We start from the raw sequence: 113,175 nt of genomic DNA, 5'->3' as shown, positions 1-113,175 counted from the left end.
CATCGCGCTATGATTGCGTGATGCTCCAGGCCACCTCCGCTTCCACCGCCGACGACACGCCGCCGGTCTCGGCGTTGTCCCCGTTCCGCTTTCCGGTGTTTCGCTCCATCTGGTTCGCCAGCGTGCTGTCGAATCTGGGTGGGTTGATTCAGACGGTCGGCGCGTCGTGGATGATGACTTCGATTGCGAAATCGGCCGACATGGTGGCGCTGGTGCAGACGTCCGTGGCGCTTCCCATCGTGTTGTTCTCGCTGTTCGCCGGCGCGATGGCCGACAGTCTGGATCGGCGGCAGGTACTGCTGGGAGCGCAGATTTTCAATCTGCTGGTTTCGATCACGCTCACGGTGTTTGCCTGGTTGGGCATGATCTCGCCTTGGCTGCTGCTGCTGTTCACATTTCTCATCGGCTGTGGCGCGGCGTTCAACGGGCCAGCGTGGCAAGCATCGGTGGGCGACATGGTGCCTAGATCGCATCTGGCAGGAGCGGTCGCGATCAACAGCATGGGGTTCAACATCGCGCGCAGTGTGGGCCCAGCGATCGGCGGCGCGATCGTGGCCGGGGCAGGAGCGGCGGCGGCGTTCGCGGTGAATGCGGCAAGTTACATTCCGCTGATCTGGGTGCTGACCCGCTGGCGCCCGGTTCGCCCACCGCAACTGCTTCCTCGAGAAACGCTCGGCATCGCCATCGCGGCCGGCCTGCGTTACGTTTCGATGTCACCCGGGATCAGGAGAGTTCTGGTCCGAGGCGCGGTGTTCGGTATTGGCGCCAGCTCCGTGATGGCGCTGCTCCCGCTGATCGCACGAGATCTCCTCGGCGGTGGACCGATGACATACGGCTTGTTGCTCGGCGCGTTCGGCGCTGGCGCTGTCGGCGGCGCCTTGAGTAGCGCACGATTGCGTCAGAGACTTTCGTCGGAAGGACTGGCGCGAGTCTCCTGCATCGCCTTCGCGATCGCGGCCGCTGTTTCCGGAATCAGCCCGTACATCGCCCTCACCGTCCCGATGATGGTGATCGCCGGCGCAGCCTGGGTGCTGACGCTATCGACGTTCAACGTGACAGTTCAGCTGTCGACACCGCGCTGGGTCGTCGCACGCGCACTCTCTTTGTATCAAGTCACAACGTTCGCCGGCATGGCGGGTGGCAGCTGGTTGTGGGGCGTGATCTCCGCGAGCGATGGAGTACTGCTCGCCATGGTCGCGGCCGCCATCGTCATGCTGATCTGCGCGGCCATGGGCCTTCGCATTCCCCTTTCCGAAACAGACGACTTGAATCTGGACCCGCTGCGCCTGTGGCAGGCGCCGGAAACCGCCGTCCCTGTCGAGTCGCGCACCGGCCCGGTGGTGATCACCGTCGAGTACAACATTCGTGAAGAGGACGTGCTCGAGTTTTTGAACACCATGGCCGAGCGACGGCGCATTCGTAAGCGCGATGGCGCGATGAACTGGATGCTGCTGCGAGACCTGGCCGATCCGCACGTCTGGGTCGAGCGCTTCACAACGCCGACCTGGCTCGAATACATCCGCCACAACAATCGCATGACGCAGGACGATGCAAACATTCCGCAACGTCTGCGTGAGTTGCACCAAGGCCCTGGCCTGCCGGTCGTCCGGCGCATGATCGAGCGTCAGACCGGAGCACTGCCGGCGGGCCATGTCTCGACGCCGCACGACCTGGCCGAGCCTTTGACCGACCCGTCACGCTCCTCTTGAGGAAGCAAGCGCCAGCGACTCTGTCTCGGAGAACTCGCGGAACGCTCGGATCGACGGGCCCGGCGGCGCGGGCAGCTTGTGTATCGCCGCCCGACCCGCTATCTTCCCGCCCCGTCACTGGGGAGTAGCCGCCTTACGCAACGTAAGGAGCCGACGTCAACAGACTTGGTCGAAGACCATGGCGTCGGCGGCATCAGCTAGGCGAGACCTTTGACTTTGCCCGCGGCCGGGGCCGGCGGTGGGGCGAAGTCATGGGTATTCGAGCCGCTGGCCCCTGGAGTCATCCGTGGAAGCCTTGGTTACCTCGCTCGGCATGGTTGCAATCGCCGAGATGGGCGATAAGACGCAGCTGCTGTCGTTCGTCCTGGCCGCCCGTTTTCGCAGGCAGCCGTGGATCATCATCGCCGGCATTTTTCTGGCCACCATCGTCAATCACGCGCTGGCCGCGCTCGCCGGCGATTGGGTGGCCACCACCGTCAACCCCGAAGTCTTGCGCTGGATCCTCGGGCTCGCCTTCTTTGCGTTCGCCGGCTGGGCCTTGGTTCCCGATACGCTGGACGAGTCCGAGCAACCCACCACGAAGTACGGCGCTTTCGTCACCACGTTGGTGATGTTCTTTCTGGCCGAGATGGGCGATAAGACGCAGCTTGCGACCGTGGCGCTCGGCGCCAAGTACGCGAGCCTGACCGCGGTGGCCATTGGCACCACGCTCGGCATGATGGTCGCAAACATTCCCGCCGTGATGCTCGGCGAAAACCTCGCCAAGCGTTTCCCTCTGAGCAAGATGCGGTTCGTCGCCGCTGCGTTGTTCGCGATCTTTGGCGCGTTGATTTTGCTCAAGGTGGGTCTGGGACTGGGCTTCGGCGGCATGTGATAGCCGCCGTCGTCTACGCGCGAATATCTCCGTCGACGTACCACCAGCGGTCCGCTTCCTTCACGAACCGGCTTCGCTCGTGCAACCGCGCAGCGGAGCCGCCGCCGATGCGGTAACGGGCGATGAACTCCACTTCCGCGGTGGTCGCCCCTGTCGAAGTGGCTTCGACGATTTTCAGTCCAAGCCACTTCTGATTTGTGTCGAAGGTAATGGAGTTGGGCCGCTTCGTCGGATGCCAGGTGGCGAGCAGATATTCCTCGTTAGCGAGCACGAACGCCGAGTACCGGGATCGCATCAACGATTCAGCGTCCGGCGCGAGCCCGCCGCGATGCCAACGTCCACAGCAGCGCTCATACTCCCGAGCCGAGCCGCACGGGCAATTCATTTCGATTGGTCGCTTCACCTCGCCATTCTCAAGAAGACTGGCGCTGCCGCGCAAGCCCACCGGTCTTTTCCTGAAAGCGCCGAACCGCCGCGTCGATGGTGAAAAAGAAATGATCGCCGCCGAGCGCGGTGTACAGCCCCGAGCGCTGCATGACCCGACGCACCGGCGCTTTCACGCCGGCGATATAGAATGTGATGCCCTTCTTCTTGAACTCATCGGACAGCTGATGCAAGGCCGTGTCCGCCGAGGAATCCAGGTCGTTCACTGCGCTGGCGTCGAGAATCAGCGCCTTCAACTCGCCCGGGTAGGTCCGACAGACCTCGTGGATGCGCTCTTTCAGGAACACCACGTTGGCGAAGTACAAGGACGCGTCGATGCGCAGGATCACCAGGCCCGGCATGGTCTCGCCTTCCGGGAAATGCTCGACATTGCGGAAGATGTTGGTGTTGGGCAGGCGGCCCAGAATGGCGGTGTAAGGCCGGGTATTCAGCGTGATGAACAGCAGGATCGACGCGACCACCCCCATGAACAACCCGGTCATCACGCCGAAGATCAGCGTGGCAAGGAACGTGAACACCAGCAGCAGGCCCTCGGTGATCTTCACGTTGAACAGATAACGGATCTCGCGCGTGTCGATCAGGCGCAGCGAGGACACGACCAGGATGGCGGCGAGCGTCACGTCGGGCAAATAACGAAACACGGGTGCCAGAAACAGCAACGTCAGCAGAATGCAAAGTGCGGTGACGATCGCTGCGATCGGCGTCTTCGCGCCCGCCGAGGCATTCAGTGCGGAGCGGCCGAGGCTCCCCGAGACGGCGTAACCCTGCGATACGCTCGAGCTCACATTGGCCAGCCCGAGAGCGGTCAACTCGCGATTGGCGTCGATGTCATAACCGTGTTTGTTGCCAAGCGACTTGCCCACCGACACAGTTTGGGCGAAGCCGACCAGCGCCATGGTCAACGCCACCGGCAGCAATTGCTCGATCTGGCTCCAGTTGAGATCGGGCGCGCTCAGCTGCGGCAGTCCTCGCGGCACCTCGCCAAGCACGTCCACGCCATGTCGTTCCAAACCGAACAGAAACGACAAGGCCGTGCATACGGCCACCATGGCCAAGGGCCCGGGCGCCTTCGGCGACAGCTTGCTGAAGCCCAGCAACAGCAGAATGCAGCTGATGCCGATGGCAAGCGTCGCGACATTGGCCTCGCCCGCGCGCGACATCACATCCAGCATCGCTTCGTACAAATAAGGAAACTGTTGCTGGGGCACGCCCAGGAAGTGATGCAATTGGCCCAACGCGGTGATGACTGCGATGGCGGACGTAAAGCCAGCGAGCACCGGATAAGACAGAAAGTTGACCAGAAAGCCCAGGCGCAGCGCGCCCATCGCGAGCTGCGTAACGCCGATGACCATCGTCAGCAACGTGGCGAGCGCGATGTAAGCGGCGGTCCCCGCGATCGCCATCGTGCTCAACCCCAGCACCAGCATGAGCGAGTCGACCGTCACCGGTCCGACCGAGGCGTGCCGGCAACTGCCCGTGAGCGCGTAAACGATCATGGGCAGAATGGATGCATATAACCCCATCACCGGCGGCAAGCCCGCCAGCAATGCATATGCGATGCCTTGCGGGACCAACAACGCCGCCACGGTGAGTCCCGCCATGAGCTCGGTGCGCCACTCGATCGTTCCGTACAGCTCGCTGGCATTGAAGATGGGCAGCAACCGTTTCCAGAGGGCTCGCCAGTCACGCACCTGGGTTGCTTCCTTGACGGCGACCCCCGCCCGGCTGACGGCGCTCTGTACGCTCGCACCCCGCTCTTGCTGGTGATGTTGTACATAATGATCGGCGGCAGCGAACAAGGTGCGCTCGCTGGCCGAGTTCGGCGAAGGCACCTGCACCGCCTGCACGATCAGTTCGTAGGGGCCGATCTTGATGCGCTCACCGGGATGCACCAGGTGTCGCTGGATGCGCGAGTTGCCCACGAACGTGCCGTTGGAGCTGCCGAGGTCTTCGACGATGCAGCCGCTGGCGTCATTGACCAGCACGGCATGTTTCCAGCTGACCTGCGGGTCTTTCAGATGGATGTCGCTGTTGGGGTCGCGCCCGATGACGATGCTGCCGGCGGCCAGTCCGTAATCGCGGTGGGAGCCGTCGACGCCTCGCACGGTGAGTTTATTCATGGATGCTCCTGCGCATCCCGTGCGCGCGCACTCTTTGTTCTGACGCCCATGATACGCCGCGGCGAACGGCGGTGACTACGCCCGTCCGGGCAGCGGAATTCAGTCTTCGACGTCGACGCGCCGAAAAGCGTACTTGTCGCGGATGTGCTCGTTGAAGAACTCGCCCTTCGAGAACGACCGGCGCATGGCCTGATAGGTCTCGCCCGCAACGTCCTGGTAGATGTAACTTCGGCCGGAGCGAAACAGCACGTGCAGCTGCCGCGTGCGGGCGTCGTACTCGAACGACTGGATGACGGTCGAAGGCATGCGGCCAAAACGTGTCCGTCGCGGGCCAGTTCCGGGCCCGCGTCTCCCGGAGCGGGCCTTGCGGCTTCGCCTTATTGATTCGCGGCACAGCTGGCTTGCGTAATGCTCCTGGCGGCCCCATGGTGCATCGTGTGGGGACGCCGCTGTGGATCTTTCCCCGACCGGGAACAAGTCCACCGCCGTCCGAGTCCTTTCATAGGCTAGGCCCCATTCCACAGTCCCGGGGCCCGAAGGAAGCTCGCATGCAGGTACAAGTCAATCACGACAATCGCGTCCGCCTCGCCGGAGACACCGCCGAACGGCTGTCCAGAACCGTCGAGGATTCGCTGGCCAAGTTCGCCGATCGCATCACCCGAGTGGAAATGCACCTTGGCGATCTGAACGCAGGCAAGGGAGGCCCCGATAAGCGCTGTATGCTGGAAGCACGCATGTCGAATCTGGCGCCCATCGCCGTGACTCACCACGCCGAGACTTTACAACTGGCCATCGATGGCGCGCTGGAGCGGCTGGATCACGCGCTCAGCCACGCCATCGGCAAGCTGGAAACACACTGATCGCCGCTAGTTGATTCGCGTCGCGATCCCGCCGCTGGCGCTCGCGGCGGCGGGACCGTCTTCTGCTGCCGGAATGGGCTACACTCGCAGCTTCGATGGACTGCGAGCATTCCCATGAGCTCAGCCGACGTCACCATCTACCACAATCCCGCCTGCGGCACGTCTCGCAACACCCTCGCGCTGATTCGCGAGGCCGGCATCGAGCCGCGCGTGGTGGAGTATTTGAAGACGCCCGCGGATCGTAAAACGCTGCTGGACTTGTTGGCGAAGATGAAACTCACGCCACGCGAACTGATGCGCGAGAAGGAAGTGGCGAAGCTGGGCCTCGGCGACTCCTCGAAGTGGACCGACGACGAGATCATCGATCAGATGGTGAAGCATCCCGTGCTGATGAATCGTCCCATCGTCGTGACCCCGCGCGGCGCCGTGCTCAGCCGGCCGTCGGAGACCGTGCTGAAGATCCTGCCGTCCCGCTCATAGCGGCAAGACTGTCACCACACGTAATCCAGCTGCGCCCAGAACTTGGTGGTGTCCTGATAAGCCGCAGGCGTGCGGCCTTCATGGGATTCGTAGAGCGCGACCTTGAGTAATCCGACGAAGCGACGATATCTCGCCTGCAGTTGCAGATCGATCTCATCGCCCAGATCCTGCGCCAGGCGCTCGGACTCGAAGTCGCGGTACACGACGGTCGCGGACAGATCATCGAGCGCGGCGACGCCTTTGGCGAGATAGCCGAGGCTCACATAGCGGTCGTCGATGCCATTGGCCGGCGTGGTCAAGAACTTGTCCGCCCAGCCGTGAAAGCGATGCATGGTGGCCAGGGGCGTTGCGAACCCCACCGTGCCATCCCCTTCCATGACTTCCTGTCCCAAGGTCATGCTGTACTGCCGGTACGTGCCGGTCAGCTCCACCGAGTAGTAATCGAGATCGAAGGCGAAGGGATTGCTGCCATGGTCGCTTTGTCGTGCCACGGTCGCGGCGTACGCGACCTGGAACTTGCTCAATGGTTGCTCACCGGTCAGGCGCACGCCGAACGTTTCATTCGACACGCGTGTCGGATCCAAACCGCCTTGCAAGCCAGCAGCCGCATCGAAGTCGAGCCAATAACCGAAGGCGCTGAGTTTGCCGATTGCAGATCGATACGCCGCATTGGCAAGCACGCCGTCACCGTGATATCGCCCCTGCGGCGAGTCGCGACCGAAGATGCGGTTCACCTGATTCAGATACGTGGCATCCAGAGTGAGCGCCGGCAGCGACTTGTTGACGATGCGCACGGCGTCGAATGTTTGCTCGTTCTGACGCCAGCCCACGTTGCCCACGAAGCGATGATCGTCGAGCACGATACGCTGCCGCCCCAGGGTCACGGTCGTGCCCGGCAGCGCGGTGTTCACCAGTTGCAGCCGATTGATCTCCTCGGTCTCGGGATCCGGAATGACCGGGTAGTTCAGATTGCGTGCTCGCGCCGTGTCGTCGCGATACCTGCCCTCCAGCTCCGTGATGAGTTCGCCCTCGGCCAGAAAGCTCGTGCTCCAGGCCCTGCCGGTTTCGAAGCCGAGGCGCATGCGTAACGTCTCAACGTGAGCATCTTCAACCAGCGGGGTTTGATCGACGCTCTCATAGCGGACCCGCGCATCGATGATGGGCTTCGACTGCGACAGCGCGTTCCCCAGCACTCCGAAATCCGCAGCCGCACAAGGAGCAGACATCGCCGCCACGAGTGCGCCCAAACCTGCTCGCCGACTCCATGAGCTCATCATTCCGCCTTACGTGCATAGGTGGACAGATCGTTGGGATCGAAGCGCGCGCCGTCGAAGAATCCGTCGCGCCCCTGCGACTCGCCTTCGATCTTGGTGTCTGACGTGGGAATCTCCGCGGCCGTGCCCGACAGGGCCAGCCGATACAGGTCGGGTCGATAAGTCGCGCGCACTTGCGGGACATGCTCCGGATCGAAGCCAACCTGTCCCCAGCGAACCATCTGCGAGTAGAACCAGAGCGCGTGACTTACCCACGGAAACGTGGCCAGCCGCGAGGCGGGCAAATAGAAATTCTCAAGTCGCTGCGGCTCGCCTCCTGGCTGCATGCAAAGGCGATTCGACAGCCCGCGCAACAGGATCTCTGCCGGCGCGCCCACGAAACGCGGCTCCGCCAGCAAGCGCGACAGCTCCGCATGATTCTCCGGCTGCTCGCACCACAACGCAGACTTATAAACGGCGCGCACCAGCGCTCGCAGTCGGTCCGGATGGCGCTGCGTCCACTCCAGACGGCAACCCAGCACCTTCTCCGGACTCAAGCGCCAGATCGCTGTGGTCGGCAAAGCAATGCATCCGACGCCGGCCGCCACCGCGAGACTGTTCCAAGGCTCGCCGACGCAGAACCCATCGATCTGCCCTTCGCGCATGGCATCGACCAGCAACGGCGGCGGAATCACGATGACGCGCACATCGCGGTCCGGATCAATCCCGCACGCTGCAAGCCAGTAACGCAGCTCATAGTTGTGACTGGAGAATGGATAGACCATCGCAAACGTGAGCGGCTGCCGTTGCGCTCGCTCCCGAGCGCGCACGACGGTGCGAAGAGCTTCGCCCAGCGCACGCGGACTGGCGGACAGCGACGCACCCTCCGCCGTCATCGAGTCCCACAAGCCCAGAGAAACGGTGATGCCACTGCCTCCGAGGCCGAGCGATAGAGGCGCCGCCATCGGCACCTTGAGGTGCCCCACGCCAAGAGTCGACGCGATTGCCATGGGACCGAGCATGTGCGCGGCGTCGAAATGACCGACGACTACGCGATCACGAATGTTGGCCCACGAAGTTTCTCGCACCAGGCGCAGGTCCAGCCCTTGTTCGGCGGCGAACCCTTTCTCGACCGCAACGGCGAGCGGCGCGCAATCCAGCAGCGGAATGAATCCGACGACCGTGGTTCCGTGTTCGATTTGAGCAGGATTCATTTCAACAGGCTCGCTGCGGTCACCACGCTTTGCGCGACCTCGCTCAAGCGCCGATTTTCATTCATCGCCGCTTTACGCAGCAGTGCATACGCGGCCTCCTCGCTCATGCCTCGCTGCTTCATCAGAATGCCTTTGGCGCGGTCGACGATCTTGCGCTCATCGAGCGCCTGACGTGCGTTATCGAGCTCCTCGCGGAGTTTGTTGAAGGCATGGAAGCGACTGATCGCCATATCGAGCACGGCCTTGACGCGCTCCTTCTTCAATCCGTCGACGACGTACGAGCCCACGCCTGCGTCCACGGCCGCTACGATCATGTCGGTGTCGGAGCGATCCACGAACATGGCGATGGGCCGCCGCACCACGCGCGACACCTGGAACATCTGCTCCAGCACGTCGCGGTTCGGATTCTCCAGATCGATGACGATGACTTCCGGATCGAGGTCGACGATCCGTCGCATGAGATTGTGCATCTCACGCAGCACCGTCACGTTCACATAGCCGGCCTCGCGCAGCCCTTCCTCGAGAATGCTGGCGCGCATGACGTTTTGATCGACGATCAACACGCGCAGAGTGGGCTCGGTTTTGGGCGTGGCTTCGGGCATCGGATCCATGGGTTTGCAATGGCTGTGCCAGCGGTCAGGCCCCTTGCATGCCGGATGCATCACGGCGTGGCGCGCAAGCGTTCGCACCACTTTAAGTGCGTTGCGAACGTCACACGCACCACATCTGAGCAAGCGCAGCCACGCAGGGCCGATAAATCGCGGACGTCGCGGCCCCATCAACGTGGCATACCGTTTGCAACGCTACTGGCATCCTGGCTGCTCCAATGATGGGCGCAGCACCAGCGAGTGCCTCGAGACACCTCCCGCCGCGCGCGGCCTGTCGCAGCTCGCTGTCCCTCACCACCCTTCAAGCAAACGAATCGTTGCCCGCCACGCCGGGCGCTCGATCATGGGTGAAAGATGTCAGCGAAACAGCTGGTCGTGATTGGCAATGGCATGGTCGGACAACGGCTGCTCGAGCGGCTGGTGGCCGCCTCGACGGCATTTGAAATCAGCGTGCTCTGCGAAGAGCCCCGCCCTGCTTACGATCGAGTGCAGCTCACCAGCTTCTTTAGCGGCAAGAGTGCCGCGGATCTGTCGCTGGTTCAGGAAGAGTTCTTCGAGCGCAACGACATCGCGCTACATATGAACGACAGGGCGATCGGCATCGATCGCGAAGCGCGCTGTGTGCGCACCGCCCAGGGCCGCACCTTGCCCTACGATCAGTTGGTGCTCGCCACCGGTTCGTTTCCATTCGTGCCGCCCATTCCGGGCCGCGAGCGCGCCGGCTGCTTCGTCTATCGCACCATCGAAGATCTGGAGGCGATTCGCTCGGACGCCGCGAACAGCAAGGTCGGTGTCGTCATCGGCGGCGGTCTGCTGGGACTGGAAGCGGCCAAGGCGCTACGCGATCTGGGATTGAAAACTCACGTGGTCGAGTTCGCGCCGCGTCTCATGGCCGTGCAGGTCGATGATGTCGGCGGTCGCGTGTTGCGGCAGAAGATCGCCGAGATGGACGTCGGCATTCACACCGGCAAGAGCACCACTGCCATTGTCGATGGCGAACAGTGCCGTCACAAATTGCAGTTCGCCGACGGCACCTCGCTCGAAGCGGATATGGTGGTGTTCTCGGCAGGCATTCGCCCCCGCGACGAACTGGCTCGCGCCTGCGGGCTGAGCATCGGCGAGCGCGGCGGCATCGTAATCGACAACGACTGCCGCACCTCCGATCCGAACATTTTTGCCATCGGCGAATGCGCGCTGTGGAATGGCAAGCTGTATGGCCTGGTCGCGCCGGGTTACCAGATGGCGAACGTCTGCGCGGCGCGCCTGCAGGACACGGCGGAGCCCTGTTTCACCGGCGCCGACATGAGCACCAAGCTCAAGCTCATGGGCGTGGACGTGGCCTCACTCGGCGATCCTCACTGCGCGAGTCCCGGCTCGCGTGCGTATGCCTTCGTCGACGAACGCAAGCAGGTTTATAAGAAGCTGGTCGTCAACCAGGACGGCACACGGCTGCTGGGAGGCATCCTGGTCGGCGACGCCGAGGATTACGGCATCTGGCTGCAGATGATGCTGGATGGCACCGCCCTGCCCGCCAACCCGGAGGAATTGATTGTGCCCAGCTTCGGCGCGAGCGAGCAGCCCAAGCGTGCGGGTGTCGCAGGCCTGCCGGCGACGGCGATGATCTGCTCCTGTAACAACGTCAGCAAAGGCGCGATCTGCTCGGCCATCGAAGCGGGCTGCACCACCATGGGCGCTTTGAAGTCCTCGACCAAAGCGGCGACTTCGTGCGGCGGCTGTAGCACGCTGGTCACTCAGCTACTCAAGGCCGAACTGGCGAGCCGAGGCGTCGCGGTCAACAACAACTTGTGCGAGCACTTCCGTTACTCGCGCCAGCAGCTGTTTCATCTGGTTCGTGTCGGGCAGCTCAAATCGTTTGGCGAAGTACTGGAGAAGCACGGTCGCGGCCTGGGCTGCGACATCTGCAAACCCACCGTCGCCTCCATCCTGGCCTCGTGCTGGAACGAGTTCGTATTGAAGCGCGACAAGGCGACCTTGCAGGACACGAACGACTACTACCTCGCCAACATGCAGAAGGACGGCACGTACTCGGTGGTGCCGCGCATCCCGGGTGGCGAAATCACGCCGGACAAGCTCATCGTCATCGGCGCCGTCGCCAAGAAGTACGGTCTGTACACCAAGATCACCGGCGGCCAGCGCATCGATCTGTTCGGCGCGCAGGTGCACGAGCTGCCGCTGATCTGGCGCGAGCTCATCGACGCCGGCTTCGAGTCCGGCCACGCCTACGGCAAAGCATTGCGCACGGTGAAGTCCTGCGTCGGTTCGACCTGGTGCCGTTATGGCGTTCAGGACAGCGTCGGCTTCGCCATCGACATCGAGAACCGATACAAGGGCCTGCGCGCTCCTCACAAGATCAAGTTTGCCGTCTCTGGCTGCACGCGCGAGTGCGCCGAGGCGCAAAGCAAAGACGTGGGCATCATCGCCACCGAAAAAGGCTGGAATCTGTACGTATGCGGCAACGGCGGCATGAAGCCTCGCCACGCGGACCTGCTGGCTGGGGACCTGGATCGCGAGACGCTGGTCCGTTACATCGATCGCTTCCTGATGTTCTACATCCGCACCGCCGATCGACTGCAACGCACTTCGGTGTGGATGGACAATCTCGAAGGCGGCCTCGACTACTTGAAGCAGGTCGTGATCGAAGACCAGCTGGGCATCGCGGCCGAGCTCGAAGCGGACATGGCGCGCATCGTCAGCACCTACGAGTGCGAATGGAAGAAGGCCGTGGAGGATCCGCAGACCCTCAAACGTTTCCGTCACTTCGTCAACAGCGACCGCACCGACGAAAACGTGGTGTTCGTACAGGAGCGCGGCCAGATCCGCCCCGCCACCAGCGACGAGCGCGCCCAGCAGCGGGAGGCCGTATGAAACGCACTCACATCTGGAGCAGCGTGTGCTCGTTCGATGACGTGCTGCCGGACAGCGGCGTCGCCGCCCTGGTCGATGGTCGGCAGGTCGCCATCTTCCGAGTGGGCGATGTGGTCTATGCGCTGGATAACTACGATCCGCATAGCGAAGCCAACGTGCTGTCGCGCGGCCTGGTCGGCGATCTCAATGGCGAGCCGGTGGTAGCCTCTCCGATCTACAAACATCACTTCAATCTGGCGACCGGCCGTTGCGTGGAAGATGCGGACTACTCGGTGCGCGCCTGGCCGACTCGCGTGAGCGACGGCAAGATCTGGATCAAGTCCCAGCCGCTGCGCATGACGAAGCGCCGCAAGCTGGTCGTGGTCGGCAATGGCATGGCCGGCATGAAGGTGGTCGAGGAGCTGATTGGCATCAGCGGCCAGCCCTATGACATCACGGTGTTCGGCGCCGAGCCCTACCCCAACTACAACCGCGTTCTGTTGTCGCCTTTGCTCGCCGGCGAGAAACGATTCGACGACATCGTGCTCAATCCGATCGAGTGGTATCGGGATAACGGCGTGACACTGCACCTTGGCGATCCGACCGTTTCCATCGACCGGGTACGCCGCAAAGTGCGCTCGCGCAGTGGCATCGAAGCCGACTACGATCGCCTGCTGCTCGCGACCGGCTCCAATCCAATCATTCTGCCGGTGCCCGGCAAGGATCTGCCCGGCGTTGTGACGTTCCGCGATTTGCAGGACGTGAACACCATGCTCGAAGCCGCCCGCACCCATTCGAAGGCGGTGGTCATCGGCGGAGGACTGCTGGGCCTTGAGGCTGCGCACGCGCTCCTCAAGCAGGGCATGCGCGTCACGGTGGTGCATCTGCTGGAAACACTGATGGAACGCCAGCTCGACCCGGTGGCCGCACAGCTGTTGAAGCAGTCGCTCGAAAAACGCGGACTGCAGTTTCACATGCCGGCGAAGACCACCGGCATCCTGGGCACGGATCGCGTCCGTGGTGTTCAGTTCGCGGATGAAACCATCATCGAGGCCGATCTCGTGGTCATGGCGGCGGGCATCCGACCGAACATCGACCTCGCGCAGGCCGCCGGTCTGCGATGCGACCGCGGGGTGCTCGTCAACGACACCATGCAAACATTCGATCCTTGCGTGTACGCCGTGGGCGAATGTGTCCAGCATCGCAACAACACGTACGGCCTGGTCGCGCCGCTCTACGAACAAGCGCGCGTCTGCGCCACACATCTCGCGGAGCACGGCGTCGGTCGTTATCGCGGTTCCATGCTGTCGACGCATCTCAAAGTCACCGGTATCGACCTGTTCTCCGCCGGAGATTTCCTGGGCGGGCCAGGTAGTGAGGCGTTGGTGATGCGCGACGCCAAGCGTGGCATCTACAAACGCATTGTCATCGAGAACAACAAACTGCGCGGAGCAGTGTTGTATGGCGACACACGCGATGGCGCCTGGTACTGCGAGCTGATGACCGAAGGCCGCGACGTCGGCGCAATGCGAGACAAATTGATCTTCGGTGAAGCGGTGGCCGCGCGTCAGTGAGCATCAATACCACCTGCCCCTACTGCGGCGTCGGTTGCGGCGTCATTGCCCAAGTGGACGCCGCGAACAACATCGTCAGTATCGCGGGCGACCCGGCGCATCCCGCCAATTTCGGTCGCCTCTGTTCCAAAGGCTCCGCGCTGGGTCAGACGCTGGGTTCTGAAGGGCGTCTGCTCTACCCGCGCATCAACGGCCAACGCGCCAGCATGAACGCCGCGTTGGATCACGTCGCCGCTGGCTTCCAGCGCGTCGTCGACGAGCATGGCCCCGATGCAGTGGCGTTGTATGTTTCCGGCCAGCTGCTGACCGAGGACTACTACGTCGCCAACAAGCTGATGAAGGGTTTCATCGGCACGGCCAACATCGACACGAATTCGCGGTTGTGCATGTCCTCCGCCGTGAGCGGTCACAAACGCGCATTCGGCGAAGACCTCGTGCCGGTATGTTACGAAGACCTGGAGCTGGCGGATCTGATCGTGCTGGTCGGGTCCAACACGGCCTGGTGTCACCCGGTGCTGTATCAGCGCATCGCCCAGGCGAAGCAGCAGCGCCCCGGTGTGCAGATCGTCGTGATCGACCCACGGCGCACCATGACCTGCGAGATCGCCGATCTGCATCTGCCGGTGCGCGGCGGCAGCGATGTCTGGCTGTTCAACGGCCTGCTCGCGTATTTACATCAACAAGGCCATACGGCGCACGACTTCGTTACCGACCACACCGAAGGCTTGGACGAAGCGCTGCAGGCCGCGCTGGCATCCGCCGGCGATCTGGAAGGCGTCGCTGCTGCCTGCGGCATCCATGCAGACAGGCTGCTGGAGTTCTATCGTTTGTTCGCGAGTCGAGCGCGTGTCGTTACCGCGTTCTCGATGGGTGTGAATCAATCCACCGCCGGCACCGACAAGGTCAACAGCATCATCAATTGTCATTTGCTCACTGGCCGCATCGGTCAGCCGGGCGCCGGCCCGTTTTCGATCACTGGCCAGCCCAATGCCATGGGCGGTCGCGAAGTGGGCGGCCTGGCCACCATGCTGGCCGCGCATATGGACATCGAGGACGCTCGTCATCGCGAGCTGGTGCAGCGTTTCTGGCGCAGCCCACGCATGGTAGTCAAACCCGGTCTCAAGGCGGTCGAGCTGTTCGACGCCATCCACGACGGCAAAGTGAAAGCGGTCTGGATCATGGCGACCAATCCGGTGGTGAGCCTGCCGGATGCAGACAAGGTCAAAGCGGCGCTGCGACGTTGCGAACTGGTGGTGGTCTCGGATTGTTTTGAAAACACCGACACCAATGAATTCGCGCACGTTCTGCTGCCCGCCGCGGGCTGGGGAGAGAAAGACGGCACCGTGACCAACTCGGAGCGCCGCATCTCGCGTCAGCGCGCATTCCAGCCGTTGAGCGGCGAAGCGCGGCCCGACTGGTGGCTGATCTGCGAAGTCGCGCGCCGGCTCGGCTTCGACAACGGCTTCAACTACGACAACGCGCACGAGATCTTCCTCGATCACGCCGCGCTCTCGAAGCTCAACAGCGGCGAGCGCGCCTTCGATATCGGCGGTCTCGCAAAGCTCACTTCAGCCGAGTACGACGCGCTCGAACCGGTGCAGTGGCCGGTGCCGGCACGCGGCCACGCTGGCACGCCTCGCCTGCTCCAATCCGGACGTTTCTATCGGCGCGAGAGCAAGGCGCGCTTCGTACCCACTGCACCGCGCGCGCCCGTCAATGCGCTCCAGGAAGAGTTTCCCTGGGTATTGAACACTGGCCGCATCCGAGACCAGTGGCACACGATGACGCGCACCGGCCGCGCGCCGACGCTGGCGTCCCATCTGCCCGAGCCATACATCGACATGCACGCTCAAGACGCGCTGTTGTCAGCGGTGAGCGAGGGCCAACTGGCTCGCGTCGAAACCCAGTGGGGCGCCCTGGTGGCGCGCGTGAAGACCTCAGGCGAAATGCCCAGAGGCATGGTGTTCGTGCCCATTCATTGGAACGGCGCCAATGCCTCGGATGCTCGCGTCGGTGCGCTCGTGAACCCGGTGGTGGATCCCGTGTCCGGTGAGCCGGAGTTCAAACACACTCCCGCGCGCGTTACACCCTTCACCGTGAACTGGCACGGGTTCGTTCTGGCACGCACACCGCTCCCGAACCTGGACACGACATGGTGGACGGCCATTCGAGGCGAACATTTCATGCGCTACGAAATCGCGGGGCGCGGCCGCCCGCCGAGCGCGGACTGGGCGCACGAACTTTTGCATGCATCCTCGAGCGATGCCGATTGGATCGAATATTCGGATCCGGCAAGCGGCGTGTTTCGCGGCGTGCTGCTGATCGAAGAGCGCATTGCCGGTTGTGTGTTCATTTCGCCGCGCACCGACCTGCCCTCGCGGGCGTGGCTGTCGAGCCTGTTCGCGAAGAGACGCGTCAGCGATAAAGATCGCGTGTCATTGCTGAATGGCGGGACCGCCGCGGCCGCGGACGATCCCGGGCCGATGGTGTGCTCGTGCTTCGGCGTGGGGCGCAATACCCTGTGCAAGGCCATTGCGCGCGAGCGACTGGCGACGCCTCAGGACGTGGGACGCAAGCTCAAGGCGGGCACGAACTGCGGCTCGTGCCTGCCCGAAATCCGCCAACTGCTGGCGCAGTAGTTACTGGAACAAGCCCTTGGACTTGCCCTGACGCAGCACGCCGACCACGATGCCTTCGATGATCAGCGATTGTTCTTTGAGGTCGACGCGGATGGGCTCGAACTCTTCGTTCTCCGGCAGCAGCCACACGATCTTGCCGTCCTGCTTGTAGCGCTTGACGGTCACTTCGTTGTCCAATCGCGCGACCACCACCTGGCGATTGCGCACTTCCGGCGTGCGATGTACGGCCACCAGATCGCCGTCGAGAATGCCGATGTCCTTCATACTCATGCCGCGCACCTTCAGTAGATAGTGCGCGCGCGGCGCGAAGATCTTCGGATCGATCTGATAGCGCCCTTCGATGTGTTCCTCCGCGAGCATGGGCCTGCCGGCTGCAACTCGACCAATCAGCGGCAGACCCATTTGCTCACGAAGAGAATCTTTCAACTGAATCCCGCGCGAGGCGCCCGGGATGATGTCCAGCACGCCTTTTTTCTGAAGCGCGCGCAGGTGTTCCTCGGCGGCGTTGGCCGACTTGAAGCCCATCGCGCTGGCGATCTCGGCGCGGGTCGGGGGCATGCCGTTGTCACGCACCGATTCCTGAATCAGCTTGACGATTTCGCGTTGACGAGGGGTCAGTTCTGACACAAGTCACCTGTATGGATAAACACCATTTGACTATATATACAGGAGGTGCTCCCAGGCCTGCAAGTCCGGCGCGTGCGCCGGCAATTTGACGATATCAAGCGAGCTCATGCCGCTGATCCGTTGCCGTTGGCCGCTGATCGGCATGCCCGGCAGGCCGGCCAGGCGCTCTTTATATTCCCGGCCCCATGACGCCAACCCATTTGTACAAGCCACCGGCACGCATGGCCGGCTTCACGCTCCTCGAGCTGATGATCACGGTGACGGTCGCGGCCATCCTGCTCGGCATCGGGGTGCCCGCCTTCAGCGACATCATTCGCAACAACCGCCTGACCGCGGGCTCGAACGATCTGTTGCACTCGACCCAGCGGGCCCGCTCCGAAGCGGTCAAGCGGCAGACCACGGTCGCCGTCTGCGCCACGGCCAATGCCGAAGAGGAGCAGCCGTCCTGTAGCAATGGCGCGTTCTCGCAATGGGTCGTGTTCGTGGATAGCGACGGCGACTGGATGATCGACGACGAGGAAGAGGTCCTCGAGCGGCACGGTGCGCTGCCGGCGTCCGTCACGGTTCGCAACGATAACGGCGGCATCGTCAGCTATGCGGCCAATGGCTTCCCGACCCCGCCGCCCGCCGGTGGAGTATCGCCCACTCGCAACGTCGTGATCTGCGACTCGCGGGGCAATCAGCAGATCGGCACCAACTCCACCGCTCGCGCCATGCTGATCGAAGGCACCGGCCGCACGCGCGTCAGCAGGAATTTCGACGAAGTCACCGCCGCCATCGGCCAGACCGGAGACTGTCCGCGATGAAAACTCATCGTTCCCTGGGGCATCGCTCACTGGCGGGCTTCAGCATGGTCGAGGTCATGGTCGCCCTAGTGGTGCTCGCCGTGGGCATGCTGGGCATCGCGGGGGTGTATGTGACGACCTTGCGCTCCAGCGGCAGCGCCATCTCGCGTTTGCAGGCCGTCACCCTCGCAGGCGACATGGCCGACCGCATCCGCGCCAATCGCTGGGCTCGCGGCACCTACACGAATGCGACCGGCGAAGAACAGGAATGTATCTCGGCCGGCAACTGCACGCGCGATCAAATGGCCCTGCACGACGTATTTCTGTGGAAGCAGCAGATCGAGGATCTGCTGCCCGGTGACCCGCAGGGCACGGTGCAGTTCGTGCAAGGCGTGCCCGGGCCGCCGAAAACGCCAGACTCCTACACCATCACCGTGAGCTGGAAGGAACCGGGCAGCGGCGACGGCGACGCCGAGGACGACAACCGGCTCAGCTATGTCCTGACGATGCAAGTGGAACCATGAGCAAGCTCAGCAACCTCCCGATGGTCCGATCGAGACGCTCACCGTCGCGTGCACGGCTACGCGGCGTGAGCTTGATCGAGCTCATGGTCGCGCTGGTGATCAGCTTGGTGCTGATCGCGGGCGCCATCCAGGTCTATCTCTACAGTCGCGAGAACTACGAAGCCAACGAAGGCTTTGCCCGGCTGCAAGACACCGCGCGCTTCGCGCTGTCGGTGATCGAGCCGGACATCCGAATGGCCAACTCGTGGGGGCTGGTCAAAGGCGCGGGCTTCGTCGAAATGCGCAACTTGAACACGGAGTGCGGACTCGCGCTCGCCGTCGACGATCCGGATAACACCAAGGACGTCATGGCTTCTCTGGATGGCAGCAACAATCAATATAACTTTGGCTGCGCGGCGCGGGGCAACGGCGCCGTCGCGAGCTCCGACGTGCTGATCGTTCAGCGCGCCTCGGTCGCTCCTTCCACAGTCTCCGACGATCGCCTGCTGGTGTGCTCCACCCGCACATTTGCGCGACTGGTGGATAACAGCACCGATGCGACCATGTGCCCGCTGCCGGACATCGGTCAGGTAAACGATCTGGTCGCGAATGTTTACTACATCAATCGCGACGCCGAACAGCGCGAAGGCCTGCCCACGTTGCGCCGCTGGGGCCTGGTGAACAACGGCACGGCCCCGATGACCGACATGGACGAGGTGGAAATCGTTCCCGGCGTGGAGGACATGCAGATCCAGTTCGGCATCGACCCGAGCGGCACCAGCGGCGTCGCGAGCGGCTACGTGAATCCAGGCGCAGTTCCGGATGGTGCGCAAGTCGTGTCGGTGCGTGTGTGGCTGTTGATCCGCGCGGATACGCGCGACCTCAGCTACACGAATAACGAAACCTACGAATACGGCGATCGTGACGCCGAAAACGGCACCACCAGCGATCTGAACGACCCTGGCGCCGGCGGCAGGGCCTACCGGCCGGAAGACAACTTCAGGCGCCTGCTGGTCACCCGGACCATCCAGGTCCGCAACTCCATGGGAACCTGACATGCGACCCTCGTCATTCAACGATCGAATGCCCCGCCGCCAATCGGGTGCGGCTCTGGTGGTCGGTCTGCTGTTGCTCCTGGTGCTCACGGTGCTCGCCATCTCGGGCGCCAACACCAGCAGCCTGAGCCTGATCGTCGCCGGTAACGTCCAGTATTCCCAGAACGCCTTCCAGGCCGCCGAAAGCGGCATCGAGAAGTCGATCGTGCTGAACAAGTTCAATCCCGCCGACGAAGAGGAGCAGCGAGGCACGGTCGGCGAGGACAACAGCACGTTCGTCGCCATGACTCGCCCGCAGCTCGACGGCGCCTCGCAGCCGGCGCTGCCCGGCTCGAGCCTGGACGATTACTCCACCTATCACTTCGAGATCGAAAGCACGGGCCAGTCGCAACGAGGCGCGATCGCGACCAACGTCCAGGCGGTCGGCGTCATTGCCCCGGCCGATACCACCATTCCGCCGCTGCCAGCCGCACCCGGTGAAGGTGAAGAGGGCGAAGGCCCCGACACCGAGCTGCGATAGCAAACATCAGGTAACCCATCATGGTTCAAACATTCACTCGACTGTCTGCCATCTTCCCGCGCGTCGCGGCCATCGCATTGCTGGCCACGGCATTCGCCGCGCCACAGGCGCTGGCGCAAGCCAAGCCGGCGCCGATCAAATTGCTGGAAGACGCGATCGAAACCAGCACCGATGCGGTGATCCTGCCGAGCAGTCAGCCAGGCAGGCTCACGTTCCGCAATTGCGGCGAGCCCTGCAACATGCGCGCGCTGGAGCTGACCTCGGAGTCGAAGATTTTCGTCGGCGGCACGGAAGTTTCCATCGCCGATTTCAACGCCTTCGTGAACCGTACCGGTCCGCAGTTCCTGATGGTGTTCGTGCAACCCAACCGCACCGCCATCACCCGGCTCATGGTTTACGGGCGAATGCAGTAACGGCGCGTTGCCGGCACCACGACTTCTCTTCATCCAGCTTTGCCAACATCCCCAAAGAACATCCTATGAACCGTTCCAACCAACGGACTTCGAGTCGACTGGGCGCCTGGCTGCGCCTGCTGACTTTGGGCTACGCCACGGCGGCCGCGCTGATCGGCACGGCGCGAGCGGACGACTCCGAGATCTACATCTCGACCTCCAGCGTGCCACCCAACATCATGCTCATCCTCGACACCTCGGGAAGCATGCAGGGTCGGGTGTCGACGCAGGAGCCGTACGATCCAAGACGAGACTACGTGGCGGAAGCGACCGGCGCCTGCGCCGGCATCTCGGGCCGCGTGTACTACACCACAGGCTACGATCAGGGCGTTCCGCCGACCTGCGAATCGCTGGCCTGGGTCAGCGAGGCGAATCAGCGCTGCCAGGACGCCGTCGGGCCCCTGGCCTCCTCGGCCGGCTCGTTCCGCGGCGACCGCTTCGCGCAGTGGCGCACACAGGGCACCAATGAGCGCCGGTGGCGCGGTTTGCTCAGCGAGGGCGACATTCCAGCCAGCGGCGTCAACGCGCCGATCGACTGTGAAAACGACGGTGCGCCCTACCCGGACGTCAACGGCCGCAGTAGCAACAACACTCCGGTCTACACCAACAACAATCGGGATTCGTACTTGCGCAACAACGGCGGCACGCTGGCGACGCTGTATTCCGCCAGGTACATCGCCTACTTCAATCAGTTCTCGCAGTACACCTACTTCGGCACGCGACTGGAAGTGATGAAGCAGGCGGCCACCTCGCTGTTGAACGGCGTCACCAACGTCAACGTCGGTCTGATGCGCTATAGCGCGAACGTCAGTGGCGCCACTCAGACCAACCCCAACGGCGACGGCGGCGGCCTGGTGCTGCAGCCAGTGGCGCCAATCGCGGACAACAAAGATCAGATGATCTCCAGCATCAACGGCCTCATCGCCTATGGCAGCACGCCGCTGTCGGAGACGCTGTATGAGGCGCATCAGTACTTCAGCGGCGGGAGGGTCGACTTCGGCAACACCTCGCGAGTTTGTACGGCATCGACGCCCTCCGCGGACGGCACCACCACCAACTGCAGCGGCGATATCAACGAGTTCGACAGCGTCGCGTCATCCCGAAGCGACGACAACTACCGCAGCCCTGCCAACCAAAGCTGCCAGAAGAACTACGTGGTCTACCTGACTGACGGCCAGCCCACCAGCGACAACAAGGCCGACCGCAGGATCGAAGGCGCAAACGGGTCCGGCGGACTGCCCGACTTCAGGACCACGGTCACGGGAGGCGCATGCTCCGGCTCCGGCCCCGGCCGGTGTCTCGGCGCGCTATCGGAATACATGTACAACCGGGACCTGCGCTCGGACGTGGACGGCACCCAGAACGTCACGAGCTTCTATATCGGCTTCGGCGACGCGTTCGGTGGCACCGACAATCCGGCCTTCGAATACCTGGAAGACGCGGCTCGGCGCGGTGGCGGCCAGGCTTATCAGGCGGGCGACCTGTCGCAGCTGAGCAGAGTCTTCACCGACATTTTCGCGAACATCACCGAGGGCAGCTCCACGCTGACCGCGCCGACCGTAGCCGTGAACGCATTCAACCGCACCCAAACGCTCGATGACCTGTACATCTCGCTGTTCATGCCTACCGCCCAACTGCATTGGCCCGGCAACCTCAAGAAGTACCGTATCGTCGAAGGCAAGCTGAAGGCGAAGGGCAACAGGGACGCCATCGACAGCGACGGCGCGTTCGATGAACAGTTCAGCGATTACTGGTCGGAAACCGGCGGCGACGGCCCCGACATCCTGAAAGGCGGCGCGGCGATGAAAATCCCCGCTCCGGCCGATCGGAATCTCTATACATACCTCGGCAACAATCCGGGAACGCCAACCGGCGTCGGCCTCAGAGGCAACGGCCAGGCGGCCGTGCACGTCGACAACGCTCTGCTCACGCCCGCCCTGCTCGGCACCGATACCAGCAATCCAGAAAGGGACAAGCTGATCAACTGGGCCCGCGGCGCCGATGTCGACGATGTCGTCGAGCGCTCCGACCAGCGCAACGCCATGGGCGATCCGATGCACTCGCAGCCTGCCGTGGTGATCTATGACGGCGATCCGGTCGCCCAGACCTACAACGCGGTGGTGTTCACCGCCACCAATGACGGCTATGTGCACGCCATCGCCACCACGGAGCGTCAGACCGACAATGCCGCTGACGGTCGGGAGCTGTGGGCCTTCATTCCCAAGGAAATGCTCCCTGGTCTCAAACCGCTCTACTTGAACGAAAACATCGCCAACAAGAACTACATGATCGACGGCGACCTGCGCGTGCTGAAGTACGACGTCGACGGCGACGGCAATGTGGAGCCCGCCGACAACGATCGCGTCCTGCTGTTCTTCAGCACCGGCCGCAATTCGTCCATCAGCCGCTACTACGCGCTCGATGTGACCGACAAGAACGCGCCGCGCTTCCTCTGGTCGATCGGCCCCGAAACCCTCGATGGTTTGGGTGAAGCCTGGTCGCGCCCCGCGATCACTCGCGTGAACATCAGCGAAGGACAGCAGAACACGCAGAAGCTGGTGCTGGTGTTCGGCGGCGGTTATGACTCCGTCGAGGAAGGCTACTCCTATGTCCCCGAGACTTCCGTGGGTAATCGGGTGTACATGGTCGACGCTCTGTACGGCCGCGTGCTGTGGACTGCCGGCGATGAGGGCACAGACCTCGAGCTCGAGCGCATGAAGCATTCCATTCCGTCGGGCGTGAACGTGGTGGACCTGGATGGCGACGGCTTCGGCGACCGCATGTATGTCGGCGACATGGCCGCGCAGCTGTGGCGCTTCGATATCTTCAATGGCAGGACGCGCAGTGAGCTGGTCACCGGCGGCGTGATTGCATCGCTGGGCGCCAAGGATGCACAGACAGTGAGCAGGGCCAACACTCGGCGCTTCTACAATACGCCCGATACGGCGCTGCTACAGGTCGGCAACGCGCGGCCGTTCATCAACGTCGCGATCGGTTCGGGCTACCGTGGCCACCCGCTGTCGACCGACAACCAGGATCGGTTCTACGCGATCCGGGACCAGGCGCCGTTCGCGATGTTCACTCAGGAGCAGTACAACACGTACGACATCGTCACCGAGGCGGATCTCGAGGACATCACGGAAGATCTCAATCCGAACCTGCCCGCGAACATTCGCGGCTGGATGTTGCAATTGAACTTTCCGCAGTACCAGGGCGAGAAGGTGCTGGCGCCGGCCACCACTCTGGACAACATCCTCATGTTCACCACCTATCTGCCTGACGAAGACAACGGCGCCTCGTGCTCGCCGGCGCAGGGCGTGAACCGGGCGTATTTCCTCAACGCGCTCGACGGCTCGGCCGCCATCTACATCCGCGACGGCGAGACTGAAGACGACGAGGGCGGCGAGAACGGCGGCGGTGGCGAGACCCGCATTCCCCAAGATCGTTGGGAAGAAGCCGGCAGCAACGGCATCGCGCCGGGTGTCACCACCCTGTTCCCAGGCGAAAACAAAGTCACGTGCCTGGCGGGCGTGAAAGTGCTCAACGCCTGCAAGGACTTCGGCAGCCGCATCAAGACCTACTGGCGTCAATCCAATGCGAACTAAAGCTCGTCGATCCGCGCAGCGGGGTATCACACTCATCGAGCTGATGGTGGTGGTGGCGATCGTCGCCATCCTCGGCACGGTGGCGGTCGCCAACTATCGCAGCCAGGCGCTGCGCTCCAACCGGGCCGAAGGCAAATCGGCCCTGTTGCGGGTGCAGGCCGCGCAAGAGAAGTACTATTTGAGCGCGCACGAATACACCGACGATCTGGACGATCTGAAGCTGCCCGCCCAGACCGAGCGGCAGCTGTACCGCATCGAGCTGGTCGTGGAAGACGACGGCGATGCATATACCGCCACCGCGACTGCCATCGGCAGTCAGGTGGCGGATGAGGATTGCCCGGTGTTCAGCATCGATGAAACCGGTCAGCGCCTGCCGGCGCTGGGGGCGAGCCGATGCTGGCAGTGAGTGTCGCGTACTCACGACGAAAGCGCGGATGTGCTTTATCGTCTGAGGCCAATCTTGTATCCTCCGCGCTCGGCTTCGCTGGCAGCTTTTACAACTAAGAAGCTACTAAGCCTGATACACGGGAACCCGCCATAACTCTCGTGTATTAAGAGGCCGTGAAAATTTGTCGCTCTGGTCCTTTTTAATCCGACCCGTACGAAGGGGAAAGAAGTCATGAAGAAAGCCATCTCCACCACGCTGAAGGCAGGTATTGCTGCGCTGGCCCTCGTTGCCGCCAGCGGCTGCGTGTCGCAGAAGACTGTCGATGAAATCAAGGCCACTGCCGACAAGGCGGTGCAGGATGCCGCCGCTGCCAAGGCTGCCGCTGACTCGGCTGCCAGCGCCGCTCAGTCCGCTCGTTCCGCTGCCGACAGCGCGCAGAGCGCTGCCAACCAGGCGCTGCAGGCCGCTCAGGCGAGCCAGGCCTGCTGTGACGCTACGAACGAGAAGATCGACCGCATGTTCAAGAAGTCGCAGTCGAAGTAATCGACTCGAGTTCGAGCGAACAAAGACGCCGCGGAGCAATCCGCGGCGTTTTTTTATGTCCGCAAGATTTCGCTATGAAGAGCGATTGCATAGGCACATGGATGTGCCGAATTCGAGATTCGAGGCGGATCCCACAGCCTTGGCCATGGACTAACTCGGTGGTTTAGGTGACCTCGGCCGCGGGATCCGCGCGCGCAGTTTAGCAGCGCGCGTCAGAACGCGTTGCCGACTATCTCCCAGCCGTATCGTTGATGACCTGCACCGTCGCGGGCACGTCTTCGGCGGGGGTCGCCGGACGCAGCATCACCGGCTCGGGGATGCCGCTGGCGAGCTCGAAGGTGCGCTCCGCCTTGGCCCAGTCGATCACGCCGGCCGCGCCGATGTTCGGGCGATCCTGAGTCGCCGCCACCAGCAGCTTGGTGATATTGGTGAGGTTGTGCTTATCGGGCGCGCTGCTGCCTTCCAGCGGCGTATGCACTTCCATGAACAGCTCCCCGCCGCGCCAGCCCATCTTGTAGGGCTGATCGATCAGGCGCACGGCCGTGTTCACCGGCACCATCGGGTAGAGCTCCTTGATGTCCTCAGGAAACATGCGCACGCAGCCGTGCGTGACTTGCATGCCCACGCCGGAGGGACGATTGGTTCCGTGGATCAGATAAGCGCCACCGGGAATGCCAAGGCGCATGGCGTAATCGCCGAGCGGATTGTCCGGCCCCGGCGGCACCGCTTTGGGCAGCGGGCGCCCTTCCGCCGCGTGCTCATCGAGCACCGATTTCGGCGGATACCAGATCGGCTTCTCGCGCTTGCTGGTGATGCGCGTCAGGCCCAGCGGCGTATGCCAATCCATGCGCCCCACGCTGATGGGATAGGTGTGCACCACCGCGGCCTCGCCCTTCTTGGCGGGCGGGAAATAAAACAAACGATGTTCGGACAGACTGACGACGATGCCTTCGCGCGGCCCGTCGGGCAGGATGTAACGCGACGGAATGAGCACCTCGGTGCCCGCCCCCGGCAGCCACGGATCGACGCCTGGATTGGCGGCCACGATCTCTTCGTAACCCACGCCATAGCGGCGGCCGATATCGAGCAGCGTGTCCTCGTGCGCGGCGACCACCTTCTGCACTTCGCCGACGACCGTATCGTCGCCCACCGGCAAGGTATAAGTGGCGGCCAGAGCGGCCGGCGCAGCGGCCAGCAGCAGCACGGCCCGGAGTACGGTTTTCAGCGGACGCATCTTCGAAGGAAGGGACTTCATGAGTAAAAAGTCTAGCAGCTGCGCGCCATCCAAAGTGTGAGCCGGGCAGTCATGCCGGCCGAAACCTTTGCACCTGTCAACTTCTTAATTATGCGATTGTGACCGATTTCAAGCCACTGCCGCGGCCTGCGCCTTGAGCAGGTTGGCGATCTGGGTGGGCGCGCCCTTGCGCGCTTCGATCAGGCCGACCCTGATGGCATTGGCGAACGAGATGGTGTCGGCGCTGCCGTGGCTCTTGATGACCACGCCGTTCAGGCCCACCATGCTGGCGCCGTTGTAGGTGCGGGGATCGAATTCCTTACGCAACGAACGCAGCACCGGCCAGGAGGCCACCGCACCGAGATAACGCAGCGGGTTGCGGGTGTATTCGGTTTTGACCGCGCCGACCAGCATGTTGGCGAGCCCCTCCATGGTCTTCAGCGCCACGTTGCCGGTGAAACCGTCGGTGACCACGACATCCACCTCGCCGGAGAAGATATCGTCGCCTTCCACGAAGCCGATGTAGTTCAGCTTGCTGGCGGACAACAGCCGCGCAGCCGCCTGCACCACACTGTCGCCCTTGGTTTCTTCTTCGCCGATATTGAGGATGCCGATTCGCGGCCGCGCGATGCCGTGCAGATCGCCTGCCACCACCGAGCCCATCACCGCGAATTGGAATAAATGCTCGGCGGTGCACTCAGAGTTCGCGCCCAGATCGAGCATGTGAGTGTGACCGTGGCGCGCGCGAATGCGCGAAATGATGGCGGGCCGATCGATCCCTTCGATGGTCTTCAGCACGAAGCGCGCTGTGGCCATGAGCGCGCCGGTGTTTCCTGCGCTCACGCACGCATCCGCCTCGCCGTTTTTCACCAGGTCGATGGCGACGCGCATGGACGAATCTTTCTTTTTCCGCAGAGCTTCCTGCGGCTTTTCGTCCATGGTGACGACCTGCGAGACCTCACGCAGCTGAATACGCGACAGCAACGTTGCAGCCGCGCCGTTCAACAGCGCTTGAACCGGATCTTTCAGGCCGACCAGCGTGATTCGCAGGTCGGCATCGCGCTGTAAAGCCGCGAGCGCCGCAGGCACGGTGACCGAGGGGCCGTGATCGCCCCCCATGGCGTCCACTGCGATGGTGACCGGCCGGTTGCTCAGATGCGGTGCTCGGATGTGAGTGCGGAGTACGGACTCGTCCGTGACTGATTCCGTCACTTATTCCGTCACATTATTCCGAATCGGGCTTGTCGCGGCTCTCGATCACTTTCTTGCCGCGATAGAAACCATCCGGCGAGATGCGATGACGGGAATGGGTTTCACCCGAGGTCGGGTCGACCGACAGCGCCGGGCGCTCGAGGCCGTCGTGCGAGCGGTGCATGCCGCGCTTGGACGGGGTCTTTCGGCTTTTCTGAACAGGCATGACTTATCTCCAACTCTCCAAATACGGCTCACAACGCGCAGTCACTGTTTGCGCAGCAGATCCCGCAGATTCTGGAACGGGTGATGGGTCGTCCCCGCTTCCGGGTCCGACTCATGTTCATCTGCAGCTGCCGGCGTCGCTGCAGCTTCGTCAGTTGCAACGGCGGCGGCGCAATCCACGTTCTCGTGCATCGGCACCAGCGGCAAGGCGAGCAGCACCTGCTCCTCCGCCAGCCAGCCCAGATCCAGCCGCGAGGCTTTGACCACCACCGGCTCGAAGCCGCCGGGCTCGTCGCTGCGTTCCTCGTCCACCAGCAACACCTGAAAGGTGTCGTCGATGTCCACGGCCACGGGCCGCATGCAACGCTGACACGTCAGCACGGCCACGCCATGCAGCTCGCCTGCCACGGCAGGGCGGCCATCGAACTGCGAAAACTGGAATTGCGCCTCGATCGCCGACCCGTCGTGGCCGCCAGCTTCGCGCAGGCGCGGCAGCTCAGCGGCGGAAAAACGTCGTGCAATCGTACTTCCCGCCCGCGCGCAGACCTCTGCATCAACGATTTTGTCTGCGTGGACGGCCGGGGGTCGCGGCATGGGGCGCGTATACTAGCGGTGCCCCCCCATGGTGTCAAAAAAAGAAAGGCGTAAATGTTTGTTTTCTCACAGCTTGTAATCCGGGACGTGAACGGATTCATGGATTCACCGAGGCCGGCCCGTGGCGGGCGCCTGGAGCGCCGGCCATGAGCACCCCCGTGCCCCCCTCCTCCGGGCTCCGGCTGGTGCTCGCTTCCACCTCCAGCTATCGCCGGCAACTGCTGGAACGGCTGGGTATTCCTTTCACGGTGGCGGCCTCGAATGTGGACGAGGAGCCGCTGCCGGGCGAGTTGGCGGTCGACCTGGTGCAGCGATTGGCCCGGGCCAAGGCCGAGGCGGTCGCCCGTCGTCATACCAATAGCCTGATCATCGGCTCGGACCAGCTGGCCCTGTGCGGCCGGGACGTGCTGGGCAAACCCGGCTCCGGCGAGCGGGCCATTGCGCAACTGAAATCCCTCAGCAGTCAGCGCGTGGTGTTCCACACCGCCGTGCATGTCATCAACACCGCCGAGACCACCCATCTCAGTCACGTCGATCTGACCACCGTGCATTTCCGGCAGCTCAACGAGGATGAGATCAAAAGATACGTCGCGCGCGACAAGCCCTATGACTGCGCCGGCGGCTTCAAGGTGGAGTCGCTCGGCGTGGCGCTGTTCAACCGCATCGAATCGCAGGATCCCACGGCGCTGATTGGCCTGCCGCTGATCTGGCTGGCCGGCGCGTTGAGAAAAAACGGCTTCGACCTTCCGTGACAAGCCCCTGCGTACACGCGCGCAGCGCGCGTGTACGCCGGCTAGCTCTTGAGCCCCTGCTTCAGCTTATCGATCACCGCCTGCCAGTCGGGCGGTGGCGGCGCGCTGACGGAGAACGGCTTGGCACCCTTGCGCTCGAAGGTCAGCGAGTGTGCATGTAAGAACATGCGGTTCAATCCGAACGGCTTCAGCTTCGCGTCGCGCTCGCGATCGCCGTACTTCTCATCGCCCGCGACTGGATGCCCGGCGTGCGCCGCATGCACGCGAATCTGATGAGTGCGGCCGGTGCCCAAGGAAATATCCAGCAAAGTGGCCAGTTTGCCGAAGTGCTGAAGCGGCTTGAACGTGGTGATGGCCTGCTGACCGTCGGCATGAACGCGCACCACGCGCTCACCGCCCTGTTTCAAATTGGTCTTCAGCGGCAGATCGATGGTCTTGGCGCCAAACGGCCAACGTCCCACCACCAGCGCGAGATAACGTTTCTCCATGTCGCGCTCTCGAAGCAGCGCATGCAATTCGCGCAACACCGCCCTGCGCTTGGCCACCAACAGCACGCCGCTGGTGTCGCGGTCGAGTCGATGCACCAGTTCCAGCTCTTTCAGTTCCGGATGCGTGGCGCGCAGAGCCTCGATGACGCCGGCGCTGAGCCCGCTGCCGCCATGAACCGCGACGCCGGCGGGCTTGTTGACGACGATGAGATCGCGGTCCTCGTGAATGATTGCGCCGCTGACGAAATCACGCAGTGAGCGCGAAGGAGCGCTGCGCTCGGCGGCGCGCTGCTCGTCCGTTTTTCGCTGCAGGGGTGGCAGCCGAATTCGATCGCCCGGCGCCAAGCGATGCTCGGGCTTGGCGCGTTTGCCGTTCACGCGCACTTCACCGGTGCGCAATATCCGATACACCAGGCTGCGCGGCACATCCTTCAAAATACGGCTCAGAAAGTTGTCGATGCGCTGCCCGGCCTCGCCCTCGCCGGCCTCCACATAGCTGACACCCGTGCCGGTGGCGCTGGCGGACGCAGGGGTTTTATCGAGGCGAGAGTCGGTGGGAACGGACCTGGACATGTGGCTTTATCGCGTCGGCTTGGGAAGCGCTCGTAACCTATTGATTGACCATTGATTGGACCTTTTGCCTGTGATATGTTCCGCGACGATTTCAGGTCCGCGCGCGTACCGACACAGATCCAGACACCGATCGGTCTCGCACGCACGCGTACCGATACGCGGTGCTCCGAAGGCTTCGCTTCGAACCGAAGGGCGCCGCATCTTAGTTGGTTCTGCTCAGACCTGCCTGCTTGAGTCCGGACAGGGTCGCAGACCATCGCTCGGCCGCGCGAACGGCGATGCCGGAATGACGCACCTCGTATTCCGGGTCGACCGCCCACGCTCACCGTGCGGGACCGCCAAAGCGACAGGATAAAAAACGCGCCGGATTTCCCCGGTCACATCAGGGGGCCGCGCTGGCAACATCGGATGAAGACATTCCCCGATCGCCCGTTTCTGCCTCCATGGCTCGCGCCCGCCGTGCGTGCTCGCCCGGCCCTTTTCGAATCCTTAGAAGGGCCTCATGAAGAGAATGTTAGTCAACGCGACTCAGGAAGAGGAGTTGCGCGTCGCACTGGTTGATGGACAACGAATTTACGATCTGGATGTAGAAGTCCCGTCCCGGGAACAAAAGAAAGCGAACGTCTATAAAGGACGCATCACTCGCGTCGAGCCCAGCCTGGAGGCCTGCTTCGTCGACTACGGCGCCGAGCGCCACGGTTTCCTGCCGCTGAAGGAAGTCTCCCGCGAGTATTTCAAGGACGGCCAGTCGCCCGGCGGCCGCGGCAACATCCGCGACCTGTTGAGCGAAGGTCAGGAAATCATCGTCCAGGTCGAAAAGGAAGAACGCGGCAACAAGGGCGCCGCGCTCACCACTTTCATCAGCCTCGCCGGGCGCTTCCTGGTGCTGATGCCGAACAATGCCCGCGCCGGCGGCGTGTCGCGCCGGATCGAAGGCGAAGATCGCGAGCAGCTGCGTGAAGCGCTCGACCAGGTGCAGATTCCCGAAGGCATGGGCGCCATCGTGCGCACCGCCGGCGTCGGTCGCTCGGCCGAAGAGCTGCAGTGGGATCTGGACAATCTCAAGGAAGTCTGGAACGCGGTGGCCCAGGCCGCCGAAGGCAAGCCTGCCCCGTTCCTGATCTATCAGGAATCCAAGGCCATCATCCGCGCGCTGCGCGATTATCTGTCCGACGACATCGGCGAGATCCTGATCGACAACCAGGAGATCTACGCCGAGGCGCAGCAGTACATGCAGCGCTTCATGCCCGCCGGGTTGCGCAAGCTGAAGTTCTACGAAGACAGCGTGCCGCTGTTCACGCGCTTCCAGATCGAGAACCAGATCGAGTCGGCGCACTCTCACAAGGTCAACCTGCCCTCGGGCGGCTCGATCGTCATCGACCCTACCGAAGCGCTGGTCGCCATCGACATCAACTCCGCCCGCGCGACGCGCGGCACGGATATCGAAACCACGGCGCTCAACACCAACCTCGAAGCTGCCGACGAAATTGCGCGTCAGCTGCGACTGCGCGACCTCGGCGGTCTGATCGTCATCGACTTCATCGACATGGAGTCGCAGAAGAATCAGCGCGCCGTGGAAGATCGCCTGCGTGACGCCGTCAAGCAGGATCGCGCGCGTATTCAGATCGGGAGGATCTCTCGCTTCGGCCTGCTCGAGCTGTCCCGTCAGCGCCTGCGTCCGTCGATCGGCGAGTCCGCCAGCATCAACTGCCCGCGCTGTAACGGCATGGGTTCGATTCGCAGCGTCGACTCGCTGGCCCTGGCGCTGTTGCGCCTGATCGGCGAGGAAGCTCGCAAGGACCGCACCGTCAAAGTCATTGCACAACTGCCGGTGGAAGTCGCCACGTATCTCATGAACGAGAAGCGTGAGTGGCTCAACAACATCGAGCACAAGAGCGCGGTGCAGGTCGTGATGGTGCCGAACAAGTACCTGGAAACGCCGGCGTACGAGATCCGCCGCGTGCGCGATGACGAGGCGAACCTGCCGGAAAATTCCGCCATCAGCCATCAGATTCCAGTCGCGCCGCAACCGTCGGCAGAAGAGATCGCGAGGCGCGAAGAGCGCGCCGTCGCAGCGGCTCCAGCCGTGGTGACTTCGACGGTGCCCTCGGTTCCGCCGCCGCCCACGATTGCGATGGAGACCACCATCGCTCCGCCGCCGAAGCCGGCCGAGCAGATTGGCATTTTCGTCAAGTTGTGGCGCTTCTTCTTCGGCACCGGTACGCCGCCGGCGCCTGAGCCCGCGCGGCGCGAAAGTCCGCGGCGCACCGATCAACGTCGTGATCGAGGCGACAGCCGTCGTGGCCGTGATCGTGGCGATCGCGATCATCAACGCGGTCGAGATCGTGATCGCGGAGGCAAGCACGAGAAGCAGGAGCAGCGTGCGGAGAAGCCCGCGCAGGAAGCGCGCCGGGACGGCGGCGGTCATCAGCAACGACAGGATCGCAAGCCGCGCGAACATGCGGCTGAGGGCGGTCGCCATGACGGCGGTCGTTCACAACAGCAGGCAAAGCAGCAACAGCCACAGCGCGCCCAGGCTGCCGCGGCGCCGGCATCAGCATCGGCTGATGGTGCTCCGGCCGCTGCTGCCGCCGCCGCAGGCGATGCGCAACGCTCCGGTGATCGCGGTGAGCGCTCCGGCGAGCGTGGCGAGCGCGGCGGTCGGGGTCGTCGCGGCCGGCGTCGCCGTGGTCGCGGTCGTGGCGGTGAAGATGGTGCCGTAGGCGGCCAGGGTGACGAAGGTCAGGCTCAGGGCGGTGGCGCACCCAGCGACAATGTTTCCTCTGCGCCTCGCGAGTTCAGCAGCGGCGGCAGAAGTGGTGGCGATTTCGGCGGCAGCTCCGCACCGAGCCGGTCCGACTCGCAGCCGCGCTCCGAAGCGCCACAGCAGCCCCGCTCGGAATCGCGTTCGGATACACAGCCCCGCTCGGACGCACAGCCTCGCTCGGAAGCGCAGCAGCCCCGTTCTGATGCGCAATCTCGCCCGGATGCTCAGCCTCAACCTCGTTCGGACGTGCAGCCTCGCCCGGAAGGATCACAGCAGGCTCGATCAGAAGCATCGCAGACCCGGTCGGACGCGCCGCGCGAACATGCACAGTCTCGGGACCATGCGGCGCCTCGGGAACAAACGGCATCTCGGGATCATGCCGCCCCTCGTGAGCAAGCGCAGCCGCGCGAGCACGCGAGCGAGTCCTCTCCTCCGCCGCCGAAGCGCGAACCGGAAGCACACGCTTCCGCCGCGTCCAGCGGTGGTGAGAAGTACACGGTGTGGAGCTCTACGCCGAGCAGCAGTAGCAGCTCGTGGGGGGGCGGCCCATCCGGCACTCGCCGCGAGGAGTAGTCGATCCTGCTCGATCTAACAAAGGGCCGACGGGCAACCGCCGGCCCTTTTTGTTAGCCGCCGAGTTTGTTCAGGACCGATGCATCGAGCGCAGCTCCGACACCAGCCCGCGCGCCGCCTCTTCCAACAGATCCAACACCTCTTCGAAGCCCTGCGCGCCGCCGTAGTATGGATCGGGCACATACCGCGAACTGGCCTGCGGCGCGAACTCCATCATCAGACGAATGCGCTCGCGATGAGCCGCCGGCGCGCGCCGCCGCAACTCGAGCAAGTTGTCCTCGTCCATCGCCAGGATCAAATCGTAGTGAGCGAAATCATCGACTGCGACCATCCTTGCGCGCAGTTGTGACAAGTCGATCCCCCGCCGCCTCGCCGCCTCGATGGCGCGACGATCCGGCGGCGAGCCGACGTGATAATCGTGCGTGCCCGCCGAGTCGATCTCGATCTGCAAATCCGGCGCTTCCGTGGCGAGCACCTGCCGAAACACCCCCTCCGCGGTAGGCGAGCGGCAGATATTTCCCATGCAACAGAAGAGAATGCGCGTGACGCTACGTGTTGCCATGATGCTCCTGGCCTGGTGCCGAGTGCTGCGGACATTGTAGTCGCTCCCCTAGTCGGAAATGCTCATGGGCGACCTTCCAGGGGCTGCGTACAAGAACGCGAACTTCCAATCCGATGACTCGAGTGCCCACTTCAAAACATGACTTCGCGGAAGGCGATCGGGTGCGTGCGCAGCGGCGTCCTGAATTTCCTGACGGTACCGTGCTGCGACTGATGGACCTGGGTTATCTACTGGTCCGCTGGGACAGCGACGTGTTGGAGACCGCGCACCATTCCGAGCTCACCAAGGTCGCCAACGGCGCGCCTCAAAAGTGACATCACAAATCAGCCGACTCCGAGCACGGCACGCACGCGGATCAAATCGCTCTCCGTATCCACGCCTGCCGGCGGCGGCACGGAGGCGGCAGCCACCACGAGCTTCATCCCGGCCTGCAAAGCGCGCAGCTGTTCAAGCTTCTCCGTGAGCTCCAGTTCGCCGGGCTGCAACGCGGTCACGCGCTGTAACGCATCCACTCGATACGCATAGATACCCAAGTGACGTTGCGCGCCCGCGAAAATCGTCTGACTGCTCAAACCCTGGGGCGCACCGTCGCGTGTCCATGGGATGGGTGCGCGACTGAAATACAGCGCCGTGCCGTTTTGCGCTGTCACGACCTTGACCACGTTGGGATCCAGAAACTCATGCAGGCTCGTCACCGGGGTCGACAGCGTGGCGATGTCGGCATCTTCGTGCCGCGCCAGCAAGTCGGCGGCCTGCCCCACCAATCCCGGCGGCAACAGTGGCTCGTCGCCCTGCACGTTGACGACGATGGTCCGCTCATCCCAACCGCGCAGGTGGGCGACCTCGGCGATGCGATCGGTGCCCGAAAGATGATTCGGGCTCGTCATGACCGTCATCAGACGAGAATCAGGATGAACCGCCGCAGCCGCGATACGCTCATCGTCGGTGGCGACCAGCACTTCGTCCGCGCCGCTTTTCAACGCCGCCTCGATGACCCACTGGATCATCGGCCGCCCACCGATATCCAGCAGCGGTTTGGCAGGCAATCGAGCCGACGCGTAGCGCGCCGGAATCACGACTTTGAAGCTCACATCAATCCTTCAGCAGAGGATCCATGGGTTCGAGCGTGCGCGCCTCGTCTTCGAGCATGACGGGAATGCCGTCGCGAATCGGATAAGCCAGCCGATCGGCGCGGCAGATCAGCAGCTGCTGGGCCTTCGCATACTGCAAGGGCCCCTTGCACAGCGGACAGGCCAGAATGTCGAGCAATTTGGAGTCCATGGACGCTCCGGTCACTTGAGAGGACCGCCGGTCGCGAGCACGCGATCGAGCAGTCGATGGATGGCTTGCGCGTCGGCTTCGCTCATCGCAACGTCCAGGCGCACGGCCCAGCAGTTCGCGAGCCCCGCAGCGTCGGCCCCGGAGCGGCATTTTACTGCATCCTTCTCGGTCATTAGCACTGGTCCGCCATCCGGGAATGCGAGGTCGGCAACAGTCAGCCGCGCATGGTCCGGCAACGGGTGCGCATCCACGGTCAAGCCCAGCTCCGACAACGCATCGAAAAACGCCCGAGGATTGCCGATGCCGGCGATGGCGTGCACGCGTGTGCCGACGAAAGTTTGCAACGAGCGGCGTTCGCCGGTGCCCAGCGACACGGCATCCCCGAGCACCGGAGTGGCAATGACCGCATTCGGAAACGATGTCGACGGACGATTGTTTCGAGCACGCCGGGTCAAAACTTTCACATCGACGCTGCCCAGCCGCTTTGCGGGCTCACGCAGTGGCCCCGAGGGCAGCAACCGACCGTTACCCAAGCCACGCTGCTCATCGATAACGGCAATCTCCAGATCGCGCGCCAGTCGATAGTGCTGCAAGCCGTCGTCACAAAGGACGACCTGCGCGCCCAGTTCGATAGCGCGCTCCGCGTCCGCGACCCGATCCGGCCCCGCCACCACCACCGCTCCAGTTCGCTGCGCCAGCAAAACCGCCTCATCGCCGACTTCATCGGCCGCAGTGTGCTCAGCGACATCGCGAGGCCACTGTGTCGACGTGCCTCCATAACCACGCAGCACGATGCCAACGCGCAAACCTCGCGAGCGCAGTTGCTCCGCCAGCCAGATTGTCAGAGGAGTTTTGCCCGTGCCGCCAACGGTGATGTTGCCCACGACAATGACGGGACGGGTCATGCGATACGACTGCGACCAGCCTCTTCGATACGCCAGGCGGCGCAGGCCTGCGATCACGGCAAACAACCAGGACAGCGGCAGCACCAGCAGCGAGAACCACTGGGATCGGCGCTCGTACCAGACTCGCTGGAGAAAAGCGTCCACTGCTCAGGCGTTGAACTGCAGCCGATGCAGCGTCGCGTACTGGCCTTGCTGCGCGATCAGCTCGGCGTGCGTGCCGCTTTCGATGATCCTGCCCGCCTCGACCACCAGGATGCGGTCGGCGTTTTCCACCGTCGACAGGCGATGCGCGATCACCAGCGTGGTGCGGTTTTGCATGAACTCTTGCAGCGCCGCCTGAATGATGCGCTCGGACTCGGTGTCGAGCGCCGACATGGCTTCGTCCAGAATCAGGATGGGCGCGTCCTTGAGCAAGGCGCGTGCGATGGAGATGCGCTGTCTCTGTCCGCCCGACAGCAGCACGCCGCGGTCGCCGACCATCGTATCCAGACCGGCCGGCAGCTGGTTCACGAACTCCATGACGAGCGCGGCCTGCGCGGCCCGCTCGATCTGCTCGTCGGTCACGTTGCGACCGAATGCGATGTTGGCGCGGATCGTATCGTTGAACAGCACCACTTCCTGGCTGACCACGGCGATCTGCTCGCGCAGGTTGTGCAGCTGATATTCGCGCAGCTCGTGGCCATCGATCAGGATGCTGCCCGAATCGATATCGTAAAACCGTGGCAGCAGATTCACCACGGTCGATTTGCCGCTGCCGGTGCGGCCGACGATGGCCACGATCTCGCCTGGCGAGACTTTCAGGCTCACATCGTGCAGCGCCACGCCCTTGCCCATCGGGTACGAGAAATAAACGTGGCGATATTCGATTTCGCCGCGCGCGCGCTCGACCACCAGATCGCCGCCGGGCGGCTCGGGATGCTCATCGATCACTTGGAAGATGCTCTGCCCGGCCGCAATGCCCTGCTGCAAAGGGCCCGACACGCCGACCAGCGATCGCAGCGGCTGAGCGATGCCCACCAGCGCGACAAAGAACGCCAGCAGATCGCCCATGCTGGTGCGGCCGTTGATGGCGTCGGAGATGGCGACCGACAGCACGATGGCCGAGCCGGTGGCCGTGACCATCTGCACCACCGGGTTCGACAGGCCCTTGGTGAGCACCAGGCGCATGTACGAGCGCCGATTGTGCTCGTTCACGCCTTCGAACTGCGCGACTTGATAATCTTCGGCGTTGTACACCTTGACGATGCGCGGCGCCTCCAATGTTTCCTTGGCGATGCGCGTGATATCGCCGATGGAATCCTGAATGCGGTGGCTGTAGCGCCGGAATTTCTTGTTGATGATGCCGATCAGCCAGGCCACCAGCGGGCCCATGATCAGCGCGATGGTGGCGAGGCGCGCATTGAAATAAAACAAGGCGATGATGGAGCCGATGATGGTCAGCGCCTCGCGCAGCGTGATCAGCACTGAATCGGTAGCCGCCTGGCCGATCTGCTCGGCATTGTGGGTCAGCCGGGTCAGCATCACGCTGCTCGAATTGCGATCGAAAAAGCCGATCGGCAGATGCACGATGCGCTCGAAGATCTGACCGCGCAGGCGCTTGACGATGCGACGGCCGACATAGCCCATGCAGTACGTCTGGGTGAAATCGCCCAGCCCGCGCAGCAGGAACAAGCCGATCAGCGCCAGCGGCAGCCACACGATGGTGCGTGGGTCGCGATTCTCGAAGGTGCCGTCGCCGAACACCTTGGCGAACGCGGTGAAGCTCACCATGCTGATCGAGAACACGACGGCGCCCAGCATGCCCAGCAGGAACATGCCGCGATGGGGACGCACGTAACCGATCAGGCGTTTGTAGGTCTGCCAAGCGTCGGCTGGAATGGGGGCCTTCGAGCCGCGATCGGAAGGTGCCATGGTCGCGTAGGCGTCGTTCTTGGTCTGTTGTTCGGGCCCCTTATTGAGCGGGGCCCGTGGTGCTCTGGTCGTTGACTGTGGCAATACTGATGGCCTTGAAACCGAGGCGGCCGAGCACGTCCATGGCCGTCACCACCGATTGATGCGAGCTGCGCGCGTCGGCGCGGATGGTCACCGGCAGATCGCGGCGTTCGCCGGCCAGCTTCGATACCGCGGCCGACAAGGTCGAGGGGCTGGTGTTGATCAGCACCTGACCGTTGACACGATACTCGCCGGTGGCGGTCACGGCCACCTCGATGGGATCTTTCTTCTGCTCCGCCGCCGGCTCGGTGCTGGCCTGGGGCAGTTGCAGCTTGATGCGCGACTCGTCCACGAAGGTGGTCGAGACCATGAAAAAAATCAGCAGCAGCAACACCACGTCGATCAGCGACGTGAGGTTCATTTCCGGCTCTTCGTGATCCTTCGGCCGCAGGTTCATCAGCCGACTCCGTGCTCGGCGCTGAGCTGCCGGGCCTGAGCTTCCAGCGCCTCGACCAGCTTCATGGCCTCTTTTTCCATCTGCACCACCAGCGTCTGCACGCGGCCCCGCAGATATTTATAGGCCAGCAGCGCCGGAATAGCGACCGTAAGGCCCGCAGCGGTGGTGATCAACGCCTCGGCGATGCCGCCCGCGAGACTCGCCGGATTGCCGATGCCGGCGGTGGTGATGGCATTGAAGGTGCGGATCATGCCCAGCACCGTGCCGAGCAGGCCCATCAGCGGCGACAGCGACGCGATGGTGCCGAGCGTGCCGATGAAGCGATCCAGCTCATGCACCACGTGCCGGCCGGTATCCTCGATAGCCTCGCGGATCACCACGCGATCGCGATACCGATTGGTCAGACCCGCGGCGAGGATCTTGCCGAGCGGCGAGTTCTGCTGAAGCGCCGCGATGTGCTTGTCCTGGATCTGCTGCTGCTCGACCCAGCGCCACACCTTTTCGGTGAGCTCGCCGGGCAGCACGCGCTTGGTCTGCAAGGTCCAGAGACGTTCCAGAAAAATGGCTGCGGTCACGATGGAGGCGAGAATGATCGGCCCCATCATGATGCCGCCGGCTTTCACGAGTTCGAACATGACTTGTATGAATGTCCGTGGGTTGGCGGATTATTCCGCCGCATGTTAGCAGCTTTCGTCGCAGGGGCATCACTACCGGGTCCAGTAACGTCGCTGTGTGTGACGGTGCTCAAAAACTCGAGCGGCAACTCGGCCCTCGTGAGGGTCGAAGGTCACGCGGATCGCGCCGCTTGCGCTGGTGTCGTAGTTGCGCGCGCCCGCTGCGCGCCAGCGCTCGACCACGGCCGGACGTGGGAAATTCCAGCGATTGCGATAGCCGGTGGAAAAAATCGTCACATCCGGTCGCAGGCCGGCGACGAATAGCGAACTCGAGGAAGTGTCACTGCCGTGATGAGGCGCGACGACCACGCTTGCTGGCCGCAGCTCACGCTCCAGCAGCTCGCGTTCGGCGGCTGCCTCGATGTCTCCGGTCAACAACGCTGAACCGTCGCGGCCGCTGATCCTCAGCACGCATGACCCGTCGTTGTCGCGTCGAGATTCAGCCTGCGCTCCGGCACCGAATTGCGGATGCAGGACCGTGAAGGTCACATCGTCCCAGCGCCATTGTTGGCCGCGCTCGCATTCGATCCTATCCGGCGGCGCCTGATTGACTGCAGCGCCGACCGAGACCGCGCGCACTGGCAGAGCTGCGAGCATGTCACGCAGCCCGCCGCTGTGATCCTGATCGCCGTGACTGACCATCAGCATATCGATATGAGTCACGCCGGCATGACGCAGAAAAGGCAGCACTGCCAGCTCGGCAGCCGAGCGCCCGGATTGAAACGCCGGGCCCGTGTCGTACACCAGCACATGCGAATGCGTTCGCACCACCACGGCCAGCCCCTGCCCCACATCCAGCACCGTCAGCTCGAATGCGCCAGGCGCCGGAGTGGGCGCGCGATAAAACATCATGGGCAAGCACAGCAGCGCGCCCGCGATCCGTAGCGGCCAGATTGCCGGCAGCATCGTCAACGCCACTCCCGCGACCAACGCAACGAACACCGGCCACGACGGCTGCGGTGCATGCCACACCGCCAAAGGATGTCGAGCCAGCCATTCCAACAACGGCCAGCCCGCGTCCAACAGCAGCACCGGAAATTGCAATAGCAGTGCGCCTGCCGCCGGGTGAATCGCTGCCGCCAACGTTCCCAGCAACACGCCAGGGACGATCAACACGGTGAATGCCGGCGCCGCGACCGCGTTTGCAAGCGGCGCGACCAAGGACAAGTTGCCGAAAGCGACCAGCAACACCGGGATCAATCCAATCGTCACGGCCAGTTGCACTCGGCAGAAGCTGACGATCGCACCCTCACGCGTGAGCCGACCCGATACGGCCATCAAGATCACCATTACCGCGACGAACGACAGCCACGCTCCCGGCGCGAGCGGCGCGAATGGGTCGAGCAGCAGAATCGCGACCACCGCCACGCTCAGCGATCTGCCGATGCCCAAGGTGCGGCGCCGCCAGCGCAGGCCGAAATAGATACATAGCATCACTAGCGTACGCTGCGTGGGAATCGACAGCCCGGCCAGCACCGAATAGATGACCGCCGCCGACATGCCCGCGAGCACCTGGCCATGCATGGCCGTGAGACCAAACGATTGCGCACCACGCCAGCGAACAATGTTTCCACCGCACCAGGCCGCCAGCATGGCGACCATGCCGACATGCAAACCCGAGATGGCCATCAGATGAGTGGTGCCGGTCGCAGTGAATACGCGCCACTGATCCACTGTCATCGTGCGGGTGTCGCCGATCGCCAATCCCTGCAGCACACCGAGCATCTCGTGCCCGCCTGCGGCTTCAGCGATGCGGGAGCCGATCCATGCACGGACTCGGGCGATCACATAGCCCTGCGGAGAACTCTCCAGGCGCCGGTTGTCGCCACCGTCGCGGACATAACCGGTGGCGCCGAGACCTTCACGGAACAAGTAACCTTCGTAATCGAATCCGCCCGGGTTCGCGAACCCACTGCGACGTTTCAAACGAACGGTGAGCTGCCAGTGTTCGCCAGGCTGCGGTGCCAGAGGTGCGCGATACCAGGTCAAACTCAGCCGCATCGGAACGTCGGGCGCCGCATCGACGACCTCCAACACGAACTGAGGATCGACACTCGAGTCCGGCAACGAAGCGATCCAGCCACGCACGACCAGATCCTGACCTTCGAGCGCCGCCGGCAGATCGTTCGCCAGGCGCAGCGCTGCATGACCCCAAGCCCACGACACCCCCAACAATGCCGCCATCATTGCCGTTCGAACCGCAGTTCCGCCTCGCCAGCGCGCCGCGAAGCGGCCTCCCGCGAGAGTAGTCATCAATGCGAGCACGAGTATCGCCAGCCCGGCCCGCCCAGGCAGCCGCGACAGGTTGTGCACGGCGCAGTGACCCGCAAGAAATGCCAAGGCAATCGCACCCATTGCGCCTCCTTGCGCGTGCGCCAACTCCGCCTTCCCAACTGCGCGGAAACTCACCACGCGCACAGGAAGAAATCCATCGCGGCGGACTGCCGCCGCTGAGATAATCCCCGTCCGTTCCTCGCACGGTCACTGCATGCCCAGACGCGTCTTCAAGCCCCTGAGCCGCCAGCGCCACCGCTGGAAGGAACGCTGGTTCATGCGGCCTTTCCGCCTGCTGCTGGAACATCCGGCGTACTGGAGCTTGAACCGTCGCAGCGTCACGCGCGCTTTCGCGCTCGGCCTGCTGATCGCGTTCGTGCCCATTCCAGTGCACATTCTTCTCGCCACCCTGCTCGCGCTGTTGTTCCGCTTGAACGTGCCGGCTGCGATCGTGGGAACGTTTCTAACCAACCCGCTCACCATGGTGCCCATGTACATGGGCGCTTACTGGGTGGGCTGCAGCCTGCTCGGCATCAGCGGCGGTCACATCGCCTTCGAAATGAGCTGGGAGTGGTTGAGCACGGCGCTGCTGCCGATCTGGAAACCGTTCCTGCTCGGGTGCCTCGTGCTCGGCATGGCCGCGGCGCTCAGCGGCTACGTGCTGTTGGGCGGAGTGTGGCACCTCAGCCTCGTGCTCAAATATCACGAGCGCAAAGGCGCCAAGAGCAAAGTACCAAAGAATAACGACTGATTTTCGCTGCTCAGCCGGAGAGCCGTATCGGCAAGCTGTCAGGTTGGGTGGAGTTGCCCATCGCTCAGAGTCAGCGAGCGTTGCAGTTGAGCGGCGAGCTCCGGCGCGTGAGTCACGATGATGAGCGCGGTGCCCAGCTCGCGGTTCAATTCCAACATCAGATCGAAGACCTGGCGCGCATTCGCGCCGTCGAGATTGCCGGTGGGTTCATCGGCGAGGACCACGGGCGGCTTCGTAACCAATGCCCGCGCGACCGCCGCGCGTTGACGCTCACCGCCTGACAGCTGTCCCGGCCGATGCTCGAGTCGCGCGCCCAAGCCCACGCGTTCCAATAACTGCCGCGCCTGCGCACGCGCCTCCGCCACCGACACACGTCGAATCAGCAACGGCATCGCGACATTCTCCAGGGCCGTGAACTCGGGCAGCAGATGATGAAACTGATACACGAAGCCGAGCGCGCGGTTGCGCAAGTCGCCGCGCTCCTTGTCCGAGAGCTGATTGATCTGTTGCCCAGCGATGCTCACCGTGCCGGACGTCGGCAGATCCAAGCCACCCAACAGCTGCAACAACGTGGTCTTGCCCGACCCGGAAGCGCCGACGATGGCGACCCGCTCGCCAGGATGAATCGCAAGATCGATGCCCTTGAGCACATCCACGCGGGCATCGCCCTGCTGGAAATATTTGGTCAGGTTGCTACAAGCCAGAACCGGATCGGACATTTCTCTAGCGTTCTCGTTGGGTTTTTGGTCAGTCATGCCGCAACGACTGCGCCGGCTGAGTGCGGGCAGCGCGCCATGCCGGATACAGCGTGGACAATGAGCACAGCAGGAAGGTCGTCACACTGATCTTGATCACATCGGCCCATTGCACCGTGGCCGGCAGATCGCTGATGTAATACACCTTGGCGTCCAGGAAATGCACGCCTAGCAGCGCTTCCAGGCCGTGAATCAATGTTTCCAGATTCACCGAGATCAGCACGCCCAGCGCCACGCCCGCCACCGTGCCGATGAATCCGATGGCGGTGCCCTGAGTCATGAAGACCGTCAGGATGCCGCGCGGCGAGGCGCCGATGGTGCGCAGGATCGCGATATCGGCGCGCTTGTCTTTGACCACCATCACCAGCGTGGACACGATATTGAACGCCGCCACCGCCACCACCAGCAGCAGGATCAGGAACATGGCCGACTTGGTGAGCTGGATGGAGCGGAAGAAGTTGGCGTGCTTGCGGGTCCAGTCGTCGATGTAATAACCGCCGCCGAGCGACAGCGCCAGCTCGCGCACCAGCTGTGGCGCAAGAAACATATCCGAAAGCTTCAGGCGCACTCCGGTGACCTGATCGCCCATGCGATACAGGCGCGCGGCGTCCTCCATGTTCACATACGCCATGTTGCGGTCGAACTCGTACATGGCGGCATTGAAGATCCCGACCACCTTGAAACCGCGGTGGCGTGGCATCACGCCGACGGGAGTCGTGTTACGCAGCGATGTCACGACGATCACGCGATCGCCCAGCGAAACCTCGAGCGCTTTCGCCAGCTCCGATCCCAACACGATGCCGTAGCTGCCCGGCTCCAACGCTTCGAACGAGCCCGACGCCATCTTCTCGGTGATCGAGGTGACCTTGCGCTCATGGTCGGCCAGCACGCCGGTCATCACCGCGCCGCTGCTCTTCGAGCCTGCGATCAGCAGCGCCTGCGCTTCGATGTAGGGCGCGGAGGCAACCACCTCCGGATGCTCTTCGATCTTCGCGGCCGTTCCCTGCCAATCGGGCAAGCCGGAGCCGAACGCGCTGATTGAAGCATGCGAAGTGAGGCTGAGAATGCGGCCGCGCACTTCACGCTCGAAACCGTTCATCACCGACAGCACCACGATGAGCACCGCCACGCCGATGGCGATGCCGAGCATGGAGATCGTCGAGATGAAAGACACAAACCGGTTGCCGCGAGTGGAGCGCAGATAGCGACGGCCGATGAGAAATTCGTAACGCTTACTCATAGCGCAACGCTTCCGCCGGCTCGGTCGCCGCGCCACGCAGCGAGGGATAGATCGTGGCCAGCACCGTGAGCACCAACGCCGTGACCGTAATGGTGATGACCTGTGGCCACTGAACCTCGGAAGGCATGTCCGAAATCACGAATACGGTGGGATCGAATACTTTGACGCCCGCCAGGCCTTCGAGGAACGGCACGATGGTACCGACGTTGAAGGCCAGCAGCAGACCGACGATCAAGCCGAGCAGCGCGCCGAACCAGCCGATCAGCACGCCTTGAGTCATGAACACGCCGATCACGTCGCGCGGCGTCATGCCCACGGTGCGCAGGATGGCGATGTCGGTGCGTTTCTCGTTCACCACCATCACCAGCGCGGCGACAATGTTGAAAGCGGCCACGGCGACGATGAGCATCAGGATCAGGCTCATCATGGTCTTCTCGATACGCACGGCGCGGAAGTAGCTGGCGTTCTCGATGGACCAGTCGCTGACTTTGAGTTGGCCGCCGAGCGCTTGATTGATTTGTGGCGTGCGCACCGGCGCGGCGAAGATATCGTCGAACTTCAAACGCAGTCCGCCGGGAATGCCGTGCGTGCCGGCGAGCCCCGAGGCGTCCTGAAGGTGGACCAGCCCGAGCACGTTGTCGAGTTCCTGCGCGCCAGCCTCGAACACGCCGCTGACGATGAAATTCTGAATGCGAGGCTTCAGGTCGATGCCGGCGATGGCACCCTCACCGCCATTGGCCATCGCGGGCACCAGCACCGTGATCTCGTCTCCCACTCGAGCGTCGAGCGCATACGCGAGCCCTGAGCCCAGAATGATGTGCTGCTCGCCTGGGATCAGGTCGCTGAACCGACCCACCTGCATATGGGCGCCGACGTCGGAGACCTGCGATTCCAACTCGGGATCCACGCCGCGAATCAGCGCGGCGCGCATGTCTTCGCCACGACCGAGCATGCCCTGCAGATCGATGAACGGTGCGACCCCCACGACACCCTCTTCCTTGCGGATGCGCTCGGCCAGCTCCGGCCAGTCCTCGAGTTGTTCAGGTTCGCCGGACAGGGTGGCATGGGAGGCCAGGCTGAGCAGCCGCCCCCGCATCTCGCCCTCCAGCCCGTTCATCACCGAAATGACGGTGATCAGCGCCGCCACCCCGACGCAGATGCCCAGCATCGAAACCCAACTGATGAATGAGACGAAGAAGCCTTGGCTGCGACTGCGCACGTAGCGCAGTCCGATGTAGAGCGGCAGGGGGTGGAACATGTGCCTCCTTTGGGCGCGCAAGGCTACCTTGCGGCGTGCCTTATGGAAACTGCCGCCAAAACTGTGAACTGCGACCACAATTCGGGGCGCCGCGCTTGGCCCTTATGTAAGCCCTGCTATACAGTCGCCGCGGCCCTTGCGCCGTCGGCGGCGCATCGAGAAGGCGCTGCGTCGGCGGCGCATCGAGAAGGTGCGCCGTCGGCGGCGCACGGTGAACATGGGTCAAAAAGGAATCCCGCTTGGGAGGGGTGTATGAGCTTTCAGATTCGCCCGAAACTGCGTAACAAGCTGCCACAGCTGCTGGCCGGTGTGGCCATGGCCATTGGCGCCTCGATGTCGGTGAGCGCCGACGTGCTGACCACCCCGTCGGCCCCCGCGGCCGAGCAGGCCAATCGCCCTGCCCGCGGCATGTCCATGGACAAGGTCGAAGCCACCTATGGCGCCCCCACCCGCCGGGAAGCGGCCGTCGGCGAACCGCCGATCACCCGCTGGGAATACCCCGGCTTCGTGGTCTATTTCGAGCATCACCTGGTCATCCATACGGTCGCCATCGGCTAGAAGTGACTGACGACTGGTGACTACTGACTGGTCAGAGTCGCCTCTGCCCAGGTCATCCCCAGTACCCGGCTCTCCTCTGCTACCCTTGCCCACCTCGGGGACGCCTCACGGCGTCGTCCCGAGTGGCGTGTATTGCATTCCGCCGGCGAGACACCACTTGGCCGGAGGCCACGCTGCGCCCTTCTGACCAGTCATTAGCCATCCGTCAATTCTAATGTCCGAACGTCCGCTTCTTCCCAGTCGTACGCAACTGCAAGTTCGTTGGGGCCAGCTGTACGGCTCCGCGACTTCCCTGTGGTTGGCCGAGGCTGCCCGCAAATCCTCCGGCCCGCTGCTGGTGATCGCGCACGACGCGCGCCAGGCCAGCCGCACCGAAGACGAGCTGCGCTTTTTTTGCGAGCCCGGCACGTCGATTGAAACCTTCGCCGGCTGGGAGACGCTGCCGTACGACCTGTTCTCGCCGCACCCCGACATCGTTTCGCAACGGCTGCGACTGCTCTCCACCCTGCCCCGGCTGACCCGCGGCATCGTCATCGTTGATCTGGAAACGATGCTGCAGCGGTTGCCGCCGCAGGCTTATATCGACGCGCATGCTTTCGATCTGCGCGCCGGGGAGACCTTCGATGTCGCCGCGTTTCGCGAGCGGCTGACCGGCGCGGGCTACGTCTCCAGCTCGCAGGTGATGGCCCCGGGCGAGTTCGCGGTGCGCGGCTCCATCGTCGATCTGTATCCGATGGGCAGCGACACGCCTTACCGCCTCGACATGTTCGACGACGAGGTCGAGTCGATCCGCAAGTTCGATCCCGAGACGCAACGCTCCGGCGACAAAGTGCCCGCGCTGCGTTTGCTGCCGGCGCGCGAGTTTCCGCTCACCGCCGAAGGCATCCAGAACTTCAAGCGTCGCTTTCGCAATCGTTTCCCGGGCGACCTCACGCGCATGGCGATCTATCGCGATATCGCCGAAGGCGCGCCGCCACCGGGCATCGAATATTACCTGCCGCTGTTCTTCGACAAGACGGCGACGCTGCTCGACTACCTGCCGCCGAACACCATCATCGCCGCCGAGCGCGAGATCGATTCGATGGCGACGCAGGCGTTCACTGAAGTCGAAACGCGTTACGAGCAACGCGGCCACGACGTCGACCGTCCCATCCTGCTGCCGCGCGAAGTGTTCATGCCGGTGGCGGAGTTCATGCAGCGGATGACGTCATATCGACGCATCGAGCTGTCGCGCGTGGAGCTGGATCCGCTCACTCAGAACCTGCCCTATCAGAATTTCTCCACTCGCCAGCCGCCCAGTCTGCGCGTCGATCAGCGCAGCGAAGAGCCCGCGCGCGAGCTAGTAAACTTCCTCGGATCCTTCTCGGGCCGGGTGCTGCTCGCCGCCGAGTCGGCCGGTCGCCGCGAGATGCTGATCGACCTGCTGACCAAGAGCCGCTTGAAGCCGCAGTTGGTCGACAGCTGGTCGGCGTTCAACACGGGCAAGGACCGCGTGGCGATCACCGTCTCGCCCATCTCGACCGGCTTGCTGCTGGACGAGCCGCCGCTGGCATTGATCGCCGAAGAACAGTTGTTCGGCGAACGCGCGCGTCAGGAACGGCGGCGGCGCCGGCCCGAACGCGATCCGGAAAAAATCATTCGCGACCTCACCGACCTGCATCCCGGCTCACCGGTGGTGCACGAGGAATATGGTGTAGGTCGCTTCGTGGGACTGACCACTCTGGACGTCGGTGGCCTCACCAGCGAATTCCTGGTGTTGGAATACGCCGAAGGCGACAAGCTGTACGTTCCGGTGCAGGCGCTCGATCTCGTCAGTCGCTACACCGGTGCGCCCGCCGATCAAGCGCCGCTTCACAAGCTCGGCGGCGATGCTTGGGAAAAGGCGCGCAAGAAAGCCGCGCAAAAGATCCGAGACACGGCGGCCGAGCTGCTGGACTTGTACTCACGCCGCGCCGCGCGTCAGGGCGAACAATTGGTTGCGCCTGAAGACGACTTGCGCGCGTTCGAAGCGGCGTTCAAGTTCGAAGAAACACCCGATCAGGCCCAGGCCATTCGTTCCGTGATCGAGGATCTCGGCAGCGGTCAGCCGATGGACCGCGTGGTCTGCGGTGACGTGGGCTTCGGTAAGACCGAAGTCGCTCTGCGCGCTGCGTTCGTCGCCGTGCAAGCGGGCAAACAGGTTGCGGTGCTGGTTCCGACCACCCTGCTTGCGCAACAGCACTATCAAACATTCGCAGATCGCTTCGCGGACTGGCCGGTGCGAGTGGAATCGTTGTCCCGATTCCGCACCTCCAAAGAAGTGAACCAGGTGTTGGAGACGCTGGAGTCCGGGCAGACGGACATCGTCGTCGGCACGCATCGCCTGCTGCAATCAGGGGTGAAGTTCGCGCGGCTCGGCTTGCTCATCATCGACGAAGAGCATCGTTTCGGCGTCAAGGACAAGGAGAAGTTGAAACAGCTGCGCGCCGAAGTGGACGTGTTGACGCTCACCGCGACGCCAATTCCCCGAACGCTGAACATGGCGATGGGTGGTTTGCGCGAGCTGTCGTTGATCACCACGCCGCCGGTGTCGCGACTGTCGATCAAGACCTTCGTTTCGCAATGGGATACTGCCACCATTCGCGAGGCCTGTCTTCGTGAGCTCCGCCGCGGCGGTCAGATTTATTTTTTGCACAACAGCGTCGACACGATCGAGAAGACCGCACGCACGCTGGCCGAACTGGTGCCCGAGGCGCGTATCGCGGTGGGCCACGGTCAGATGCGCGAGCGCGAACTCGAGCAAGTGATGTTGGATTTTTATCATCAGCGGACCAACCTGCTGGTGTGTACCACCATCGTCGAAAGCGGCATCGACGTGCCGTCGGCGAATACGATCATCATCGATCGGGCCGACAAGCTGGGTCTGGCGCAGCTGCATCAGCTGCGTGGGCGCGTCGGTCGATCGCATCACCAGGCATATGCTTATTTGATGACGCCGCCGCGCAATCTCATGACTGCAGATGCCGTCAAACGGTTGGAAGCGATCGAGTCGCTCGAAGATCTCGGCGCGGGGTTCACGCTCGCAACTCACGACTTGGAGATTCGTGGTGCGGGCGAGTTGCTTGGCGAGGAACAGAGCGGACAGATCCAGGAGATCGGTTACGCGCTGTATATGGAGATGCTGGAGCGCGCGGTGAATGCGCTGAAGTCGGGCAAAGTGCCGCAGCTCGACGAGCCCATGCACCAGGGGCCCGAGGTGGACTTGCATGTGCCGTCGTTGCTGCCGGACGAGTATCTGCCGGACGTGCATTTACGACTGGTGCTGTACAAGCGAATCGCCGCGGCGAAAACCAACGAAGAGTTGCGTGAGCTGCAGGTTGAGATGATCGATCGTTTCGGTCTCTTGCCGCCGCCGGCGAAGAACTTGTTCCGTATTGCCGAGTTCAAACAGGCGGCGCGGGCGTTGGGACTGCGCAAGATCGACATCGGGCCGGGCGGCGGCTCGGTCACATTCGAGAGCGACACCAAGGTCGAGCCTGGCACGCTGATTCGCTACGTTCAGCGCAATTCGCGGACGCATCGGCTGGAGGGTGGCAACAAGCTCAAGTTCACCATGAACCTGGAGCAGGAGGAGCTGCGCTTTACGCAAGTCGAGCAGTTGCTCTCCGAACTCAGCCGCACCACTCCCACTCCTGCCGAACTCGCCGCTGAGAAAGCTCGCGAGAAGGCCATCGCCGCGGCGGCCTCGAAGTCAAGTGCGCCAGCGAAGATTCCGGCTCCGAAGCCCACCGTGAGCTACAAATCTTCTGGGTCGGGTAAACGCTTCAAGAGGTAAGGTCGATGGCCACTGGCACCGTTCATCTTCCTTGCAAAACCTTCCGGGATCCGGGAGCGGCGGGCAGCTGGTAAACTTTCGCCATGAGCCATTCAGCTTTGTTCGGTCGTTGGGCGCGCACACGTATGCTGGGCGCGGCGGTGTTGATTGCGTCCCTGATGTCGGTGGGGTCGGCGGTTGCACAGCAGGCGGCGCCGACGCAGTCGTACGATGTCGAGCTGCTGATCTTTCGCAATCTGACGGGCAAAGAGACGCCCGAGGACTGGGGCGTGGAAGCCGCGGGAGCGGCGCAGCGACTCGACATTCCGGAGGACGAGCTGTCTTCGAGCGTGCTCGAAGCTGTACCCACGGTGGCCGCACCGACCGTTACGTTCCCTGCTCTGCCTGCGTCGAAGATGAAACTGCAGGCCATCGAGGACACGATGCGCCGCAGCCGCGGTTATCAACCGATCGCGCACATCGGCTGGACGCAGCCGGGTTACGCCCGCAACTCCGCCAAGTTCCTTTCGGTCAGCTCGCTGGTGCCGGCGTCGTCCGGTCTACAGGGCCAGATCGCGTTGTCACGCGGGCGCTATCTGCATCTGACATTGGATCTGGTGCTGGACGGCGCCGCCAGTGGCGACGGTCAGCGCTACGTACTGCGACAGACGCGTCGCATGCGGAGCAACGAGCGGCATTACATCGACAGTCCGAAATTGGGCGTGATCGCGATCATCACGCCGAGCACCGCGAGTGGCGCTGATTAATCAGCCTCCCGGCTGACCACGCGATTGCGGCCGAGGTCCTTGGCGTCTCGGAGCGCCTGCAAGGCCAGCTCGTAAACGCGTTCGGGGGCGGCGTCGTGCGGGGGCACTAGAGAAACAACGCCGGCGCTTGCGGTCACATAGCGGGACACAGGCGAGCGCGGATGATGAATAGCCAGATCTTTCACGCGTCCCAACACGGCTTCGGCTAATTTGGAAGCCTGCGCCAGATCCAGACCGGTGGTGACCGCGGCGATCTGATCCTCATCGAAGCGGCCGCACAGATCGCTGGCGCGACGGAAACATCCGCCGATGACGCGAGCGATGCGCTTGAAGGACTGATCCGAGCCGTTCTTGCCGAATGTTTCTTTGTAGGTGAAGTAGCAGTCCAGGTCGAACAGCAGGAAGCTGAGCCGCCGCGATTCGCGCTGCGCCAGGCCCCAGTCGCGCTTCACCAGCTCGTCGAAATAGGTCCGTCGCAGCAGGCCGGTGAGCTTGTCGTCGCGCAGATACGCCAGCATGGTCTGCGTGCTCAGCGAGGGATCGGTCTTCTCGGCGGACTCGCGCAGACGCAGGCGATCGCCCCCCTCGCGATGAAAACCTGCGAAGTGCGTCACATTGCCGTTGGCGTCGCGCAGCGGCTGAATGGTCACTTCGTTCCAGAACATCGTGCCGTCTTTGCGATAGTTGCGCAGCGTGGTGTGACACGATGTGCCCTGCCGGAGCGCCGAGCGGATCTTGTCCAGGCCTTCCTGTTCATGATCCTCGCCCTGCAGGAAGCGCAGGTTGCGGCCGCGGATATAATCGGCGTCGTACCCGGTGAGCCGCTCCATCGCGGCGTTCAGGAACACCACCGGGCGGTCGGCGGCGCGAGCGTCGCAAATGACCATGCCGTCCGGGGCGGCTTCTACCAGGCTCTGCAGCAGTGTTGCGTCGACGCTCATAATTGTTACGAATTCAACCGGAGATCCGGCCGCTCCATGCAGCCTTTGACGGCCCCCTCGCAGGTCTGCCAGTCGCTCGAAGCGTGTAGCGCCTCCCGGGTCAATCCCGGCTTGCCGTGCAGGCGGGCCATGCGGACTTGACTTAAAGGATCCCCGCTCCCCGTCAAAGATGCGACGACTTGGAGCACACCTTTGCGATCGTTGGCCATGCAAAGCACGTCACAACCGGCCGCCAGCGCCGCTTTGGCGCGAGCCGGCATGTCGCCGATCACACTGGCGCCGGCCATCGACAGATCGTCGGTGAAAATCGCGCCGTCGAAACCGAGCCGGCCGCGGAGCTCGTTTTGCAGCCAGCGGCGCGAGAAGCCGGCCGGTTTGTCGTCCACGTCGCTGTACACGACATGGGCCGCCATGATGGCGGGTAGCCCATTGTCGATCAGCCGGCGGTACGGGATCACGTCGTCGTCGATGTCGACCAGCGGCCTGCGGTCCACCGGCATGGCCACGTGCGAATCCGGGGCCACGAAACCATGGCCGGGATAATGTTTGGCGCAGGCGGACATGCCCGCCTCGCGCATGCCGCCCATGAACGCGATGGCCAGCTCCGAAACCACTCGCGGATCGCGATGGAAAGCGCGATCGCCGATAACGCTGCTGGCGCCATAGTCCAGGTCCACGCAGGGCGCGAAGCTCATATCGATGCCCACGGCCCGCAGCTCCGCGGCCATCAGCCAGCCGCACTGGCGGGCCAGCAGCTTGCCAGCCGCTGCATCGAGGTCATATTCGCGACCGATCAACCGCATCGAGGGCAGCACCGTGAATCCCTTGCGGAACCGCTGCACCCGTCCGCCTTCGTGATCGACCGTCACCAGCAACGGCGGCGAGCGGACCGCGCGGATGTCGGCGACCAGCTCAGTCAGCTGCTCGACGCTCTCGAAATTGCGGGTGAACAGGATCACGGCCCCGACCAGCGGATGGGCCATCAGCTCCCGATCCTCCTGGGTCAGGGTCGTGCCCTGGATATCGATCATCAATGGACCGAGGGTCATACTGATCACTTCGTGAATAATGCGGCCGATTCGACGTGCGCCGTATGCGGGAACATATCCATCACACCCGCCGCCTGCAGCTTATAACCATGCTCGTGCACGAGAATACCCGCGTCCCGCGCGAGACTGCCGGGATGACAGGAAATGTACAACACAGTGTCGGCTCCCGACTTAGCGACCACCGGCAGCACTTCTTTAGCTCCGGCGCGCGGCGGATCCAGCAGAACCTTGTCGAACCTGCCGGCCCATGGCGCCGTGAACTGAGCCATGGCGATGCTTTCGTCGGCGAGATTGGCCGTGTGAAACTGAACATTTGTGAGCCCATTGCGAGCGGCATTCGCGCGGGCGCGCTCGACCAGCCCGGCCTCGCCTTCCACGCCGATCACCTGCCCGGCCCGGCGCGCCAGCGGCAGGGAAAAATTGCCCAGGCCGCAGAACAAATCGAGAACGCGGTCATTTGCGGCGGGTGCGAGCAACGTCATCGCCCGATCGATCATCTGCAGATTGAGCGGGCCGTTGACCTGCACGAAATCGGTCGGCAGGAACTGCAACGTGAGATCGAACGCGGGCAGCCGATATTCCAACGGCGCGGCCTCGTCCATCGGCGCGACGGTCTCATAGCCACCGGGCTGCAGAAACATTTGCACCGAGTGCTCGCGACCAAAACCACGCAGCAACTCCGTATCCGACTCGGTCAACGGCTCGAGCACGCGCACGACCAATGCGACCGCGTTATCCGCCACCGCGACTTCGATCTGCGGCACGCGATTGCGAATGCTCAGCGCGGTCACCAATTCGGACAGCGGGACGAGCAATTGGTCCATCGGCGGCTGTAACACCTCGCAGCGCCGCAAATCCGTGATGTATGGGGTGCTGCGCTCTCGAAAGCCGACCACTGTCCGATGCTTTTTCGGAACCCAACGTGCAGCGAGTCGCGCACGCCGGCGATAGTTCCAAGTGCTCGCCTGCAACGGCGGCAGAATGTCCCGCGGCGTGACTTTGCCGATTCGGGTTAGCGAATCCATCAGCTGCTTTTGTTTGAATTGCAGCTGCTGATCCACGGCCAGGTGCTGCAGCACGCAGCCGCCGCACATGCCGAAATGAATGCAACGCGGCTCGACGCGATCCGGCGAAGGCTCGATCACTCGCAACAACTGGCCTTCGTCGAAATTGCGGCCGCGCTTGATGCGTCGCCATTCGACCAGCTCGCCCGGCAGCGCGTCGTCGATGAACACAGTCTTGCCGTCGACATGTGCGACGCCGCGGCCTTCGTGCGACAAGTCGGTGATCTTCGCCGTCTCGGGCTGGGCCGACGGCCGCCCGCGTGCCCGTGCGTTCAACGCTGCGTCTCCCAGGCCGTGGTCTCCCATGCCGACAGGAATTCCTGAAAGTGAGGTTTGCCCTGCGCCGCCAGCACGTCGCGCACCCTGGCGACTTCGGCGTGATATTCCTCGCGCAGCAGCCGGCCGCGCATCATCTCGAAGCGCAGATAGATCAAAAACGTATTCAGCACGTCGGTTTCACAGTAATTGCGGATGACCTCCAGCTGCCCATCCAGGTACGCATCCCAGACTTTGTCGCCGCTCATGCCCAGCTTGCCCGGCAGCCCGAGCAACGTGGCCGCAGCTTGCAAGCTCACGCGCGCGCGGCCCTGGTAGCTGGACAGCACATCCATCAGATCCAGATGCCGGCAGTGATAGCGGTTCAAATAGTTGTTCCAGCGGAACGCCTGGTCCTCATCGCCGCTCTCCCAGTAGCGCGGCGCGACGATGCCGTGACGAAGCGCGCGATAGTGCAGCACCGGCAGATCGAACCCGCCGCCGTTCCAGGACACGAGATCGGGCGTGTACTTGTCGATGCCGTCGTAGAAGCGTTGAATGATCTCCGCTTCCGACGCGCTCGGATCGCCGAGCGACCACACCTTGAACGTATCGCGCGAACGCAGCGCCACCGAGATGGCGACCACGCGCTGCTGCTCATACGAAAGGAACTCGCTGCCGGATTCCTCGCGGCGCTTGGCCTGCATCACGTAGCCGACCTGCTTGTCGCTCAGGTCGCCAAGGTCGTAGATGCGCCGGCCAAGCTCGACGTCCGGGATGGTTTCTATGTCGAAAACAAATACGGGCATGTTGGAGTCGCACTCGACAGCGCAGTTAAACGTTTCGCCGCATCAATATCGCCACCGCTACGACCAGGCCAGCCTCGTCCGTCAGCGTGATGTGTCCTTCGCCGATGCCGAGGCGCTCGCGCAGTTGCTGGCCGCGCTCGGACCAGATGATGTCGGGTCGGCCGAATTCGTTGGCGGCCACGCCGATGTCGCGAATCCACAGTCCGTGCCGGAAGCCGGTGCCCATGGCTTTGACGATGGCCTCCTTGGCGGCAAAGCGCATCGCCAGGAAGCGCGCCGCTCGAGACTGGGAGCGCGACTGGGCGCGAAATGCCTCGAGCTCGGCGGGCAACAGCAAGCGCTGCACGAAATGCTCGCCGTACCTGGCATGCAGCCGCTCGATGCGCTCGATCTGCACGACGTCGGTACCGATCCCAAAAATCATGTCAGTAGTGGGCTGTTCGAGACTGGCCGTTGACCAGCGAGGCAGCTGCCGAACAACCGCCGATTGCTGGCAGCCAACGCCTGCTCAACGCCCCGCCCGGGCGGCCAGCATCAGGCGCTTCATTTCCGACACGGCCGTCGCGAGCCCATGAATCACGGCGTGCGCGACGATGGCATGCCCGATGTTCAATTCGACGATCTCGCTGATGGCGGCGATGGGCTGCACGTTGTGATAGTGCAAACCATGGCCGGCGTGCACCGTCAGTCCCAGCTGAGCCGCATGACGAGCCGCAACCTCGATGCGCTTGAGCTCCTTGGCGCGATGCTCGCCGAGCGCTTCTGCGTACGCGCCGGTGTGCAGCTCGACCACTGGCGCGCCGACGCGAACGGCGGCTTCCAGCTGGGCCGGCTCCGGATCGATGAACAACGAAACGCGGATGCCTGCCTCGCCGAGCCTGGCGCAGATGCGCTTCAACGACTCCTGCTGGCCGAGCACGTCGAGCCCGCCTTCGGTGGTGACTTCGGTGCGCTTCTCGGGCACGAGACAAACATCCGGCGGCCGCACTTCCAGCGCGATGCGCACCATCTCATCGGTGGCGGCCATCTCCAGGTTCAGCCGCGTCTGCAGCGCATCCTTGCACATGCGCACGTCGCGGTCCTGGATATGCCGACGGTCTTCGCGCAGATGAATGGTGATGCTGTCCGCGCCGGCCTGCTCGGCGATCAACGCCGCGAACAGGGGATCAGGATAGGTAGTGCGCCGCGCCTGACGCAGCGTGGCCACGTGATCGACATTGACACCGAGGTGAAGCATTTGAGAATGCTGTCATTTTCCCTTTCGCAACGCCAGCATCACTTGCCGGCTGCGCAGCTCGCGACCATCCAGGCAGCGGTCCAGGGCGTCCCGTAGCAGCCGCCGGGCCTCGGCGCACACCTCGGCGTCGGACAACTCCTCGCGGCCCAGCGACAGCAGCGTTGCGCCGGAATAAACGCCGCTATAAGCCGGAGCACCTTCGGCGACGCCTTCCACGCGCACCGGCCCCTGCTCCATCCGGTAGTGATAGGACGCGCCGGGCTCGATCTCCGCGCCGCTTTGAACATCGCGCTCCAACGCGAGCCCGTAACCGATGGCTTCGAGCAAGCGCTTCTCGAACAGTCGCAATGGGCGGATCGCGTCCACGTGTTTCAGATCTTCGAGGGTCCGCGAATACAAGGCGAACACGTCGGGATGGCTGTCATGGCGCGCGAACAGCTTCAGCAGCAGCTCGTTCAAATAGAAACCGTGCACCAGCCGATCCGGCGGCAGCGGCGTCATCGCGCCGTCGAACTCGGCGCCGGTCAGCTGCCCTGCTTCGCCGCGGCCGGTCCAGGACACCAGCAGCCGATTGAACGGCTGCAGGATGGACAGCAGTGAAGAATTGGATTTACTGCCGCCGCGCGCGCCGCGGGCAAACACCGAAACGCGACCATGATCGCGTGTGAACAATTCCAGAATCCGGCTCGTGTCGCGATACGGCCGGTGATGCAGCACATAGGCAGGTTGTAACTGTATGCGGCGAGCGTCGCTCACATCTCGTAGCCGAGTTGTTTCAGCGCCATTTCGTTATCGGACCAGTTTTCCTTGACCTTCACCCACAGCTCCAGGTGCACCGGCTGGCCGAACAGATTGGACATTTCGATGCGCGCCGAGCGGCCCACTTCTTTCAACTGCTCGCCGCCCTGGCCGATGACGATGGCTTTCTGGCCGGTGCGCTCCACCCAGATCACGGCGTTGACCAGCAGCCGTCCATCCTCTTCCTTGAATTGCTCGATGGCCACGGTCAGCCCGTAAGGCAGCTCCTGCCGCAGACGCAATGTGAGTTTCTCGCGCACGATCTCGGCGGCCTGGAACTCCGGGCTGCGATCGGTCACCTGATCGGGCGGGAAATGCGGCGGCGACACCGGCAGATGACGCGCGATGATCGACGGCAACTGTTCGAGATTGCTGTTCTTGAGCGCCGACAGCGGCACCACTTCGACGAACTCGGCGCGACGGCTCATCTCGGTGATGTAAGGCAGCAGGCGCTCGCGCGGCGTGACCTTATCGACCTTGCTGAGCACCAGAATGATGGGACGCTTTTGCTGTTTCAAAGCATCGAGCACGCGCTGATCCTCGTCGGTCCAGGTGAGCGCTTCGACGACGAACAGATTGATGTCGGCATCGGCCAGCGACGACAGCGCGGCGCGATTCATGTGACGGTTCATGGCGCGACGGGCCGTGGAATGAATGCCCGGCGTGTCCACGAAGATGATCTGTTCCTCGGGCCGGGTGAGGATGCCCAGGATGCGATGACGGGTGGTCTGCGGCTTGGGGCTGACGATGCTCACCTTGCGTCGGAGCAAGGCGTTGAGCAGCGTCGACTTGCCGACGTTGGGCCGGCCGACGATGGCGGCGAATCCACAGCGATACGTCCCGGGGACGTCGTGGCCCTCGGCGCTCGCGTCGGACTCATTGGCGTCATCGAGCTCGGGGGATTCTGGAGGCTGCTCGCTCATCGGATCGCAAACAAATACATCAGGTGGAAATTCCTTGGGCTTCGTGGAACGCGTTCAGCAGCAGCTGAGCGGCGGCCTGTTCCGCACGGCGCCGGCTCGCGCCGCTCGCCGACACCTTCAGGCCCAGCGAGCTGACCGTACAGCGCACCTGGAAGACCTGATTGTGCGCCTCGCCGGAAATGGATTCGACTGCATATGATGGCAGCGGCAGACCGCGGGCCTGCAAAGCCTCCTGCAGGCGCGTCTTGGGATCCTTCAATTCATCCGCGCTCGGCAGCTGCCCCAGCCGGGGCTGTACCAGCCGCTCGATCACGCCGGCGGCCGCTTCGAACCCACCATCCAGATACACCGCGCCGAACAGCGCCTCGAGCGCATCGGCCAGGATGGATTTGCGTCGGAAACCGCCGGACTTGAGCTCGCCCGAGCCGAGCCGCAGCTGGCTGCCCAGGTCGATCTCGGCGGCGATCACCGCCAGCGCCTCGCCGCTCACCAGGCTGGCGCGGAAGCGGGACAGATCGCCTTCGTTGGCGCTGGCGAATCCGTGGAACACCAGCTTGGCGACCACGCAGTTGAGCACCGCGTCACCGAGGAATTCCAGCCGCTCGTTATGCGAGCCGCCGGCGCTGCGATGCGTGAGCGCGGACTCGAGCAGAGCCGGGTCCCGGCACTCGTATCCAAGCTTGTCTCGCAGCCATTCGCGCGCGGTCTTCAATGCGGACTAGGTCCCCGACAGGTTGCCGCTGCCGACCGGCACGCTCTTGTCGAAGTCGGCCACCAGCGAAATATTGGAAATGAACGGCACCTCGGCTCGATACCAGGCGCGCATCACGAAACCGTTGCCGGCGCGTTTGATCTCGATGTCCTTGGGATCGATGCTCTTGATGTCCTCGACCGTCCAGCGGCGGATCAGCGAGGTGCGCAGCGTCTGCTGGCTGGCGCCGGGATTTTCCTTGGCGGTCTGCTCCAGGGCCCGCACCACCGCCATGTATTCCATGTACAGGGGCACCAGGCGGATCACGCCGTAGATGCCGAAGCCCAGGACGGCGACGATGCTCACCATGCCGAGAAACGTGGCGCCACGCTGACGGGAACGCATGCTTGCAACTCCGCTAATGGCCGCTTGGGGCCGGAACTGGCGCGAAAGATACCCCAATCAACGGATTGGATCGCCGATCCGGTCCCAGATTGGCGCCGCCGGCAGGTCCCAGTTGAGCCAGATCCGCACCGCTTTGCCCACCAGGTTGCGCTCGGGCACGAAACCGACCTCGAAGAAGCGGCTGTCCCGGCTGTTGTCCCGGTTGTCGCCCATGAAGAAATAGTGCCCGGCCGGGACGATCTCGTCGTAGTCCCGCGATTCGCCGGCGCGACGCGGCAAGTACAGCACATGGTGCTCGACGTCGCCGAGATACTCGGTGGCCAGCTCCGCATCGCTGTAGCCATGGCCCCGGTAGCTGCCGTTCTTCTCGACTTTGACCCGCTCGCCGTTGATGTACAGGTTCTGGCCACGCACCACGATGTGGTCGCCCGGCAGGCCGACCAGCCGCTTGATGTAGTTGGTGGCCGGATCCTGCGGCAGGCGGAACACGATCACGTCGCCCCGCTGCGGCTCGCCGATCGAAACGATCTTGGAATTGAGCACCGGCAGCCGCAGGCCGTAGGAGAACTTGTTGACGAAAATGAAATCGCCGTCGAGCAGCGTCGGCATCATCGAATCGGAGGGGATGCGGAACGGCTCGAACAGGAACGAGCGGATCAGCAGCACGATCAGGATCACTGGAAAAAACGAGCGTGCGTACTCGACCAGCATCGGCTCGCGGATGTTGTCGGGCGCGACGCCCTTGGCGCTGGCGGCGGCCACGCGCTGCGGCTTGAAGGCCAGCGTGTCGATGCCCCAGATCAGGCCGGTCAGCAACGTCGCCGCGACCAGAATGAAAGAGAAGTCGTAGATCATGCTGTGTCCACTTATTCTTTCTTGGTCTTGCCGACCTGCAGGACGGCCAGGAACGCCTCCTGCGGAATCTCGACCGAGCCCACCTGCTTCATGCGCCGCTTGCCTTCCTTCTGCTTCTCCAGCAGCTTTCGTTTGCGCGACACGTCGCCACCGTAACACTTGGCCAGCACGTTCTTACGCAGCGCCTTCACGGTCGCGCGGGCGACCACGTGACTGCCGATCGCGGCTTGCACGGCGATCTCGAACTGCTGCCGCGGAATCAGCTCCTGCATCTTGTCGACCAGCTCGCGGCCGCGCGCATATGCATTGTCGCGATGGACGATCAGCGACAGCGCGTCGACGCGGTCGCCGTTGATGAGCACATCCAGCTTCACCAGCGGCGCGGTTTCGAAGCGGTTGAATTCGTAATCGAACGAGGCGTACCCGCGGCTCACCGATTTGAGGCGGTCGAAGAAGTCCAGCACCACTTCCGCCATGGGCATTTCGTACTGCAGGGACACCTGATTGCCCACATACAGCATCTTGGTCTGCCGACCGCGCTTCTCCGTGCACAGCGTGATCACGGCGCCGACGTACTCCGGCGGCAGCAGAATGTTGGCTGTGATGATGGGCTCGCGCAGATCTTCGATCTCATTGCTCGGCGGCAGCTTCGATGGATTGTCGACGTTGACGGTGGTGCCGTCGGTCTTGAGGATCTCGTACACCACCGTGGGCGCGCTGGTGATCAAGTCCAGGTTGTACTCGCGCTCCAGGCGCTCCTGCACGATGTCCATATGCAGCAGGCCGAGAAAGCCGATACGGAAGCCGAAACCCAGCGCGGTCGAGACTTCCGGCTCGTAATGCAGGGCCGAGTCATTGAGCTTGAGTTTGGCGAGCGCGTCTCTGAAGTTTTCGTAATCGTCCGACTGCACCGGGAACAGGCCGGCGAACACGCGCGGCTGCACCTGCTTGAAGCCCGCCAGCGGCTCGCTGGCCGGACGATTGTCGAGCGTGATGGTGTCGCCCACCGGAGCGCCGTTGATTTCCTTGATGCCGGCGATCACGAAACCCACCTCGCCGGTTTGCAGCGTTTCGCTGGTCAGCGACTTGGGCGTGAAGCGGCCGAGCTTGTCGACCTGATGCGCCCGTCCCGTCGACCACACCCGTATCTTCTGACCGATCTTGAGCGAGCCGTTCATGACGCGCACCAGCGACACGACGCCGACATAGTTGTCGAACCACGAATCGATGATCAGCGCCTGCAGTGGCGCTTCGGGATCGCCCTTCGGCGGCGGAATGCGCGCGACCAGTTGTTCCAGCAGCTCGGGCACGTTCTCGCCGGTCTTGGCGCTGACGCGCACCGCGTCGCTGGCCTCGATGCCGATGATTTCCTCGATCTCCTTGATCACCCGGTCCGGATCGGCCGAGGGCAGATCGATCTTGTTGAGCACGGGCACCACTTCCAGGCCCTGCTCGATGGCCGTGTAGCAGTTGGCGACGCTCTGCGCCTCCACGCCCTGCGCGGCGTCCACGACCAGCAGCGCGCCATCGCAGGCCGCGAGCGAGCGGGACACTTCGTAGGAGAAGTCCACGTGGCCCGGCGTATCGATCATGTTGAGCTGATACGTCTGGCCGTCGCGCGCCTTGTAACGCAGGGACACGCTTTGCGCCTTGATGGTGATGCCGCGCTCTCGCTCCAGATCCATGGAGTCGAGCACCTGCGCTTCCATCTCGCGGGCTTCCAGGCCGCCGCACAGCTGGATGAAACGGTCCGCGAGCGTGGATTTGCCGTGATCGACGTGCGCGATGATCGAGAAGTTGCGGATCAGCTTCATCAGAAGGCTTGTATTTTCTAGGCCGGAGAGTCTGGGCTGGCCGGGGGACTGGCCGGCGGCGGCGGATTATAGCGGGGTTGGCGTCGCACTGTGGCGGCTTCCGCCGCCGACTTAGGACCGTGTGCCGGTAATCAGCCGCACCCGTTCCGGGTCCAGCCGGTAATCGCAGACGAATTCGTCATCGGCCAGCAGCACCGGAATGCGGTGACCGTACTTGCGAGCCAGGGCCGGGTCCTGGTCGACGTCGAGCACCTCGACCCTGGCGGCCTCGGCCGGACTGAGCTCGTGCGCGAGCTCAGCGAGCAGCTGCTCGCACAGGCTGCACTCGGGACGGCCCAGCACAGTCCACTGAGTCATAGCGGGAGTTACTGCCGGAATTACTGCTGGGGCGGTGGCGGTCCCGGCTGATGGGCCGGGGCGGGTGGCGCGGCCGGCGCCGGCTTGGCGCCTTCTTTGGCCACGCCAGCGGCAATGGCTTCCAGCGTCACCGGCGGGACTTCGCCTACAGCGGTCACCTGGTGATCGTCGAGCGCGCGGGAGAAAGCGAAAGCGGCGCCCACCTTGGCGAGCCCCTTGATGGGCTCCGCCTGCGGATTGCGCGGCTCGATGAACACCGACACCGACGCCAGGCCATCCGAATACACCAGGTGCTGCACTGGAACGCTGGAGCCTGCGATGAACTGGATGCGCCACGCCGTGAGCCGGAAGCCCGCGGGCGGACGAATCACGCCCCAGTTGCCGGTCTGACCCGCGGCCAGCTGCGGCTGCGCGTCCTGCCGGATCCACCGGAAACCTTCGCCGCTGATCGACGGCTTGAGGCTGTCGGCGGGAATGCGATCACGGAAATTCAGCTCCGCGAACAGGATCTGTTCGATCACCCTGCCCTCGCGATCGCACAACTGCGACTTGAGCGGCATCGCGGTTTCATCGTCCAGCCACAGCCGATAGCCGTACCGGAACTGGTCGCGCGGCGTCACATTGATGACCTGGGTCCGGCGACCCAGCGCCTTGGTGAACGGGCCACGCTCGATGTTGTAGTGAGTTTCGAGCTCTTCGTTGTAAGCCGGCACTGCGGCCAACAACGTGTTGTCGTCGGTGCGCTTCTCCACCAGCACCGTGCGACGGTCCGGCAGATAGCAGATCACTTCGGTCTGGTTGCGGATGATCTCGCGGCCGCTGCCGTCGAGCGAGACGAGGCGCTCGGTCACCTTGCCTTTATCGACACGGTGATAGATGCGCATCGCCTCGGAGCGCGAATCGCGCAGATGGAAGAATCGGCCTTCGTAGTTGCGCGTGGCCAGCGCTTCGGACATCCGCTCCAGCCACTGGCGAGCTTCTCGATCCCCGGCGTGAACCGTGGACACCAGCATCGCGGCAAGCAGACTAACCGGCCATCTCAGCGCACGTTTCATGAACAAGGGCGGGACAGTGGCGCGCAGTGAAGCCATCAACGTTCCGGAGCACCGTGATTGCTAATGGAAATCTTGACTTCGGCTTCGCCGGCTTCGAGCGCCTGCGCCTCCTCGTCATCGGCCAGCACGCCGCTCCACACCGAGCGCCGGCCGAGCGGCGAAGAGAACTCGCCGTGTGCGACTACGTAGTTGGTCAGACGCGTAGCCGGGATGAATGCGTTGTTCGAAGTTGAGGTCGGCACCACGTAACTCGACTCGACATTGGTCACGGCGATCGAGGGCTCGTTGGCGGCCGGCTGATTCGCCGCCACCAGCGGCGTGCTGACGCTGCCAACCTCGGGCTGACCGACGGGCTGCATGCTGAGCACGGCGACCGCGGCGACGCCGGCGGCGATGGCCATGCCAGCGGCTGGCCGCAGATAACGGAGTGCGGCGGGAGAAATTCGGGGAGCGCGCACGGCCGCGGCCGGCCTTTCTAGGCGCTTCGGCGCGACGCTCGTAGGAGTGGCCGATTCCTCGCGCGCGGGCTCGGCGGCCACTGCTGCCATTACTTTGCTGGCGAAATCGCGGGATGCGATCGCTGGGCGCTCGGCCCGCATCGCCTCGCCGATCAGCGAGTAGCGCCCGATGGCGGCGCGCAGCTCAGCCTCCCGCTCCACCCGCTTCAACAGCAGATCGAGCTCTGCCGCCGGCAGTTCGCCGTCGAGGCAGGCAGAAAGCTGTTCGTTCAGAGCATCGGTCATGCTGTCACCGTGATCATCGACACGCTCACCACATCGGGCAACATTGCCAGTAATCCACAACTCAATTCAATGCACTCCCAATCCATGCAATCCGGCCATGCTCGCCATCCAGGCCCCGCGCCACTCAATCGAGCAGCGGCTTGAGCTTTTTGTCGATGGCCTCGCGCGCCCGGAAAATGCGGGATCGCACCGTGCCCACCGGGCAATCCATCGCTTCGGCAATCTCCTCGTACGACAAGCCTTCCAACTCGCGCAGCACGATGGCGGTGCGCAAGTCCTCAGGCAGCTGTTCCATGGCTTCCTCGACCACGCCGCGAATCTCGTCCGTCAGCAGCACGCCCTCCGGCGTATCGGCTTCCTTCAGTTTCGCCTGCCGCTCGTACTGATCCGGATCCTGCAGATCCAGGTCGAAGTCCACCGGTCGCCGCCGCTGCGACACCAGTGCGTTCTTGGCCGTATTGATCGCGATCCGATACAGCCATGTATAAAACGCACTATCGCCGCGGAACGACGCCAACGCCCGATACGCCTTGAGGAACGCCTCCTGGGCGACATCCTCCGCCTCGGCCGCGTCGTTCACGAACCGACCCACCAGCTTCAGCACTCGATGCTGATACTTCAGCACCAGCAGGTTGAACGCCGTCTGGTCGCCCGCCTGCACGCGCCGGACCAATTCCTGGTCGGTGGTGTCATCCGCTGTGGTCGTCAAGCGCCCGCTCCCTGCCTGTCAGGCGGAAGCGCACTCAACGGGAACGCAACGACTGCTCCCATAGACTGATGGGCCGCGCGAAAGTTCGCCGCGACATAAGCTTCCCTGAACACTCGCTGAGCGAATGCGTGACGGCCTTCAAATTTCATTGTTCAGACACCGGCGCAGCGCGCTTCAGCTCGGCCCGGCTGACGGTAAACGGATTCCAGGCGCAGCCGCACGCCCAGTCGGCGCAGCTCGTTGCCGGCGACATCCCCCTGGAGGATCAACATCGAACGGCTGCGCGGTCCGCCTGCCAAGCCATCGGTGCGCCATCGGAGCCACAGCCACTGGCTGCCGACCCGCGAGTCGGCGGACAGGTGGGCGGGAATATTTTCTTGTCTGCCGTCGCTCAGCAGCCAGCGACCATCGGCATTGCGGCGGATCTGGGTGACACGCCGGGCGCCACCAAGCCATCCATGCCACCAAAGGCCGGCGGCCAGCAGCGCGCAGGCAAAGATGACAAACACGGCGGCAAGGTGGGATGACACAGGCAGCAAAGGGCCGCAGGCCGCCACTGCCAGCAACGCGAGCACGCCGAGCCGACGCTCGCAGCGTCGGCCGCGGACGTCAACGATCAGCGGCTGATGTGCCGCTGGAATCAGCGTTGCGTAATCTGGCAATGACATGCGCCCATTCCGGATCTTCCGGCACCTCGCGTTGCACTACATAGGCAAACAGCTGCGGGTCTGGCGCTTCCAGCAATGCTGCAAAGGCCTGTTGTTCGGCAGCCGGGGCCGAAGGATACCGTTCCTCAAGATACCGTTCGAGCAGCACGTCCAATTCGCGCATGCCGCGGCGGCAGCGCCAGCGCAGCGCGCCAGTACTTGGCTGTTGGGGATCGGGGGTTGGTTCAGAATCGCTCACGCCGCGCCTCTTCTCTGCTCTGGTCTGGCCAACCCCTGACTACTCAGCCGCCAACTACTGGCCTCAGTGGCGACGCTCAGCCATTTTCTTCTTGATCTCAGCGATCGCTTTCGCAGGATTCAGATCCTTCGGACAGGCCTCGGTGCAATTCATGATGGTATGGCACCGATACAGCTTGAACGGATCTTCCAGCTCGTCCAGCCGCTCGCCGGTCGCTTCGTCGCGCGTGTCGACGATCCAGCGATAGGCCGCCAGCAGCGCCGCCGGGCCGAGGTAACGATCGCCGTTCCACCAGTAGCTCGGGCACGAGGTCGAGCAGCAGGCGCACAGAATGCACGCCGCCGGGCGATCGATCTTCTCCTGATCTTCCTTGGACTGCAGCCGCTCGCGATCCGGCGGCGCCGGCGTCCGGGTCTGCAGCCAGGGCTTCACCGAAGCGTACTGCGCGTAGAAATTGGTGAGATCCGGCACCAGGTCCTTGATCACCGGCATGTGCGGCAACGGGAAAATCTTCACCGTGCCCTTCACGTCTTCGGTGGCGCGCGTGCAGGCCAGCGTGTTCACGCCGTCGATGTTCATCGCGCACGAGCCGCAGATGCCTTCACGGCAGGAGCGACGGAACGTCAGCGTCGGATCGATCTCGTTTTTGATCTTGATCAGCGCGTCCAGGATCATGGGCCCGCAGGTGGCCATGTCGACTTCGTACGTGTCGTAGCGCGGGTTCTGACCCGACTCCGGATCGAAGCGATAGATGCGGAAGGTCCGCACGTCCTTCGCGCCGGCCGGCGCCGGATAGGTCTTGCCGACGCCGACAACGGAGTTCTTGGGGAGACGGAATTGCGCCATGGTCAGTACACCCTCGCCTTGGGCGGAACGGGCTCCACGTCGTTGGTCAGTGTGTTCAAGTGCACCGGGCGGTAATCCAGCGTCACCGCGCCCTGCGGATCCACCCACGAGAGGGTGTGCTTCATCCAGTTCACGTCGTCGCGATTCGGATAGTCCTCGTGGGCGTGGGCGCCACGACTTTCCTTGCGGTTCTCGGCGGAAACGATGGTCGCCACCGCCTGGCTGCGCAGGTTGTCCAGCTCCAGGGTTTCGATCAGGTCGGTGTTCCACACCATGCCGCGATCGCTGACGCTGACCCGCTCGAAGGACTGAAAGACTTCCTGCATCTTATACACGCCTTCCTTGAGCGACTCGGAAGTGCGGAACACGGCCGCGTGGTTTTGCATCACGCGCTGCATGTTCAGGCGCACCTCGGCGGTCTTCAGCTCGCCCTTGGCGTGACGGAAGCGGTCGATACGGCTGACCGCGAAATCGCCCGCATCCTTCGGCAGCGGCCGATGTCGGGTGTTCGGCTTGACGATCTCGGCGGCGTGACGCGCGGCTTCGCGGCCGAACACCACCAGGTCGAGCAGCGAGTTGGAGCCCAGGCGATTCGCACCGTGCACGGACACGCAGGCGGCCTCGCCCACTGCCATCAAGCCCGGGACGACCGAGTCCGGGTTGCCGTTCTTCAGCGTCACCACTTCGCCGTGATAGTTCGCCGGGATGCCGCCCATGTTGTAGTGGACGGTCGGCAGCACCGGGATCGGCTGCTTGGTCACATCGACGCCCGCGAAGATCTTGGCGGTCTCGGCGATGCCCGGCAGACGTTCGTGAATCACTTCCGCACCGAGGTGCTCCAGGTGCAGATAGATGTGATCTTTGTCAGGACCGACGCCGCGGCCTTCGCGAATCTCCATGGTCATGGAGCGGCTCACCACGTCGCGCGAGGCGAGATCCTTCGCGTTCGGCGCGTAGCGCTCCATGAAGCGCTCGCCTTGTGAGTTACGCAGAATGCCGCCTTCGCCGCGCACGCCTTCGGTGATCAAACATCCGGCGCCGTAGATGCCCGTCGGGTGGAACTGCACGAACTCCATGTCCTGCATCGGCAGACCGGCGCGCAGCACCATGCCGCCACCATCTCCCGTGCAGGTGTGAGCCGACGTGCAAGAGAAATACGCGCGACCGTAGCCGCCCGTCGCGAGGATCGTTTGATGGCCGAGGAAACGATGCACCGTGCCGTCCGCCATGTTGATGGCCACGACGCCGCGGCACTCGCCGTTGTCCATGATCAGGTCGACGGCGAAATATTCGATGAAGAACTGCGCCTCGTGACGCAGGGCCTGCTGATACAACGTATGCAGCATCGCGTGGCCCGTGCGGTCGGCCGCTGCGCAAGTACGCTGCGCGGTGCCCTTGCCGTAGTGCGTCGTCATGCCGCCGAACGGACGCTGATAGATGCGGCCGTCCTCGGTCCGTGAGAATGGCAGGCCGTAGTGCTCCAGCTCGATCACGGCGCCCGGCGCTTCTTTACACATGAACTCGATGGCGTCCTGATCGCCCAGCCAGTCCGAGCCTTTGACGGTGTCGTACATGTGCCAGCGCCAGTCATCCTCGCCCATGTTGCCGAGCGCCGCGCTGATGCCGCCCTGCGCCGCCACCGTGTGGCTGCGAGTCGGGAAGACTTTGGTCACGCACGCGACCGACAGGCCGGAATGCGCCAGACCGAACGTGGCCCGCAGGCCGGCGCCGCCTGCGCCGACGACCACGACGTCGTAGTAGTGATCGATGAATTGATAGGCGCTCATGCGGCGCTCCCAAATGCAACGCGCAGCACGGAGAAAATGCCGAGAGCGCCCAGGATGAAGTGAATGAACTGCAGCGCCAGCATGCTGACGATCTTGGAGCCGTGATCGCTCACGTAGTCCTCGACCACCACCTGCACGCCGAGCAGCGAGTGATACACCGCCGTGCCCACCAGCAGCGACAACATCACGGCGTTGAATGGATCGTGCATCCACGAAGTGACGGTTTCGTAGCTGCGATCGGGCAGACCGATCAGTGCGATCACGAACCAGAGGCCGAGCAGCACCAGCGCCACCGAAGTGACTCGCTGCGTCCACCAGTGGCCGACGCCCTCGCCCGCCGCGCCCAGGCCCAGCACACGTCCGACCGGACTACGCAGACTCATGCCGCACCTCCAGTAGCCACCAGGACCCACAGGATCGCGGTGAGCACGATCGCGCCCAGAAACACCAGCCAGCCGGTGGCGCGGGCACGCGGCTTCTCGAAGCCGTAGCCCGCGTCCCACACCAGGTGCCGGATGCCGTTCAACAAGTGATAAAAGAACGCGAACGAGAAACCGACCAGCAGAACGCGAGTCAGCGGATGCGCGAACACGCTCTGCGCTTCGGCGTATGCCTCGGGGCCGCTGGCCACCGCGACCAGCCAATAAACAAACAACAGCAAACCGGCGGTGAGCGCGCAGCCGGTGACCCGGTGCAGGATCGACAGGGTGTTGCTGTACTGCCATCGATACATCATGAACGGCGACAGCGGCCGCTCGAATTTTGGATTGCTCATGCGAGTTGTGCCTGGCGAATGACGTATCAGAAATCGATGCAGCGACCGGCTTTTTCCCAATCGCCGAAACGGGTCGGCTCCGGCCCGTCGCGACCGCCGATTTCTTTGCTTCGGGAACCTGCCGCCGCGGGCTCGGTCCCTTTATCGGTAGCGGTCGGATGCTCCGCGGCTGGGCCGGTCCCAGGCGCTAGATCTGGCCGTGAATTTGTATCTGCCATGGAACCGGACGATGATGTCGGGTGACCGTATGCAACGGCCGGTAGTGTGCCAGAAGCCCCCCGGTGCCGGAACGGTAACCTTTTCGTTTGTGACGACGCTTGATTTCGGATTTCACGAATGACTTCCCCGATTAATGCCGCCGCGGGCGCGCCGCCGCTGCCCGCCGCGATTCAGTTGCCCCGGCTCGCCGCCATCCTGGTGACCGGCGCCGACGCGCGTGGGTATTTGCAAGGTCAGCTGACGGCCGATCTGGACAAGCTCTCCCCGGATCGGGTGCAACTGGCTTGCTGCAATTCCCCGCAAGGGCGCGTGCAGGCGGTGCTCTGGATGCTGGATCGTCGCGATGGCATCGCGCTGGTGCTGCCGGCCGCGCTACTCGATGGCACGGTGCTTCGTCTGCGTAAATATGTCCTTCGCGCCAAGGCGAAGATCGAGCCTGCCGGCCATCTTCAGCTCGCTTCGCTCTCCCGCTCCGCCCTGCCCGCGGATGTGACTTTGCCCGAGGCCTGGTCGCATTGTGAGCGCGGCGATGTGAGTTATTTCACATTGCCCGGCGTTTCTGATGTGATGGCCCTTGGCCCGCTCTCTGCTTCTGTGGACGTCGCGCACGAACGTGAGTGGCATTTGTCACAGCTGCGCGCCGGCTTGCCGCAGGTCTACCCTGAAACTCACGAAGCGTTCGTGGCGCAGATGCTGAACATCGACCTGCTCGGCGGCATCAGCTTCGACAAAGGATGCTACACCGGCCAGGAAATCATCGCCCGCGCCCACTTCCGCGGCACTGTCAAACGGCGGATGTTTCTTTTCCACAGCACCGGCCCTGCACCCGCGCCCGGCACTCGCGTCCTGGCCGGCGAGCAGCACGCTGGCGACGTCGTCGACGCCGCCGCTACAGACGATGGTTGCGACATCCTCGCGGTCATCAGCCTCGCTCAGCTCGATTCGCCGTTGCATGTCGATGGGCAGACGGCGCTGCTTAGTCGGAAGTCGATGCCGTACGCGGCGACCTAACGACGCCGATCACGCTCGTGCGTTTCGCACATCGCGTGCGTAGGCTCGTTAGAACTAGAACGGCACAATTGATTGGCCGTCATTTTCGGAGATTCGATTCAAACAGGAAAAAATGGGAACGGCGCGTTTCCGCGGAAACGTCGAATGTTAAATCCGGCAGAGCGGGCTGACAGAAAGGCCTAAGAAAGCCCGGTTCCGGCTGTCGGTTCGCCGGCAGCGATTGCTCACCCAGATAAATTCACGGATCTGGACGTGCGGATTTGCGACGCACGGCCGATCCGTGTGTGCCCCCACACAGCCTGCCCGGAGCGTGAAGCTCAGAGGAGCGCCTAGCGCGCTTCGTCTGTACGGATCAACGCACCGCGCCGCATGCCGCGGGCATAACACCGTCGGCGAAGCGTCGCGACAGCGACAAACGCTCACGCCTCCGGCCGCATATACGGAAACAACAGAACGTCGCGAATCGACGGCGAGTTGGTGAACAACATCACCAACCGATCGATGCCAACGCCCAGCCCCGCCGTAGGCGGCAAGCCGTACTCGAGCGCGCGGATGTAATCGGCGTCGTACTGCATGGCCTCTTCGTCGCCGGCGGTCTTGCGAGCGAGCTGGTCTTTGAAGCGCTGGGCCTGGTCTTCGGGATCGTTGAGCTCGGAGAAGCCGTTGGCGAGTTCGCGGCCGCCGACGAAGAATTCGAAGCGATCGGTGATGAAAGGATCCGAATCGTTGCGACGAGACAGCGGCGATACTTCGGTGGGATAGCCGTAGACGAAGGTGGGCGCCAACAGCCGGTGCTCGGCGGTCTTCTCGAAGATTTCGATCTGCAGCTTGCCCGGCCCGTCGCCGGGTGAATATGGGATGCCCAGCTTATCGCAGTGAGCCCGCAGGTATTCGAGATCGCGCAGCCGAGCGCGCTCGATGCCCGGATTGAAGTGCACCACCAGATCTTCCACGGTGACGCGACGGAATGGCTGACCGAAGTCGAACACCTCGTCCTGATACTTGATCTGGCGCGTGCCGAGAATGGTGTCGCACAGGCCCTGACACATGCGCTCCACCAGATTCATCAGATCGGTGTAGTCCGCGTACGCCTGATACAACTCCAGCATCGTGAACTCGGGATTGTGCCGCGTCGACACGCCCTCGTTACGGAAGTTGCGATTGATTTCGTACACGCGCTCGAAGCCGCCGACCACCAGGCGCTTCAGGTAAAGCTCCGGCGCGATGCGCAGATACAAATCGATGTCGAGCTGGTTGTGATGCGTGACGAACGGCCGCGCCACAGCGCCACCCGCAATCGCCTGCATCATCGGCGTCTCGACTTCCATGAAATCCTGAGCGTCCATGAAGTCACGCAGGTACTTCACGATCCGCGTGCGCGTGCGGAACGTGTGCCGACTCTCCGGATTCACGATCAGATCGACGTAGCGCTGACGATACCGAATCTCCTGATCCGACAGGCCGTGCCACTTATCCGGCAGCGGGCGCAGCGACTTGGTCAGCAGTCGCAGCTTCTCGACCTTGACCGACAGCTCGCCAGTCTTGGTGATGAACAGCGTGCCTTCGGCGCCGAGCACGTCGCCCACGTCCCAGGTCTTGAACTCGTCGTACACGGCGCCGATCGCCGCGCTCTGCACGAACAGCTGAATCTCGCCGCTGCGATCCGCGATTTTGCAGAAGCTCGCCTTGCCCATCACGCGCTTGACCATCATGCGGCCGCCGACTTTCACGCGGACCGTGTTCTTATCGAACCACTCCGGCGCGCGATCGGCGTAGGCCGTGAGCAATTGATCCGCCAGCGCGTCGCGACGGAAGTCGTTGGGGAACGCGACGCCACCGGCGCGGATCTTGTCGAGCTTGGCCCGCCGCTCCGCGATCAATTTGTTCTCATCGACCGCCGTCTCGCCCGACTGCGGAGCCGCGCCTGCGGCCTGGTTCGAAGGATTCTTGGGTTCGGTCATGGTGGCTTACAGGCCCTGCTTGAGGCTCGCTTCCAGGAACGGATCGAGATCGCCGTCGAGCACCTTGTCGGTGGCGCCGACTTCGACGTTGGTGCGCAGATCCTTGATCCGCGACTGGTCGAGGACGTAGGAGCGGATCTGGTTGCCCCAGCTCACGTCCGATTTGGCGTCCTCGAGCACCTTGGCGGCGGCGTTGCGCTTGTTCACTTCGAGCTCGTACAGCTTGGCTTTGAGCATCTTCATCGCCTTGTCGCGATTCTTGTGCTGGCTGCGCTCGGCCTGACACGCCACCACGATGCCGGTAGGCATGTGAGTGATACGCACCGCGGACTCGGTCTTGTTCACGTGCTGACCGCCGGCGCCGCTCGAGCGGTACACGTCGGTCTTCAGGTCCGCCGGGTTGATGTCGATCTGGATGTCTTCGTCCACTTCCGGCGACACGAACACAGAGGCGAACGACGTGTGCCGCCGCGCGTTCGAGTCGAACGGCGACTTGCGCACCAGGCGATGCACGCCCGTCTCGGTGCGCAACCAGCCGTATGCATACTCGCCGTCGAAGTTGATGGTGCAGCTCTTGATACCCGCGACTTCGCCGTCGTTCACGTCGACGACTTCAGTCTTGAAACCGTGCTGGTCGCCCCAGCGCAGGTACATGCGCATGAGCATCTGCGCCCAGTCCTGCGCCTCGGTGCCGCCGGCGCCGGCCTGAATGTCCAGGAAGCAGCTGTGCGGATCCATCTGGCCCGGGAACATGCGCTGGAATTCCAGCTTCTTGAGCTGCGCGTCGATGCCGGCGAGGTCGCGCTCCACATCGGCGACCGCCGAGGGCTCGTTCTCCGCGATGGCCATCTCGAGCAGCTCGGCCGCATCCTTCAGGCCATTGGTGACCCTGTCCAGGGTGCCGACCACCTGCTCCAGGCGGGCGCGCTCCTTACCGAGCTCCTGGGCCCGGTCGGGCGTGTTCCAGATCGCGGGATCTTCCAGCTCGCGGCTTACTTCCGCGAGGCGTTCGCTCTTGTTGTCGTAGTCAAAGAAACCTCCTAAGCGCCCCGCTGCGCTCGGTGAGGTCTTCGATGGTACGGCGGATGGGATTCGTTTCCATGTCTTGGGCGTGGCGTCAGTCGCGAGCAATTCAATTGCGGGACGCGGATCCTAGCAAAACTCGGCGCTCAAAGGACCCGCAAATACTCGACCACCAACTGCAGCCGCTCCGAACCGTTGAACCGGTTCACGTCCAGCCGATAGGCCAGCTCGACCCGGGAGTCCGGCTGCACGTGCGGGGCGTCGTCGTGGTCGAAATGCCGGAATGCGATGGCTTCGCAGCTGGCCGCGCCCAGGGCGCCGTGGCCGTCGGCCCGGACCTCCAGCTTCAAGTGACGCTCGCCCAGGATGCGCACATTGCGCACCTCGAAGCAGCCATCGAACAACGGTTCGGGAAACGACTGACCCCACGGGCCGGCCTGCTGCAGCAGGCGAGCGACATCGAGCGTCAGCTCCTCGTGTTGCAGACTGCCGTCGGAGTGCACCACCCCGATGGTGTCATCCACGCTCATCCAGCGACGCACCTCGGCATCGAACTCGGCTCGAAATTGTTCCAGCGTCGCCGCCGGCAAGGTCAGGCCGGCCGCCATGGCGTGGCCGCCGAATTTCTCGATCAAGCCCGGGTGGCGAGTCGCCACCGCATCGAGCACGTCGCGAATGTGTACGCCAGGGACCGAGCGCGCCGAGCCTTTCAACATGTTCGCATCGGCTCGAGCCAGCGCGATGACCGGCCGATGCACGCGATCCTTCACACGAGAGGCGACGAGCCCGACCACACCCTGGTGCCACGTCTCATCGAACAAACACAAACCGAGTGGCAGCTGCGGATCTTCGGCGCGCATATCCGCGATGGCCAGCAGCGCTTCCTGCTGCATTTGCAGCTCGAGCTCCTTGCGATCGCTGTTCAATTGAGTTAACCGCGCGGCGAGCAAGCGCGCCCGGTTGGGATCGTCGGTGAGCAAACATTGAATGCCGACGGACATGTCGTCGAGACGCCCCGCCGCGTTCAAGCGAGGCCCGATCTGATAGCCCAGATCCGCGGCCACGACATTCCCGGGGATGCAATTGGCGACTTCGAGCAGCGCGCGAATGCCGGCGATGCAACGACCGGCGCGAATGCGACGCAGTCCCTGATGGACGAGCACGCGATTGTTTCGATCCAGCGGCACGAGATCGGCGATGGTGCCGAGGGCCACCAGATCGAGCAGTTCGACCACCGCCGGCGGATTGGCGCAAAGCCCCCGCTCCTGCATGGCTCGCGTCAGCGCCGCCATCAGATAAAACGCGACACCCACGCCCGCCAGAGCTTTGCTCGGAAATGTATCGCCCGGCGCATTCGGATTGACGATCGCGTCGGCCGCGGGCACCGATGTAGGCGCAAGGTGATGGTCGGTGATCAACGTCTGAATACCGAGCGCAGTCGCCGCCGCAACGCCCGCATGACTGGATATGCCGTTGTCGACAGTGACGATCAGGCCGGGCTGCGCTTCGGCAGCGAGCTGCACGATCTCGGGCGTGAGGCCGTAACCGTACTGAAAGCGGTTCGGCACCAGGAAGTCGACATGTTTGAAACCGAGACCTTTCAGCTGACGGACCACCAGCGCCGTGCTGGTCGCCCCGTCGGCGTCGAAGTCGCCGACCACCACGACGCGGCTGCCGCGACGAAAGTGTTCGCAGAGCAGATCGACGGCGGCATCGACGCCCCCGAGTCTGCTGACCGGAATCAGCCGCGCCAGGCCGAGATCGAGATCCTCGGGTTGGGCCAAGCCTCGGTTCGCGTACAAACGTTGCAGCAGCGGATGCAGATCGCTCGGCAATGCATGGACCGCAGCTGCCTCGCGTCGACGAATCGTGCGGTTCAGCATGCGGCCCATTTCGCCGGCGGCAATTCGCGGCGCCACAGTTTGAACATGGCGGCGCGGTCAGCCGTCACATGCCATTCGTCCAGAATCAAAGTGAGTCGCGCGATGGCGCCGCCCAACAGTGCGCGATTCAAAGGAGCGAGCCAGCGTGTTTCGAACGTTGCTTGCATGGGCGCATCGATGAGTGCGAGCGTGGCGCCCGCGACCTGCTTCAACAGTTCGGCGGCATCGACAGGCTTGGCGTTCACGGGCTGATCATGCAGGCGATAGACACCACGCAAATAAACATCGTCGCCCCACGCAGCGGGCAGCGATTTCGCCTTCACGTCACTCAACATTCCTTCCCCATGCACCCATATGGCATTCAACGCCGGCAAGCCTCGGGCCTGGCGCTGCGCGTTGACCGCATGCTCGTGCAACAGCATTTGCATTTCGGTCATCAAGCGCCGCAACCCGCCTGCATCTTGGCCGCGCGGTAAAATCGGTTCGTTCGGATTGGTGGCCGCGAACTCCGGACTGACGGTCTGCACCTGCAGCGGCTCGCTGCGCAGAAGCCACTCGCCTTCCGCGCCGTCGTGCAACTCGAAACCGGTGCCCTGCAGATGCTCCGCCAAGGTGGGCGACAGCGCGGCTCGTTCAGCGGCGCTCATGCGAGCGGCGCCTCGCAGCGGCACCGTCGTCAGCCGATCCAGACCCGCTGCGAAGTGTATCGGCTCGGCGCGCAGCCAGAAACCACTGGCAGGCGCGCCCTCGACGGCGGTACGGATGACCGGTCCGCTGGGATAATCAGCATCGCGCAGTTGAAGAGCATCGAGCACGGCCGCATGCACGGCATCGAGGCCGGAGTGACTCTGACGCCTCACCACTGAACCCCGCCCGGCGAGCCGCGCGAGCTGCGGCCATCGAGGGGGATCTCGCTCCTCCTCGACGCGCAGAGGATTCAAGCCGGGAACGATCAAGGTGAGCGAGGGAGTCAACGTGTTCAACATCTTCAGCGCGGCGGCGACGAGCTGCGCTATGGTAGCCCAATGAAACTGACCGACGAGAAGATTGGCGGTATCAACATGATCCGCTCCTACGCCCCGGGCGAGATTCGCATCGGTGAGACGGTGATTCGCGGCAGCTGCCTGGTAACCGCGGACCAGATCGTGAGCGACTGGCGTCCACAGACCGCCGCCGAGCTGACGCTCGAGGATCTGCAACAGGTGATCGCGATGCAGCCGGAGGTGGTGGTGATCGGCTCGGGCCCGCGCCAGCAGTTTCCCGCGCCCGAGGTGCTCGGTGCAGTGTTATCGCGAGGGATCGGTTGCGAGGTGATGGATACGGGTGCGGCCTGCCGGACCTATAACATCCTCGCTAGCGAGGGACGCACTGTGGTCGCAGCGCTGTTGGTCGGAGAAAGTCACAGCCACGGATTGTAGAACCACCGTGGGTACATCGATGTACCCCGCCGCCGCAGGCGGCGGCGAGAGGCAAAGGTCACGTCTTTTGCCGACTCGCACGAGGGTCGTGGCAGGATGCCCGATCCCGAGTTTTATCAAGTCTCTCCCGGTCACCCTGAACCAGGGCGACCGGGAGAAGACGCGGGACTGAAGATCGTTCGACCCAACTCGCCCGGTGCGCCCCAATGGAGGTCGTCGCCTGACGAAATATTCTTTTTCTTTTGCTTTTGTTCTTCTTCGCGCTGTTTCCTCGAATCCCCCTCCGCCCCCGCGTCTTCTCCGAGTCACCCTGATCGATCATCCCAGCTCGATCATCCCAGCTCGATCATCTCAGCTCGGGTGTATGTAGGAGCCGACATGTTGGGGGCGGATTTAGACACACGATCGCGCATAGCGCAACCCTTGTTCGCAGCGCGAAAGTCACAAGGGCCGAAGGGTGCTCATGAACGGGGCGGCAGCAAGGTCAAAGGATTGCCCGGTGTACCGTTGATTCGAATCTCGAAATACAGCTGTGGCGCGCCCTGCGGCCCGGCGCCCATGGTCGCGATACGTTGGCCGGCGCTCACTGCATCCCCTTCTTTGATCAGAACTGACTGCAAATGAGCGTACGCGCTCAGGTAGCTCTCGTTGTGCTTGACGATGACCAGTTGCCCGTAGCCAAGCAGGCCTGAACCGGTATACACCACGCGACCGCCACTCGCGGCGCGAATGTCTGCTCCGAGTCGGCCGGCGATCATCAGGCCATGCCCGCCGTTGGGACGATCGGTGAGCGTGGCGGTGCCGCCGCTCACCGGCCATTGCCATTTCACCGGCGGTCCCGTGGGAGTCGCAGGCGTTCGTGTCGATGGAGGTTTCGCTTTAGGTTTTGCCTTCGCTGGCGGCGCCGCCGTTCTGCGTGGAGTCTTGGGCGCCGGCGTGGATGCGCTCGCACTCCTCGCGTACGGTGGATACAAGCGCAGCGTCTGGCCAGGATAAATCACATAATCCCCGCCGATACGATTCCATCGCGCCAGGTCTTTGTAATCGAGCTTGTGACGAAACGCGATCGAATACAGCGTGTCGCCGCGCTTCACCAGGTAGGTCGCCGGACGCTCGCCGTTGGAAGCGCAGCCCGCAAGCAACGCCAGGGCGAGCAGCAGCGGGGCGAGCCATCGGCATATCATCCGCCCTGGCCCGATGCTCGTGGGCCGAGCCCGGCCGGCCTCATCAGTTGAGACCCTTCAGCAATGGCACGAAGCTGACCAACCCCAGCGTCTCCTTGTGAAATTCGTCGCCACGACGAGTGATGCGCACCAGTTGCTGGCGGCCTTCCGGCCCCACCGGCGCAATCAAACGACCGCCGTTCGCCAGCTGCTGGAACAACACTTCGGGAATCGCCAGGGGCGCGGCCGCCATCAGGATCGCGTCATACGGCGCGTGCCCGCTCCAGCCGATGAAGCCGTCCCCATGGCGTAAATGGACATTGGAGATATTCAGTTCCCGCAGGCGCTGGCGCGCGCGCTCCTGCAACGCGCCGATGCGCTCGATGCTATAGACGAAGCGCACCAGCGGCGACATCACCGCCGTTTGATAGCCGCAACCGGTGCCGATTTCCAGCACTTTGCCCGGCGTGCCCGCTTCGATCATCGCCTCCGTCATGCGCGCGACCACGAACGGTTGCGAGATCGTCTGGCCGTGCCCAATGGGCAACGCGGTGTCTTCATAAGCGCGCGTGGCGAGCGCTTCGTCGACAAACAAATGTCGCGGCACGTTGCGAATCTGATCCAGCACCGCGGGATTGACGATGCCCTGATCGCGCAGACGCTGAACCAAACGTTCGCGCGTGCGCGCCGACGTCATGCCGATGCCAGCTCGATTGCCGTTGGTTTTGGGTGGCGCAGGCGGCTTCATTCGTGGCGCCCCTGCAGCCAGCTGCGCATGTCCTCGAGCATGGAGTGCCGAGTCAGATCGATCTGCAGCGGCGTGACCGACACATAGTTGTTGGCCACTGCATGGAAATCGGTGCCCGGCCCCGCATCCTGACTGCCGCCCGCCGGACCCACCCAATACACTGGCCGGCCGCGCGGATCCGCCATGCGAACGATAGGCTCGGAGCGATGACGGAAACCGAGTCGCGTCGCCTGATAGCCCCGGAGCTGTTCGTAGGGAACATCGGGAACATTCACGTTCAGGATGGTGGCCTGATGCAATGGTGCGCGCTGAATGCGCATTACCAATTCAGCCGCGACGCGCGCGGCCGTCTCGAAGTGGTTGCCGGAGTCCGGCTGAATCACCAGCGACATGGCGATGGCCGGCAGGCCAAGGAAGCGTCCCTCGATAGCGGCGGCGACCGTGCCCGAATACAGCACGTCGTCCCCCAGGTTGGGGCCGTCGTTGATGCCCGAGATCACCATGTCGGGGTCGTCCTCGCCTTCGAACAGCCCCGAGATCGCGAGGTGCACGCAATCGGTGGGCGTGCCGTTGACCACTAGGAATTTGCGCTCCTCGAACTGCATCACGCGCAGTGGCATGTCCAGCGTCAGCGAGTTGCTGGCGCCGCTACGGTTGCGATCTGGCGCCACGACGGTAATGTCGGCCAGAGGCGCGAGGGCCTCGCCCAGGGCACGCAAGCCCTCGGCGCGATAGCCGTCGTCATTGCTGAGCAGGATCTTCACGAGTTGGCCAGATCGATGGGTACTTGCGGCGCGGAACTATACTGGAAACCGGGCCTCAACTTCATGACGCGGCTCGATTTATGGAGTATTGGGTGAACGACGATCGAGATCACGACCGGCAGACCTTTCGCGAGGCGATGCGCGATGTGCGCCGCCTTCGGAACACCGACAAGCTCCCGCCCTCGGGGCCGAAGCCGCCGCCGCGTGCGCGTTTTACCCGGGCCGATCAGCTCGAAGTCCTGAAAGAAAGCCTGCTGCCGCCGAGCGATGAAGCCGCGCTCGCCACCGGCGATGAACTGAGCTTCCGTCGCCCGCACATCCCGGAAGCGGTGCTGACCAAGCTGCGCCGGGGCCACTACACCGTCGATGCCGAAATCGACTTGCACGGCATGACGGGCGCCGAGGCCAAAGCCGCCATGCGCGAATTCCTGACGGACGCCGTGATTCGCCGGATGAGCTGTGTGCGCATCGTTCACGGCAAAGGTCGCCGCTCCGGTCCTCGCGGCCCGGTGCTCAAGAACGTCGTGAATCAGTGGCTGCAGCGCATCGACGCCATTCAGGCCTTCGGCTCGGCGCGCCAGGTCGACGGTGGCAGCGGCGCCGTGTACGTGCTCCTGAAGGTGAGATAACGCTTCAGACATCAGCTTCGGGCGTTTCCGCCGCAAAGGCGTTGCCGATCAGCTCATGCAACACCGCGGTCGCGAACGAGCCTCGCTGCAAACGAAACTGCAGATGCAGATCGGCGCCGTCCAAGCGCCACTGCAACTCTCGCACCGGCACACGCAGCGGTCGTCGCTCCGGTTCGAGCTTCGCCTTCGTCAAGCCAGTCGCGAGCACTGCATAACGCTGCGCGGTGCGCGCCTCCAACTCCGCTATCTCACCTCTGGATAGCGGCGCGTCGCCGTGCCACATCGGCCCGGTAGGATGCACATCGAGTTGCTCACAACGCTGGCGCAAAGTGTCGTCGACGAGCTCGGGCACAAAGAAACTGCCGCTGCCATTGAGATTGACCACGTCCCCTTCGATCAGCTGGTTCCAATTGCCCGCGGTGATGCGCTCGGCCAGCACTGCGTTGAAGATCACCGAGCGAGCGGCGGACAACGCGAAGCCTCGGTCCATGCGCTCCGGCGCCGGACCGCCTTCGAACCATGCGATCGCGGTCGCGACGTTGTGGCCCTCATGACCGAAGCGTTGCGGCCCGAAATAATTTGGCGCGCCCGATGAGGCGAGCTTTTGCAGACGTTGCTCGAGCACGGCGGCATCACCAACGAAGTCGCGCAACACCACTTCGAAGTCATTGCCCTTCAAAGCGCCGCGCTTGAGCTTGCGACGAATCCGCTCGGCGCCGAGCACTTCGAAACCATCGCCGGTGAGACCCAGCCAATTGGAGACTGCCGAGCGCGCCGGCACGGTGAACGATTGTTCGGCCACTGCGTCCCGGTCCTTCAGACCCGCGAAGCCCACATCGCGCGGTGGGATCTTGCCCAGCCTCGCCAGCTGCTTGGCCACCCACATCGTGTTCGCGCCGCGCTTGCGGACTCGCAGCAACAAATGATCGCCGTCGCCATCCGCACCGAAGCCCAGCCACTCGCGTACGATGAAATCTTCCGGCGTGACGCGCAAACGCGCATTGCCTGCCGGTCCACCGTGCGCGCACGGCAGATTCATGAGCTCTGAGAAATTCATGCGGGGCAATTCATGCGGGGATGTGCTCGATCAGGGCGATGGCCTGACACGCCAGGCCTTCGGCGCGCCCGATGAACCCCATCTTTTCGCTGGTGGTCGCCTTGATGTTGACGCGAGTGATATTGACGCCGAGGTCGGCGGCGATGTTGGCGCGCATGGCTTCTCGATATTTACCCAGGCGCGGCGCTTCGCAGATGACCGTCGAATCCACATTGACGACGACGTAGTCTCGTTCCTTGAGCAAGTCGCGAACGTGACGCACGAACGCGCGACTGTTGGCGCCCTTCCAGCGCGGATCGGTATCGGGAAAGTGCATGCCGATGTCACCCAGCCCGGCAGCGCCAAGCAGCGCATCGCAGATGGCATGCAGCAGCACGTCTCCGTCGGAGTGCGCGAGAATGCCGTGCGAGTGTGGAATCTTCTCGCCGCCCAGCGTGACGTAATCGCCAGTGGTGAACGCGTGAACGTCGTAGCCCTGGCCTATGCGCAATTGAGAGGTCATGCAGCGCTCCGTGATCTCAAGATGCGCTCGGCGCGCAGCAGGTCTTCGGGCAACGTGATTTTGATGTTGTCGGCGTCGCCGGCCACGAGCTTGGGTTGCATTCCCAAGGCTTCGACCGCCTGCGCCTCATCGGTCACGGCGGCGCCTCGCGACAGCGCACTTTGCAGAGCCCGTTCCAGGATGTGATATCGAAACATTTGTGGCGTGAGCGCGCGCCAGAGCTTGTCTCTGGGGACGGTCTGCGCGACTCGATCGTTAACGTCGGCTCTTTTCAGCGTGTCCACGACCGGTGCGGCTAGCAACCCGCCCACCGCATCGTCGCTCAACTCGTTCAGCAAATGATCGAGATCGCTGGCCGGCAAGCAGGGCCTGGCCGCGTCGTGCACCAGCACCCAATCGTCGGGCGCGACGCGCTCCTGCAAAGCGCCCAGGCCGGCGAGCACGGAGTTCATACGTTCGGCGCCGCCGATGGTGGTTGTGATCTTCGAGTTGCTGGCGAGTGCCGTTTGCGACCATCGCTGATCCTGGCTCGCCAAAACCACCACGACGCCCGCCGCATGCTGATGCGCCAGAAACGGCGCGAGCGACCACTCGATCACGGTTCGGCCGGCCACAGAAAGATATTGCTTGGGTACAGCATTCCCCATGCGACGAGCACTGCCCGCCGCGGGCACGACGACCCAGAATCTGTTCTGCACTCCCTTAAGACCCTCGCGCCTGAACCAGCCGGCGCCCGCCGTCAATTCGCCGCGCGCGCCTGCATGACGCGTTCCGGCTGGTCTTCTTCCGGCTCGCGTTCAGGGCTGGGCTTGGGCGCAGGCTGGATGGCCGCCTTGGGCTCGACCACTTGATAGAACGTCTCGCCGCGGCCGACCATGCCGAGATCGGTGCGCGCCCGCTCCTCGATGGCGACTGTGCCCTTTTTCAGATCCTGCACTTCCGCCGCCAGGGTGCGGTTGCGCTCTTTCAGCGAGCTGTTCTGCTCGCGCTGGGCCTCGATCTCGGCGCGCAGACGGTGAACTTCACGCATCCCGCCGTCGCCCAGCCATAACCGGTACTGCAGGAGTACCAGCACGGTGACCAGAGCGGCGGCGAGAACTTTCATGTTTGTATCAGCAAGACACGCCGGGCAGCGGCACGGGCAGCGCTTCGATGCCCGCATACTTCGCCTCGCTACCCAGCTCCTGCTCGATGCGCAGCAGCTGGTTGTACTTGGCGATGCGATCCGAACGTGACATCGAGCCGGTCTTGATCTGAGTCGCGCGGGTCGCGACCGCGATGTCGGCGATGGTTGCGTCCTCGGTCTCGCCGGAGCGATGCGACACGACGGCCGCATACTTCGCATCGGCCGCCATGTCGATGGCCGCGAGCGTCTCGGTCAGGGTGCCGATCTGATTCACCTTGATCAGGATGGCGTTGGCGATGTGCTTCTCGATGCCCTGCTTCAGGAACCTGGTGTTGGTGACGAACAGATCGTCGCCCACCAGCTGCACCTTTTTGCCGATGCGATCGGTCAGCAGCTTCCAGCCGTCCCAGTCGTCCTCGCTCATGCCGTCCTCGATGGTCACGATGGGATAGCGACCCACCAGTCCTTCCAGATAGTCGACGAACTGCGCCGAGGTGAACTTACGATGCTCGGATTCGAGGTGATACACCCCGTCCTTGAAGAACTCGGTGCTGGCGACGTCCAGGCCGAGGAACACCTGTTTGCCGGCCTTGTAGCCGGCGCGATCGATGGCTTCGAGAATGGTTTCCAGCGCCGCCTCATTAGACGGCAGATCCGGCGCGAAGCCGCCCTCATCGCCCACCGAGGTCGCGAGCTTGCGCTCGTGCAGAACCTTCTTGAGCGTGTGGAAGATTTCCGCGCCGTAGCGCAGCGCTTCAGAAAGCGAAGGCGCGCCGATCGGCAGAATCATGAATTCCTGGATGTCCACGCTGTTATCGGCGTGCGCGCCGCCGTTGATGATGTTCATCATCGGCACCGGCAGCGTCTTGGAAGTCCCAAGCCGACGGAACAGGGATTGCTTGGTTTCTTTCGCCATGGCCTGCGCATTGGCGAGCGACACGGCGAGCAATGCATTCGCGCCCAGGCGCGACTTGGTGTCGGTGCCGTCGAGCTTGATCATGGCCTGGTCGATGGCAGCCTGATCGCCCGCATCGCGGCCCACCAGCAATTGCTTGATCTCGCCGTTGACGTTGGCAACGGCCTTGAGCACGCCCTTGCCGAGATAACGCGACTTGTCGCCGTCCCGCAGCTCGATGGCTTCACGCGCACCGGTGGAAGCGCCGGAAGGAACCGCCGCTCTGCCCATCACGCCGGAATCCAGGAATACATCGGCCTCCACGGTGGGATTGCCGCGCGAATCGATGATCTCGCGGCCGCGGATGTCGACGATCTTGCTCATAGCAGACTTTCCTCGTAAGGCCGTGACTTCACGGCTTGGTCCAGTTCTTTCAGTGTTGTCAGCAGCGATTCCATTCGCGCCAGCGGCCAGGCATTCGGGCCATCGGACAGCGCATTGTCAGGGTCGGGATGCGTCTCCATGAACAACCCTGCGATGCCAGCGGCGACGGCGGCGCGCGCCAGCACCGGAACGAACTCGCGTTGACCGCCCGACGCCGTGCCCTTGCCTCCCGGCAGCTGCACGGAGTGCGTGGCGTCGAACACCACCGGCGCGCCGGTCTCACGCATGACCGAGAGCGAGCGCATGTCCGACACGAGATTGTTATAACCGAAACTGAAGCCGCGCTCGCACACCATGATCTGCTCGTTGCCGGTGGAGCGCGCCTTGTCGACCACGTTCTTCATTTCCCAGGGCGACAGGAACTGACCCTTCTTGATGTTGACGGGCCGCTGGTGCGAACAAACGTTGAGGATGAAATTGGTCTGCCGGCACAGGAATGCCGGGGTCTGCATCACGTCCACCACTTCGGCGACTTCAGCGAACGGCGTGTCCTCGTGCACGTCGGTGAGCACCGGCACGCCGATCTGACGCTTCACCTCGGACAGGATGCGCAGCCCTTCCTCGATACCCGGGCCACGGAAGCTCTTGGCCGACGAACGGTTGGCCTTGTCGAACGACGACTTGAAAATGAACGGCACCTTGAGCCGCGAGCTGAGCTCCTTGAGCTTGCCCGCGGTGTCCAGGATCAGCCCTTCCGTCTCGACCACGCACGGGCCGGCGATGAGAAAGAACGGCTTATCCGGCCCGACCTCGAAATTGAGCAAACGCATGATTGTCAGCTGACCCTCTTGACCATCTTCTAACCGCCAACCGCCAACCGCTTCTCTTCAGGCTGCTGGCTTTGATGATACGCGCGCGCCGCTTTCACGAAGCCCGTGAACAACGGATGCCCGTCGCGCGGGGTCGAGCGGAATTCCGGATGGAACTGGCTCGCCACGAAGAACGGATGCGTCGGCAGCTCGATCATTTCCACCAGCCCGTCGCGCGAGAAGCCCGAGAACCGCAACCCGGCGTTCATCAGCTTCTGCAGATAACGGTTGTTGAACTCATAACGGTGGCGGTGACGTTCCATCACCGTGTCCGAACCGTAGATCTGATGCGCCTTGGAGCCGTGCGACAGGCGCGCTTCCTGAGCCCCCAGGCGCATGGTGCCGCCCATGTCCGACTTCTCGGTGCGCTGTTCGACCTTGCCCTTCTCGTCCTGCCACTCGGTGATCAGCGCGACCACCGGATGCGGCGCGCCCCGATTGAACTCGGTGGAGTGCGCGCCCTGCAGGCCGGCGACGTTGCGAGCGTATTCGATGATGGCCAGCTGCATGCCCAGGCAGATGCCGAGGTAGGGAATCTGGCGCTCGCGGGCGAACTTGATGGCCGCGACCTTGCCCTCCACGCCTCGCTCGCCGAAGCCGCCCGGCACCAGAATGGCGTCGACGCCTTCCAGGCAGCCAGTCCCGTGCTTCTCGACATCCGTCGCTTCGACGAACTGGATGTTCACGCGCGTACGAGTGCGGACGCCGGCATGGGTGATCGCTTCGGACAGCGAGATGTAGGAGTCGCGCAGATTGACGTACTTGCCGACCATGGCGATGGTGACGCTCGCGTCCGGGTTGGCCTTGGCGTTCACCACCTGTTTCCACTCGGTGAGGTCGGCCGGCGGCACGTCCAGACGCAGCTTGTCGACCACGATGTCGTCGAGCCCTTCGGCGTGCAGCAGCTGCGGGATCTTGTACAGATCGTCGGCGTCGACCGCGGTGATGACCGCGCGCTCCTCCACGTTGGTGAACAACGCGATCTTGCGACGATGCTCGGGCGGCAACGCGTTCTGCGCGCGGCACACGAGAATGTCCGGCTGGATGCCGATGGAGCGCAGCTCCTTCACCGAGTGCTGCGTCGGCTTGGTCTTGATCTCGCCCGAGCTCGGGATGTACGGAATCAAGGTCAGGTGCATGTAGAGCACGTTGTTGCGACCGAGCTCCACGCCCATCTGACGGATCGCCTCGAGGAACGGCAGCGACTCGATATCGCCCACCGTGCCGCCGATCTCGACCATGCAGATGTCGGCGTCGCCCGCACCCATGCGGATGCAGTGCTTGATTTCATCGGTGATGTGCGGAATGACCTGCACCGTCGCGCCCAAATAATCGCCGCGGCGCTCCTTGGCGATCACGCGCTCGTAGATGCGACCGGTGGTGAAATTCGAATTACGTGAAGTCGTGGTGCGCACGAAGCGCTCGTAGTGGCCGAGGTCGAGATCGCTCTCGTAGCCGTCGGTGGTCACGAACACTTCGCCGTGCTGGAACGGGCTCATGGTGCCGGGATCGACGTTGATGTACGGATCCAGCTTCACCATGCTGACCTTGAGCCCGCGCGATTCGAGAATGGCGCCCAGGGAAGCCGCGGCAATGCCTTTGCCCAGCGAGGAAACAACACCGCCGGTCACACAGATAAAACGCGTCATCGTAAAGCACCGTCGCAAAGAAGGAGGGGATCAGGGTCGGTGACCGTGGCCCGTCCAGCACATTTGGAGGCCACATCACTAGGAATCACGACGGGAGCGCAGTGTACCTCAAGACGCTCGGTGACGATAGACGAAGACGCATAGAAATCCTCTATGCGTCGGTTCGGCGTCTTGTTAGCAAAGGTGCTAAGCGTCGGCCCGATGCCGGGCGAGCACGTGGGGGCGCGGCTCCCACACGATCGACATGCCAGGCTGGCCCGGCGGCGTGGCGAACTGCGCATCGATCCACAAATCGCCGACAGCCACGAGCTGCTCGCCCGCGTAGATCAGCGGCAGGCGTTCACGCCACCACGGCAGCACATCGGCTGCCTGCAGGAGCTTCTTCAGCCTGTGGTGAAAAGCGTGCCCGACGGGCTGCAGGAGCTCGCCGCCTTCTCGAAAGCGCACCGACAATCTCGGCGGCAGCTTGGCCGCATCGAGGCGGCCCGATTCGGTCGGCGCGATACGTAACGTCCCCAGGCCGGCCGGCAGATCGAGCGGCGCATCGCCGGGCCAGTCAATTGCCTGCTCCAGAGCGAGCGGCGGCAAATGGTGTTCGCAGTACAACCAGCCGCGATGACGGCGGATCTCCCAGCCATCCCACGCCACGCAGGGGACTCGATCCGCGCTCGCCGCCAGCATGTCGTGCTCGATAGCGGCGAGTTTGCGCGTGGACGGGGGTCGAGCCCCGCGTCGGCGGATCCAATAGCGAAGCAGGTTTCGACGTCGCTCCGGATTGAGCGCGGCCAGCCGGGCAACGTCGAGGCACTCCTCGACCATCGCGCCTTCGGCATCGATTGCCGCGAGCTGCTCCAGGGTTCGCCACGCTTCTTGTAAGTGTTGCGTGGAACGTAATGCCGTCGACGCAGCCGCCGGCCAACGCTCGCGGAGTGCAGCGACGACACGATGGCGCACGAAATTGCGATCGAGCGCGAGGTTGTCGTTGGAAGGATCGGTAAGCCAATGCAGGCCCTCCGCCCTCGCCCATTGCTCGAGCTCGGCTCTGGTGAAATCCCACAGCGGTCGAACCATCGCGCCGGCGGCGAACGGCTCGTACATCTGCATGCCGCTCAAGCCCAGCACGCCGGCGCCGCGCATGAGCGCGAGCAGCAACGTTTCCAATTGATCGTCGGCATGCTGGCCAACCAACAGGTACTCGTCAGGGCGCAGCTCACTCGCGAACGCGGTGTAACGCGCTTTCCGCGCGGCAGCTTCGAGACCGAGCTCATCGATGCCCGTCACAGCGACGCGCAGCGACGTGAACTCGACGTGTAGTGCTCGCGCCTCGCGCTCACAGTGATCGCGCCAGAGTGCCGAATCGTCGTGAAGTCCGTGATCGATGTGAACTGCGCGCACGCTGTAACGCGAGTCGGCGGCAAGCCGAGCAAACGAATGCAACAACACCGTCGAATCGAGACCGCCGCTGAAGGCGATGCATAGATCGGCGTCGGCCGGCAGCAAGGCTCGGCCGCCGGCGGTTTTTTGCAGACGATTTTGCAGCTCACGTGGCGAGAACATGAGCCAGGACGCCTTTAGCTGACGCTATAAACTCCGTAGCCGCGCAAGCGCTGCTCGCGGGCCTTCATCAGTTGCTCGAGCGGCTTGGCCTGCAGCTCGTTGAGGTGACGCAGCAGCGCGTCCTTCAAGGTATCGGCCATGGCCTGCGGGTCGCGATGCGCGCCGCCCAGCGGCTCCTTCAGCACTTCATCCACGATGCCGCCGAGTTTGGCGATGCGCTCGGCGCTCACGCCCATGGCCTCGGCCGCCAGGTCCTTCTTATCGCCACTGCGCCACAGAATGCCGGCGCAGCCTTCCGGCGAGATCACCGAATAGATGCTGTACTGGAGCATCAGCAAACGATCGGCGACGCCAATCGCGAGCGCGCCACCCGAACCGCCTTCGCCAATCACCACACTGATGATCGGGGTTTGCAGCGTGGACATCTCGAACAGATTGCGGGCGATGGCTTCGCTCTGGCCGCGCTCTTCAGCGCCCACGCCCGGATACGCGCCCGAGGTGTCGATGAAGGTGATCAGCGGCAACTGGAAACGCTCGGCCATGTGCATCAGGCGCAGCGCCTTGCGATAGCCCTCGGGCTTGGGCATGCCGTAGTTACGGCGCACGCGCTCCTTGGTGTCGCGGCCCTTCTGCTGGCCGATCAGCATAACCGGCTTGCCATCCAGCCGCGCCACGCCGCCGACGATGGCGTGATCGTCCGCATACATGCGGTCGCCATGCAGTTCCTGGAAATCGGTGAAGATGGAGCTGATGTAGTCCAGCGTGTAAGGACGCTGCGGATGACGGGCAAGCTGCGCGATCTGCCACTGGCTGAGGTTGGAGAAAATGCTGGTCGTGAGCGCCCGGCTCTTGGCGCGCAGACGTGCGATCTCCTCGCCGATATTCACCTCGGCGTCGCTGGAGACGAACTTGAGCTCGTCGATCTTCGCCTCCAGCTCGGCGATCGGCTGCTCGAAGTCCAGGAAATTCATTGCCATGCAAACAGTTGCCTCATCCTTTGGAGGCGCGAACATAGCGGGCGGGACCGCCGAGGGCAAGCGCAAGAGCCCCAGTTGGCGCAGCTCGCCCGGCTGAACGGGCCGGCCGCTCGACCCGAAACGCCCGGGTCGCCCGTTTAAAGCTGTCAGCCGCCCTTCAAGGAGCTGATATGCGCCCGTTCTCGTTGCTGATGCTCACACTGGCCACCGTCCTGCCCTGGCAGGCGCAAGCCAGCCACGACCGCGCTCCGGCCTATATCCACCGCTGGGCCCGAGTCGAAGTCTTCGATCGGACTGCGGGCCATCCTCTGCCCATTTACGTGCACCACGACCGGCTGTACGTGGCCGGCGAGCCAGGGCATCAATACGAACTGCGCATCACCAACCGTTCCAACGAGCGCCTGCTCGCGGTGACCAGCGTGGATGGCGTGAACGTCATCAGCGGCAAGACGGCGCAGGAAAAGCAAAGCGGCTATGTGCTCGACCCATGGGGCGGCGTGCATGTCGAAGGCTGGCGCAAGAGCCTGAACGAAGTCGCGACGTTCTACTTCACCCGTTGGTCTGATTCGTACGCGGCCCGCACCGGTCGGCCGGAGCATGTCGGCGTCATTGGAGTCGCAGTGTTTCGTGAGCAGCCGTTCTGTTGTCATCGTCCGCACTTCGGCGGCGAACGGACCACCGGGGCCGCGCCCGCCCCTTCGGCGCAAGCAGACGAGCAATCTTTATCGCGAGAAGAGAGCGAGCGGCTCGGCACCGGCCATGGCCATCGCGAAGGCTCGCCCGCCCATTACGTCGATTTCCAGCGCGCCTCGAACACGCCGGATGAGACCATCGTCATCTACTACGACTCACGAAAGAATCTGACGGCCCGCGGCGTGATTCGCGAGTCACATCGCTACGCAGAGCACACACCCCCGAATCCGTTCCCGGAGGGCATGTTCGTGCCCGATCCGTGATCGACTATTCGGTATCGGGCGCGCCGCCGGCCTTGGCCAGGTCCTGTTGATTGACCTTGTCGACGTTGAACTTCGCCAGTCGCTCTTTCATGGTCTTCAGCACTTCCGGCAGCGGCGGCGGCTCGTCCTTGATCCAGCGTAACGGATTGATCCGCGCCACCACGAATGCGCGCAGATACGGGCTGACCAGGCCGCGCTTTTTCAACTTGTCGATGATGTCGGCGACCTTCTCGTCCAGCTCGAACAGCTGATCGGCGTACTTCTGGTGAACCTGCAGCGACTTCTGCAACGACTCTGAGGAGAACTCTTCGAGCCTGCGCAGAATCGGGTGATACGCGCCACCGGCGAAGTTGCCCTTGCGCTCGTAACACAAGCCCAAGGTCACCAGTGCGGCCTCCTCCAGATAGAAAGCGAAGTCGTGCTCCGGCCGGCGCGGATCCTCCTCGATCAGGCCTTTGTAGATACGAATCACCTCCAGCGCCCGCTCGCGCAGGTTGTGTGCCTTCTCTGTGTTCAGAGCCAGGATCTGCCAGGCAATCTCACGTTTGGGCACCACCAGCGCGATGATGGCTTTGGCGCCCAGTCGTCGCATCGCTTCCAGGCGGTGCCGACCGTTGGGCGTCCAGAAACCTTCCGTGGGCGCGGTGATGGCGATCACCGGATCCAGAAACAAACCGGTCTTGTCGATCACGCCCGAGAGCTTCTTGTAATGAGCATCGGACAGGTCGCGCTGAAACGGCGTGGGCTCCACCTGATCGATGGGCAACGCGGCAAGCAATAACGGATTGCGTCCCAGCGGCTCGCAGTAGCTGCCTATCACGTAACCGCCCTCCCGCTCGATGCGCGCGACGACGTCCGCCGCCTCGGCCGGCAATTGCTCGATGCGACATTCGCTCGGCAACACGCCGCGCGTGCGCGGGGCTGCTTTTTTCGGTGTTTTCCGCCGGGCCGGAGCGCGCTTGCGCTTTGCCGTTGTTTTGCTTTTGGTGGCCATTACCACTCCGTCTGAAGCGCAGCGTGCAAAGGATATACGGATACACCAAGTGGAACCTGCCGGCAATTCATGGCGTTGTTTTTGCGAACCGGGCGGACCGTCTTACCTAAGTCCACCCCCAGCTCGCAAGTTCCAGGAGGCCCTATGAATCTAGGTAAGCGAAACGGCGCTTTTGAATCACCCATCCGGCACCTGCGCAGGGATCTGCAGAACGTTGCACGCGATGCCGAGGAGTTGCTGCGAGCCACGGCCGATATCACCAACCATCGGGTCCAGCGGGCTCGGGCGCGGACCGAGAAAACGGTGAAACAGGCGTTCGATCATCTCTACGACCGACGCATGAAACGGCGCGTCCGCAAGTATGCGCGCGAAACCGATATGTATGTCCGCGAACACTCGTGGGGCATCATCGGCGCAGTGGCCGGCGTCGCATTGCTGCTCGGTCTGCTCGCGGGCCGTCGCGATTGATCGACGCCCCGAGGTGGAGCGCGCTACTTCTGCCCCAGGTTGAGCAGATTGGCGGGCGAATATTGATCGGTCAGGATGCGAGCGTCGCGCTCCCAATCCTGCTTGCGCGAGAACAATGACAGCAGCTTGCGCGTGCTGACGCCGAACGAATCGAACGTCTCCTCGAAGCGTTCGCTGTTGGCCCGCAGCTGCTTTTCGTTCGGCAGTGGCCCATTCGCCGCGATGATGACGCGGTTCTCCCGCTTCAAATTGAAGAACTCGGGGAACACCGAAGCGTAAGTCGTGGACTCGTGATCGTACAGCCGGCTCGATGAGAAGGTGTTGGCGGCGAGCACGCCGCCGGGCGCGAGCAGCGCCTTCACTTCCTGCAGGAACTCCCGCGTCAGCAGATGCTCCGGGATGTATTCGTGATCGAATGCATCCAGCATGATGATGTCATAGCGCTGCTGCTGACGAAGCGCCCGCTTCACCTGCACGCGCCCGTCCGCTTCGATCACATTGACGGCGCTGGTATCGCCAAGATCGAAGAAACGACGCGCCACCTTGACGACCGCCGGATCGATCTCGACCACGTCGATGCGCGCCTGAGGCACGACTTCACGCAACGCGCGCGGAATGGTGCCGCCCCCGAGACCGATGATCAGCACCGACTTGGGCTCCGGCTTGACGAACAGCGACGCCAGCATCATCTGCGGATAATTCATCACGATGCGCTCGGGCTGCTTCACGTCCTGGCAGGTCTGCCGACCGATGCGACAGAACCGTGTGAAGCAGATACAGCGCACCCCACCTGCCTCATAGACCAGCACTTCGCGATACAGCGAGCGCTCCGAGTGCAATAACTTCATATCGTCCGCGCGCGCCCCAGCGATTGCGAAAATGCCAGCGGCGAACCATAGCAACGCCCACCCGCTACTGCGCATTCGCTTCTCCGCGTACCAGAATGGCTGCCAGGCCCAGGCTGCCGGAAATCGCCATCAATGCGATCAGGATGTGATTCACCTCCATGATCAGCACCAGATAGAACGAGGTCAGCAAAGTGCCAGCGGCGCTGCCGAATGTCGACACGAAATACAGCTGCCCGGCATGACGACCGGAGCTGGAGCGATCCGGCACGATGAGTCGCACCGCGTACGGCGAGATCATCCCGGAGAACAGCGTGGGAATGAAAAACAGCGCAGTCGCGCCCACCAGCGAGCCCCAGCGCGGATCGGGAATCGCAGCGGCGATCGAATCCAGCATCGGAACAGCGAACAACAGTAGCGGCAGCACTGTGAGCGCAGCCACGATCAAAATGATGCCGAGCTTGCGCACGCTGGGCCCGTTCATGGACAGGCGACCACCGGCGAGATAACCGATGGACAGCGCCAGCATGAACACCGTGATGATCGCACCCCACACATAGATGCTGCTGCCGAAGGTCGGCGCCAGCAGGCGCCCGCCGAGCAACTCCACCGCCATCACGAAAAATCCCGACCAGCCCGCGATCGAATAAGTTAACGCCAGCCGCATGCACCCGCCGTTCTATGAGTTACGGAGCGAATCGCCGCCATAGGATCATCGCCCCTCGGCTGCCGCGTCGGAGATCGACATCTCACCCGAGGCGGCCACCAGAGCGAATGAATCCTGAACCTTGCCGCGCGCCCCGGGGGCCGCGCCTCGCATCCAGATCGAGCTGGAAAAATCGCGCGCCTGGCCGGGAGGAATGGCGATGGAGATCCAGTGCCGATCCTGCCACAGCACCGCGCAGCCAGTGGGATCCAAGGCGCCCGGGTAGCAATCGCGACGCATGACCAGCAACGTCACGGACTTCAACAGGACGTCCGATTTGTTCTCGATCCGCCCTCGCAGTTCGAACGGCGCGCCGCCGCCCGTCAGCTGCAGATTGTCGACCACCACCTGCTCGGGCGCGATCGCCTGCATGAGGGTCGCTGGGGAGCGTGGACGTCCGCGCTGTTGCAAGGTGGGCTGGGCATCGTCATTCGCACCCCGTAAGCGTTGAACCACAGCCCATGTCAGCATCGCACCGAGCAGCACGCAACCGATGACACCAACGGGACGCAAGCGTGGCACGGCGAGCGCGACCACGATGAAAATTGTAGCGAGTATCCAGTACACCTTGAGAGCATACCTCGTGAGGCCGGCCTGTTGCTCACACCGGCGGCGGAACCTCCGCAGCAGGCGGGCGTTTTACCGGGCAGTGGCGCTGACGAACGGAGGATGGCTCATGGGTACATCGCGTAACGAAGGCGAAGGCAACAAGACCGCCGATCGCAACTATCGTAAAGCGACGCAGGAGTTCGTCGAGTCCGAGCGTGGTCAGCGCGAGATCGAGAACGCCGGCAACGTCTCGCCGGGCGAGGAAAAGGACATTCGCCGCGCCGAGGAGCAGGCCAAACAGCGCGCGAAGGATCACGATCCGGCCGAGATGACACGCGGTGACAGCGGTCCGGGCGCTAGCGAAAGCCGCCCCGGGTCGGGCTCGGAGCAACAAGATTCGTCTCGAGGTTCACGATCCGCACATTGACGGTCCGACGGTGGGTATGACGCCGTCGGCCTGAGCAGGTCGTGAATTTCGAAGCGGTGGCGCGGACGATCCGGCGCCGTGCACCGCTTTCTTTTTGGCGCTTCCTTTTGCGCGGCGTTTTCTTCACCATCCCCGGTCGGGCCCACTAACAACACCACCAAGTGAACGATAGCGCGGGGATCGCGGCTTCCAACAGCAGAGCCACACGCTTCCGAGCCATCTTCGGCGGCTCGGTGGGCAACCTGATCGAGTGGTACGACTGGTATACCTACGCGGCGTTCGCGATCTATTTCGCGCCCAGTTTCTTCCCCAAAAGCAACGATACCGTGCAACTGCTGAACACCGCGGCCATTTTCGCGGTGGGCTTCTTGATGCGCCCGATCGGCGGCTGGGTGCTGGGCCGCTATGCAGATCGTCGTGGCCGCAAAGCTGCGCTCACCTTGTCGGTGACGCTGATGTGCCTGGGCTCGCTGATCATTGCCGTCACCCCGACGTACCAGACCATCGGGGTTGCCGCGCCGATCCTGCTGCTGATTGCACGATTGCTACAGGGCTTCAGCGTCGGCGGTGAGTACGGCACCAGCGCCACGTACATGAGCGAAATCGCGACGCGCGGCAGCCGCGGTTTCTACTCCGGCATCCTGTACGTCACGCTGATCATGGGGCAACTGCTGGCGCTCGGCGTGCTGATGGTGCTGCAGTTCTTCGTGCTCGATGCGCAACAGCTCGAACAATGGGGCTGGCGCATTCCGTTCGTCATCGGCGCCATCGCCGCGCTGGCCGCGCTCTACCTGCGACGCAATCTGGTCGAGACCGATGCATTCAAGAACAAGAGCCAGGCAGCGCGAGCGGGCGAGCTCACCCTGCTGCTGCGTCATCCGCGCGAAGTGCTGATCGTGATCGGGCTCACGATGGGCGGCACACTGTTCTTCTATACGTTCACCACGTACATCCAGAAGTTTCTGGTCAACACCGTCGGGCTCACCAAAGGCGAGTCGACCCTGGTCGCGACCGCGAACCTGTTCATCTTCATGTTGATCCAGCCTTTGGTGGGCGCGATCTCCGATCGGGTCGGCCGGCGGCCCATGCTGATCTTGTTCGGTGTGCTCGCGCTGTTTGGCACGGTGCCGCTGCTGTCGGCCTTGTCACAGGCGCAGGACGCCTGGACCGCGTTCCTTCTGATATTGATCGCACTGTCGATTTCTTCGCTGTACAGTTCGATCAGCGCGGTGGTGAAAGCCGAATTGTTTCCAGTCGAAATCCGCGCGCTGGGCGTGGGCCTGCCCTACGCCATCGCAGTTTCGCTGTTCGGCGGCACGGCCGAGATGATTGCCCTGGCATTCAAGAACGCCGGTCACGAAGAGCTGTTCTACTGGTATGTGACTGGCTGCGTGTTCTGCTCCCTGCTCGTGTATATCTTCATGCGCGAGCCGCAGCGCGAATCAAGGATATAACATGAACCCGGAAGCCGTGGGTCTTGCAAGCCACCGTCTGCAACAGATCGAGCGTCATCTACAGCAACGTTATCTCGAGCCCGGTCGCCTGCCCGGCGCGCTGACCCTGATCGAGCGTCGCGGCGAGCTCGCGCACTTGAGCGTGCAGGGTCACATGGACGTGGAGCGTGCGCGTCCGCTGCAGCAGGACACGATTTTCCGGATTTATTCCATGACCAAGCCCATCACCAGCGTCGCGCTGATGATGCTGGTGGAACAAGGTCAGATCGCGCTCGACGATCCGGTGCATCGTTATATTCCTCAGTGGCGCAACCTGGGCGTGTATGAAGCCGGCTTCGTCGGCACGTTCCGCACGCGAGCGGCGGCTGCGCCCATGCGCGTCGTCGATCTGCTTCGGCACACTTCCGGCCTGACCTATGGCCTGCAACAAAGAACCAACGTCGACGCGGCCTATCGCAAATTCGGCTTCGGCGATCCGGCGGGCAGCGGCACGTTGCAAGGCATGATCGAAGGCCTGGCGAACATCCCGCTGGAGTCCTCGCCCGGCGAGGTCTGGAATTATTCCGTGTCCACCGACGTGCTCGGCTATCTGGTGGGCAAGATTTCCGGGATGCCGTTCGAGCAGTTTCTACGAGAACGTATTTTCGAGCCGCTCGGCATGATCGACACCGATTTCCATGTGCCTGCGGCGAAAGCTGCTCGGTTCGCGGCCTGTTACATGCTCGGGCCGGACGGCCGCATGAACTTGCAGGACGATCCGCAGAACAGTCCTTATCTGAAGCCGCCCTCTTTCGTCTCGGGCGGCGGCGGCCTGGTTTCCACGGCCGCGGACTATTTGCGCTTCTGCCGGATGTTGCTGAATGGGGGCACGCTGGACGGCGCCCGTCTGCTCAGCCCCAAAACCATCGAGCTGATGACCGCCAACCATTTGCCGGGCGGCAAGGAACTGCCCGAGATGTCAGTCTCGCTGTTCAGCGAGGCGAGCTATTCCGGCGTCGGCTTCGGTCTGGGCTTCGCGGTCACCACCAATCCGGCGCGTACTCTGGTGCCCGGCAGCGTCGGCGATTACTCGTGGGGCGGCATGGCGAGCACCTATTTCTGGATCGATCCACGCGAGCAGCTGATCGTCATCTTCATGACGCAGCTCATGCCGTCGACGATCTACAACTTGCGCCGCGAGCTGCGTACGCTGGTGTATTCCGCCTTCACTTGATGAGATGAACGACGCATGCGATCTCCGATGACCTGGATGATGGGCGTGGCCATCGCGTTAGGCTTGAGTCTGCAAACCAGCCTCGCGGCCCAAGGCGAATTTCAGGTGCCGCCGGCGCCGCCACGAAACGATGGCGAAGGCCCCTACCCCCAACTCATTCTTCGCAGCGCCACGATCATCAACGGCACCGGCGCACCGGCGTTCGGCCCGGCGGACATCGTCATCGAAGGCAATCGCATCGTCGAAGTGATGTCGGTCGGCGCACCCGGCGGCGCGAAGGAAGATCCACGCCGGCCGCGGCTCAAAGCCGGCGGTCGAGAGATCGACCTGCGCGGTCACTATGTGCTGCCCGGCCTCATCGACATGCACGGCCACATCGGCGGCCAGGAACAAGGCGTGCCGGCCGAGTATGTCTACAAGCTCTGGATGGGCCATGGCATCACGACCATCCGCGACCCCGGCTGCGGCAACGGTGTCGAGTGGTGCGCCAGTGAGACGCGCCGCAGTGAGCGCAACGAAATCGTCGCGCCACGCATCTTTCCGTTTGCATTTCTGCGGCCGGACAAACCTTTGACGACGCCGGAACAGGGCCGCCAGTGGGTGCGAGACATCAAGGCCAAAGGCGCCGTCGGCATGAAGTGCTTCGGCTATCGCCCGGACGTGCTGGAAGCCATCTTCGGCGAGCTGAAGCAACAAGGCATGCGCAGCGCTTGTCATCATGCGCAGCTCGACGTGCGTCGGGTCAACGTGCTGACCACGGCGCGCTGGGGCCTCACTTCCATGGAACATTGGTACGGATTGCCCGAAGCGTTGTTCGACGATCGCACGGTGCAGGACTACCCGCCTGACTATAACTACAACGACGAGCAGGATCGTTTCGGCCAGGCGGGTCGGTTGTGGCGCCAGGCCGCCAAGCCGGGCTCTGAAAAATACGAGTCGGTGATCAAGGAGCTGCTCGCGCTCGACTTCACCCTCGATCCAACTTTCACCATCTATCTGGCGTCACGCGATCTGATGCGCGCGCGCCGCGCCGACTGGCACGAGGAATACACGTTGCCGCAGCTGTGGGACTTCTACACACCGAATCGTGACAACCACGGCAGCTTCTTCTTCGATTGGGGCAGCGAGGACGAGATCGCCTGGCGAGAAAACTATCGGCTGTGGATGGCGTTCGTGAACGATTACAAGAATCGCGGCGGACGCGTCACCGTCGGGTCCGATTCGGGATTCATTTATCAGCTGTATGGCTTCGGCACGATCCAGGAACTCGAGCTGTTGCGCGAGGCGGGCTTTCATCCCTTGGAGGTTCTGCGTTCTGCCACGCTCAACGGCGCTCAGGCCCTGGGTGCTGAAGATCGCCTCGGCTCCATCGAGCCGGGTAAGCTCGCGGACCTTGCCGTGCTCGATGAGAACCCGGTCGCGAATTTCAAAGTGATGTATGGCACCGGGCATGTGCGCCTCGGCGACGACGGACGCACGCATCGGGTCGGCGGCGTCAAGTACACCATCAAAGATGGGATCGTCTACGATGCCAAACGTTTATTGAACGACGTGCGCGACATGGTGGCCGAGGAAAAGCGCAAGCGCGGAGTTAAGCAGCTCGCGCAACCCTGATTCCCTCCTCCGTGGCATAAGTCTTATGCGCGTGATTGCGGGCCTCTGACGCGTCCACAGATGCCCGCCGCAGTTGCGTCGGCTGACGAAAGTAGCAACACTTTCGCCTCATGAAATCCCAGCTGGAAACCGTGCGCCGTCCATGACGTCTTCTCGCAAGGCGCCGTCCGATGGTGGCGGCATCGTCTACTCCACCGACATCGGCGAGCGCTGTCCCAACTGCCTGCGCGCCGTGCGCGAGTGTGTCTGCAAGAAAGGCACACCCGGAAAGGTGGCGAGCGACGGCGTGGTGCGCGTCAGTCGCGAGACGCAGGGTCGCAAAGGCAAAGGCGTGACTGTGATCACCGGTCTGGGCCTGCCGCCCGACCAACTGGCGGCGCTCGCCACGGAGCTGAAGAAAAAATGCGGCTCGGGCGGCGCGGTCGACAACGGTCGCATCGAGATCCAGGGCGACCATCGCGACAAACTGGTTCAAGAGCTGACCCAGCGCGGCTTCAAAGCCAAGCGCGCGGGCGGCTAGTGCCTCGCTTCCCTTCTTTCGCCCATCGGGCATCCCATCTGGAGACTCTTGCATGAAAGCTTCGTCCCTTCTGCTCGTGGCGGCCGCTGCTCTGACGGCCGGCGCCGTGAGCGCCGCCCCGGTCAAATACAACATCGATCCCAACCACACCTACCCGAGCTTCACCGCCGACCACATGGGCGGCCTGTCCAACTGGCGCGGCAAGATCAACAAAAGCTCCGGCACCGTCACGTTCGACAAGGAAGCCCAGACCGGCACGGTCGATGTGACCATGGAAATGGCGGAGATCGACTTCGGCCACGACAAGATGAACGCGCACGCCAGGTCCAACGAGATCTTCGACGTGGAGAAGTTCCCCACCGCGACCTACACCGGCAAGCTGGTGAACTTCAAGAACGGCGCGCCCACCGAAGTGGACGGCACCCTGACCCTGCACGGCGTGACCAAGCCGGTGAAGCTCAAGATCAACAGCTTCCTGTGCAAGCCGAATCCCATGAACAAGAAGGAAACCTGCGGCGCCGACGCCGTCGGCAAGATCAACCGCGAAGACTTCGGCGTGAGCTACGGCAAGGCTTTCGGCTTCAAGCAGGATGTCGAACTGCAGATCCAGGTCGAGGCCGTGAAGGCGGACTGAGCTCGGCTCATCGGCGCTCGCGCGTAGCACTTCACCCTGCTACGCGCGAGGCACTCAAGACGCTGCCGCCTCTCTCTGCGCGGCGCGTTCGCCTAAGACGGAACACGTCAGTGCGACGAGCACGAAAACGAAACCGACCCAGCTCATGAAACGCGGCGGGACCAGGGTCCAGGCGGTGGCGCCGATGCTGGCGCCGACGGCGATGCCCAGATAAGTGACCGCTGAATTCAGTGCGATGGTCGCCGAGGCCAGCATGGGGGCGACGGCGACGAGTCGCGCTTGTTGCACGGCTGGAAAGCCGGAGCTGCCCAGGCTCCAAAGGAACTGGGCGACATAAATGGCGCTCGCCCACAGCGAGAACAGCGGCCATAGCAGCAACATGACCGCCGAAGAAATATTGCAGCGATACGCCACGACGGTCGCCCCATAGCGCCGGACCATCGTTACGCTGAGCAGATTGCCGAGCAATGAACCCACGCCGGCGACAAACAACAGCAACGCGAGCGCCGGCCCGGCGATGCCCTGCACCGACCCCACGATGGGCGCGATGTAACTCATCATGACCACACTGCCCACGTTGGCGAACATCGTGGCGGCGGTGAGAAAACGCAGCGCCGGCGAGCGCAGCACCTGGAACCAGCGGTGCCAGTTGAGCGGCGGCACCATCACGTTGGACGGCAGCGAACGCCAGATGAAAAACGCGATCACGGCGCTGGAGACGCCGATGAACGCAAACGACATGCGCCACGACGATACAGACGCAATCAATACGGACAAGGGATTGCCCAGCACCGCGCCGACCGACCAGCCGACCATCAGCTTGGCCAGCGTGGGCGCCCGCTCCTTCTCCGGCATGAGCATGCTGAGTGTGGCCGCGACCTGCGGCGTGTAGACGGCGGATGTCACGGCCGCCAGCACGCGAGCCAGCAGCAAATGATCGTAACTTTGACTGAGCGCCGCGAGCAGATTGGCGAGCGCGCAGACGGCCATGGAGCCAGTCAGCAGCTTGCGGCGATCGATGGGAGATCCGAGCGTCGCCAGGGTAGGCGCGCAAACGGCGGCAGCGATGCCGAAAGCAGCGATCAGCAACCCGGCCTGTTCAATCGGCACCTGCAGGGACGCCGAAATATCGCTCAGCAGACCGCCGACACTCAGAAAGCTGGTGGCGACGAAAAAATTGCCGGCGATGAGGACGAAAAGTCGCTGCGGAGGCACGAGGCAGTGATTGGCTGTTGGTAGTTAGTGAAGACACACGCTTTGCTCGCCCATCATCTCCGACCAACCCCCAACCGCCAACAGCTATCTCAGTGGCTTCCGCCTGGCGGGCCGTAGATCAACTTGAACCCGTCGTGCCCGCACAGCTGCGACAGCCGCTCGGTGAGCTCGCGGGTGGGTTTGACCTGCCATTCCTGAGAGAGCACCAATTCGGCGCGCGCCAACGAACCGGTGTAATAAACGGCTACCGCGCAGCGCCCGCCGCGGAATGGACGCAGCGTCTGCTCGAGCTGTTTGAGGAAATTGCGCTGCCCTTGCGTATCGAGCCCCGGCGGCCAGCGGATGGCGAGTCGCTTGCCGTGCTGCTCGCGCGCCTGATCGATGTCGATGACGCGCTTGGCGTTGAGGCGCCAGCCCTCGATGTACTCATCGAACCGCAGCTGACCTTCGACGATCACGATGGCGCTCTTGGCGATCACGGTGCGGTACTGCTGCCACACATCTTCGAACATGGAGGCTTCCATGCGGCCGCTGCGATCGTCGAGCGTGAAGATCACGCGCTGACCTCGCTTGCCCACATCGAACACCATGCCCGCGACGGTCACCGGCTTGCCCTTGAACTGCTGGAAGCCGCCCTCCCCGCCGCTGGGTGCCGGGCGATCGCTGGTCAAGTCGACAATGCGGCCACTGGTGATCGGCTTCACCTCCGCTTCGAACTCTTCGAACGGATGGCCGGTGAGATACAGGCCGAGCGTGTCGCGCTCGCCATCGAGGCGCACTCGCCGACTCCAATCGGGCAGCACTTCGGTGACCACGGCTGGCGCGGCGGTCGGACTCGTGTCCATCAAGCCAAACATATCGTCCTGACCGACTGCACGCGCCCGGATCGTTTGATCGGCAAGCTGCATCGCCGATGGCAACGAATGCATCAGGGTCGCGCGGTTGGCGCCCAGCGAGTCGACCGCGCCGGAGCGAATCAGCGCTTCCAGCACGCGACGATTCATTCGATTCGCATCGCTGCGTCGGCACATGTCCGCAAGGTCGCGATACGGTCCGCCCGTCTTGCGCGACTCACACAGCATCTCCACGACGTTCTGTCCGACGCCCTTGATCGCGCCGAGACCGTAACGAATGGTGCGCTCGTTCGACACAGTGAACATGAACTGCGAGGAATTCACATCCGGCGGCTCGACCTTCAACCGCATGCGCCGCGCTTCGTCAATGAGCGTCACGACCTTATCGGTCTTGTCCATATCGGAGGACAGCACCGCGGCCATGAAGGCCGCCGGATAGTGCGCCTTGAGCCACGCGGTTTGATACGACAGCAGCGCGTATGCCGCCGAGTGCGACTTGTTGAAGCCGTAGCCGGCGAACTTCTCCATCAGGTCGAAGATGTGTTCGGCCTGTTTCTGATCGACGCCGCGCGCGGTCGCGCCCGTGACGAAAATGGTCCGTTGCTTGGCCATTTCCTCGGGCTTTTTCTTGCCCATGGCGCGCCGAAGCAAGTCGGCGCCGCCGAGCGAATAGCCGGCCAGCACCTGCGCGATCTGCATCACCTGCTCTTGATACAGGATGACGCCGTAGGTCGGCGCGAGCACCGGCTGCAGATCGGGATGCAGATAGTCGATCGGGCCGGTCGTGGTGCCGCGCTTGCGCGCGATGAAGTCGTCCACCATGCCCGACTCGAGCGGGCCGGGACGGAACAGCGCCACGAGCGCGACGATGTCTTCGAAGCAGTCGGGCTGCAGGCGCCGGATCAGGTCCTTCATGCCGCGCGATTCCAGCTGGAACACGGCGGTGGTCTCGCAACGCTTCAGCAGATCGAAGGTGGCCGCATCGTCCATCGGCAGCGCGTTCACATCGAGCGGCGGCTGACCTTGCTTGGCGCGCTCGACATTGATGACCTTCACCGCCCAATCGATGATGGTCAGCGTGCGCAAGCCGAGGAAGTCGAACTTCACCAGGCCGGCCTGCTCCACGTCGTCCTTGTCGAACTGCGTGACCACGCTCTGGCCGTTCTCGTCGCAGAACAGTGGCGAGTAGTCGGTGAGCACGGACGGCGAGATCACCACGCCACCGGCGTGCATGCCGGCGTTGCGCACCAGACCCTCGAGCGACATGGCCATGTCCAGAATGGCGCGGGTCTCTTCTTCGGTTTGATAGCGACGCCGCAGCTCTTCTTCCTTGGCGAGCGCGTCTTTCAACGTGATGCCGAGCTCGAATGGAATCAGTTTGGCGATCGAATCGGCAAAGCCGTAGCTCTGACCGAAGACACGCGCCACGTCGCGCACCACCGCCTTCGCTGCCATGGTGCCGTAAGTGATGATCTGCGACACGCGCTCGCGCCCGTAACGATGTGCCACGTACTCGATGACGCGATCGCGTCCGTCCATGCAGAAGTCGACGTCGAAGTCGGGCATGGACACGCGCTCGGGATTCAGGAAGCGCTCGAACAGCAGGTCATAGCGCAGCGGATCGATGTCGGTGATGCCCAGGCAAAAGGCCACCAGCGAGCCGGCGCCGGAGCCACGGCCCGGGCCCACCGGCACACCGTTCTCCTTGGCCCACTTGATGAAGTCGGCGACGATCAGGAAGTAGCCGGGGAAGCCCATCTGAATGATGACGCCCAGCTCGATCTCCAGGCGCTCCTGGTATTCCTCGTCGGGAATGACGCGCCCCTGCACCGGCGTCGACTTGAGCTGCACCAGACGCTCCTGCAGCCCCTTGCGCGATTGCTCGCGCAGGAAGTCGTCGACCGGCATGTCGCCGGGCGTTGGAAACTTCGGCAGCACGCTCTTGCCGAGCTTCAGCTCCAGACTGCAGCGACGCGCGATCTCCACCGTGTTCTCGATGGCCTCCGGCACGTCCTTGAACAGGTCGGCCATTTCCTTGGGCGACTTGAGATATTGCTGCTCGCTGTAACGCCGCCGCCGTTTCGGATCGGCGAGCAAGGCGCCGTCATGAATGCAAACACGCGCTTCGTGCGATTCGAAGTCTTCTTTGCGGAGGAAGCGCACGTCGTTGGTCGCGACCACCGGCACGCCGCGCTCGATCGCAAGATCCAGCGCACCCTGCACGTGGCGCTCGTCGCCTTCGCGGCCGGTGCGCTGCAATTCCAGATAGAAACGATCGCCGAACAGGTCGAGCCAGAAATCCAGCGCGCTGTTCGCCTCGTCGAGCCGGCCGCCGAGAATGGCGCGACCGATGTCGCCTTCGCGCGCGCCCGACAGCGCGATCAGTCCTTTCAGGTCGTCGCGATTGAGCCAGCTGCGATCGACCATCGCGACGCCCTTCTTCTGGCCTTCCAGATAGGAGCGGCTGACCAGCCTGGACAGATTGTTGTAGCCGACGCTGTTCTGACACAGCAGCACCAGCACCGACGGCTCGACGCGATCGCCGGTCTCATGGATGCGCAGATCGACGCCGATGATGGGCTTCACGCCGGCGGACTGCGCCGCCTTGTAGAACTTCACCATCGCGAACAGATTGCTCTGATCGGTGAGCGCCACCGACGGCATTTTCGCGGCCGCCACCGAGTCCATCAGGCCAGGGTTGTCGCCCTCGCTGGTGATGCGCACCACGCTGTCGACCAGCGAGTACTCGGTATGTAAATGCAGATGAACAAACATCGACGCTAGAGACCCGCCATCGATGCTGTCTCGCGTTCGCCGGCGAGCGCCTCGGACTCATCGACGAGCGACGGCTTGCGCTTCTTGCCGGCCGATGCCTTCGGCGCGCCGTTGGCAGGCTCGGGCTTGGGCTCGAGCGGCGGCATATACAGAGCGTGCGTCGGCGATAACCGCGAGCATGCGATGCGCACCGGCTCGAAGCTGCGTCGGTGGATCGGCGTCGGGCCATGCTGGTCCAGCGCTTCGTAGTGCTGAGGCGTGCTGTAGCCCTTGTGAGACGCGAATCCGTAATTGGGATAGATCGCATCCAGCTCGACCATCATCCGGTCGCGCGTCACCTTGGCCAGGATGGAAGCCGCACCGATGCAAGTGCGCAGCGTGTCGCCATCGATGATGGCTTCGTAGCTGCACTTCATGGGCAATCCGATGAACGACGGACACAGGTTGCCGTCGACCTGAACGTGCCCCGGATGGATATGCAGCCCGAGCAGCGCGCGCCGCATCGCCAGATGAGTAGCCTGCAGGATGTTGTGGCAGTCGATCTCCTCCACGTCCGCCCAGGCCACCGACCAGGCTAGCGCCGCGCCGCGGATCTTGATCGCCAGCGACTCGCGCTCCTCGGCCTCGAGCTGCTTGGAATCTTTGATGCCGCGAATACGGCGACGCGGATCGAGGATCACGGCCGCCGCGACCACCGGGCCGGCGAGCGGCCCGCGCCCCGCTTCGTCCACGCCCGCGACCAGGCCGGGCGCCTGCAACGGCAAAGACATTGTCCGCTGAGATGCTGCCATCGCTTTTCTAGCTCGCCACCGACAAACGCCGCTTCACCAGGAGATCCACGATGGCATCCGCGGCGCGCGCGCTGGCGTCGCGTCGGAGGGTCTCGTGGATGGAAGCGAAAGTTTGCACGAGCGACGCGCGATCGGCACGCTCCAATTGCCGCAGCACTGCCGGACCCAACACGTCGGCGCGCACTTCGGCATTGAAGTACTCGGGCACCAGCTCCCGCCCGGCCAGCAGGTTGGGTTGCGCGAAGAATGGCGCCTTGAACAGTTTCAAATGCTTGAGCAGAAAACTTGTCAGCCACCCTAAGCGATAGGCCACCACCATCGGGCGCTTCACCAGCGTCGCTTCGAGGGTCGCCGTGCCAGAGGCGAGCAACACGGCGTCGCTGGCCGCCATCACTGTCTGCGCCTGCCCGTCGACCAGTGTGACCCGGTCGCGCAATTCACGGGTGCCACCGGCCGCTTTGTCGAGCGCGGCTTCGAAAATCCTTCGAGTGGTGTCGCTGGTCAGCGCGGAAATGAAGCGCAGCTCCGGGCGTTGCTCGTGAAGCCACGCGATGGTCGCGGCGAAATCCGGACTCAAGCGCGACACCTCGCCATGTCGACTGCCAGGCAACACGGCGACGTACTGACCCTCGATGGGAATGCCCAGCTTGTCGCGTGCTTCGGCGGCGCTCATCTGCATGGGCACTTGATCGGCGAGCGGGTGCCCGACGAACTCGGCATGCACCGAGTGTGAATCGTAGAACGGCTTTTCGAACGGCAGCAGACACAACACCAGATCGACTGCCCTGCCGATGGTATGCACCCGCCCTTGCCGCCAGGCCCACACCTGAGGGCTGACGTATTGCACGGTGGGAATGCCTGCTTGCTTGAAGTGCGGTGCGATGCGCAGGTTGAACTCTTTCGCATCGACGCCGACGTAGACGGCCGGCCGCTCGGCCAGCACGCGCTCGATGAGGTTGCGACGGATGCGCAGCAGGCGCGGCAGATGAGGAATGATTTCGAACAGCCCCATCACCGAGAGGCTTTCGGCGCGCTCCCACGGTTCGCAGCCAGCCGCAGCCATGCGCGGCCCGGCAATGCCGGCAAAACGGGCTTCAGGAATGCGTTGGCGAAGCGCCGCGATGAGTTGAGCACCGAGGTTGTCGCCGGAGGTTTCTCCAGCGACCAGGACAATCAACGGTGTTTCGTCAGATCGAGCCACTTCGTTTCGAACGCTGCAGACGGAAGGCGCCGCGATGGTGCGACTGTAAACACGCCGGAGGCACCGACTCTACCTGACGATACCGACGCGCTCACGCCGTGGCGTGGAGTCGTTGAGAAAATCGAGCAGCGGCTGCAGTTCGGGCTGCGACTTGGCGCGCAGTTCGATCTGTTCGGTGGCTTCGATGAGCTTCAGCTGCGAGCGATACAGGATGCGATACGCATCGCGAATGTTTCGGATCTGCTCCGCCGAGTAGCCGCGACGCTTCAAGCCTTCGGAGTTCACACTGTGCGGCTCGGCCGGACGACCCACCGCCATCACGAACGGCGGCACGTCGCGAGTCACCGCCGTGTTGTTCGCAATGAACGCATGCGCGCCGACCTGACAGAACTGATGAATGCCGGCGAAGCCGCCCATGTGCACCCAATCGCCGATGATCACGTGACCGCCGAGGGTCGCGTAGTTCGCCAGCACGCAATGCGAGCCGATCACGCAGTCGTGACCGACGTGCGAGCCGGTCATGAACAGGTTGTCGCTGCCGATCTTGGTGACCAGCTGGTCCTTGGTCGTGCCGCGATTGATGGTGGTGTTCTCGCGAAACGTATTGCGGTCACCGACTTCGAGCCGCGTCGGCTCGTTGTTGTATTTCAAGTCCTGAGGCGCGGCGCCGATCGAGGCGAACTGAAAGATCTTGTTCTCGCGACCGATGCTGGTCGGCCCGTCGATGACCACGTGCGGCCCGATCCAGGTGCCGGCGCCGATTGCGACGTTCGCGCCGATGACCGTATAGGCGCCCACCTCCACGTCGGGAGCAAGCTGCGCGCTGGGATCGATCAGAGCTGTCGGGTGTATGGCCATCGTTGGCGCCTTTCGCATCACTTCCTGGTTTCGCCCGGAGCCACCATCATCTCGGCGCTGCACGCTTCCTGCCCGTCGACTTCGGCGATGGTGGAGAACTTCCAGATGCCGCGGATCGAACGTTCCAGGGTGGCTTTGAGAATCAGCTGATCGCCGGGCTCGACCGGGCGACGAAAGCGCGCCTTGTCGATGCCGACGAAGTACAGCTGACGGTGCTCGTCCGGGTACACGCCGGCGGTCACGAACGCCAGGATGCCGGCGGTCTGCGCCAGCGCTTCCAGGATGATCACGCCCGGGAACACCGGCCGGTGCGGAAAGTGGCCTGGGAAAAACGGCTCGTTGATGGTGACGTTCTTGAGCGCGCGAATCTGCTTGCCCGAGGTGCATTCGAGTACGCGGTCCACGAGCAGGAAGGGATAGCGATGCGGCAAACGTCGCATCACTTCGTGAATGTCCATCGTCAGCACATCGCCCGTCGGTTGGTCGCTGCTCTCGGTCATCTGCAAGCCTTGTTATTCCCCGTTTGTTGGATCGGACGCTGCGTCGTCGCTTTCAGGACCGGCGCCCCGCTCCCGGCGGACCTCGCGAACGAACTCGTCCAGGCGCTGGAAGCGGGCGGCATTCTTGCGGAAACGCGGCGTTTCGTCGACCGGTATGCCGCTCGAATAGTAGCCGGGCTGGCGGATGCTGCTGTTCACGAAGGATTTGCCGGTGACCACCACGTCGTCGCAGATGGTCAGGTGCCCGGCCACGCCCACCATGCCGCCGATCATGCAACGCTGGCCGATGACGGCGCTGCCGGAAATGCCGGCGCAGCCGGCGATGGCGGTGTGTGCGCCGATGCGCACGTTGTGACCGATCTGAATTTGATTGTCCAGTTTCACCCCGTCGCCGATCACGGTGTCGTCGATGGCGCCGCGGTCGATAGTGGTGCTCGCGCCAATCTCGACGTCGTTGCCGATACGCACCGTGCCGACCTGCGGCACCTTGAGCCACTCGCCCTGGTCGGGCGCGAGCCCGAAGCCATCGGCGCCGATCACGACGCTGGGATGCATGAGGCAGCGGCTGCCGACGACCACGCCCTGACACAAAGTCACATTGGCGGTGAGTCGCGTGTCCTCGCCGATCCTCACATCGTCCATCACGACGCAACCTGGGCCGATCACAGTACGTGCGCCCACGCTCACGCGCGCGCCGATGACGGCATGCGGACCGATAGAAGCGCTGGGATCGATGTTCGCTGTTGAATCGACGACGGCTGTCGAGTGCCGTCCCGGAGGCGCCGCCGGCGCTGGATATAACAATGCCGCGATACGCGCGTACGTCGCATAAGGATTTTTGGCCAGCAGCGCATTCACCGGGCAGGCATCGGCCAGCTTCGGATCGAGCACCACCGCGCCCGCCTTGGTCTGCTGCAGATAGCGTCGATAGCGGGGATTGGCCAGAAACGTGACAGACGCGGCGTCCGCGCTTTCCAGCGCGGCCACGCGCGTCACGCGCACATCGGGATCGCCTTTGAGAACACAGCCAAAGCGGACGGCGAGCTCGCCCAGGCTGAGGCCGGGCTGCGCGGACATCGCCGTCGCCCGGCTCAGAGGCGCAACCCGGAATGCAGACGTCCGGGTCGTGCGTGAGTAGTCATGATCACTGCTTCGCCGGCGGGCTGGCGGGCTTGGCGGGTGGAGAGGCCGGCTTCACGCCGCCACCGGTCTTGGCGCGCGCCTGCAGAGCGCTCAGCACCTGCGGAGTGATGTCGAGCGATTCGTTGACGAACAGCACGCCGTCGCCGACCACCAGGTCGTAACCCGACTGGCGCGCGTAGGCCTGCACTTCCTGCAGCAGCTGCCGCTGCAGCTTGCCGAGCTCTTCGTTACGACGCACGTTCAGGTCTTCGACGTATTCGTTCTGCTTGCGAGCCAGATCGCGCTGGCCGTCGCGGAAATCCTTCTCGGCATTGCGGCGCTCGTTCTCGGCCATCACCGCGCCGTCACGCTGCAGCTTCTCTTCCTTGGCTTTCAGATCTTTCTGCTGAGCCGCCATTTCGCGCTGACGCGGAGCGAACTCGTCCTGCAGCGCCTGCATGGCCGCCTTGGCCTGCGGCGCCTCCTCGAGCAGCCGGGGCACGTTGACGACGGCGATCTTCACTTGAGCCTGGGCGCCAGCCACGGGCGCAAACAGCGCCAGGGAAAGCGCCAGCGGAGCGAGCAGAACGGGGATGCTCAAACGTGCCATGTATCCAACCTCGAAATATGTCCCATTATCGTTAGGATCGAATCGTCGCACCCGGCAATGGCGCTCAAAACGCCTGTCCGATCGAGAACTGGAAGCCCTCGGTCTCGTCGCCGTAGCGCCCGGCAGTATCGCCGCTCATCTTCTTGAGAGGCACTGCGTAGCTGAACCGGAACACACCCAGCGGCGCCAGCCATTGCACGGCCACGCCGGCGGAGTGTCGGAGTTCATCATAACTGAAGTGGTACTCCACCGGCTGCCGAATGCCGGTCTCCGGGTCGGGCGGTCCGAAGAACTGGACGTCCTGATTCGAGAACACGTTGCCGATGTCGTAGAACAGGCTGAAACGCGCGCTGTTGCGCCATTTCTCCGGCATCGGCAGCAGCAGCTCGGTCTGCGCGATGGTCTTGATGTTGCCGCCGTACGGGCGACCGAAGTTGTCCTGCGGACCCAGGCGGCTTTCGCGGAAGCCGCGCACCGAGTCCGGACCGCCGCCGAAATATTGACGGTACGGCGGCAGCGCGGTGGTGTCGCCCAGAGCTTCACCATAAGCCAGCTCCACGTTGAACATCAGCGTGAAGCTGCGCCAGATCGGAACGAACTGCAGGAAATCGTACGACGCGGTCCAGTATTCCACGTCGCTGCCCGGCACCGTGTAGCCGATGTTGAAACGATGCCGCGCGCCGCGGTCGGCGAAGATCGCGCGATTGCGCGAGTCGTAACGCCAGCCCAGATTCAACTCCAGCGTGTCGAACTCGCTGCTGTACAGGAAGTACTCGCCCAGGCTGGGTTCGCAAACGCCGTTGTTGTTGAAGTAGTCCACGCAGCGCGTGCGAGCGTTGCCGTTGGAGCGCACCCACTCGGTGGCCTGCTCGGCGCTGCCCCCTTCGCTGGTGACCAATTCGGCGCGCTGCGCGGTCAGGCCCACGCCGAGATACTGATATTCCGTGATCGGCCAGTCGTAGTTGATGCCGAGCGTGATGGTCTCGGTGTCGAAGTCGGAGGTGGCCGAGGTGAACTGAGTCACGTCGCGATAACCCAGCGAGAAGGTTCGCTGCACTTCGTCGATGGTGGTGTAACGATCGGTGTGCGAGAACGTGAAAGCCTTGGCGTAGCGGCCGGAGTTGATTTCCATGGCCACGCGATTGCCGGTGCCCATGAAGTTCGAGTGCACGAAGTTGCCGTTCAAGATGATCGACTGCGATTCGGAATAACCGACGCCGCCGCCGAACTGGCCCGGCAGACCCTCCTCGATCTCGAAGTCCACGTCCACCAGATCGGCCGCGCCCGGCACCTGGTTGGTTTCCACTTCGACCTTCTGAATGAACGGCAGACGCTGGATACGCTGCTTGGAGCGCTCCACCGCCGCGTTCGACAGATACGAGCCTTCGAACTGGCGCATCTCGCGCCGGAACACTTCGTCGTTGACGCCCGAGGTGCCGTTGAAATTCACGCGGCGCACGTACACGCGATTCTTCGGATCGACCACGAAGGTCAGCGAGATTTCCTTGGTGTCCTTGTTCGGCGTCGGCACCGGATCGACGGTGGCGAACGCATAGCCGTCCACGCCCAGGCGCAGCTTCATCGCTTCCTGGCTCGCGGTGATCGAGCGCAGCGAGTAGGTGTCGCCGGGCTTGAAGAAAATCAGCCGGCGCAGCTCCGACTCGGGCACGACCATGTTGCCGGCCATCTTGATCTCGGAGATTTTGAAAACATCGCCTTCTTCGACGTTGACGGTGACGAAGATGTCGTCCTTCTCGGGCGCGATGGCCACCTGCGTGGAAGTCACGGCGAAGTTGGCGTAGCCGCGATCCATGTAGTACGAGCGCAGCTTTTCCAGGTCGCCCGACAGCGATTCGCGCGAGTAACGATCGTCCTGTTTGTACCAGGACAGCCAGTTCGGCGTGTTCAGTTCGAACTCTTCGCGCAGCTCCTCGTCGCTGAAAGCAGTGTTGCCGGCGACGTTGATCTGGCGGATGCGCGCACGCTTGCCTTCGTTCACGTCGATGGTCAGCTTGACCTTGTTGCCCGGCACTTCCTCGACCTTGGTGTCGACGCGCACCGCGTACTTGCCGCGAGAGAAATATTGGTCGGTGAGGTATTGCTTGACCTCGTCCAGCACCGACTGATCGAAGGTCTTGCCGGTGGCAAGACCCACGTTGCGCAGGGACTTCTGCAGATCTTCGGTCTTGATGTCCTTGTTGCCCTTGATCTCGAAGCTCTCGATCGAGGGTCGCTCCAGCACCGCGACGATCAGCGTGCCGCCCTCGCGGCGGATCTCCACGTCGCGGAAGAAGCCGGTGCTGTACATGGCGCGCAGCGCTTCCTGAACGCGCCGCTGATCGATCCGATCGCCGATGTTGACCGGCAGGTAGTTGTAGACCGTGCCTTCGGAAATGCGCTGCAGGCCTTCGATACGAATATCGCCGACCGTGAAGCTGGACTCCGTCGCGCCTTGCGCCACGGCCACGCCCTGCCAAACGCCTGGCAATGCGCCCGCCGCTGCGACCGCGAGCGTCGCGTGGATGATGGACTTCAACCGCATCAGGTCCTATGCCCCTATGTTCTCGTTGGAATGCGACGCTGCGTCTCGACCCTGTCTTTCCGGCGCCCGGGTCATTGCAGATGTCGCGCGATGTCGTTGTAGAAGGCCAGCGACATCATCAGGATCAACATCGCGATGCCAATGGTCTGCCCCAGCGCCTGTGCTCGTTCTGAGACCGGCCGCCCCTTCACCAGTTCCGCCAGCTGATAAACGATCTGTCCGCCGTCCAGGATGGGAATGGGCAGCAGGTTGAGCACACCCAGGCTGATGCTGATCAGCGCCAGCGTGCTCAGGAAGATGCGCCAGCCCTGGCGAGCCGCGAAACCGGTGGTCTCGGCGATGCTGATCGGTCCGGAAATCGCCTTCAGCGACACATTGCCGGTGACGATGCGGCCCACGATGCGCAAGGTGAACACTGAAGTATCCCACGTCTTGGTGGCCGCCTGGCCGACCGCGGCCAGCGCGCCGTATTTCTGCAAGGTGAACAGATCCTGCGCCGTGCGGCCGGTTTCGATGGGCTCGTTCACCGGCACCACGCCGATCATGCCGCTGCGGCGACCGCCAGCGGTGCTCTCGCCGATGGTGATCGGCAAGCTCAGCAGCTCGCCGTCGCGGCGGACTTCCAGCACCACGCTTTCGCCGGGCCTGGGTTTGACCTGCGCCACCAGATCGCTGAAATCGGCGATTTTCCGGTCGCCGACCTTGACGATCTCGTCGCCCGCTTTGACGCCGGCGCGCAGCGCCGCGCTGTCGTCCATCACCTTGGCCACCTTGGCGGGGACTTTGGGCTGCCAGATATCGAAGCCCAGGCCGGGGAACAGCGCTTCCGGCTGCGTCAGCTCGCGGCTGCGGTCGCCAGCGTGCAGCGCCAGATCGCGCTCGCCGCCATCCACGCCTCGGACGCGCATCTCGATCGTCCCATCCGCGGTCAGATCTTCGAGAATGCCGAGCGTGGCCGCTTCCAGCGTATCGGTGGGCTTGCCAGCGACCGCGATGATTTGATCTTCGTAACGCAGGCCGGCGCGCGAGGCGATCGAGTCCGGCGTCACTTCGCCGATGATCGGTCGCAGCGCAGGGACGCCTGCAGTGAACAGGATCCAGTACAGAAACACCGCGAAAATCAGGTTGAACAGCGGCCCGGCGAGCAGCACGGCGATGCGTTTCCACACGGGCTGACGGTTGAAGGCGCGTGGCACATCCGCGGCTGGCACGTCGCCTTCGCGCTCGTCGAGCAACTTCACATAGCCGCCCAGCGGAATGGCGGCGATGGCGTACTCGACCTTGTCCTTGCCGCCGACGTGTTGCCACAGCGGCTTGCCGAAGCCGATGGAAAAACGCAGCACCTTGATGCCGAGCCGGCGCGCGACCCAGTAGTGCCCGAACTCATGCACCGCCACCAGCACGCCGATGGCGACGATGAACGCGAGCGCGGAGATCAACCATTCCAGGGGACTGCTCGGAGAAATCATGCACACACTCCCGCGGCTGCCCGAAGCGCCGCATGCGCCTCGTGGCGCGCCCAGTCATCGGCGCTCAATACGTCATCGAGCGAGCTGGCCGGCAAGCTCGAGTGACGCGACAGGACGCGCTCGATCACTTCCGGGATCTCTAGGAAAGACAACCGTCGCTGTAAAAATGCTTCAACAGCGACTTCATTCGCCGCGTTCAGCACCGCTGGCATGGTCCCGCCGGCCTCGGCGGCGGCCCGCGCCAGGCCCAGGCACGGGAAGCGGGCCGCATCGGGCGCTTCG

General features: G+C 63.4%; 109 protein-coding genes, 1 pseudogene and 1 riboswitch (1 of these 111 cut by a window edge). Of the genes and pseudogenes, 33 read left to right on the top strand and 77 right to left on the bottom strand.

All coding sequences use genetic code 11. The annotated features are described in order from the left end of the window. Window positions 1-20 precede the first annotated feature (20 nt). Together JM946_RS10470 and JM946_RS10465 are read left to right on the top strand one after the other, a co-directional pair. Window positions 21-1,709, top strand: coding sequence for an MFS transporter (locus JM946_RS10470; RefSeq protein WP_203167234.1), 1,689 nt, complete (start codon window positions 21-23; stop codon window positions 1,707-1,709). Window positions 1,710-1,816: 107 nt separating this feature from the next. Next, window positions 1,817-1,991: riboswitch (yybP-ykoY riboswitch) on the top strand. Between the two features lie 4 nt (window positions 1,992-1,995). After that, window positions 1,996-2,583 (top strand): TMEM165/GDT1 family protein, encoded by a 588-nt coding sequence (locus tag JM946_RS10465; protein ID WP_203167233.1) that lies wholly within the window; start codon window positions 1,996-1,998, stop codon window positions 2,581-2,583. Window positions 2,584-2,596: 13 nt separating this feature from the next. Here the strand turns inward: JM946_RS10465 and JM946_RS10460 are convergent, their stop codons facing one another. The 3 genes from JM946_RS10460 to JM946_RS10450 form a co-directional block, all read right to left on the bottom strand. After that, window positions 2,597-2,968, bottom strand: coding sequence for a YchJ family protein (locus JM946_RS10460; protein ID WP_203167886.1), 372 nt, complete (start codon window positions 2,966-2,968; stop codon window positions 2,597-2,599). A 28-nt stretch (window positions 2,969-2,996) separates the two neighbouring features. Next, window positions 2,997-5,147, bottom strand: coding sequence for a sulfate permease (gene sulP, locus JM946_RS10455; protein ID WP_203167232.1), 2,151 nt, complete (start codon window positions 5,145-5,147; stop codon window positions 2,997-2,999). A gap of 99 nt (window positions 5,148-5,246) precedes the next feature. Beyond that, window positions 5,247-5,453: a KTSC domain-containing protein gene (locus tag JM946_RS10450; RefSeq protein ID WP_203167231.1), complete on the bottom strand. Its 207-nt coding sequence runs from the start codon at window positions 5,451-5,453 to the stop codon at window positions 5,247-5,249. A 242-nt stretch (window positions 5,454-5,695) separates the two neighbouring features. On the opposite strand from JM946_RS10450, the gene JM946_RS10445 reads away from it, so the two are divergent. Together JM946_RS10445 and arsC are read left to right on the top strand one after the other, a co-directional pair. Beyond that, the gene (locus tag JM946_RS10445; RefSeq protein ID WP_203167230.1) at window positions 5,696-6,007 is read left to right on the top strand and encodes an HPF/RaiA family ribosome-associated protein; all 312 of its coding nucleotides are present in this window, start codon (window positions 5,696-5,698) and stop codon (window positions 6,005-6,007) included. A 114-nt stretch (window positions 6,008-6,121) separates the two neighbouring features. Continuing rightward, window positions 6,122-6,487 carry an arsenate reductase (glutaredoxin) gene (gene arsC, locus JM946_RS10440; RefSeq protein ID WP_203167229.1) on the top strand — a complete coding sequence of 122 codons (366 nt, stop codon included), beginning with the start codon at window positions 6,122-6,124 and terminating at the stop codon, window positions 6,485-6,487. Between the two features lie 11 nt (window positions 6,488-6,498). Here the strand turns inward: arsC and JM946_RS10435 are convergent, their stop codons facing one another. Genes JM946_RS10435 through JM946_RS10425 form a run of 3 tightly spaced genes read right to left on the bottom strand, consistent with a single transcriptional unit; the run spans window position 6,499 to window position 9,556 of the window. Continuing rightward, window positions 6,499-7,713, bottom strand: a complete 1,215-nt coding sequence (locus tag JM946_RS10435) for an alginate export family protein (RefSeq protein ID WP_203167228.1) — start codon at window positions 7,711-7,713, stop codon at window positions 6,499-6,501. A 47-nt stretch (window positions 7,714-7,760) separates the two neighbouring features. Further along, window positions 7,761-8,954 carry a CmpA/NrtA family ABC transporter substrate-binding protein gene (locus JM946_RS10430; protein WP_203167227.1) on the bottom strand — a complete coding sequence of 398 codons (1,194 nt, stop codon included), beginning with the start codon at window positions 8,952-8,954 and terminating at the stop codon, window positions 7,761-7,763. Beyond that, window positions 8,951-9,556: an ANTAR domain-containing response regulator gene (locus tag JM946_RS10425; RefSeq protein ID WP_203167885.1), complete on the bottom strand. Its 606-nt coding sequence runs from the start codon at window positions 9,554-9,556 to the stop codon at window positions 8,951-8,953. Before JM946_RS10425 ends, JM946_RS10430 begins: the two co-directional genes overlap by 4 nt. Before the next feature lie 360 nt (window positions 9,557-9,916). Between JM946_RS10425 and nirB the strand changes: the two genes are divergently transcribed. The 3 genes from nirB to JM946_RS10410 are packed head-to-tail and all read left to right on the top strand — an operon-like array spanning window position 9,917 to window position 16,640. Next, window positions 9,917-12,448 carry a nitrite reductase large subunit NirB gene (nirB, locus tag JM946_RS10420; RefSeq protein ID WP_203167226.1) on the top strand — a complete coding sequence of 844 codons (2,532 nt, stop codon included), beginning with the start codon at window positions 9,917-9,919 and terminating at the stop codon, window positions 12,446-12,448. Then, window positions 12,445-14,001 (top strand): nitrite reductase small subunit NirD, encoded by a 1,557-nt coding sequence (gene nirD, locus JM946_RS10415; RefSeq protein WP_203167225.1) that lies wholly within the window; start codon window positions 12,445-12,447, stop codon window positions 13,999-14,001. Before nirB ends, nirD begins: the two co-directional genes overlap by 4 nt. After that, a complete protein-coding gene (locus tag JM946_RS10410; RefSeq protein WP_203167224.1) occupies window positions 13,998-16,640 on the top strand; it encodes a molybdopterin-dependent oxidoreductase in 2,643 nt (880 codons plus the stop codon). The genes nirD and JM946_RS10410 overlap by 4 nt, the downstream gene beginning before the upstream one ends. Here the strand turns inward: JM946_RS10410 and lexA are convergent, their stop codons facing one another. Further along, complete coding sequence (lexA, locus tag JM946_RS10405; protein ID WP_203167223.1) at window positions 16,641-17,267, bottom strand: transcriptional repressor LexA; 627 nt, start codon at window positions 17,265-17,267, stop codon at window positions 16,641-16,643. It lies immediately after the preceding gene. Between the two features lie 185 nt (window positions 17,268-17,452). On the opposite strand from lexA, the gene JM946_RS10400 reads away from it, so the two are divergent. The 8 genes from JM946_RS10400 (at window position 17,453) to JM946_RS10365 (ending at window position 25,118) form a co-directional block, all read left to right on the top strand. Next, on the top strand, window positions 17,453-18,073 hold the full coding sequence (locus JM946_RS10400) for a GspH/FimT family pseudopilin (protein ID WP_203167884.1): 621 nt from the start codon (window positions 17,453-17,455) through the stop codon (window positions 18,071-18,073). Next, entirely contained in the window at window positions 18,070-18,576 is a 507-nt protein-coding gene (gene pilV / locus JM946_RS10395; protein ID WP_203167222.1) for a type IV pilus modification protein PilV, read from the top strand. Before JM946_RS10400 ends, pilV begins: the two co-directional genes overlap by 4 nt. Next, window positions 18,573-19,610 (top strand): PilW family protein, encoded by a 1,038-nt coding sequence (locus JM946_RS10390; RefSeq protein ID WP_203167221.1) that lies wholly within the window; start codon window positions 18,573-18,575, stop codon window positions 19,608-19,610. The genes pilV and JM946_RS10390 overlap by 4 nt, the downstream gene beginning before the upstream one ends. A gap of 1 nt (window position 19,611) precedes the next feature. Next, window positions 19,612-20,130 carry a pilus assembly PilX N-terminal domain-containing protein gene (locus JM946_RS10385; protein WP_203167220.1) on the top strand — a complete coding sequence of 173 codons (519 nt, stop codon included), beginning with the start codon at window positions 19,612-19,614 and terminating at the stop codon, window positions 20,128-20,130. A gap of 20 nt (window positions 20,131-20,150) precedes the next feature. Then, window positions 20,151-20,543: a hypothetical protein gene (locus tag JM946_RS10380; protein ID WP_203167219.1), complete on the top strand. Its 393-nt coding sequence runs from the start codon at window positions 20,151-20,153 to the stop codon at window positions 20,541-20,543. Window positions 20,544-20,608: 65 nt separating this feature from the next. Further along, window positions 20,609-24,187 (top strand): pilus assembly protein, encoded by a 3,579-nt coding sequence (locus tag JM946_RS10375; protein ID WP_203167218.1) that lies wholly within the window; start codon window positions 20,609-20,611, stop codon window positions 24,185-24,187. Further along, window positions 24,177-24,593, top strand: coding sequence for a type IV pilin protein (locus JM946_RS30965; protein WP_203167883.1), 417 nt, complete (start codon window positions 24,177-24,179; stop codon window positions 24,591-24,593). The genes JM946_RS10375 and JM946_RS30965 overlap by 11 nt, the downstream gene beginning before the upstream one ends. 213 nt (window positions 24,594-24,806) lie before the next feature. Continuing rightward, window positions 24,807-25,118 carry an alanine-zipper protein gene (locus JM946_RS10365; protein ID WP_203167217.1) on the top strand — a complete coding sequence of 104 codons (312 nt, stop codon included), beginning with the start codon at window positions 24,807-24,809 and terminating at the stop codon, window positions 25,116-25,118. A 229-nt stretch (window positions 25,119-25,347) separates the two neighbouring features. Here JM946_RS10365 and JM946_RS10360 read toward each other — a convergent pair whose 3' ends face one another. The 4 genes from JM946_RS10360 to JM946_RS10345 all read right to left on the bottom strand — a co-directional run bounded on the left by JM946_RS10360 (window position 25,348) and on the right by JM946_RS10345 (window position 28,362). Next, window positions 25,348-26,373 carry a L,D-transpeptidase family protein gene (locus JM946_RS10360; RefSeq protein WP_203167216.1) on the bottom strand — a complete coding sequence of 342 codons (1,026 nt, stop codon included), beginning with the start codon at window positions 26,371-26,373 and terminating at the stop codon, window positions 25,348-25,350. A gap of 108 nt (window positions 26,374-26,481) precedes the next feature. Continuing rightward, window positions 26,482-27,507: a phosphate acyltransferase PlsX gene (gene plsX, locus JM946_RS10355; protein WP_269140990.1), complete on the bottom strand. Its 1,026-nt coding sequence runs from the start codon at window positions 27,505-27,507 to the stop codon at window positions 26,482-26,484. Between the two features lie 70 nt (window positions 27,508-27,577). Continuing rightward, complete coding sequence (gene rpmF / locus JM946_RS10350; protein ID WP_203167215.1) at window positions 27,578-27,769, bottom strand: 50S ribosomal protein L32; 192 nt, start codon at window positions 27,767-27,769, stop codon at window positions 27,578-27,580. A 41-nt stretch (window positions 27,770-27,810) separates the two neighbouring features. After that, on the bottom strand, window positions 27,811-28,362 hold the full coding sequence (locus tag JM946_RS10345; protein WP_203167214.1) for a YceD family protein: 552 nt from the start codon (window positions 28,360-28,362) through the stop codon (window positions 27,811-27,813). A 146-nt stretch (window positions 28,363-28,508) separates the two neighbouring features. On the opposite strand from JM946_RS10345, the gene JM946_RS10340 reads away from it, so the two are divergent. Then, window positions 28,509-29,114 (top strand): Maf family protein, encoded by a 606-nt coding sequence (locus tag JM946_RS10340; RefSeq protein ID WP_203167213.1) that lies wholly within the window; start codon window positions 28,509-28,511, stop codon window positions 29,112-29,114. A 41-nt stretch (window positions 29,115-29,155) separates the two neighbouring features. Here the strand turns inward: JM946_RS10340 and JM946_RS10335 are convergent, their stop codons facing one another. Beyond that, window positions 29,156-30,175 (bottom strand): RluA family pseudouridine synthase, encoded by a 1,020-nt coding sequence (locus JM946_RS10335; protein WP_203167212.1) that lies wholly within the window; start codon window positions 30,173-30,175, stop codon window positions 29,156-29,158. 502 nt (window positions 30,176-30,677) lie between these two features. Between JM946_RS10335 and JM946_RS10330 the strand changes: the two genes are divergently transcribed. Continuing rightward, a complete protein-coding gene (locus JM946_RS10330) occupies window positions 30,678-33,515 on the top strand; it encodes a ribonuclease E/G (RefSeq protein ID WP_203167211.1) in 2,838 nt (945 codons plus the stop codon). Between the two features lie 70 nt (window positions 33,516-33,585). On the opposite strand, the gene JM946_RS10325 is transcribed toward JM946_RS10330, so the two are convergent. Next, window positions 33,586-34,077: a low molecular weight protein-tyrosine-phosphatase gene (locus JM946_RS10325; RefSeq protein WP_203167210.1), complete on the bottom strand. Its 492-nt coding sequence runs from the start codon at window positions 34,075-34,077 to the stop codon at window positions 33,586-33,588. Between the two features lie 113 nt (window positions 34,078-34,190). Here JM946_RS10325 and JM946_RS10320 point away from each other — a divergent pair, with 113 nt between their 5' ends. After that, window positions 34,191-34,391, top strand: coding sequence for a hypothetical protein (locus JM946_RS10320; protein WP_218042738.1), 201 nt, complete (start codon window positions 34,191-34,193; stop codon window positions 34,389-34,391). 9 nt (window positions 34,392-34,400) lie between these two features. Here the strand turns inward: JM946_RS10320 and kdsB are convergent, their stop codons facing one another. From kdsB to JM946_RS10285, 7 genes are all read right to left on the bottom strand, one after another. After that, a complete protein-coding gene (gene kdsB / locus JM946_RS10315; protein WP_203167208.1) occupies window positions 34,401-35,168 on the bottom strand; it encodes a 3-deoxy-manno-octulosonate cytidylyltransferase in 768 nt (255 codons plus the stop codon). 1 nt (window position 35,169) lies between these two features. Continuing rightward, a complete protein-coding gene (locus JM946_RS10310) occupies window positions 35,170-35,358 on the bottom strand; it encodes a Trm112 family protein (RefSeq protein WP_116813761.1) in 189 nt (62 codons plus the stop codon). Window positions 35,359-35,369: 11 nt separating this feature from the next. After that, a complete protein-coding gene (gene lpxK, locus JM946_RS10305; RefSeq protein ID WP_203167207.1) occupies window positions 35,370-36,407 on the bottom strand; it encodes a tetraacyldisaccharide 4'-kinase in 1,038 nt (345 codons plus the stop codon). A gap of 3 nt (window positions 36,408-36,410) precedes the next feature. Continuing rightward, window positions 36,411-38,174, bottom strand: coding sequence for a lipid A export permease/ATP-binding protein MsbA (gene msbA, locus JM946_RS10300; RefSeq protein ID WP_203167206.1), 1,764 nt, complete (start codon window positions 38,172-38,174; stop codon window positions 36,411-36,413). Window positions 38,175-38,214: 40 nt separating this feature from the next. Further along, complete coding sequence (locus JM946_RS10295; protein ID WP_203167205.1) at window positions 38,215-38,652, bottom strand: ExbD/TolR family protein; 438 nt, start codon at window positions 38,650-38,652, stop codon at window positions 38,215-38,217. Continuing rightward, entirely contained in the window at window positions 38,652-39,287 is a 636-nt protein-coding gene (locus JM946_RS10290; protein ID WP_203167204.1) for a MotA/TolQ/ExbB proton channel family protein, read from the bottom strand. The genes JM946_RS10295 and JM946_RS10290 overlap by 1 nt, the downstream gene beginning before the upstream one ends. Before the next feature lie 72 nt (window positions 39,288-39,359). Then, a complete protein-coding gene (locus tag JM946_RS10285) occupies window positions 39,360-41,681 on the bottom strand; it encodes a DNA internalization-related competence protein ComEC/Rec2 (protein ID WP_203167203.1) in 2,322 nt (773 codons plus the stop codon). A gap of 133 nt (window positions 41,682-41,814) precedes the next feature. Here JM946_RS10285 and JM946_RS10280 point away from each other — a divergent pair, with 133 nt between their 5' ends. Further along, a complete protein-coding gene (locus JM946_RS10280) occupies window positions 41,815-42,351 on the top strand; it encodes a DUF2062 domain-containing protein (protein WP_203167202.1) in 537 nt (178 codons plus the stop codon). A gap of 38 nt (window positions 42,352-42,389) precedes the next feature. On the opposite strand, the gene lolD is transcribed toward JM946_RS10280, so the two are convergent. From lolD to JM946_RS10265, 3 genes are read right to left on the bottom strand one after another with little or no spacing between them, the layout of a single operon-like run. Continuing rightward, window positions 42,390-43,070: a lipoprotein-releasing ABC transporter ATP-binding protein LolD gene (gene lolD / locus JM946_RS10275; protein WP_203167201.1), complete on the bottom strand. Its 681-nt coding sequence runs from the start codon at window positions 43,068-43,070 to the stop codon at window positions 42,390-42,392. A gap of 28 nt (window positions 43,071-43,098) precedes the next feature. Next, window positions 43,099-44,346 carry a lipoprotein-releasing ABC transporter permease subunit gene (locus JM946_RS10270; protein ID WP_203167200.1) on the bottom strand — a complete coding sequence of 416 codons (1,248 nt, stop codon included), beginning with the start codon at window positions 44,344-44,346 and terminating at the stop codon, window positions 43,099-43,101. After that, window positions 44,339-45,604 (bottom strand): lipoprotein-releasing ABC transporter permease subunit, encoded by a 1,266-nt coding sequence (locus tag JM946_RS10265; RefSeq protein ID WP_203167199.1) that lies wholly within the window; start codon window positions 45,602-45,604, stop codon window positions 44,339-44,341. The genes JM946_RS10270 and JM946_RS10265 overlap by 8 nt, the downstream gene beginning before the upstream one ends. A 252-nt stretch (window positions 45,605-45,856) precedes the next feature. Here JM946_RS10265 and JM946_RS10260 point away from each other — a divergent pair, with 252 nt between their 5' ends. The 3 genes from JM946_RS10260 to JM946_RS10250 all read left to right on the top strand — a co-directional run bounded on the left by JM946_RS10260 (window position 45,857) and on the right by JM946_RS10250 (window position 50,722). Continuing rightward, a complete protein-coding gene (locus JM946_RS10260; RefSeq protein WP_203167198.1) occupies window positions 45,857-46,162 on the top strand; it encodes a hypothetical protein in 306 nt (101 codons plus the stop codon). Between the two features lie 214 nt (window positions 46,163-46,376). Next, window positions 46,377-49,976, top strand: a complete 3,600-nt coding sequence (gene mfd, locus JM946_RS10255; RefSeq protein ID WP_203167197.1) for a transcription-repair coupling factor — start codon at window positions 46,377-46,379, stop codon at window positions 49,974-49,976. Between the two features lie 83 nt (window positions 49,977-50,059). Beyond that, window positions 50,060-50,722, top strand: a complete 663-nt coding sequence (locus JM946_RS10250) for a CsiV family protein (RefSeq protein ID WP_203167196.1) — start codon at window positions 50,060-50,062, stop codon at window positions 50,720-50,722. On the opposite strand, the gene JM946_RS10245 is transcribed toward JM946_RS10250, so the two are convergent. The 23 genes and pseudogenes from JM946_RS10245 to JM946_RS31585 all read right to left on the bottom strand — a co-directional run. Then, window positions 50,719-51,663, bottom strand: a complete 945-nt coding sequence (locus tag JM946_RS10245; RefSeq protein ID WP_203167195.1) for a diguanylate cyclase domain-containing protein — start codon at window positions 51,661-51,663, stop codon at window positions 50,719-50,721. The two genes, JM946_RS10250 and JM946_RS10245, sit on opposite strands and share 4 nt — an antisense overlap. 5 nt (window positions 51,664-51,668) lie before the next feature. Then, entirely contained in the window at window positions 51,669-52,712 is a 1,044-nt protein-coding gene (gene nagZ / locus JM946_RS10240; RefSeq protein ID WP_203167194.1) for a beta-N-acetylhexosaminidase, read from the bottom strand. 5 nt (window positions 52,713-52,717) lie between these two features. After that, a complete protein-coding gene (gene rlmD, locus JM946_RS10235; RefSeq protein WP_230979587.1) occupies window positions 52,718-54,052 on the bottom strand; it encodes a 23S rRNA (uracil(1939)-C(5))-methyltransferase RlmD in 1,335 nt (444 codons plus the stop codon). Beyond that, a complete protein-coding gene (locus tag JM946_RS10230) occupies window positions 54,049-54,840 on the bottom strand; it encodes a 3'-5' exonuclease (RefSeq protein ID WP_203167192.1) in 792 nt (263 codons plus the stop codon). Before JM946_RS10230 ends, rlmD begins: the two co-directional genes overlap by 4 nt. 25 nt (window positions 54,841-54,865) lie before the next feature. Further along, window positions 54,866-55,264 carry a holo-ACP synthase gene (acpS, locus tag JM946_RS10225; protein ID WP_203167191.1) on the bottom strand — a complete coding sequence of 133 codons (399 nt, stop codon included), beginning with the start codon at window positions 55,262-55,264 and terminating at the stop codon, window positions 54,866-54,868. A gap of 84 nt (window positions 55,265-55,348) precedes the next feature. After that, on the bottom strand, window positions 55,349-56,077 hold the full coding sequence (gene pdxJ / locus JM946_RS10220) for a pyridoxine 5'-phosphate synthase (protein WP_203167190.1): 729 nt from the start codon (window positions 56,075-56,077) through the stop codon (window positions 55,349-55,351). A gap of 12 nt (window positions 56,078-56,089) precedes the next feature. Then, window positions 56,090-56,833 carry a DNA repair protein RecO gene (gene recO, locus JM946_RS10215; RefSeq protein WP_203167189.1) on the bottom strand — a complete coding sequence of 248 codons (744 nt, stop codon included), beginning with the start codon at window positions 56,831-56,833 and terminating at the stop codon, window positions 56,090-56,092. Further along, entirely contained in the window at window positions 56,830-57,798 is a 969-nt protein-coding gene (gene era / locus JM946_RS10210) for a GTPase Era (RefSeq protein ID WP_203167188.1), read from the bottom strand. The genes recO and era overlap by 4 nt, the downstream gene beginning before the upstream one ends. A 19-nt stretch (window positions 57,799-57,817) precedes the next feature. Further along, on the bottom strand, window positions 57,818-58,510 hold the full coding sequence (gene rnc / locus JM946_RS10205) for a ribonuclease III (RefSeq protein ID WP_203167187.1): 693 nt from the start codon (window positions 58,508-58,510) through the stop codon (window positions 57,818-57,820). A 6-nt stretch (window positions 58,511-58,516) separates the two neighbouring features. Then, window positions 58,517-58,894 (bottom strand): DUF4845 domain-containing protein, encoded by a 378-nt coding sequence (locus JM946_RS10200; protein ID WP_203167186.1) that lies wholly within the window; start codon window positions 58,892-58,894, stop codon window positions 58,517-58,519. A gap of 57 nt (window positions 58,895-58,951) precedes the next feature. Next, complete coding sequence (gene lepB, locus JM946_RS10195; protein ID WP_203167185.1) at window positions 58,952-59,749, bottom strand: signal peptidase I; 798 nt, start codon at window positions 59,747-59,749, stop codon at window positions 58,952-58,954. A gap of 11 nt (window positions 59,750-59,760) precedes the next feature. Further along, window positions 59,761-61,563, bottom strand: coding sequence for a translation elongation factor 4 (gene lepA, locus JM946_RS10190; RefSeq protein WP_203167184.1), 1,803 nt, complete (start codon window positions 61,561-61,563; stop codon window positions 59,761-59,763). A gap of 111 nt (window positions 61,564-61,674) precedes the next feature. Then, entirely contained in the window at window positions 61,675-61,920 is a 246-nt protein-coding gene (locus JM946_RS10185) for a glutaredoxin family protein (RefSeq protein WP_203167183.1), read from the bottom strand. A gap of 20 nt (window positions 61,921-61,940) precedes the next feature. Next, window positions 61,941-63,011, bottom strand: coding sequence for a MucB/RseB C-terminal domain-containing protein (locus JM946_RS10180; RefSeq protein WP_203167182.1), 1,071 nt, complete (start codon window positions 63,009-63,011; stop codon window positions 61,941-61,943). Continuing rightward, window positions 63,011-63,718 (bottom strand): sigma-E factor negative regulatory protein, encoded by a 708-nt coding sequence (locus tag JM946_RS10175; RefSeq protein WP_203167181.1) that lies wholly within the window; start codon window positions 63,716-63,718, stop codon window positions 63,011-63,013. Before JM946_RS10175 ends, JM946_RS10180 begins: the two co-directional genes overlap by 1 nt. 124 nt (window positions 63,719-63,842) lie before the next feature. Beyond that, window positions 63,843-64,427, bottom strand: coding sequence for an RNA polymerase sigma factor RpoE (gene rpoE / locus JM946_RS10170; protein WP_203167180.1), 585 nt, complete (start codon window positions 64,425-64,427; stop codon window positions 63,843-63,845). A 152-nt stretch (window positions 64,428-64,579) separates the two neighbouring features. Next, on the bottom strand, window positions 64,580-65,095 hold the full coding sequence (locus JM946_RS10165) for a hypothetical protein (protein ID WP_203167179.1): 516 nt from the start codon (window positions 65,093-65,095) through the stop codon (window positions 64,580-64,582). After that, window positions 65,037-65,333, bottom strand: a complete 297-nt coding sequence (locus JM946_RS10160; RefSeq protein WP_203167178.1) for an FAD assembly factor SdhE — start codon at window positions 65,331-65,333, stop codon at window positions 65,037-65,039. Before JM946_RS10160 ends, JM946_RS10165 begins: the two co-directional genes overlap by 59 nt. Window positions 65,334-65,396: 63 nt before the next feature. Further along, entirely contained in the window at window positions 65,397-66,179 is a 783-nt protein-coding gene (locus JM946_RS10155; protein WP_203167177.1) for a succinate dehydrogenase iron-sulfur subunit, read from the bottom strand. 2 nt (window positions 66,180-66,181) lie between these two features. Next, complete coding sequence (gene sdhA, locus JM946_RS10150) at window positions 66,182-67,966, bottom strand: succinate dehydrogenase flavoprotein subunit (protein WP_203167176.1); 1,785 nt, start codon at window positions 67,964-67,966, stop codon at window positions 66,182-66,184. Further along, on the bottom strand, window positions 67,963-68,349 hold the full coding sequence (gene sdhD / locus JM946_RS10145) for a succinate dehydrogenase, hydrophobic membrane anchor protein (protein WP_203167175.1): 387 nt from the start codon (window positions 68,347-68,349) through the stop codon (window positions 67,963-67,965). Before sdhD ends, sdhA begins: the two co-directional genes overlap by 4 nt. Further along, window positions 68,346-68,741, bottom strand: a complete 396-nt coding sequence (sdhC, locus tag JM946_RS10140; RefSeq protein ID WP_203167174.1) for a succinate dehydrogenase, cytochrome b556 subunit — start codon at window positions 68,739-68,741, stop codon at window positions 68,346-68,348. The genes sdhD and sdhC overlap by 4 nt, the downstream gene beginning before the upstream one ends. 26 nt (window positions 68,742-68,767) lie before the next feature. Next, window positions 68,768-68,902: pseudogene (locus tag JM946_RS31585) on the bottom strand (DUF1674 domain-containing protein); the annotation flags it as partial. A 175-nt stretch (window positions 68,903-69,077) separates the two neighbouring features. Between JM946_RS31585 and ygfZ the strand changes: the two are divergent. Then, window positions 69,078-69,971 carry a CAF17-like 4Fe-4S cluster assembly/insertion protein YgfZ gene (gene ygfZ, locus JM946_RS10130; RefSeq protein WP_203167172.1) on the top strand — a complete coding sequence of 298 codons (894 nt, stop codon included), beginning with the start codon at window positions 69,078-69,080 and terminating at the stop codon, window positions 69,969-69,971. Between the two features lie 419 nt (window positions 69,972-70,390). Here the strand turns inward: ygfZ and lysS are convergent, their stop codons facing one another. The 4 genes from lysS to JM946_RS10110 form a co-directional block, all read right to left on the bottom strand. Continuing rightward, complete coding sequence (lysS, locus tag JM946_RS10125) at window positions 70,391-71,932, bottom strand: lysine--tRNA ligase (RefSeq protein WP_203167171.1); 1,542 nt, start codon at window positions 71,930-71,932, stop codon at window positions 70,391-70,393. Between the two features lie 6 nt (window positions 71,933-71,938). Beyond that, window positions 71,939-73,034 (bottom strand): peptide chain release factor 2 gene (prfB, locus tag JM946_RS10120; protein WP_203167170.1). Its coding sequence is split into 2 segments (ribosomal slippage): window positions 71,939-72,970 and window positions 72,972-73,034, totalling 1,095 coding nucleotides; the frame shifts between segments, so codons are not numbered across the junction. Window positions 73,035-73,101: 67 nt separating this feature from the next. Next, window positions 73,102-74,838: a single-stranded-DNA-specific exonuclease RecJ gene (gene recJ / locus JM946_RS10115; protein ID WP_203167169.1), complete on the bottom strand. Its 1,737-nt coding sequence runs from the start codon at window positions 74,836-74,838 to the stop codon at window positions 73,102-73,104. Then, entirely contained in the window at window positions 74,832-75,824 is a 993-nt protein-coding gene (locus JM946_RS10110; protein WP_203167168.1) for a hypothetical protein, read from the bottom strand. Before JM946_RS10110 ends, recJ begins: the two co-directional genes overlap by 7 nt. A gap of 39 nt (window positions 75,825-75,863) precedes the next feature. Between JM946_RS10110 and JM946_RS10105 the strand changes: the two genes are divergently transcribed. Further along, window positions 75,864-76,256, top strand: coding sequence for an Mth938-like domain-containing protein (locus JM946_RS10105; protein ID WP_203167167.1), 393 nt, complete (start codon window positions 75,864-75,866; stop codon window positions 76,254-76,256). A 461-nt stretch (window positions 76,257-76,717) separates the two neighbouring features. On the opposite strand, the gene JM946_RS10100 is transcribed toward JM946_RS10105, so the two are convergent. Genes JM946_RS10100 through surE form a run of 3 tightly spaced genes read right to left on the bottom strand, consistent with a single transcriptional unit; the run spans window position 76,718 to window position 78,931 of the window. Beyond that, window positions 76,718-77,440: a peptidoglycan DD-metalloendopeptidase family protein gene (locus tag JM946_RS10100; RefSeq protein ID WP_203167166.1), complete on the bottom strand. Its 723-nt coding sequence runs from the start codon at window positions 77,438-77,440 to the stop codon at window positions 76,718-76,720. A gap of 43 nt (window positions 77,441-77,483) precedes the next feature. Then, a complete protein-coding gene (locus tag JM946_RS10095) occupies window positions 77,484-78,167 on the bottom strand; it encodes a protein-L-isoaspartate(D-aspartate) O-methyltransferase (protein ID WP_269140965.1) in 684 nt (227 codons plus the stop codon). Then, window positions 78,164-78,931 carry a 5'/3'-nucleotidase SurE gene (gene surE / locus JM946_RS10090; protein WP_203167165.1) on the bottom strand — a complete coding sequence of 256 codons (768 nt, stop codon included), beginning with the start codon at window positions 78,929-78,931 and terminating at the stop codon, window positions 78,164-78,166. Before surE ends, JM946_RS10095 begins: the two co-directional genes overlap by 4 nt. Before the next feature lie 92 nt (window positions 78,932-79,023). Between surE and JM946_RS30960 the strand changes: the two genes are divergently transcribed. Continuing rightward, window positions 79,024-79,560 carry a Smr/MutS family protein gene (locus tag JM946_RS30960; RefSeq protein ID WP_203167164.1) on the top strand — a complete coding sequence of 179 codons (537 nt, stop codon included), beginning with the start codon at window positions 79,024-79,026 and terminating at the stop codon, window positions 79,558-79,560. 4 nt (window positions 79,561-79,564) lie between these two features. On the opposite strand, the gene truD is transcribed toward JM946_RS30960, so the two are convergent. The 9 genes from truD to JM946_RS10040 form a co-directional block, all read right to left on the bottom strand. Continuing rightward, entirely contained in the window at window positions 79,565-80,617 is a 1,053-nt protein-coding gene (gene truD / locus JM946_RS10080) for a tRNA pseudouridine(13) synthase TruD (protein ID WP_203167163.1), read from the bottom strand. A 10-nt stretch (window positions 80,618-80,627) separates the two neighbouring features. Then, window positions 80,628-81,107, bottom strand: coding sequence for a 2-C-methyl-D-erythritol 2,4-cyclodiphosphate synthase (gene ispF / locus JM946_RS10075; protein ID WP_203167880.1), 480 nt, complete (start codon window positions 81,105-81,107; stop codon window positions 80,628-80,630). A gap of 8 nt (window positions 81,108-81,115) precedes the next feature. After that, window positions 81,116-81,817, bottom strand: coding sequence for a 2-C-methyl-D-erythritol 4-phosphate cytidylyltransferase (gene ispD / locus JM946_RS10070; protein WP_203167162.1), 702 nt, complete (start codon window positions 81,815-81,817; stop codon window positions 81,116-81,118). 41 nt (window positions 81,818-81,858) lie between these two features. Beyond that, the gene (gene ftsB / locus JM946_RS10065; protein WP_203167161.1) at window positions 81,859-82,224 is read right to left on the bottom strand and encodes a cell division protein FtsB; all 366 of its coding nucleotides are present in this window, start codon (window positions 82,222-82,224) and stop codon (window positions 81,859-81,861) included. A gap of 7 nt (window positions 82,225-82,231) precedes the next feature. After that, entirely contained in the window at window positions 82,232-83,524 is a 1,293-nt protein-coding gene (gene eno / locus JM946_RS10060) for a phosphopyruvate hydratase (protein WP_203167160.1), read from the bottom strand. After that, complete coding sequence (gene kdsA, locus JM946_RS10055; RefSeq protein ID WP_203167159.1) at window positions 83,521-84,354, bottom strand: 3-deoxy-8-phosphooctulonate synthase; 834 nt, start codon at window positions 84,352-84,354, stop codon at window positions 83,521-83,523. The genes eno and kdsA overlap by 4 nt, the downstream gene beginning before the upstream one ends. A gap of 29 nt (window positions 84,355-84,383) precedes the next feature. Next, window positions 84,384-86,042 (bottom strand): CTP synthase, encoded by a 1,659-nt coding sequence (locus tag JM946_RS10050; protein ID WP_203167158.1) that lies wholly within the window; start codon window positions 86,040-86,042, stop codon window positions 84,384-84,386. Window positions 86,043-86,228: 186 nt separating this feature from the next. Next, complete coding sequence (tilS, locus tag JM946_RS10045) at window positions 86,229-87,599, bottom strand: tRNA lysidine(34) synthetase TilS (RefSeq protein WP_203167157.1); 1,371 nt, start codon at window positions 87,597-87,599, stop codon at window positions 86,229-86,231. 14 nt (window positions 87,600-87,613) lie between these two features. Continuing rightward, window positions 87,614-88,576, bottom strand: coding sequence for an acetyl-CoA carboxylase carboxyltransferase subunit alpha (locus tag JM946_RS10040; RefSeq protein ID WP_203167156.1), 963 nt, complete (start codon window positions 88,574-88,576; stop codon window positions 87,614-87,616). Between the two features lie 170 nt (window positions 88,577-88,746). Between JM946_RS10040 and JM946_RS10035 the strand changes: the two genes are divergently transcribed. Continuing rightward, window positions 88,747-89,532, top strand: coding sequence for a hypothetical protein (locus JM946_RS10035; RefSeq protein WP_203167155.1), 786 nt, complete (start codon window positions 88,747-88,749; stop codon window positions 89,530-89,532). Window positions 89,533-89,536: 4 nt separating this feature from the next. Here JM946_RS10035 and JM946_RS10030 read toward each other — a convergent pair whose 3' ends face one another. Continuing rightward, complete coding sequence (locus JM946_RS10030) at window positions 89,537-90,526, bottom strand: ParB N-terminal domain-containing protein (RefSeq protein WP_203167154.1); 990 nt, start codon at window positions 90,524-90,526, stop codon at window positions 89,537-89,539. A 144-nt stretch (window positions 90,527-90,670) separates the two neighbouring features. On the opposite strand from JM946_RS10030, the gene JM946_RS10025 reads away from it, so the two are divergent. Continuing rightward, the gene (locus tag JM946_RS10025) at window positions 90,671-90,994 is read left to right on the top strand and encodes a glycine zipper domain-containing protein (RefSeq protein WP_203167153.1); all 324 of its coding nucleotides are present in this window, start codon (window positions 90,671-90,673) and stop codon (window positions 90,992-90,994) included. A 23-nt stretch (window positions 90,995-91,017) separates the two neighbouring features. Here JM946_RS10025 and JM946_RS10020 read toward each other — a convergent pair whose 3' ends face one another. From JM946_RS10020 to JM946_RS10010, 3 genes are read right to left on the bottom strand one after another with little or no spacing between them, the layout of a single operon-like run. Next, window positions 91,018-91,917: a spermidine synthase gene (locus JM946_RS10020; protein ID WP_203167152.1), complete on the bottom strand. Its 900-nt coding sequence runs from the start codon at window positions 91,915-91,917 to the stop codon at window positions 91,018-91,020. Continuing rightward, on the bottom strand, window positions 91,907-92,506 hold the full coding sequence (locus tag JM946_RS10015; protein ID WP_203167151.1) for a fused MFS/spermidine synthase: 600 nt from the start codon (window positions 92,504-92,506) through the stop codon (window positions 91,907-91,909). Before JM946_RS10015 ends, JM946_RS10020 begins: the two co-directional genes overlap by 11 nt. A gap of 45 nt (window positions 92,507-92,551) precedes the next feature. Next, a complete protein-coding gene (locus JM946_RS10010; RefSeq protein ID WP_218042736.1) occupies window positions 92,552-93,112 on the bottom strand; it encodes a hypothetical protein in 561 nt (186 codons plus the stop codon). Between the two features lie 109 nt (window positions 93,113-93,221). Between JM946_RS10010 and JM946_RS10005 the strand changes: the two genes are divergently transcribed. The 6 genes from JM946_RS10005 to JM946_RS09980 all read left to right on the top strand — a co-directional run bounded on the left by JM946_RS10005 (window position 93,222) and on the right by JM946_RS09980 (window position 98,956). After that, a complete protein-coding gene (locus JM946_RS10005) occupies window positions 93,222-93,521 on the top strand; it encodes a hypothetical protein (protein WP_203167149.1) in 300 nt (99 codons plus the stop codon). A gap of 161 nt (window positions 93,522-93,682) precedes the next feature. Then, entirely contained in the window at window positions 93,683-94,975 is a 1,293-nt protein-coding gene (locus JM946_RS10000; RefSeq protein WP_203167148.1) for an MFS transporter, read from the top strand. Between the two features lies 1 nt (window position 94,976). Next, window positions 94,977-96,188, top strand: coding sequence for a serine hydrolase domain-containing protein (locus JM946_RS09995; protein WP_203167147.1), 1,212 nt, complete (start codon window positions 94,977-94,979; stop codon window positions 96,186-96,188). Between the two features lie 15 nt (window positions 96,189-96,203). Beyond that, window positions 96,204-97,802 (top strand): amidohydrolase family protein, encoded by a 1,599-nt coding sequence (locus tag JM946_RS09990; protein ID WP_203167146.1) that lies wholly within the window; start codon window positions 96,204-96,206, stop codon window positions 97,800-97,802. Between the two features lie 142 nt (window positions 97,803-97,944). Continuing rightward, a complete protein-coding gene (locus JM946_RS09985) occupies window positions 97,945-98,322 on the top strand; it encodes a translation initiation factor Sui1 (RefSeq protein WP_203167145.1) in 378 nt (125 codons plus the stop codon). A 52-nt stretch (window positions 98,323-98,374) separates the two neighbouring features. Beyond that, a complete protein-coding gene (locus JM946_RS09980; protein WP_203167144.1) occupies window positions 98,375-98,956 on the top strand; it encodes a YceI family protein in 582 nt (193 codons plus the stop codon). Between the two features lie 54 nt (window positions 98,957-99,010). Here the strand turns inward: JM946_RS09980 and JM946_RS09975 are convergent, their stop codons facing one another. The 11 genes from JM946_RS09975 to ispC form a co-directional block, all read right to left on the bottom strand. After that, a complete protein-coding gene (locus JM946_RS09975) occupies window positions 99,011-100,171 on the bottom strand; it encodes an MFS transporter (RefSeq protein WP_203167143.1) in 1,161 nt (386 codons plus the stop codon). Between the two features lie 89 nt (window positions 100,172-100,260). Further along, window positions 100,261-103,800: a DNA polymerase III subunit alpha gene (gene dnaE, locus JM946_RS09970; RefSeq protein WP_203167142.1), complete on the bottom strand. Its 3,540-nt coding sequence runs from the start codon at window positions 103,798-103,800 to the stop codon at window positions 100,261-100,263. 5 nt (window positions 103,801-103,805) lie between these two features. Further along, window positions 103,806-104,591, bottom strand: coding sequence for a ribonuclease HII (gene rnhB / locus JM946_RS09965; protein WP_407700514.1), 786 nt, complete (start codon window positions 104,589-104,591; stop codon window positions 103,806-103,808). Window positions 104,592-104,598: 7 nt separating this feature from the next. Further along, window positions 104,599-105,792, bottom strand: coding sequence for a lipid-A-disaccharide synthase (gene lpxB / locus JM946_RS09960; RefSeq protein WP_203167140.1), 1,194 nt, complete (start codon window positions 105,790-105,792; stop codon window positions 104,599-104,601). 69 nt (window positions 105,793-105,861) lie between these two features. After that, a complete protein-coding gene (gene lpxA, locus JM946_RS09955; RefSeq protein WP_203167139.1) occupies window positions 105,862-106,650 on the bottom strand; it encodes an acyl-ACP--UDP-N-acetylglucosamine O-acyltransferase in 789 nt (262 codons plus the stop codon). 17 nt (window positions 106,651-106,667) lie between these two features. Then, a complete protein-coding gene (gene fabZ, locus JM946_RS09950; protein WP_218042816.1) occupies window positions 106,668-107,108 on the bottom strand; it encodes a 3-hydroxyacyl-ACP dehydratase FabZ in 441 nt (146 codons plus the stop codon). 54 nt (window positions 107,109-107,162) lie between these two features. Then, window positions 107,163-108,227 carry a UDP-3-O-(3-hydroxymyristoyl)glucosamine N-acyltransferase gene (gene lpxD / locus JM946_RS09945; RefSeq protein WP_203167137.1) on the bottom strand — a complete coding sequence of 355 codons (1,065 nt, stop codon included), beginning with the start codon at window positions 108,225-108,227 and terminating at the stop codon, window positions 107,163-107,165. A gap of 67 nt (window positions 108,228-108,294) precedes the next feature. After that, window positions 108,295-108,882: an OmpH family outer membrane protein gene (locus tag JM946_RS09940; RefSeq protein ID WP_203167136.1), complete on the bottom strand. Its 588-nt coding sequence runs from the start codon at window positions 108,880-108,882 to the stop codon at window positions 108,295-108,297. A 64-nt stretch (window positions 108,883-108,946) separates the two neighbouring features. After that, window positions 108,947-111,418 carry an outer membrane protein assembly factor BamA gene (bamA, locus tag JM946_RS09935; protein ID WP_203167135.1) on the bottom strand — a complete coding sequence of 824 codons (2,472 nt, stop codon included), beginning with the start codon at window positions 111,416-111,418 and terminating at the stop codon, window positions 108,947-108,949. A 77-nt stretch (window positions 111,419-111,495) separates the two neighbouring features. Further along, entirely contained in the window at window positions 111,496-112,893 is a 1,398-nt protein-coding gene (gene rseP / locus JM946_RS09930) for an RIP metalloprotease RseP (protein WP_203167134.1), read from the bottom strand. Beyond that, window positions 112,890-113,175, bottom strand: the end of a protein-coding gene (gene ispC / locus JM946_RS09925; RefSeq protein WP_203167133.1) for a 1-deoxy-D-xylulose-5-phosphate reductoisomerase. Its footprint extends 920 nt past the window's final position; only the last 286 of its 1,206 coding nucleotides appear in the window; its start codon lies beyond the right edge, outside the window; its stop codon occupies window positions 112,890-112,892. Before ispC ends, rseP begins: the two co-directional genes overlap by 4 nt.

The organism is Steroidobacter gossypii, assembly GCF_016801985.1.
Taxonomy (GTDB): Bacteria; Pseudomonadota; Gammaproteobacteria; order Steroidobacterales; family Steroidobacteraceae; genus Steroidobacter; species Steroidobacter gossypii.
Note: the sequence above shows the minus strand (reverse complement) of the source record. Positions and strands in the feature narration are given on the sequence as shown.

Excerpts from the sequence above, each read along its gene's own strand:
- JM946_RS10005 (WP_203167149.1), top strand. The coding sequence starts at position 93,222 with ATGGGTACATCGCGTAACGAAGGCGAAGGCAACAAGACCGCCGATCGC.
- JM946_RS10245 (WP_203167195.1), bottom strand. The coding sequence starts at position 51,663 with ATGAGCGTCGACGCAACACTGCTGCAGAGCCTGGTAGAAGCCGCCCCG.
- JM946_RS10320 (WP_218042738.1), top strand. The coding sequence starts at position 34,191 with ATGACTCGAGTGCCCACTTCAAAACATGACTTCGCGGAAGGCGATCGG.
- JM946_RS30965 (WP_203167883.1), top strand. The coding sequence starts at position 24,177 with ATGCGAACTAAAGCTCGTCGATCCGCGCAGCGGGGTATCACACTCATC.
- eno (WP_203167160.1), bottom strand. The coding sequence starts at position 83,524 with ATGAGCAAGATCGTCGACATCCGCGGCCGCGAGATCATCGATTCGCGC.
- JM946_RS09985 (WP_203167145.1), top strand. The coding sequence starts at position 97,945 with ATGACGTCTTCTCGCAAGGCGCCGTCCGATGGTGGCGGCATCGTCTAC.
- lysS (WP_203167171.1), bottom strand. The coding sequence starts at position 71,932 with ATGACCGAACCCAAGAATCCTTCGAACCAGGCCGCAGGCGCGGCTCCG.
- JM946_RS10015 (WP_203167151.1), bottom strand. The coding sequence starts at position 92,506 with ATGCGGCTGGCGTTAACTTATTCGATCGCGGGCTGGTCGGGATTTTTC.
- nagZ (WP_203167194.1), bottom strand. The coding sequence starts at position 52,712 with ATGACCCTCGGTCCATTGATGATCGATATCCAGGGCACGACCCTGACC.
- rseP (WP_203167134.1), bottom strand. The coding sequence starts at position 112,893 with ATGATTTCTCCGAGCAGTCCCCTGGAATGGTTGATCTCCGCGCTCGCG.
- JM946_RS10345 (WP_203167214.1), bottom strand. The coding sequence starts at position 28,362 with ATGCCGCGACCCCCGGCCGTCCACGCAGACAAAATCGTTGATGCAGAG.
- JM946_RS10310 (WP_116813761.1), bottom strand. The coding sequence starts at position 35,358 with ATGGACTCCAAATTGCTCGACATTCTGGCCTGTCCGCTGTGCAAGGGG.
- ftsB (WP_203167161.1), bottom strand. The coding sequence starts at position 82,224 with ATGAAAGTTCTCGCCGCCGCTCTGGTCACCGTGCTGGTACTCCTGCAG.
- JM946_RS09980 (WP_203167144.1), top strand. The coding sequence starts at position 98,375 with ATGAAAGCTTCGTCCCTTCTGCTCGTGGCGGCCGCTGCTCTGACGGCC.
- JM946_RS10030 (WP_203167154.1), bottom strand. The coding sequence starts at position 90,526 with ATGGCCACCAAAAGCAAAACAACGGCAAAGCGCAAGCGCGCTCCGGCC.
- JM946_RS10460 (WP_203167886.1), bottom strand. The coding sequence starts at position 2,968 with ATGAATTGCCCGTGCGGCTCGGCTCGGGAGTATGAGCGCTGCTGTGGA.
- msbA (WP_203167206.1), bottom strand. The coding sequence starts at position 38,174 with ATGGCACCTTCCGATCGCGGCTCGAAGGCCCCCATTCCAGCCGACGCT.
- kdsA (WP_203167159.1), bottom strand. The coding sequence starts at position 84,354 with ATGCGTTTGCTCAATTTCGAGGTCGGGCCGGATAAGCCGTTCTTTCTC.
- JM946_RS10295 (WP_203167205.1), bottom strand. The coding sequence starts at position 38,652 with ATGAACCTGCGGCCGAAGGATCACGAAGAGCCGGAAATGAACCTCACG.
- JM946_RS10425 (WP_203167885.1), bottom strand. The coding sequence starts at position 9,556 with ATGCCCGAAGCCACGCCCAAAACCGAGCCCACTCTGCGCGTGTTGATC.
- JM946_RS10165 (WP_203167179.1), bottom strand. The coding sequence starts at position 65,095 with ATGTCATTGCCAGATTACGCAACGCTGATTCCAGCGGCACATCAGCCG.
- JM946_RS10175 (WP_203167181.1), bottom strand. The coding sequence starts at position 63,718 with ATGACCGATGCTCTGAACGAACAGCTTTCTGCCTGCCTCGACGGCGAA.
- JM946_RS09990 (WP_203167146.1), top strand. The coding sequence starts at position 96,204 with ATGCGATCTCCGATGACCTGGATGATGGGCGTGGCCATCGCGTTAGGC.
- JM946_RS10155 (WP_203167177.1), bottom strand. The coding sequence starts at position 66,179 with ATGGCGCAATTCCGTCTCCCCAAGAACTCCGTTGTCGGCGTCGGCAAG.
- JM946_RS10335 (WP_203167212.1), bottom strand. The coding sequence starts at position 30,175 with ATGTCCAGGTCCGTTCCCACCGACTCTCGCCTCGATAAAACCCCTGCG.
- JM946_RS10360 (WP_203167216.1), bottom strand. The coding sequence starts at position 26,373 with ATGAAGTCCCTTCCTTCGAAGATGCGTCCGCTGAAAACCGTACTCCGG.
- lepB (WP_203167185.1), bottom strand. The coding sequence starts at position 59,749 with ATGATCTACGACTTCTCTTTCATTCTGGTCGCGGCGACGTTGCTGACC.
- JM946_RS10050 (WP_203167158.1), bottom strand. The coding sequence starts at position 86,042 with ATGACGCGTTTTATCTGTGTGACCGGCGGTGTTGTTTCCTCGCTGGGC.
- JM946_RS10260 (WP_203167198.1), top strand. The coding sequence starts at position 45,857 with ATGAGCTTTCAGATTCGCCCGAAACTGCGTAACAAGCTGCCACAGCTG.
- JM946_RS10265 (WP_203167199.1), bottom strand. The coding sequence starts at position 45,604 with ATGTTCCACCCCCTGCCGCTCTACATCGGACTGCGCTACGTGCGCAGT.
- JM946_RS10110 (WP_203167168.1), bottom strand. The coding sequence starts at position 75,824 with ATGTTGAACACGTTGACTCCCTCGCTCACCTTGATCGTTCCCGGCTTG.
- sulP (WP_203167232.1), bottom strand. The coding sequence starts at position 5,147 with ATGAATAAACTCACCGTGCGAGGCGTCGACGGCTCCCACCGCGATTAC.
- JM946_RS09940 (WP_203167136.1), bottom strand. The coding sequence starts at position 108,882 with ATGGCACGTTTGAGCATCCCCGTTCTGCTCGCTCCGCTGGCGCTTTCC.
- truD (WP_203167163.1), bottom strand. The coding sequence starts at position 80,617 with ATGAATTTCTCAGAGCTCATGAATCTGCCGTGCGCGCACGGTGGACCG.
- pdxJ (WP_203167190.1), bottom strand. The coding sequence starts at position 56,077 with ATGCTTCACCTCGGTGTCAATGTCGATCACGTGGCCACGCTGCGTCAG.
- nirD (WP_203167225.1), top strand. The coding sequence starts at position 12,445 with ATGAAACGCACTCACATCTGGAGCAGCGTGTGCTCGTTCGATGACGTG.
- JM946_RS10375 (WP_203167218.1), top strand. The coding sequence starts at position 20,609 with ATGAACCGTTCCAACCAACGGACTTCGAGTCGACTGGGCGCCTGGCTG.
- sdhA (WP_203167176.1), bottom strand. The coding sequence starts at position 67,966 with ATGAGCGCCTATCAATTCATCGATCACTACTACGACGTCGTGGTCGTC.
- lpxA (WP_203167139.1), bottom strand. The coding sequence starts at position 106,650 with ATGGCCATACACCCGACAGCTCTGATCGATCCCAGCGCGCAGCTTGCT.
- lepA (WP_203167184.1), bottom strand. The coding sequence starts at position 61,563 with ATGAAGCTGATCCGCAACTTCTCGATCATCGCGCACGTCGATCACGGC.
- sdhC (WP_203167174.1), bottom strand. The coding sequence starts at position 68,741 with ATGAGCAATCCAAAATTCGAGCGGCCGCTGTCGCCGTTCATGATGTAT.
- arsC (WP_203167229.1), top strand. The coding sequence starts at position 6,122 with ATGAGCTCAGCCGACGTCACCATCTACCACAATCCCGCCTGCGGCACG.
- JM946_RS09995 (WP_203167147.1), top strand. The coding sequence starts at position 94,977 with ATGAACCCGGAAGCCGTGGGTCTTGCAAGCCACCGTCTGCAACAGATC.
- JM946_RS10105 (WP_203167167.1), top strand. The coding sequence starts at position 75,864 with ATGAAACTGACCGACGAGAAGATTGGCGGTATCAACATGATCCGCTCC.
- sdhD (WP_203167175.1), bottom strand. The coding sequence starts at position 68,349 with ATGAGTCTGCGTAGTCCGGTCGGACGTGTGCTGGGCCTGGGCGCGGCG.
- rpmF (WP_203167215.1), bottom strand. The coding sequence starts at position 27,769 with ATGCCTGTTCAGAAAAGCCGAAAGACCCCGTCCAAGCGCGGCATGCAC.
- mfd (WP_203167197.1), top strand. The coding sequence starts at position 46,377 with ATGTCCGAACGTCCGCTTCTTCCCAGTCGTACGCAACTGCAAGTTCGT.
- JM946_RS10180 (WP_203167182.1), bottom strand. The coding sequence starts at position 63,011 with ATGGCTTCACTGCGCGCCACTGTCCCGCCCTTGTTCATGAAACGTGCG.
- nirB (WP_203167226.1), top strand. The coding sequence starts at position 9,917 with ATGTCAGCGAAACAGCTGGTCGTGATTGGCAATGGCATGGTCGGACAA.
- JM946_RS10095 (WP_269140965.1), bottom strand. The coding sequence starts at position 78,167 with ATGAAGCCGCCTGCGCCACCCAAAACCAACGGCAATCGAGCTGGCATC.
- JM946_RS10340 (WP_203167213.1), top strand. The coding sequence starts at position 28,509 with ATGAGCACCCCCGTGCCCCCCTCCTCCGGGCTCCGGCTGGTGCTCGCT.
- JM946_RS10400 (WP_203167884.1), top strand. The coding sequence starts at position 17,453 with ATGACGCCAACCCATTTGTACAAGCCACCGGCACGCATGGCCGGCTTC.
- JM946_RS10025 (WP_203167153.1), top strand. The coding sequence starts at position 90,671 with ATGAATCTAGGTAAGCGAAACGGCGCTTTTGAATCACCCATCCGGCAC.
- JM946_RS10285 (WP_203167203.1), bottom strand. The coding sequence starts at position 41,681 with ATGGGTGCGATTGCCTTGGCATTTCTTGCGGGTCACTGCGCCGTGCAC.
- acpS (WP_203167191.1), bottom strand. The coding sequence starts at position 55,264 with ATGATTTTTGGGATCGGTACCGACGTCGTGCAGATCGAGCGCATCGAG.
- JM946_RS10470 (WP_203167234.1), top strand. The coding sequence starts at position 21 with ATGCTCCAGGCCACCTCCGCTTCCACCGCCGACGACACGCCGCCGGTC.
- JM946_RS10100 (WP_203167166.1), bottom strand. The coding sequence starts at position 77,440 with ATGATATGCCGATGGCTCGCCCCGCTGCTGCTCGCCCTGGCGTTGCTT.
- fabZ (WP_218042816.1), bottom strand. The coding sequence starts at position 107,108 with ATGGACATTCACGAAGTGATGCGACGTTTGCCGCATCGCTATCCCTTC.
- JM946_RS10250 (WP_203167196.1), top strand. The coding sequence starts at position 50,060 with ATGAGCCATTCAGCTTTGTTCGGTCGTTGGGCGCGCACACGTATGCTG.
- JM946_RS10325 (WP_203167210.1), bottom strand. The coding sequence starts at position 34,077 with ATGGCAACACGTAGCGTCACGCGCATTCTCTTCTGTTGCATGGGAAAT.
- JM946_RS10290 (WP_203167204.1), bottom strand. The coding sequence starts at position 39,287 with ATGTTCGAACTCGTGAAAGCCGGCGGCATCATGATGGGGCCGATCATT.
- JM946_RS10390 (WP_203167221.1), top strand. The coding sequence starts at position 18,573 with ATGAGCAAGCTCAGCAACCTCCCGATGGTCCGATCGAGACGCTCACCG.
- ygfZ (WP_203167172.1), top strand. The coding sequence starts at position 69,078 with ATGACTTCCCCGATTAATGCCGCCGCGGGCGCGCCGCCGCTGCCCGCC.
- JM946_RS10380 (WP_203167219.1), top strand. The coding sequence starts at position 20,151 with ATGGTTCAAACATTCACTCGACTGTCTGCCATCTTCCCGCGCGTCGCG.
- JM946_RS10280 (WP_203167202.1), top strand. The coding sequence starts at position 41,815 with ATGCCCAGACGCGTCTTCAAGCCCCTGAGCCGCCAGCGCCACCGCTGG.
- JM946_RS10020 (WP_203167152.1), bottom strand. The coding sequence starts at position 91,917 with ATGCGCAGTAGCGGGTGGGCGTTGCTATGGTTCGCCGCTGGCATTTTC.
- lolD (WP_203167201.1), bottom strand. The coding sequence starts at position 43,070 with ATGTCCGATCCGGTTCTGGCTTGTAGCAACCTGACCAAATATTTCCAG.
- JM946_RS10230 (WP_203167192.1), bottom strand. The coding sequence starts at position 54,840 with ATGCCCGTATTTGTTTTCGACATAGAAACCATCCCGGACGTCGAGCTT.
- lpxD (WP_203167137.1), bottom strand. The coding sequence starts at position 108,227 with ATGTCCGCGCAGCCCGGCCTCAGCCTGGGCGAGCTCGCCGTCCGCTTT.
- JM946_RS10430 (WP_203167227.1), bottom strand. The coding sequence starts at position 8,954 with ATGAATCCTGCTCAAATCGAACACGGAACCACGGTCGTCGGATTCATT.
- JM946_RS10185 (WP_203167183.1), bottom strand. The coding sequence starts at position 61,920 with ATGACTCAGTGGACTGTGCTGGGCCGTCCCGAGTGCAGCCTGTGCGAG.
- era (WP_203167188.1), bottom strand. The coding sequence starts at position 57,798 with ATGAGCGAGCAGCCTCCAGAATCCCCCGAGCTCGATGACGCCAATGAG.
- pilV (WP_203167222.1), top strand. The coding sequence starts at position 18,070 with ATGAAAACTCATCGTTCCCTGGGGCATCGCTCACTGGCGGGCTTCAGC.
- JM946_RS10450 (WP_203167231.1), bottom strand. The coding sequence starts at position 5,453 with ATGCCTTCGACCGTCATCCAGTCGTTCGAGTACGACGCCCGCACGCGG.
- rnhB (WP_407700514.1), bottom strand. The coding sequence starts at position 104,591 with ATGGCAGCATCTCAGCGGACAATGTCTTTGCCGTTGCAGGCGCCCGGC.
- JM946_RS10445 (WP_203167230.1), top strand. The coding sequence starts at position 5,696 with ATGCAGGTACAAGTCAATCACGACAATCGCGTCCGCCTCGCCGGAGAC.
- JM946_RS10040 (WP_203167156.1), bottom strand. The coding sequence starts at position 88,576 with ATGGCAATGAATTTCCTGGACTTCGAGCAGCCGATCGCCGAGCTGGAG.
- JM946_RS10270 (WP_203167200.1), bottom strand. The coding sequence starts at position 44,346 with ATGAGTAAGCGTTACGAATTTCTCATCGGCCGTCGCTATCTGCGCTCC.
- JM946_RS10365 (WP_203167217.1), top strand. The coding sequence starts at position 24,807 with ATGAAGAAAGCCATCTCCACCACGCTGAAGGCAGGTATTGCTGCGCTG.
- JM946_RS10200 (WP_203167186.1), bottom strand. The coding sequence starts at position 58,894 with ATGCGTTCCCGTCAGCGTGGCGCCACGTTTCTCGGCATGGTGAGCATC.
- dnaE (WP_203167142.1), bottom strand. The coding sequence starts at position 103,800 with ATGTTTGTTCATCTGCATTTACATACCGAGTACTCGCTGGTCGACAGC.
- recJ (WP_203167169.1), bottom strand. The coding sequence starts at position 74,838 with ATGCTGAACCGCACGATTCGTCGACGCGAGGCAGCTGCGGTCCATGCA.
- tilS (WP_203167157.1), bottom strand. The coding sequence starts at position 87,599 with ATGTTCTCGCCACGTGAGCTGCAAAATCGTCTGCAAAAAACCGCCGGC.
- JM946_RS10435 (WP_203167228.1), bottom strand. The coding sequence starts at position 7,713 with ATGTCTGCTCCTTGTGCGGCTGCGGATTTCGGAGTGCTGGGGAACGCG.
- JM946_RS10330 (WP_203167211.1), top strand. The coding sequence starts at position 30,678 with ATGAAGAGAATGTTAGTCAACGCGACTCAGGAAGAGGAGTTGCGCGTC.
- JM946_RS10385 (WP_203167220.1), top strand. The coding sequence starts at position 19,612 with ATGCGACCCTCGTCATTCAACGATCGAATGCCCCGCCGCCAATCGGGT.
- JM946_RS10035 (WP_203167155.1), top strand. The coding sequence starts at position 88,747 with ATGCGCCCGTTCTCGTTGCTGATGCTCACACTGGCCACCGTCCTGCCC.